Annotated in this window: 108 protein-coding genes and 1 pseudogene (1 of these 109 running past the window's edge); 63 read left to right on the top strand and 46 right to left on the bottom strand. The window is 72.2% G+C overall.

The features are described 5' to 3' along the window. On the bottom strand, positions 1 to 275 hold the beginning of the coding sequence (locus ASD62_RS04440; protein ID WP_056914926.1) for a peptidase E. The gene continues 472 nt to the left of window position 1, outside the view; only the first 275 of its 747 coding nucleotides appear in the window; it begins with the start codon at positions 273 to 275; its stop codon lies beyond the left edge, outside the window. Positions 276 to 369: 94 nt separating this feature from the next. Between ASD62_RS04440 and ASD62_RS04435 the strand changes: the two genes are divergently transcribed. Then, on the top strand, positions 370 to 1,956 hold the full coding sequence (locus ASD62_RS04435) for a serine/threonine-protein kinase (RefSeq protein WP_056914925.1): 1,587 nt from the start codon (positions 370 to 372) through the stop codon (positions 1,954 to 1,956). 30 nt (positions 1,957 to 1,986) lie between these two features. Here ASD62_RS04435 and ASD62_RS04430 read toward each other — a convergent pair whose 3' ends face one another. The 3 genes from ASD62_RS04430 to lpdA are packed head-to-tail and all read right to left on the bottom strand — an operon-like array spanning position 1,987 to position 6,260. Continuing rightward, positions 1,987 to 2,889, bottom strand: a complete 903-nt coding sequence (locus ASD62_RS04430) for a TIGR01777 family oxidoreductase (RefSeq protein WP_056914924.1) — start codon at positions 2,887 to 2,889, stop codon at positions 1,987 to 1,989. A gap of 26 nt (positions 2,890 to 2,915) precedes the next feature. Next, complete coding sequence (sucB, locus tag ASD62_RS04425; RefSeq protein ID WP_056914923.1) at positions 2,916 to 4,832, bottom strand: 2-oxoglutarate dehydrogenase, E2 component, dihydrolipoamide succinyltransferase; 1,917 nt, start codon at positions 4,830 to 4,832, stop codon at positions 2,916 to 2,918. A gap of 48 nt (positions 4,833 to 4,880) precedes the next feature. Next, the gene (gene lpdA, locus ASD62_RS04420; RefSeq protein ID WP_056914922.1) at positions 4,881 to 6,260 is read right to left on the bottom strand and encodes a dihydrolipoyl dehydrogenase; all 1,380 of its coding nucleotides are present in this window, start codon (positions 6,258 to 6,260) and stop codon (positions 4,881 to 4,883) included. Positions 6,261 to 6,437: 177 nt separating this feature from the next. On the opposite strand from lpdA, the gene ASD62_RS04415 reads away from it, so the two are divergent. Both ASD62_RS04415 and ASD62_RS04410 read left to right on the top strand, forming a co-directional pair. Continuing rightward, on the top strand, positions 6,438 to 6,773 hold the full coding sequence (locus tag ASD62_RS04415; RefSeq protein ID WP_056914921.1) for a hypothetical protein: 336 nt from the start codon (positions 6,438 to 6,440) through the stop codon (positions 6,771 to 6,773). Between the two features lie 144 nt (positions 6,774 to 6,917). Beyond that, positions 6,918 to 7,133 carry a DUF5302 domain-containing protein gene (locus ASD62_RS04410; RefSeq protein ID WP_056914920.1) on the top strand — a complete coding sequence of 72 codons (216 nt, stop codon included), beginning with the start codon at positions 6,918 to 6,920 and terminating at the stop codon, positions 7,131 to 7,133. A 126-nt stretch (positions 7,134 to 7,259) separates the two neighbouring features. Here the strand turns inward: ASD62_RS04410 and ASD62_RS04405 are convergent, their stop codons facing one another. Then, positions 7,260 to 8,792, bottom strand: a complete 1,533-nt coding sequence (locus tag ASD62_RS04405; protein WP_056914919.1) for a leucyl aminopeptidase — start codon at positions 8,790 to 8,792, stop codon at positions 7,260 to 7,262. 94 nt (positions 8,793 to 8,886) lie between these two features. Between ASD62_RS04405 and gcvT the strand changes: the two genes are divergently transcribed. Further along, positions 8,887 to 9,993: a glycine cleavage system aminomethyltransferase GcvT gene (gcvT, locus tag ASD62_RS04400; protein ID WP_056914918.1), complete on the top strand. Its 1,107-nt coding sequence runs from the start codon at positions 8,887 to 8,889 to the stop codon at positions 9,991 to 9,993. Positions 9,994 to 10,010: 17 nt separating this feature from the next. After that, positions 10,011 to 10,469 (top strand): OsmC family protein, encoded by a 459-nt coding sequence (locus ASD62_RS04395; RefSeq protein WP_056914917.1) that lies wholly within the window; start codon positions 10,011 to 10,013, stop codon positions 10,467 to 10,469. 59 nt (positions 10,470 to 10,528) lie between these two features. On the opposite strand, the gene ASD62_RS04390 is transcribed toward ASD62_RS04395, so the two are convergent. Beyond that, positions 10,529 to 12,127 carry an ABC transporter ATP-binding protein gene (locus ASD62_RS04390; protein ID WP_056914916.1) on the bottom strand — a complete coding sequence of 533 codons (1,599 nt, stop codon included), beginning with the start codon at positions 12,125 to 12,127 and terminating at the stop codon, positions 10,529 to 10,531. 83 nt (positions 12,128 to 12,210) lie between these two features. On the opposite strand from ASD62_RS04390, the gene ASD62_RS04385 reads away from it, so the two are divergent. Continuing rightward, entirely contained in the window at positions 12,211 to 12,426 is a 216-nt protein-coding gene (locus ASD62_RS04385) for a hypothetical protein (RefSeq protein ID WP_056914915.1), read from the top strand. A gap of 32 nt (positions 12,427 to 12,458) precedes the next feature. On the opposite strand, the gene ASD62_RS04380 is transcribed toward ASD62_RS04385, so the two are convergent. Continuing rightward, complete coding sequence (locus tag ASD62_RS04380; protein WP_056914914.1) at positions 12,459 to 13,040, bottom strand: DUF3043 domain-containing protein; 582 nt, start codon at positions 13,038 to 13,040, stop codon at positions 12,459 to 12,461. Positions 13,041 to 13,114: 74 nt separating this feature from the next. Between ASD62_RS04380 and ASD62_RS04375 the strand changes: the two genes are divergently transcribed. The 4 genes from ASD62_RS04375 (at position 13,115) to ASD62_RS04360 (ending at position 18,520) form a co-directional block, all read left to right on the top strand. Continuing rightward, on the top strand, positions 13,115 to 14,479 hold the full coding sequence (locus ASD62_RS04375) for a dipeptidase (RefSeq protein WP_056914913.1): 1,365 nt from the start codon (positions 13,115 to 13,117) through the stop codon (positions 14,477 to 14,479). Between the two features lie 23 nt (positions 14,480 to 14,502). After that, complete coding sequence (locus ASD62_RS04370) at positions 14,503 to 15,516, top strand: glutathione S-transferase family protein (RefSeq protein WP_056914912.1); 1,014 nt, start codon at positions 14,503 to 14,505, stop codon at positions 15,514 to 15,516. Next, entirely contained in the window at positions 15,513 to 16,748 is a 1,236-nt protein-coding gene (locus tag ASD62_RS04365) for a trans-acting enoyl reductase family protein (RefSeq protein ID WP_056914911.1), read from the top strand. The genes ASD62_RS04370 and ASD62_RS04365 overlap by 4 nt, the downstream gene beginning before the upstream one ends. A 197-nt stretch (positions 16,749 to 16,945) precedes the next feature. Continuing rightward, a complete protein-coding gene (locus ASD62_RS04360) occupies positions 16,946 to 18,520 on the top strand; it encodes a DEAD/DEAH box helicase (RefSeq protein ID WP_056914910.1) in 1,575 nt (524 codons plus the stop codon). Positions 18,521 to 18,713: 193 nt separating this feature from the next. On the opposite strand, the gene ASD62_RS04355 is transcribed toward ASD62_RS04360, so the two are convergent. Both ASD62_RS04355 and nadA read right to left on the bottom strand, forming a co-directional pair. Further along, positions 18,714 to 19,871: a ScyD/ScyE family protein gene (locus ASD62_RS04355; protein ID WP_056914909.1), complete on the bottom strand. Its 1,158-nt coding sequence runs from the start codon at positions 19,869 to 19,871 to the stop codon at positions 18,714 to 18,716. Positions 19,872 to 19,973: 102 nt separating this feature from the next. Beyond that, entirely contained in the window at positions 19,974 to 21,176 is a 1,203-nt protein-coding gene (gene nadA / locus ASD62_RS04350) for a quinolinate synthase NadA (protein WP_369818810.1), read from the bottom strand. A 92-nt stretch (positions 21,177 to 21,268) separates the two neighbouring features. On the opposite strand from nadA, the gene ASD62_RS04345 reads away from it, so the two are divergent. Both ASD62_RS04345 and ASD62_RS04340 read left to right on the top strand, forming a co-directional pair. Continuing rightward, on the top strand, positions 21,269 to 22,405 hold the full coding sequence (locus tag ASD62_RS04345; protein WP_082580568.1) for an esterase family protein: 1,137 nt from the start codon (positions 21,269 to 21,271) through the stop codon (positions 22,403 to 22,405). Between the two features lie 30 nt (positions 22,406 to 22,435). After that, positions 22,436 to 23,215 carry a maleylpyruvate isomerase N-terminal domain-containing protein gene (locus tag ASD62_RS04340; protein ID WP_056914906.1) on the top strand — a complete coding sequence of 260 codons (780 nt, stop codon included), beginning with the start codon at positions 22,436 to 22,438 and terminating at the stop codon, positions 23,213 to 23,215. Positions 23,216 to 23,228: 13 nt separating this feature from the next. Here ASD62_RS04340 and ASD62_RS04335 read toward each other — a convergent pair whose 3' ends face one another. Further along, positions 23,229 to 23,450, bottom strand: a complete 222-nt coding sequence (locus ASD62_RS04335) for a hypothetical protein (RefSeq protein WP_056914905.1) — start codon at positions 23,448 to 23,450, stop codon at positions 23,229 to 23,231. 275 nt (positions 23,451 to 23,725) lie between these two features. Here ASD62_RS04335 and ASD62_RS04330 point away from each other — a divergent pair, with 275 nt between their 5' ends. Together ASD62_RS04330 and ASD62_RS04325 are read left to right on the top strand one after the other, a co-directional pair. Further along, on the top strand, positions 23,726 to 24,892 hold the full coding sequence (locus tag ASD62_RS04330) for a glycerate kinase (protein WP_056914904.1): 1,167 nt from the start codon (positions 23,726 to 23,728) through the stop codon (positions 24,890 to 24,892). A 106-nt stretch (positions 24,893 to 24,998) separates the two neighbouring features. After that, on the top strand, positions 24,999 to 25,388 hold the full coding sequence (locus ASD62_RS04325; RefSeq protein WP_056914903.1) for an iron-sulfur cluster assembly accessory protein: 390 nt from the start codon (positions 24,999 to 25,001) through the stop codon (positions 25,386 to 25,388). 74 nt (positions 25,389 to 25,462) lie between these two features. Here ASD62_RS04325 and ASD62_RS04320 read toward each other — a convergent pair whose 3' ends face one another. Continuing rightward, positions 25,463 to 26,188 carry a flavodoxin family protein gene (locus tag ASD62_RS04320; protein ID WP_157581326.1) on the bottom strand — a complete coding sequence of 242 codons (726 nt, stop codon included), beginning with the start codon at positions 26,186 to 26,188 and terminating at the stop codon, positions 25,463 to 25,465. A 77-nt stretch (positions 26,189 to 26,265) separates the two neighbouring features. Between ASD62_RS04320 and ASD62_RS04315 the strand changes: the two genes are divergently transcribed. Both ASD62_RS04315 and aat read left to right on the top strand, forming a co-directional pair. Further along, positions 26,266 to 27,252, top strand: a complete 987-nt coding sequence (locus tag ASD62_RS04315) for a carbohydrate kinase family protein (RefSeq protein ID WP_056914901.1) — start codon at positions 26,266 to 26,268, stop codon at positions 27,250 to 27,252. Positions 27,253 to 27,255: 3 nt separating this feature from the next. Further along, positions 27,256 to 27,936, top strand: a complete 681-nt coding sequence (gene aat, locus ASD62_RS04310) for a leucyl/phenylalanyl-tRNA--protein transferase (protein ID WP_056914900.1) — start codon at positions 27,256 to 27,258, stop codon at positions 27,934 to 27,936. 6 nt (positions 27,937 to 27,942) lie between these two features. On the opposite strand, the gene ASD62_RS04305 is transcribed toward aat, so the two are convergent. Further along, the gene (locus ASD62_RS04305) at positions 27,943 to 28,215 is read right to left on the bottom strand and encodes a sulfurtransferase TusA family protein (RefSeq protein ID WP_056914899.1); all 273 of its coding nucleotides are present in this window, start codon (positions 28,213 to 28,215) and stop codon (positions 27,943 to 27,945) included. Then, positions 28,212 to 29,438, bottom strand: coding sequence for a cysteine desulfurase family protein (locus ASD62_RS04300; RefSeq protein ID WP_082580567.1), 1,227 nt, complete (start codon positions 29,436 to 29,438; stop codon positions 28,212 to 28,214). The genes ASD62_RS04305 and ASD62_RS04300 overlap by 4 nt, the downstream gene beginning before the upstream one ends. A gap of 63 nt (positions 29,439 to 29,501) precedes the next feature. Here ASD62_RS04300 and coxB point away from each other — a divergent pair, with 63 nt between their 5' ends. The 5 genes from coxB (at position 29,502) to ASD62_RS04275 (ending at position 35,333) form a co-directional block, all read left to right on the top strand. After that, complete coding sequence (coxB, locus tag ASD62_RS04295) at positions 29,502 to 30,431, top strand: cytochrome c oxidase subunit II (RefSeq protein ID WP_082552805.1); 930 nt, start codon at positions 29,502 to 29,504, stop codon at positions 30,429 to 30,431. Further along, complete coding sequence (gene ctaD / locus ASD62_RS04290; protein ID WP_056914897.1) at positions 30,431 to 32,230, top strand: cytochrome c oxidase subunit I; 1,800 nt, start codon at positions 30,431 to 30,433, stop codon at positions 32,228 to 32,230. The genes coxB and ctaD overlap by 1 nt, the downstream gene beginning before the upstream one ends. 2 nt (positions 32,231 to 32,232) lie before the next feature. Further along, the gene (locus ASD62_RS04285) at positions 32,233 to 32,634 is read left to right on the top strand and encodes a cytochrome c oxidase subunit 4 (protein ID WP_056914896.1); all 402 of its coding nucleotides are present in this window, start codon (positions 32,233 to 32,235) and stop codon (positions 32,632 to 32,634) included. A gap of 400 nt (positions 32,635 to 33,034) precedes the next feature. After that, a complete protein-coding gene (locus tag ASD62_RS04280; RefSeq protein WP_056914895.1) occupies positions 33,035 to 34,243 on the top strand; it encodes an Ig-like domain-containing protein in 1,209 nt (402 codons plus the stop codon). 13 nt (positions 34,244 to 34,256) lie between these two features. Then, positions 34,257 to 35,333, top strand: a complete 1,077-nt coding sequence (locus tag ASD62_RS04275) for an alkaline phosphatase family protein (protein WP_056914894.1) — start codon at positions 34,257 to 34,259, stop codon at positions 35,331 to 35,333. 9 nt (positions 35,334 to 35,342) lie between these two features. Here ASD62_RS04275 and ASD62_RS04270 read toward each other — a convergent pair whose 3' ends face one another. The 5 genes from ASD62_RS04270 to ASD62_RS04250 form a co-directional block, all read right to left on the bottom strand. Beyond that, positions 35,343 to 35,684 (bottom strand): metallopeptidase family protein, encoded by a 342-nt coding sequence (locus tag ASD62_RS04270; RefSeq protein ID WP_082552804.1) that lies wholly within the window; start codon positions 35,682 to 35,684, stop codon positions 35,343 to 35,345. Between the two features lie 124 nt (positions 35,685 to 35,808). Further along, positions 35,809 to 37,575 carry a ubiquinol-cytochrome c reductase cytochrome b subunit gene (locus ASD62_RS04265; protein WP_056914892.1) on the bottom strand — a complete coding sequence of 589 codons (1,767 nt, stop codon included), beginning with the start codon at positions 37,573 to 37,575 and terminating at the stop codon, positions 35,809 to 35,811. Continuing rightward, the gene (locus ASD62_RS04260) at positions 37,572 to 38,666 is read right to left on the bottom strand and encodes a ubiquinol-cytochrome c reductase iron-sulfur subunit (protein ID WP_056914891.1); all 1,095 of its coding nucleotides are present in this window, start codon (positions 38,664 to 38,666) and stop codon (positions 37,572 to 37,574) included. The genes ASD62_RS04265 and ASD62_RS04260 overlap by 4 nt, the downstream gene beginning before the upstream one ends. Before the next feature lie 85 nt (positions 38,667 to 38,751). Beyond that, positions 38,752 to 39,534, bottom strand: coding sequence for a c-type cytochrome (locus ASD62_RS04255; RefSeq protein WP_056914890.1), 783 nt, complete (start codon positions 39,532 to 39,534; stop codon positions 38,752 to 38,754). A gap of 73 nt (positions 39,535 to 39,607) precedes the next feature. Continuing rightward, positions 39,608 to 40,279, bottom strand: a complete 672-nt coding sequence (locus ASD62_RS04250) for a heme-copper oxidase subunit III (protein WP_082580566.1) — start codon at positions 40,277 to 40,279, stop codon at positions 39,608 to 39,610. Positions 40,280 to 40,443: 164 nt separating this feature from the next. Here ASD62_RS04250 and ASD62_RS04245 point away from each other — a divergent pair, with 164 nt between their 5' ends. Together ASD62_RS04245 and trpD are read left to right on the top strand one after the other, a co-directional pair. Further along, on the top strand, positions 40,444 to 40,896 hold the full coding sequence (locus ASD62_RS04245; RefSeq protein WP_056914889.1) for a response regulator transcription factor: 453 nt from the start codon (positions 40,444 to 40,446) through the stop codon (positions 40,894 to 40,896). A 5-nt stretch (positions 40,897 to 40,901) separates the two neighbouring features. Then, positions 40,902 to 41,960: an anthranilate phosphoribosyltransferase gene (gene trpD / locus ASD62_RS04240; protein ID WP_200956851.1), complete on the top strand. Its 1,059-nt coding sequence runs from the start codon at positions 40,902 to 40,904 to the stop codon at positions 41,958 to 41,960. A gap of 33 nt (positions 41,961 to 41,993) precedes the next feature. Here trpD and ASD62_RS04235 read toward each other — a convergent pair whose 3' ends face one another. The 3 genes from ASD62_RS04235 to ASD62_RS04225 all read right to left on the bottom strand — a co-directional run bounded on the left by ASD62_RS04235 (position 41,994) and on the right by ASD62_RS04225 (position 47,048). After that, positions 41,994 to 44,852 carry a zinc ribbon domain-containing protein gene (locus ASD62_RS04235; protein ID WP_056914888.1) on the bottom strand — a complete coding sequence of 953 codons (2,859 nt, stop codon included), beginning with the start codon at positions 44,850 to 44,852 and terminating at the stop codon, positions 41,994 to 41,996. 160 nt (positions 44,853 to 45,012) lie between these two features. Then, positions 45,013 to 45,297: an Lrp/AsnC family transcriptional regulator gene (locus ASD62_RS04230; protein ID WP_056914887.1), complete on the bottom strand. Its 285-nt coding sequence runs from the start codon at positions 45,295 to 45,297 to the stop codon at positions 45,013 to 45,015. A gap of 35 nt (positions 45,298 to 45,332) precedes the next feature. Beyond that, complete coding sequence (locus ASD62_RS04225; protein ID WP_056914886.1) at positions 45,333 to 47,048, bottom strand: DEDD exonuclease domain-containing protein; 1,716 nt, start codon at positions 47,046 to 47,048, stop codon at positions 45,333 to 45,335. Between the two features lie 196 nt (positions 47,049 to 47,244). On the opposite strand from ASD62_RS04225, the gene ASD62_RS04220 reads away from it, so the two are divergent. The 4 genes from ASD62_RS04220 to ASD62_RS04200 all read left to right on the top strand — a co-directional run bounded on the left by ASD62_RS04220 (position 47,245) and on the right by ASD62_RS04200 (position 50,246). Then, positions 47,245 to 47,466, top strand: coding sequence for a hypothetical protein (locus ASD62_RS04220; protein WP_056917156.1), 222 nt, complete (start codon positions 47,245 to 47,247; stop codon positions 47,464 to 47,466). Between the two features lie 198 nt (positions 47,467 to 47,664). Further along, positions 47,665 to 48,876: a hypothetical protein gene (locus ASD62_RS20275; RefSeq protein WP_056914884.1), complete on the top strand. Its 1,212-nt coding sequence runs from the start codon at positions 47,665 to 47,667 to the stop codon at positions 48,874 to 48,876. Beyond that, positions 48,873 to 49,388, top strand: a complete 516-nt coding sequence (locus ASD62_RS04205; RefSeq protein ID WP_056914883.1) for an NUDIX hydrolase — start codon at positions 48,873 to 48,875, stop codon at positions 49,386 to 49,388. The genes ASD62_RS20275 and ASD62_RS04205 overlap by 4 nt, the downstream gene beginning before the upstream one ends. Before the next feature lie 168 nt (positions 49,389 to 49,556). Beyond that, positions 49,557 to 50,246 carry a snapalysin family zinc-dependent metalloprotease gene (locus ASD62_RS04200; protein WP_056914882.1) on the top strand — a complete coding sequence of 230 codons (690 nt, stop codon included), beginning with the start codon at positions 49,557 to 49,559 and terminating at the stop codon, positions 50,244 to 50,246. Positions 50,247 to 50,249: 3 nt separating this feature from the next. Here ASD62_RS04200 and ASD62_RS04195 read toward each other — a convergent pair whose 3' ends face one another. Both ASD62_RS04195 and ASD62_RS04190 read right to left on the bottom strand, forming a co-directional pair. Further along, positions 50,250 to 51,626: a DUF2029 domain-containing protein gene (locus tag ASD62_RS04195; RefSeq protein WP_056914881.1), complete on the bottom strand. Its 1,377-nt coding sequence runs from the start codon at positions 51,624 to 51,626 to the stop codon at positions 50,250 to 50,252. A 16-nt stretch (positions 51,627 to 51,642) separates the two neighbouring features. Continuing rightward, positions 51,643 to 53,442, bottom strand: a complete 1,800-nt coding sequence (locus ASD62_RS04190; RefSeq protein ID WP_056914880.1) for a long-chain fatty acid--CoA ligase — start codon at positions 53,440 to 53,442, stop codon at positions 51,643 to 51,645. 130 nt (positions 53,443 to 53,572) lie between these two features. Here ASD62_RS04190 and ASD62_RS04185 point away from each other — a divergent pair, with 130 nt between their 5' ends. The 7 genes from ASD62_RS04185 to ASD62_RS04155 are packed head-to-tail and all read left to right on the top strand — an operon-like array spanning position 53,573 to position 58,779. Next, on the top strand, positions 53,573 to 53,923 hold the full coding sequence (locus tag ASD62_RS04185; RefSeq protein ID WP_056914879.1) for a hypothetical protein: 351 nt from the start codon (positions 53,573 to 53,575) through the stop codon (positions 53,921 to 53,923). Positions 53,924 to 53,933: 10 nt separating this feature from the next. Further along, positions 53,934 to 54,380, top strand: coding sequence for an SRPBCC family protein (locus ASD62_RS04180; RefSeq protein ID WP_056914878.1), 447 nt, complete (start codon positions 53,934 to 53,936; stop codon positions 54,378 to 54,380). Between the two features lie 24 nt (positions 54,381 to 54,404). Then, positions 54,405 to 55,640: an ArsA family ATPase gene (locus ASD62_RS04175; protein ID WP_056914877.1), complete on the top strand. Its 1,236-nt coding sequence runs from the start codon at positions 54,405 to 54,407 to the stop codon at positions 55,638 to 55,640. Then, complete coding sequence (locus ASD62_RS04170; protein ID WP_056914876.1) at positions 55,633 to 56,166, top strand: hypothetical protein; 534 nt, start codon at positions 55,633 to 55,635, stop codon at positions 56,164 to 56,166. The genes ASD62_RS04175 and ASD62_RS04170 overlap by 8 nt, the downstream gene beginning before the upstream one ends. After that, positions 56,163 to 57,119, top strand: a complete 957-nt coding sequence (locus tag ASD62_RS04165; protein ID WP_056914875.1) for an ROK family glucokinase — start codon at positions 56,163 to 56,165, stop codon at positions 57,117 to 57,119. Before ASD62_RS04170 ends, ASD62_RS04165 begins: the two co-directional genes overlap by 4 nt. After that, positions 57,116 to 58,081 carry an ROK family glucokinase gene (locus tag ASD62_RS04160; protein ID WP_056914874.1) on the top strand — a complete coding sequence of 322 codons (966 nt, stop codon included), beginning with the start codon at positions 57,116 to 57,118 and terminating at the stop codon, positions 58,079 to 58,081. Before ASD62_RS04165 ends, ASD62_RS04160 begins: the two co-directional genes overlap by 4 nt. Then, positions 58,078 to 58,779: an endonuclease/exonuclease/phosphatase family protein gene (locus tag ASD62_RS04155; protein ID WP_056914873.1), complete on the top strand. Its 702-nt coding sequence runs from the start codon at positions 58,078 to 58,080 to the stop codon at positions 58,777 to 58,779. Before ASD62_RS04160 ends, ASD62_RS04155 begins: the two co-directional genes overlap by 4 nt. Positions 58,780 to 58,821: 42 nt before the next feature. Here ASD62_RS04155 and ASD62_RS04150 read toward each other — a convergent pair whose 3' ends face one another. Together ASD62_RS04150 and ASD62_RS04145 are read right to left on the bottom strand one after the other, a co-directional pair. Next, complete coding sequence (locus ASD62_RS04150; protein WP_056914872.1) at positions 58,822 to 59,313, bottom strand: hypothetical protein; 492 nt, start codon at positions 59,311 to 59,313, stop codon at positions 58,822 to 58,824. A gap of 35 nt (positions 59,314 to 59,348) precedes the next feature. Then, positions 59,349 to 60,104, bottom strand: coding sequence for a carboxylesterase (locus ASD62_RS04145; RefSeq protein ID WP_200947695.1), 756 nt, complete (start codon positions 60,102 to 60,104; stop codon positions 59,349 to 59,351). Positions 60,105 to 60,216: 112 nt separating this feature from the next. On the opposite strand from ASD62_RS04145, the gene ASD62_RS04140 reads away from it, so the two are divergent. The 5 genes from ASD62_RS04140 to ASD62_RS04120 all read left to right on the top strand — a co-directional run bounded on the left by ASD62_RS04140 (position 60,217) and on the right by ASD62_RS04120 (position 65,541). Next, entirely contained in the window at positions 60,217 to 61,125 is a 909-nt protein-coding gene (locus tag ASD62_RS04140) for a 1-acyl-sn-glycerol-3-phosphate acyltransferase (RefSeq protein WP_082580564.1), read from the top strand. Between the two features lie 22 nt (positions 61,126 to 61,147). Continuing rightward, positions 61,148 to 62,347: a MacS family sensor histidine kinase gene (gene macS, locus ASD62_RS04135; protein WP_157581324.1), complete on the top strand. Its 1,200-nt coding sequence runs from the start codon at positions 61,148 to 61,150 to the stop codon at positions 62,345 to 62,347. Continuing rightward, on the top strand, positions 62,344 to 63,039 hold the full coding sequence (locus ASD62_RS04130; RefSeq protein ID WP_056914869.1) for a response regulator transcription factor: 696 nt from the start codon (positions 62,344 to 62,346) through the stop codon (positions 63,037 to 63,039). Before macS ends, ASD62_RS04130 begins: the two co-directional genes overlap by 4 nt. Before the next feature lie 82 nt (positions 63,040 to 63,121). Next, positions 63,122 to 64,471, top strand: a complete 1,350-nt coding sequence (locus ASD62_RS04125) for a class II 3-deoxy-7-phosphoheptulonate synthase (RefSeq protein WP_056914868.1) — start codon at positions 63,122 to 63,124, stop codon at positions 64,469 to 64,471. An 8-nt stretch (positions 64,472 to 64,479) separates the two neighbouring features. Next, positions 64,480 to 65,541 carry a low specificity L-threonine aldolase gene (locus tag ASD62_RS04120; RefSeq protein WP_056914867.1) on the top strand — a complete coding sequence of 354 codons (1,062 nt, stop codon included), beginning with the start codon at positions 64,480 to 64,482 and terminating at the stop codon, positions 65,539 to 65,541. A gap of 20 nt (positions 65,542 to 65,561) precedes the next feature. On the opposite strand, the gene ASD62_RS04115 is transcribed toward ASD62_RS04120, so the two are convergent. Then, positions 65,562 to 66,029 carry an isoprenylcysteine carboxylmethyltransferase family protein gene (locus ASD62_RS04115; protein ID WP_056914866.1) on the bottom strand — a complete coding sequence of 156 codons (468 nt, stop codon included), beginning with the start codon at positions 66,027 to 66,029 and terminating at the stop codon, positions 65,562 to 65,564. Positions 66,030 to 66,140: 111 nt separating this feature from the next. Between ASD62_RS04115 and ASD62_RS04110 the strand changes: the two genes are divergently transcribed. Then, entirely contained in the window at positions 66,141 to 66,527 is a 387-nt protein-coding gene (locus ASD62_RS04110; RefSeq protein WP_369818748.1) for a VOC family protein, read from the top strand. A gap of 48 nt (positions 66,528 to 66,575) precedes the next feature. On the opposite strand, the gene ASD62_RS04105 is transcribed toward ASD62_RS04110, so the two are convergent. The 4 genes from ASD62_RS04105 to ASD62_RS04090 form a co-directional block, all read right to left on the bottom strand. After that, entirely contained in the window at positions 66,576 to 67,490 is a 915-nt protein-coding gene (locus tag ASD62_RS04105) for a DMT family transporter (protein WP_056914865.1), read from the bottom strand. Between the two features lie 51 nt (positions 67,491 to 67,541). Beyond that, complete coding sequence (gene pknB / locus ASD62_RS04100) at positions 67,542 to 69,512, bottom strand: Stk1 family PASTA domain-containing Ser/Thr kinase (RefSeq protein WP_056914864.1); 1,971 nt, start codon at positions 69,510 to 69,512, stop codon at positions 67,542 to 67,544. Positions 69,513 to 69,581: 69 nt separating this feature from the next. Continuing rightward, on the bottom strand, positions 69,582 to 69,947 hold the full coding sequence (locus tag ASD62_RS04095) for a lytic transglycosylase domain-containing protein (protein WP_200956850.1): 366 nt from the start codon (positions 69,945 to 69,947) through the stop codon (positions 69,582 to 69,584). A gap of 169 nt (positions 69,948 to 70,116) precedes the next feature. Continuing rightward, on the bottom strand, positions 70,117 to 70,888 hold a 772-nt coding region (locus ASD62_RS04090; protein ID WP_235530623.1), incomplete at its 3' end, for a LysM peptidoglycan-binding domain-containing protein. Positions 70,889 to 71,062: 174 nt separating this feature from the next. Between ASD62_RS04090 and ASD62_RS04085 the strand changes: the two genes are divergently transcribed. After that, positions 71,063 to 71,446 carry an Rv2175c family DNA-binding protein gene (locus tag ASD62_RS04085; RefSeq protein ID WP_056914861.1) on the top strand — a complete coding sequence of 128 codons (384 nt, stop codon included), beginning with the start codon at positions 71,063 to 71,065 and terminating at the stop codon, positions 71,444 to 71,446. Positions 71,447 to 71,527: 81 nt separating this feature from the next. Here the strand turns inward: ASD62_RS04085 and ASD62_RS04080 are convergent, their stop codons facing one another. Further along, positions 71,528 to 72,613, bottom strand: a complete 1,086-nt coding sequence (locus ASD62_RS04080) for a polyprenyl synthetase family protein (protein WP_056917154.1) — start codon at positions 72,611 to 72,613, stop codon at positions 71,528 to 71,530. 82 nt (positions 72,614 to 72,695) lie between these two features. Between ASD62_RS04080 and metF the strand changes: the two genes are divergently transcribed. After that, the gene (gene metF / locus ASD62_RS04075; protein ID WP_056914860.1) at positions 72,696 to 73,613 is read left to right on the top strand and encodes a methylenetetrahydrofolate reductase [NAD(P)H]; all 918 of its coding nucleotides are present in this window, start codon (positions 72,696 to 72,698) and stop codon (positions 73,611 to 73,613) included. Positions 73,614 to 73,769: 156 nt separating this feature from the next. On the opposite strand, the gene ASD62_RS04070 is transcribed toward metF, so the two are convergent. Beyond that, positions 73,770 to 75,038 (bottom strand): MFS transporter, encoded by a 1,269-nt coding sequence (locus ASD62_RS04070; RefSeq protein WP_157581322.1) that lies wholly within the window; start codon positions 75,036 to 75,038, stop codon positions 73,770 to 73,772. Positions 75,039 to 75,155: 117 nt separating this feature from the next. Here ASD62_RS04070 and ASD62_RS04065 point away from each other — a divergent pair, with 117 nt between their 5' ends. Continuing rightward, positions 75,156 to 75,470, top strand: coding sequence for a transcriptional regulator (locus ASD62_RS04065; RefSeq protein WP_056914859.1), 315 nt, complete (start codon positions 75,156 to 75,158; stop codon positions 75,468 to 75,470). A 50-nt stretch (positions 75,471 to 75,520) separates the two neighbouring features. Here the strand turns inward: ASD62_RS04065 and ASD62_RS04060 are convergent, their stop codons facing one another. Continuing rightward, complete coding sequence (locus ASD62_RS04060; RefSeq protein WP_056917152.1) at positions 75,521 to 76,330, bottom strand: HAD-IIA family hydrolase; 810 nt, start codon at positions 76,328 to 76,330, stop codon at positions 75,521 to 75,523. Positions 76,331 to 76,425: 95 nt separating this feature from the next. Here ASD62_RS04060 and ASD62_RS04055 point away from each other — a divergent pair, with 95 nt between their 5' ends. After that, the gene (locus ASD62_RS04055; protein WP_157581320.1) at positions 76,426 to 76,815 is read left to right on the top strand and encodes a VOC family protein; all 390 of its coding nucleotides are present in this window, start codon (positions 76,426 to 76,428) and stop codon (positions 76,813 to 76,815) included. 54 nt (positions 76,816 to 76,869) lie between these two features. On the opposite strand, the gene ASD62_RS04050 is transcribed toward ASD62_RS04055, so the two are convergent. After that, a complete protein-coding gene (locus ASD62_RS04050; RefSeq protein ID WP_056914858.1) occupies positions 76,870 to 77,406 on the bottom strand; it encodes a YbaK/EbsC family protein in 537 nt (178 codons plus the stop codon). A 312-nt stretch (positions 77,407 to 77,718) separates the two neighbouring features. On the opposite strand from ASD62_RS04050, the gene ASD62_RS19630 reads away from it, so the two are divergent. The 6 genes from ASD62_RS19630 (at position 77,719) to ASD62_RS04020 (ending at position 85,436) form a co-directional block, all read left to right on the top strand. Then, the gene (locus ASD62_RS19630) at positions 77,719 to 78,108 is read left to right on the top strand and encodes a DUF6504 family protein (RefSeq protein WP_082580561.1); all 390 of its coding nucleotides are present in this window, start codon (positions 77,719 to 77,721) and stop codon (positions 78,106 to 78,108) included. Position 78,109: 1 nt separating this feature from the next. Then, positions 78,110 to 78,595 (top strand): SAV_6107 family HEPN domain-containing protein, encoded by a 486-nt coding sequence (locus ASD62_RS04040; protein WP_162246802.1) that lies wholly within the window; start codon positions 78,110 to 78,112, stop codon positions 78,593 to 78,595. Next, entirely contained in the window at positions 78,592 to 82,707 is a 4,116-nt protein-coding gene (locus ASD62_RS04035; protein ID WP_056914857.1) for a DNA polymerase III subunit alpha, read from the top strand. Before ASD62_RS04040 ends, ASD62_RS04035 begins: the two co-directional genes overlap by 4 nt. Before the next feature lies 1 nt (position 82,708). Beyond that, positions 82,709 to 83,536, top strand: a complete 828-nt coding sequence (locus ASD62_RS04030) for a methyltransferase domain-containing protein (RefSeq protein WP_235530622.1) — start codon at positions 82,709 to 82,711, stop codon at positions 83,534 to 83,536. Then, a complete protein-coding gene (gene dinB, locus ASD62_RS04025) occupies positions 83,533 to 84,810 on the top strand; it encodes a DNA polymerase IV (protein ID WP_056914856.1) in 1,278 nt (425 codons plus the stop codon). The genes ASD62_RS04030 and dinB overlap by 4 nt, the downstream gene beginning before the upstream one ends. 191 nt (positions 84,811 to 85,001) lie before the next feature. After that, entirely contained in the window at positions 85,002 to 85,436 is a 435-nt protein-coding gene (locus tag ASD62_RS04020) for a DUF3040 domain-containing protein (RefSeq protein WP_056914855.1), read from the top strand. A 3-nt stretch (positions 85,437 to 85,439) separates the two neighbouring features. On the opposite strand, the gene ASD62_RS04015 is transcribed toward ASD62_RS04020, so the two are convergent. Together ASD62_RS04015 and ASD62_RS04010 are read right to left on the bottom strand one after the other, a co-directional pair. Beyond that, positions 85,440 to 85,922, bottom strand: a complete 483-nt coding sequence (locus ASD62_RS04015; protein WP_056914854.1) for a DUF456 domain-containing protein — start codon at positions 85,920 to 85,922, stop codon at positions 85,440 to 85,442. A gap of 23 nt (positions 85,923 to 85,945) precedes the next feature. Beyond that, a complete protein-coding gene (locus ASD62_RS04010) occupies positions 85,946 to 86,167 on the bottom strand; it encodes a hypothetical protein (protein WP_056914853.1) in 222 nt (73 codons plus the stop codon). Positions 86,168 to 86,549: 382 nt separating this feature from the next. On the opposite strand from ASD62_RS04010, the gene ASD62_RS04005 reads away from it, so the two are divergent. Then, complete coding sequence (locus ASD62_RS04005; RefSeq protein WP_056914852.1) at positions 86,550 to 88,697, top strand: type IIA DNA topoisomerase subunit B; 2,148 nt, start codon at positions 86,550 to 86,552, stop codon at positions 88,695 to 88,697. Positions 88,698 to 88,801: 104 nt separating this feature from the next. Continuing rightward, a complete protein-coding gene (locus tag ASD62_RS04000) occupies positions 88,802 to 90,238 on the top strand; it encodes an APC family permease (RefSeq protein WP_056914851.1) in 1,437 nt (478 codons plus the stop codon). 48 nt (positions 90,239 to 90,286) lie between these two features. Here ASD62_RS04000 and ASD62_RS03995 read toward each other — a convergent pair whose 3' ends face one another. From ASD62_RS03995 to ASD62_RS03960, 8 genes are all read right to left on the bottom strand, one after another. Beyond that, the gene (locus ASD62_RS03995) at positions 90,287 to 91,381 is read right to left on the bottom strand and encodes a LacI family DNA-binding transcriptional regulator (protein ID WP_082580559.1); all 1,095 of its coding nucleotides are present in this window, start codon (positions 91,379 to 91,381) and stop codon (positions 90,287 to 90,289) included. A gap of 18 nt (positions 91,382 to 91,399) precedes the next feature. After that, complete coding sequence (locus ASD62_RS03990) at positions 91,400 to 91,624, bottom strand: hypothetical protein (protein ID WP_056914850.1); 225 nt, start codon at positions 91,622 to 91,624, stop codon at positions 91,400 to 91,402. A 27-nt stretch (positions 91,625 to 91,651) separates the two neighbouring features. After that, positions 91,652 to 92,566, bottom strand: a complete 915-nt coding sequence (locus ASD62_RS03985; protein WP_056914849.1) for a carbohydrate ABC transporter permease — start codon at positions 92,564 to 92,566, stop codon at positions 91,652 to 91,654. Between the two features lies 1 nt (position 92,567). Continuing rightward, the gene (locus ASD62_RS03980) at positions 92,568 to 93,653 is read right to left on the bottom strand and encodes a carbohydrate ABC transporter permease (protein WP_082552796.1); all 1,086 of its coding nucleotides are present in this window, start codon (positions 93,651 to 93,653) and stop codon (positions 92,568 to 92,570) included. 118 nt (positions 93,654 to 93,771) lie between these two features. After that, positions 93,772 to 95,040, bottom strand: coding sequence for an ABC transporter substrate-binding protein (locus ASD62_RS03975; RefSeq protein WP_056914848.1), 1,269 nt, complete (start codon positions 95,038 to 95,040; stop codon positions 93,772 to 93,774). 174 nt (positions 95,041 to 95,214) lie between these two features. Continuing rightward, positions 95,215 to 96,168 (bottom strand): sucrase ferredoxin, encoded by a 954-nt coding sequence (locus ASD62_RS03970; RefSeq protein WP_235530620.1) that lies wholly within the window; start codon positions 96,166 to 96,168, stop codon positions 95,215 to 95,217. A gap of 131 nt (positions 96,169 to 96,299) precedes the next feature. After that, on the bottom strand, positions 96,300 to 98,744 hold the full coding sequence (locus tag ASD62_RS03965; RefSeq protein ID WP_056914846.1) for a DNA topoisomerase (ATP-hydrolyzing) subunit A: 2,445 nt from the start codon (positions 98,742 to 98,744) through the stop codon (positions 96,300 to 96,302). 65 nt (positions 98,745 to 98,809) lie between these two features. After that, on the bottom strand, positions 98,810 to 99,457 hold the full coding sequence (locus ASD62_RS03960; protein WP_056914845.1) for a nitroreductase family protein: 648 nt from the start codon (positions 99,455 to 99,457) through the stop codon (positions 98,810 to 98,812). A gap of 99 nt (positions 99,458 to 99,556) precedes the next feature. Between ASD62_RS03960 and ASD62_RS03955 the strand changes: the two genes are divergently transcribed. From ASD62_RS03955 to ASD62_RS03930, 6 genes are all read left to right on the top strand, one after another. Then, positions 99,557 to 100,078, top strand: a complete 522-nt coding sequence (locus ASD62_RS03955; RefSeq protein ID WP_200947694.1) for an RNA polymerase sigma factor — start codon at positions 99,557 to 99,559, stop codon at positions 100,076 to 100,078. Further along, positions 100,075 to 101,505: a hypothetical protein gene (locus ASD62_RS03950; protein ID WP_056914843.1), complete on the top strand. Its 1,431-nt coding sequence runs from the start codon at positions 100,075 to 100,077 to the stop codon at positions 101,503 to 101,505. The genes ASD62_RS03955 and ASD62_RS03950 overlap by 4 nt, the downstream gene beginning before the upstream one ends. A 69-nt stretch (positions 101,506 to 101,574) precedes the next feature. Then, positions 101,575 to 104,241: a bifunctional GNAT family N-acetyltransferase/acetate--CoA ligase family protein gene (locus ASD62_RS03945; protein ID WP_056914842.1), complete on the top strand. Its 2,667-nt coding sequence runs from the start codon at positions 101,575 to 101,577 to the stop codon at positions 104,239 to 104,241. An 85-nt stretch (positions 104,242 to 104,326) separates the two neighbouring features. Then, positions 104,327 to 104,929, top strand: coding sequence for a DUF5998 family protein (locus tag ASD62_RS03940; protein ID WP_056914841.1), 603 nt, complete (start codon positions 104,327 to 104,329; stop codon positions 104,927 to 104,929). A 66-nt stretch (positions 104,930 to 104,995) separates the two neighbouring features. After that, positions 104,996 to 106,216 (top strand): alkaline phosphatase family protein, encoded by a 1,221-nt coding sequence (locus tag ASD62_RS03935; RefSeq protein WP_056914840.1) that lies wholly within the window; start codon positions 104,996 to 104,998, stop codon positions 106,214 to 106,216. A gap of 11 nt (positions 106,217 to 106,227) precedes the next feature. Continuing rightward, a complete protein-coding gene (locus ASD62_RS03930) occupies positions 106,228 to 106,902 on the top strand; it encodes a thymidine kinase (protein ID WP_056914839.1) in 675 nt (224 codons plus the stop codon). Positions 106,903 to 106,907: 5 nt separating this feature from the next. Here the strand turns inward: ASD62_RS03930 and sepH are convergent, their stop codons facing one another. Beyond that, a complete protein-coding gene (sepH, locus tag ASD62_RS03925) occupies positions 106,908 to 108,224 on the bottom strand; it encodes a septation protein SepH (RefSeq protein ID WP_056914838.1) in 1,317 nt (438 codons plus the stop codon). 94 nt (positions 108,225 to 108,318) lie between these two features. Here sepH and ASD62_RS03920 point away from each other — a divergent pair, with 94 nt between their 5' ends. The 3 genes from ASD62_RS03920 to ASD62_RS03910 are packed head-to-tail and all read left to right on the top strand — an operon-like array spanning position 108,319 to position 110,965. Further along, positions 108,319 to 108,954, top strand: a complete 636-nt coding sequence (locus ASD62_RS03920; protein WP_056914837.1) for a trimeric intracellular cation channel family protein — start codon at positions 108,319 to 108,321, stop codon at positions 108,952 to 108,954. Further along, complete coding sequence (locus ASD62_RS03915; RefSeq protein ID WP_235529030.1) at positions 108,951 to 110,102, top strand: ferrochelatase; 1,152 nt, start codon at positions 108,951 to 108,953, stop codon at positions 110,100 to 110,102. The genes ASD62_RS03920 and ASD62_RS03915 overlap by 4 nt, the downstream gene beginning before the upstream one ends. Before the next feature lie 2 nt (positions 110,103 to 110,104). Next, a complete protein-coding gene (locus ASD62_RS03910) occupies positions 110,105 to 110,965 on the top strand; it encodes an inositol monophosphatase family protein (RefSeq protein ID WP_056914836.1) in 861 nt (286 codons plus the stop codon). 185 nt (positions 110,966 to 111,150) lie between these two features. Here the strand turns inward: ASD62_RS03910 and ASD62_RS03905 are convergent, their stop codons facing one another. Then, complete coding sequence (locus ASD62_RS03905; RefSeq protein ID WP_056914835.1) at positions 111,151 to 111,336, bottom strand: hypothetical protein; 186 nt, start codon at positions 111,334 to 111,336, stop codon at positions 111,151 to 111,153. 443 nt (positions 111,337 to 111,779) lie between these two features. Between ASD62_RS03905 and ASD62_RS03900 the strand changes: the two genes are divergently transcribed. After that, a complete protein-coding gene (locus tag ASD62_RS03900; protein WP_056883993.1) occupies positions 111,780 to 112,079 on the top strand; it encodes a DUF4193 domain-containing protein in 300 nt (99 codons plus the stop codon). A 32-nt stretch (positions 112,080 to 112,111) separates the two neighbouring features. After that, positions 112,112 to 112,590, top strand: a pseudogene (dut, locus tag ASD62_RS20030) (dUTP diphosphatase); the annotation flags it as partial.

Genomic DNA, 112,590 nt, shown 5'->3' with positions numbered 1-112,590 from the left:
AGGAGGTGGCCCTCGACGTCCTCGACGTTCGGCATCGAGAAGAGGTTGAGGTTGCTCAGGTCGAACCCGGCGTGGCGACCGGCCTCGTCCATCCAGCCGTTGAAGTAGGCCTGGTCCCCTCCGGCGGTGCCGAGGTGGGTGATGCGCGGGGCGCGTCCCTCGGCGCCGGACAGCTCGACCGCGTGGTGCACGAGCGAGTTGAACTCGAGGCGGATGCGGGAGCCGTAGCGGTAGCCACCCGAGGTGGCCAGGATCGTGGGCTGGTCTGCAGGCATGGCCCCGACTCTAGGACGGCTGCTGACGGCTACCCGCGCCCGGGCCTGTGGACAACCGGGAAGGGGGTGCCGCGTCCGTGGCCAGACTGAGGTGGTGGACCCGGACGACGAGACCCGTGCCGACGAGAAGGCGCCACCGCGGGTGCCCGGCTACAGGTTGGGCGCCCGGATCGGGGCCGGTGGCAGCGGTGTCGTGTGGGCGGCCACCCGCGACGGCGACGGGTCGCCGGTGGCGGTCAAGGTCGTCCCGGTCGGTGTGGGCGAGCAGGCGGACGCGGCGGTCCGCGAGCTCGGGGTGCTCGGCCGCGTCGAGGTCGACGGCCTGGTGCGGTTCCACGAGGCGGTGGCGCTCCCCGGCGCGGACCGGCGGGTGGCGCTGGTCCTCGACCACGTGGCCGGCGGGTCGCTGGCCCGGGTGGTCGGGGCTCGCGGGCACCTGAACGTGGGGGAGTCGGTGACCGTCCTGGCACCCGTCGCGCGAACCCTCGCGGGCCTGCACGCGGTCGGGGTGCAGCACGGCGATGTCACGCCGGGCAACGTCCTGCTCGAACGCTCGGGTCGCCCGTTGCTCGCCGACCTCGGGGTGGCCGGGTTCGTCGGTGAGGCGCCGGGGCACGCGGTCGGCACCGCGGGGTTCGTGGCGCCGGAGGTCGTGGACGGCGGTCCCGTCACCCCGGCTGCCGACGTGTATGCCGCGGGGGCCCTGGCCTGGTGGTGCGTCACCGGGCAGGCCCCCGAGCCCGTCTCCTGGCGGCCCCCGCTCGAGACGCTCGCCCCCGAGGTCCCCGACGCGTGGCGGGACGTGACGACGCGCGCGCTCGCGGCCGACCCGGCGGACCGTCCGAGTGCGGCGGAGCTCGCCCTGGCGTGGTTCGACTCGGCGCCCTGCGAACCCGTGCGGCTGGTCGTTGGCACGGACGAGACCTCGTTGCTGACGCAGCGGCTGCGCCGACCACCATCCGACCACGAGGCGGCACCGGGGGTCGCCGCGCCGGTGGAGGTGGGGACGTGGCTGCGGCGGTCGAGGACGTGCCTGGAGCGGCCGAGGACGAGGGCCGGGGTGGCCGGGGCGGGACTGCTGTCGGCGCTCGTGCTGGGGGCCCTGCTGGCGACGGGGGTGGTTCGGTCGCCGGGGTGGCTCGGACCGGGCCGCCCGACGGACGACCCCGCGCGCGTTGCGAGGTCCACGGAGCGCGGGGCGCCGGCGCCCGGCCCGCGAGCGAGCCTCACGGCGCGGACCCCTTCGCCGTCCGTGTCGCCTCGGCACGCGCAACGGGACCACCGGGCGCCGACGCTCGCCCCCCAGGCCCTCGTCCAGGAGCTGGCCACCCTGCGGGCCGAGGTCATGGTCAGCGGCCGCGACGACGACCTGGCCGACCTGGACGCCCCCGGCTCGGCCGCCCTGGACCGCGACACCGCAGACCTGCGCCGGGTCCGCGAGGCCGGGGTGGCCTACGCCGGCGTCCGGCTGACCGTGCGGTCGGCACGTCCCGACACCGTGACCACGCGGTCGGCGACCGTCGAGGCGGTCGTCGACACGGCGGCATACCGGGTCGTGTCGGCGACCGACGCACGGCGGGTGGTGCGCCGCGAGGCGGCGGTGCGGGGGCAGGCCCTGCGGTTCGTCCTGGTGTGGAGCGGGGGGCGCTGGCTGGTCGAACGGGTGGAGGCAGTCGCGTGACGAGTGGCTGGTAGGAGTGGCTGGTGGGTCTCAGGACTGCTGCGCGAGCACCCAGCGCAGGGCGGAGGCGATGTCGGGGTCGCGGTGGGTGAAGCCGGAGGCGGTGAGTCGCTGAGCGACGACCCGCTTGCTCGTGAGGATCTCGTCGGAGAAGCCCCCGAGCACGAGCTTGATGCCGAAGGCGGGCGCCGGGAAGATCGCCGGCCGGTGGATCTGGCGGCCCAGGGCCCTGGCGATGTCGATCTGGCGATCGGGGGTGGGGGCCACGAGGTTGACCGGACCCTCGACCTCGGGGTGGTCGACGAGGTGGGCGAGCCCGGCGACGGTGTCGCGCAGGGAGATCCACGGCCACCACTGACGGCCGTTGCCCAGCGGGCCGTTGATGCCGAGGCGGGCCAGCGGCAGCATGCGGGACAGGGCGCCGCCCTCGGGGGAGAGCACGATCCCGGTGCGCGGGTGGGCCACCGAGAGGCCTGCGTCGCGGGCAGGGTCCGCGGCTGCCTCCCAGGCGCGGACGACCTCGCTGAGGAAACCGCCGCCCAGGGGGGAGTCCTCGGTGAGGACCTCGTCACCCCGGTCGCCGTAGACACCGACCGCCGACCCACTGACGAGGCGCACGGGCTCGCCGAGGTCGGCCAGCGCCGTGGCGATCGTCGTGGTGCCGTCGACGCGCGAGCCGAGGATCTGCTGCTGGTAGGAGGGGGTCCAGCGGTGGTCGCCGACCCCGGCCCCGGCGAGGTGCACGACGGCCGTCACGCCCGAGAGCGCCGCGGGGTCGAGCAGCCGGGCGGCGGGGTCCCAGCGGACCTCGTCGGGTTGTTCGGGCGCCCGACGGACCAGGCGCACCACCTCGTCGCCCCGCTCGCGCAGGAACGCCGACAGCGCGCTGCCGATGAGGCCGGTGGAACCGGTGACGGCAACGCGCTGCGGCATGAGTGCTCCTGGTGAGGTGGGGAAGGTCAGAGCCCGAGGTCGGACTCGAACCCGCCCTCCTCGAGACGCGTCTTCATCGTGGTGAGGAAGCGCGCGGCATCGGCACCGTCGACGACCCGGTGGTCGTACGACAGGGCCAGGTAGACCATCGACCGGACCGCGATCGTCTCGCCGCCGTCACCGTCGGACACCACGACCGGGCGCTTGACGACCGCGCCGGTGCCGAGGATGGCGACGTTGGGCTGGTTGATGATCGGGGTGTCGAACAGGGCGCCCCGGCTGCCGGTGTTGGTCAGCGTGAAGGTGCCGCCGCCGAGCTCGTCCGGGCCGATCTTGTTGGTGCGGGTGCGCTCGGCGAGGTCGGCGATCTTGCGGGCCAGCCCGGCGATGTTGAGGTCGCCGGCGTCCTTGATGACCGGGACGAGGAGGCCACGCTCGGTGTCGACGGCCACACCGAGGTTCTCGGTGCCGTGGTAGGTCACCTCGGTGCCCTCGACGCTGGAGTTCACCGACGGGTGGGCCTTGAGCGCCTCGACGGCCGCGAGGGCGAAGAACGGCAGGAAGCTGAGCTTGGTGCCCTCGCGCTGTGCGAACTCGTTCTTGGCCTTGGCCCGCAGCCGCGCGATCTTCGTGACGTCGACCTCGACCACCGTGGTCAGCTGGGCCGAGACCTGGAGTGACTCGACCATGCGCTTGGCGATGGTCTGGCGCAGCCGGGACATCTTCTCCGTGGTGCCGCGCTTCGGCGAGACCGAGGCCGAGCCCGATGCCGGGGCCGCCGACGAGGTCGACGCCGCGGGAGCGGCAGCAGGGGCAGCAGCCGCCGGGGCGGGAGCCGCCGCGGCCTTGGCAGCCTCCTCGGCAGCCTTGGCGGCGTCGAGCACGTCCTGCTTGCGGATACGGCCACCGACGCCGGTCCCCTTGAGGGAGCCGAGGTCGACCTTGTTCTCGGCCGCGAGCTTGCGCACGAGCGGTGTGACGTAGGCGGACGCGTCCTGGCTGTCGCCCGACGACTGCGCAGCGGGTGCGGACTCGGGGGCGGCAGCAGCCTGCGGCGCAGGAGCAGCGGGGGCCTCCTGCTCGGGGGCCTCCTCCTTGGGAGCCTCCTGCTGGGGAGCCTCCTGCTTCGGCGCCTCGGGCTCGGGAGCGGGTTCCGGCTTGGACTCCTCCTTCGGGGCCTCGGCCTCCTTGGGGGCCTCGGCGGGCGTGCTGTCGCCCGAACCGCCGGACGAGCCGGAGCCGCCGATGATGGCGAGCTCGCCACCGACGGGGACGGTGTCGTCCTCCTGGACGAGGATCTTGGTGAGCGTGCCGGCGACCGGCGAGGGGATCTCGGTGTCGACCTTGTCGGTGGAGACCTCGAGCAGCGGCTCGTCGACCTCGACGGTGTCGCCCTCGGCCTTGAGCCAGCGGGTGACGGTGCCCTCGGTGACGGACTCGCCGAGCGCCGGCATGGTGACCGTCTCACCCGAACCAGAGCCACCCGAACCAGAGCCACCACCGTCGGAGGAACCACCGTCGGAGGACCCGCTGGCCGCAGCGGCCTCGGGCTCGGAGGTGGACTCCTGCGGCGCCTGCTCGGTCGAGGGAGCCTCGGCCGGCGGCTCGTCGGACTCCGCCGACGCCTGCTCGGCGGAGGCCTGCTCGCCCGCGTCCTGCCCGGCGTCGCCGGACTGGTCGCCGGAGTCGCTGCTTGCGCTGTCGCTGCCGTCACCGATGACGGCGAGGTCGGCGCCGACGGGGACGGTGTCGTCCTCGTTCGCCAGGATCTCCTGGAGGACACCCGCGACGGGCGAGGGGATCTCCGTGTCGACCTTGTCGGTGGAGACCTCCAGCAGCGGCTCGTCGACCTCGACGGTGTCGCCGACGTTCTTCAGCCAGCGCGTCACGGTGCCTTCGGTGACCGACTCACCCAGGGCCGGCATGGTCACGCGTTCAGACATGTCCCTCTATCTCCTTGTTTCGTGTTCGCTGGCGGATCAGCAGTGCGTCTAGGTGTGGGCGTGCAGGGGCTTGCCGGCGAGCGCCAGGTGCGCCTCACCGAGGGACTCGTTCTGGGTCGGGTGGGCGTGGATCAGCCCGGCGACGTCGGAGGGGAGCGCCTCCCAGTTGTAGATGAGCTGCGCCTCGCCGATCTGCTCACCCATGCGGGCGCCGATCATGTGGATGCCCACGACGGGACCGTCCTTCTCGCGCACCAGCTTCACGAACCCCTGCGTCTGCAGGATCTGCGACTTGCCGTTGCCGCCGAGGTTGTACTCGTACGTCTCGACCTCGCCGTACTTCTCGGCCGCCTGCTTCTCGGTGAGGCCGACCGAGGCGATCTCGGGGTCGCAGTAGGTGACTCGCGGGATGCCGAGCTCGTCGATGACGGCCGGGGCCAGTCCCGCGATCTCCTCGGCGACGAAGATGCCCTGGGCGAACCCACGGTGGGCGAGCTGCAGCCCGGGGACGATGTCGCCGACGGCGTAGACACCCTCCACGCCGGTGCGCAGGCGCTCGTCGGTGGTGACGAAACCACGGTCGAGGGTGACGCCGGCCTCGGCATACCCGAGGCCCTCGGTGACGGGCCCACGGCCGACGGCGACGAGGAGCAGGTCGGCCTCGATGGTGGCGCCGTCCTCGAGCGAGACGGTCACGGTGTCGCCCGACTGCGTCGCGCCCGCGAACCTGACCCCGGTCCGGAACGCGATCTTGCGCTTGCGGAACGAGCGCTCGAGCGTCTTGGAGACGGCCTCGTCCTCGGCGGCGACGAGCCGGGGAAGCGCCTCGACGATGGTGACCTCGGAACCGAACGAACGGAACACCGACGCGAACTCGACCCCGATGACGCCGCCACCGAGGACGACGACGCGCGGCGGTACGAAGTCCAGCGCCAGGGCCTGCTCGCTGGTCATGATCCGACCGCCGATCTCCAGGCCGGGCAACGACTTCGCGTACGAGCCGGTGGCGAGGACGACGTTGCGGCCGCGGACCCTACGGCCGTCGACCTCGACGGTGGAGCGGTCGACCAGGCGCCCGGCGCCCTCGACCAGCTCGATCTTGTGGGCCTTGGCCAGACCCTGCAGGCCCTTGTAGAGGCGCGCGATGACGCCGTCCTTGTAGGCGTTGACGCCGGACATGTCGACCGACTCGAAGGTCGACTTCACGCCGAACTGCGCACCCTCACGGGCGGTGTCGGCGACCTCGGCCGCGTGCAGGAGCGCCTTGGTCGGGATGCACCCGACGTGCAGGCAGGTGCCACCGAGCTTGTCCTTCTCGACGAGTGCGACGCTCAGTCCGAGCTCGGCCGCACGGAACGCGCAGGCGTAGCCGCCACTTCCTCCACCCAGGATGACTACATCGAAGATGGTCTCGGCGTCAGCCGACATGCTCGCTCCCTCGCGTCGTGGGCACTGGGTGGTCCTCGTCGACGGTGGAGCGGCCAGGTCGTGACCAGCCCGGGATCGACACAGTGCATCTTGTCACTGTTTGGAGTGCGGGGCGCAAGCAGGTCCACGTCCGTGCAATGGCAGCAGTTGCACAGTCCGTCCCCCTATCGTTGGGTCATGGCGTGGTGGAAGCGGGGACACAAGGGCTCCGGACGTGGTCCGTCCGACGGACCCAACATGGCGGTGGACCAGCAGGCGGTGCGCAAGCACTTCGCCGACTTCACCCAGAGTCGTCGCGGGGTCGAGGCCTACGTCGAGCCACCCACCAACGTCACGGCGACGACGGTGATCCTCATCGCGCACGACGGCGAGTGGACTCGTCGTGCGGCCGGTTCCCGGCAGGCAGCCTTCGACCTGGCAGGGAGCCTGGGCGTCCCGGTGTACGACGTGCTCCAGACCGGGTACCCCAACCGCATGCGGGAGTGGAACTCCCGCCAGCGCAAGAAGGACTGACGCGCCATACCGGTGGCGTCGCGAGGCACGACGCGCGCTCGACCCGACGGGATATGCGGTGGTGCCCCCCGGAGCCGGGATGCGAAGGTTGACCCACGGCGGGTCCGCACGCGGCCCGCGCCGCACGAGCAGCAGGAGGGCACGATGGCCAAGTCCGACGGTGCGAAGTCCCAGGGGTCCCAGGGATCCACGGGGCCCAGCGAGGAGATGAAGCGCAAGTTCCGCGAGGCCCTGGACAAGAAGCAGTCGCACGCAGGGCGCGACGTGTCCGATGACAGCGAGCACGGCAAGGTCGACCACGCCCAGGGCGCGGCGACGAGCGCGACGCAGCAGATGTTCCGGCGCAAGAGCGGTGGCTGAGGCGGCTCGACCGCACTGCTGATCCACGCCTGGATATATCTGCAGAGGGGCCCGTCCGATCCGGACGGGCCCCTCTGCGCTGTCGGTATGACGGGTGGCCGGCATGCCGGTCACCCGTCCGCCGCGTCAGCCGGCGTAGCCCTCCACGAGCGACAGCAGGGTCGCGACGCCGTAGCCGGTCGCGCCCTTCGGCGTGTAGCCGTAGGGCGCGCCCTCGTTGAATGACGGGCCGGCGATGTCGACGTGGGCCCACGGGGTGCCCTCCTCGACGAACTCACTGAGGAACAGGCCGGCCGTGAGCATGCCGCCCCAGCGCTCGCCCTTGTGGGAGAGGTCGGCGACCGCGGACTCGAGCTGCGAGCGCAGGTCGCTCGGCAGCGGCATCGGCCAGGCGGCCTCGCCCGATCCGTCGGCGGCGGCGCGGACCCGGTCGCGGAAGGCGTCGTCGTTGGCCATGATCCCGGCGACCCGGCCACCGAGGGCCACCATCTGCGCGCCGGTGAGGGTGGCGATGTCGACGATGGCGTCGGGGTTCGCCTCGCCCGCGAGGACGAGGCCGTCACCGAGCACCATGCGGCCCTCGGCGTCCGTGTCGAGGATCTCGACCGTGGTGCCGTTCCGCATCGTCACGACGTCGCCGGGACGCTGCGCGCTGCCGCTCGGCATGTTCTCGGCGAGGCACAGGTAGCCGGTCACCGTGACGGGCAGGCCCAGCTCGGCGGCCGCGAACACGGTCGCCGCGACGGCCGCCGCTCCGGCCATGTCGGACTTCATGGTGAGCATGGAGGCCGGGGGCTTGATGCACAGGCCGCCGGAGTCGAAGGTGATGCCCTTGCCGACGAGCGCGACCGAGTGCCGGGCGCCGGCGGGGGCCCACGTCAGGGTGACGATGCGGGGCGGGTTGACCGAGCCCTGGCCGACGCCGACGATCCCGCCGAAGCCGCCCTTCTCGAGCGCCTTCTCGTCCAGCACCTTGATGGTGACCTTGGCCTTGGCGGCGGTGTTGCGCGCCTTGACCGAGTCGGCGAACGACTGCGGGAAGAGGACGTTCGGCGGGGTGTTGACCAGGTCGCGGGCGTAGGCCTTGGCGTCCGCGAGCACCGCGGCGCGGGTCGCCGCCGCCTTGACGGCCTTGAGCCGCGCGTCGGCGGTGACCACCGTGATCGTGGTGACACCCTCGTCCTTCGCCGCGGCCTTGGTGCCCTTCGCACGGGAGGCCTTCACCGGACCGCGGATCCCGCGGTAGTGGTAGGCACCCAGCGCTGCGCCCTCGGCGACCGCCGCGACCGACTCGACGCCGGAGGCGGGCAGCGCCACGACGACCTTGCCGGCCTTCTTCACGGAGCGGACGGCGGCGCCGGCGGCGCGGCGCAGGACCTCCGCGTCGAACGACGTGGTGCGGGCGGTGGCGGAGCCGAGACCGGTGAGCACGACGCGCGGGGCGGCGACCGAGGGCACCGCGGCGAGGGTGAGGACCTCCTCGGGCTTGCCGGTCGCGTGCAGGGCCGCGAGCTGCGCGGCCACGTGGGCGGCGGCGTCGCGGGGGAGCCCGTGGCCGGCGGCGAGGGCCGCGGAGCCGGAGTCGTCGACCGTGCCGAGCACGACGACGTCGGCCTTGAGGTCGTGGGCGGATCGGTCGGAAACGTTGACGGTGGTCACGTTCGCATCCTTCGTGTGGTGTGGGTTTGGCCCTGCTTGCGCAGGATATCCGTGCCGGCGGGGGTCCGCGGCACGGGGCGGTAGCGTTCGGCCCATGAGCGACGCAGCCCTGAAGACCTCCCCCCTGCACGACCGGCACGTGGCGCTGGGCGCCAAGATGGCCGACTTCGGTGGCTGGGAGATGCCGATCGAGTACCCCGGAGGCGGCGTCGTCCGCGAGCACACCGCGGTGCGGTCGTCCGTCGGGATCTTCGACGTGTCGCACCTGGGCAAGGCCCGCGTCTCGGGTCCGGGGGCCCGCGACTTCGTCAACTCCTGCCTGACGAACGACCTCGGCCGGATCCACGAGGGCAAGGCGCAGTACACCCTGTGCTGCGACGAGAACGGCGGTGTCGTCGACGACCTCATCGCCTACCTGCGCAGCGACGAGGACGTCTTCCTCATCCCGAACGCCGCCAACACCGCCGAGGTGGTCCGCCGCCTGGCCGACGCCGCCCCCGAGGGCATCGTGGTGGAGGACCTGCACGAGTCCTACGGCGTCATCGCCGTCCAGGGCACCAGGTCGGACGAGGTGCTCGACGCGCTCGGCCTGCCGACCGGGCACGAGTACATGTCCTTCGTCGAGACCGACTGGAACGGCCTGCCCGTCATCGTGTGCCGCACCGGCTACACCGGCGAGCGCGGCTACGAGCTCGTCCCCGCGTGGGACGTCGCCGCCCAGCTCTGGGACGCCCTCACCGAGGCGGCTGCCCCCTATGACGGGCTGCCCTGCGGCCTGGGCGCTCGCGACACCCTCCGGACCGAGATGGGGTACGCCCTGCACGGCCACGAGCTCTCCACCGAGATCACGCCCGTCCAGGCGCGTGTCGGCTGGGCGGTCGGCTGGAAGAAGGACGCCTTCTGGGGCAAGGACGCGCTGGTCGCCGAGAAGGCGGCCGGCCCCGAGCGGGTGGCGTGGGGCCTGCTCGCGACCGGCCGCGGCATACCGCGGGCGCAGTGTGCGGTGAAGGTGGACGGTGCGGTCGTCGGCGAGGTCACGTCCGGGACGTTCAGCCCGACCCTGAAGAACGGCATCGCGCTCGCCCTCCTCAAGCCGACGGTCGCCGAGGGCGACGACGTCGTCATCGACGTCCGCGGGCGCGAGGTCACCGCCACCGTGGTCAAGCCGCCGTTCGTGACGGTCGACGTCCGCGAGGGCTGACGGGAGGGGGGGCCGGTATGGCGTCGCACGAGTACCGCGCGCAGGTCCGGTGGGACGGCTCCACCGGTGTCGGCTACCGCGACTACCCGCGGGCGCACTCGGCGTTCCTGCCGCCGGCGACCGACGGGCTCGACCTGTCGGCCGACCCACACTTCCGCGGCGACGCGGACCTGCCCAACCCCGAGCAGCTGCTCGTCCTCGCTGCCTCGTCCTGCCAGCTGCTGTCGTTCCTCGCGGTGGCGGCCAGGGCGAAGGTCGACGTCGTCGGGTACGCCGACGAGGCGACGGGGGAGATGCCGCAGGACGTGACGCCGCAGCGGATCACCCGCATCGTGCTGCGGCCCGTGGTCACCGTGGCCGGGACGGTCACCGACGAGGAGGTCGAGCGGTTGCTGCACGAGGCGCACGAGCAGTGCTACATCGCCAACTCGCTGACCACCGACGTCGTCGTCGAGGCCGAGGTCCGTCGCGCCTGACCCCCGGCGCGCCTGACCCCGCCCGCGGGCGCCCCTGCCGTGACCACTGCCGAGCCCCGTCAGGGGCGGGCGAGCGCCGCGACGAGCGAGGCGACCGTGAGGTACGGCGCCGGGCGCACGACCTTGGCGACCTGCGGGGCGAATGCGGGGGAGTCGAGCAGCACGGTCACCGCCGCACCGTCGGCCACGACCTCGCCCTCGGCGAGGACGATGACGCGGTCGGCCACCTCGGCCGCGAGCTCGACGTCGTGGGTGGCGACGAGCACGGCGACGCCGCGTGCGGCGAGCTCGCGCAGGACGCCCACCAGCCGGGCCTTGGCGCCGTAGTCCAGGCCCCGGGTGGGCTCGTCGAGCAACGTCAACGGTGCCCGGCGGGCCAGGACGGTGGCGAGGGACAACGCCATGCGCTGGCCCTGGGAGAGGGCGCTGACCGGACCGTCGGGCGCCGCCCCCGGTGCCAGCCGCGCGAACACCTCGGCACTCCCGTCCACGGCCGCCAGAACCGCGGACACGGGGCCGTCGGCGTCGGCCCCGACGAGGGCGGCCACCGTGGCTGCCGGGTCCTGGGTCGACAGCGCGACGGCTCCGGCGCCGTCGTGGCGCACGCGTCCCGTCGACGGCCGCAGGTCGCGCGCCAGGGCGTGCAGGAGGGTCGACTTCCCGGCGCCGTTGCGGCCCATCAGGGCGACGACCTCGCCGCGGGCGAGGGCCAGGTCCACCCCGCGCAGGGCGACGGTGTCGCCGCGCAACACCCCGAGGCCGCGGGCCTCGACCAGGGGCGACGGCCCGCCCGGGGCCGGACGCCCCGCCGGGGCCGCGGGCGACCCGACGAGCGGTGGCCCGTGGGTGGACGAGCCGTCGAGGGAGCCCCGCAGGTCTCGGGCCGCGCGACGGGCGTCCCGCACGGACAGGGGCAACGGGTCCCAGCCGAGGTTGCGACCCAGGTCGACCAGCGGCGGGTGGATGGCCGAGCGGGCCATCGCGTCGGCGGTGTCGAGCAACGGGCTGACGACGCCGTCGCCGACCAGCAGCACGGCGTCGGCGTGGTGGACGACCCGTTCGAGGCGGTGCTCGGAGACGAGGACGGTGACGCCGACGTCGTGCACCAGCCGGTGCAGCGTGGCGAGGACGTCCTCCGCCGCCACGGGGTCGAGCGCCGAGGTCGGTTCGTCGAGGACCAGCACCCGGGGACCGGTCACGAGGGCTGCGGCGATCGCCACCCGTTGCTGCTCGCCCCCGGAGAGGTCGACGAGGCGACGGCTGCGCAACGGGGTGAGCCCGAGCAGGTCGAGGGTCTCCTCGATGCGGCGCTCGCCACCGTGCGGGTCGCCCGCCGACGCGCTCACGTGGCGCCCGACCTCGGCCTCGACGGTGTCGGTGGAGAACCCCGTCGCCAGGTCCTGCGGCACCCACCCGACGAGGGCGGACAGCGTCGTCTGGTCGCAGGTGCGCGGGTCCGTCCCGTCGACGTCGACCCGGCCCGCCGTCACGGCGGTGCGGGCGTGCCCGACGTCGGCGAGGGTGCGCAGGAGGGTCGTCTTGCCCGACCCCGTGGGGCCGACGACGAGCACGAGCTCACCCTCGGGGACGCTCACGGTGACGTCCCGCAGGGCCTGCTGCGCGCCATACGCCAGGCGCACACCCTCGAGGACGATCACAGTGCCCGACCGTTGCACCGGCGCCCACGGGTGTCAAAGCCGCCCCCGGGCGTGCTGTCGCGGCAGCCGCCTACAGTGGCGCCATGAGCGAAGCGTGGACGTGGACCTATCTCGACGCCGATGGCAAGGAGCTGACCGGCGAGGAGCTCGTGACGACGGCGTTCCCGTCCCAGTCCGACGCGGAGAACTGGTTCGGCGAGAGCTGGCACGAGCTCGGCGACGCGGGGGTCGACGCCGTCGTCCTGCACCACGAGGGCGTCGTCGTCTACGGGCCGATGAGCCTGCGCGCCGCCGAGTAGGGGGCGACCCAGGTCAGCCGACCGGGGAACCGTCAGGCCGGGTACTCGCCGCGCTTGGCGAGGGCGCGCGGCATGCGCGAGCGACGGATCTGGAAGCCGCGCATCACGGCGTACATGGCCAGCCCGCGGCCGACCTTGTCGGCACCGAACTTCGCCACGAGCTTCTTCTTCAGGCCCCGCCACATGAACCACGAGTCGATCGCGGCGGCGAGCAGGAGGCCGTAGACGCCGACCGAGACGATGAGGAAGACCGCCGGCACGCGCACGAACGACAGCGCCAGCACGAGGATCATCACCGGGAGCATGAACTCGCCGACGTTCCAGCGGGCGTCGACGTGGTCGCGGATGTAGCGGCGGACCGGACCCTTGTCACGGGCCGGGAGGTGGGCGTCGTCGCCGGTCGCCATGGCCTGGCGCTGCAGGAGCTGGGCCTCGCGCCGCTTGGCGCGGTCGAGGTTCTTGGCCTCCTTGCGGTCGGCGACGACCAGCGGGCGACGGTTGGCCGCCTCCTGGTCCCTGCGCTTGGGCGTGGGCCGGTTCTTGGCGCCCTCGCGGTGCTCGCGCGCGATGGTCTCGGCCTGCTGGTCGTTGAGGGTCTTGCTGCGTCCAAACACGTGCTCACTGTATGCCGTGCGCCTCGGTTCCCCGGAATCGCGACGGCGTGCGCGCTCCCGTTAGGCTCGCCGCCGTGACCGACGACGTTCTGAGCCCCGACCAGGTTTCCGCCCTCAAGGCCACGGTGGCCGACCTCATGCCCGGCCTGCGTGCCGACCTGGAGGCACTGACCCGCATCCCCAGCGTCAGCCTCGACGCCTTCGACCAGGCCCACGTCGAGGCCAGCGCCGAGGCGACCGCCGAGCTGCTCCGCGCCGAGGGGCTGGAGGTGGAGATCGTCCGCGAGGGCGGTCGTCCGGCGGTGATCGCCCACGTCGACGGGCCCGAGGGTGCGCCGACGGTGATGCTCTACGCCCACCACGACGTGCAGCCCCCCGGCGACGACAAGGACTGGGACAGCGCTCCGTTCGAGCCGACCGAGCGTGACGGACGCCTCTACGGGCGCGGCGCCGCCGACGACAAGGCCGGGATCATGGCCCACCTCGCCGCCCTGCGCGCCCACCGCGGGCAGCTGCCCGTGGGCGTGACGGTGTTCGTCGAGGGCGAGGAGGAGATCGGCTCCGACTCGCTCCCCACCATCCTCGAGCGGCACGGGGAGAAGCTGCGCGCGGACGCGATCGTCCTCGCCGACTCGACCAACTGGGCCATCGGCGAGCCGGCCCTCACCACGACGCTGCGCGGCCTGATCCGGGTCGTGGTGACCGTGACCACCCTCGACCACGGCATCCACTCCGGCATGTTCGGCGGCGCCGTCCCGGACGCGATCACCGCGCTGGTGCGGCTGCTCGCGACCCTGCACGACGACGCCGGCGACGTGGCGATCGCGGGCCTGCGGTCGGGCACCGCCAGCGACCTCGACTTCGACGAGGCGCGCCTGCGTGAGGAGTCCGGCCTGCTCGACGGGGTCGAGGTCATCGGCACCGGTTCGCTGCTCGACCGCATCTGGGCCAAGCCCACGGCCACGGTCATCGGCATCGACGCCCCCTCCGTGGCGAAGTCCTCGAACACCCTCGTGCCCACCGCGAGCGCCAAGGTCTCCATCCGCCTCGCTCCCGACGAGGTCCCCCTCGACGCGTATGCCGCGGTGCAGCGCCACGTCGAGGCGAACATCCCGTGGGGCGCCAAGGTGGAGGTCCACCTCGACGACCAGGGGGCCGGGTTCGCGGCCGACGCCGACGGGCCGGTCTACGACCAGACGCGGGCCGCGTTCACCGACGCCTGGGGTGTCGAGCCGGTGGACATCGGCGTGGGGGGATCGATCCCGTTCGTCGCCGCGTTCGCCGAGAAGTTCCCGCAGGCCGCGATCCTCGTCACCGGCGTGGAGGACCCCGACACCAGGGCGCACGGCGCGAACGAGTCGCTGCACCTCGGCGAGTTCGAGAAGGTCTGCGTGGCCGAGGCGATCCTCCTGGCCAGGCTGGGCGCCCTGCCGCGCTGACCGGAACCGGTTAGGTTCAGGGCATGGCGCAGAGCAAGGGTTACGTCGAGCCGTCGTTCGAACGCGACACCCGCTACATCAACGACCGCATCACCACGACCGGCGACGGTGAGGGGGAGTGGCCCGTCGAGCCGGGGCGGTACCGCCTCGTCGCGGCCCGGGCCTGTCCCTGGGCGAACCGCACGATCATCGTCCGGCGGCTGCTGGGGCTGGAGGACGTCCTCTCGCTCGGGCTGTGCGGGCCGACCCACGACCAGGACAGCTGGACGTTCGACCTCGACCCCGGCGGTGTCGACCCGGTCCTCGGCATCCCGCGGCTCAAGGACGCCTACGAGGCGCGCCAGCCCGGGTACCCGCGGGGCATCACCGTCCCGGCGATCGTCGAGGTCGAGAGCGGCAAGGTCGTCACCAACGACTTCGCCCAGATGACCCTCGACTTCTCGACGCAGTGGCGCCAGCACCACCGTGACGGCGCCCCGGACCTCTACCCCGAGGCGCTGCGCGAGGAGATGGACGAGGTGATGAAGCGCGTCTACACCGAGGTCAACAACGGCGTGTACCGCTGCGGCTTCGCCGGGACCCAGGAGGCGTACGACCAGGCGTACGACCGGTTGTTCACGGCCCTGGACTGGCTGGAGAACCGGCTCGCGGACCGTCGCTACCTCATGGGCGACACGATCACCGAGGCCGACGTGCGCCTGTTCACGACGCTCGCGCGGTTCGACCCGGTCTACCACGGGCACTTCAAGACCAACCGCTCCAAGCTGAGCGAGATGCCGGTCCTGTGGGCCTACGCGCGCGACCTCTTCCAGACGCCCGGGTTCGGCGACACGACCGACTTCGCCCAGATCAAGCGGCACTACTACGTCGTGCACCACGACATCAACCCCACCGGCATCGTGCCGGCAGGGCCCGACCTGTCGGGCTGGCTCACGGACCACGGTCGTGAGGCGCTCGGCGGCAGCCCGTTCGGCGACGGGACCCCTCCTGGTCCGGTCCGCGACGGCGAGGCCGTGGCTGCCGAGGGGCGGGCGTGAGGGTCCGGGAGCACGACGTCGTCGTCTACGGGGCCACGGGCTTCGTGGGGCGGCTGCTGGCCGCCTACCTCGCCGAGCACGCGCCCCGCGGGACGAGGGTGGCCCTCGCCGGTCGTTCGCGGGCCAGGCTCGAGGAGGTCCGTCGCGGGCTCCCCGCCGCTGCGCGTGACTGGCCGGTGGTCGTGGCCGATGCCGCCGACGAGGACGCGCTGCGCGCCCTGGCGGAGTCCACCACCGTCGTCGCCACGACCGTGGGTCCCTACCTGCGCTACGGCATGCCCCTGGCCCGCGCCTGTGCCGGGGCGGGTACCCACTACGCGGACCTGACCGGCGAGATCCTGTTCGTGCGCAAGGCGATCGACGAGTGCGACGCGGTGGCCAGGTCCAGTGGTGCGCGCATCGTCACCGCCTGTGGTTACGACTCCGTGCCGTCCGACCTCGCCGTCCACCTGCTGCACGAGCGTGCGCGGCACGACGCTGCCGGAGGCCTGCTCGACACCACGCTGCACGCTCGGGCGAAGGGTGGCGTGAGCGGTGGCACCGTGGACTCCTCCCGGGCCCAGCTCGAGGCCGTCGCGACGGACCGCCGGGCCGTGAAGACGCTGTTCGACCCCTACTCCCTGAGCCCCGACCGCAAGGCCGAGCCGGACCTGGGCAAGCAGCGCGACCCCATGTCCGTCTTCCGTGACGCCGACACCGGCGACTGGGTCGGGCCCTTTGTCATGGCGAGCTTCAACTCACGGATCGTGAGGCGCAGCAACGCCCTTCGTGAGCACGCCTACGGTCGTCGCTTCCGCTACCGCGAGCTCAGCGCCTATGGCGACGGGTTCGTCGCCAGGCAACGTGCGAACGTCTTCACCGCCGGGCTGGGTCTGGCGATGAAGGCGATGGCGGACCCGCGGACCCGTCCCGTCTTCGACCGCCTCGCGCCCTCGCCGGGCGAGGGCCCCAGCGAGAAGGCCCGTCGCAGCGGCTGGTTCTCGATGAAGGTGCGGACCACGACCGAGACCGGTCGCCGCTACCTCGCCACCGTGACCGCCCAGGGAGACCCGGGGTATGCCGCGACGACGGTCATGCTCGGGGAGGCCGCCCTGTGCCTGGCCCTGGACGGCGACCGTCTGCCGCCGGCGGCCGGGGTGCTCACCCCCGCCACGGCCATGGGGGACGCGCTGGTCAACCGCCTGCGCGCCCGCGACTTCACCCTGCGGGTCGAGGAGATCCCGGGCGCCTGAGGGGACGTCCCCCGGGTGGTGCGGACGCGGCACCCGGGGTCGGCTGTCAGGGGAGGCAGCCGCGAACCGATAGGGTGGTGCCACCGGCCCGCACAGTTCTGCCTCGGGCCGTGGCACGTGATCAAGCTCTTGCGCTGCGAACCCATGTCGGTTTCGCGCCGGGCGGAACACCCCTTTGACTGCTCTGGAGTACCCCTGTGTCTGTCGACACCACCTTCCCGAGCCTCGGCGTCCCCGACGCCCTGGCTTCCGTCCTCGCGGCTCGCGACATCACCGTCCCGACCCCCATCCAGACCGCGACCCTGCCCGACTCGCTCGCCGGTCGCGACGTGCTGGGCCGCGGCCGCACCGGGTCCGGCAAGACCTACGCGTTCCTGCTGCCGATGCTGGCCCGGTTGTCCGCGTCGAACGCCCCGCGCCAGTCGCGCCGGCCTCGTGCGCTGATCCTGGCCCCGACGCGTGAGCTCGTCACCCAGATCCAGGCCGCCATGGCCCCGCTCGCCGAGCCGCTCGGCATCTCCTCGGTCACCATCTTCGGTGGCGTCGGCCAGAACCCTCAGGTGTCCGCGCTCCGCAAGGGCGTCGACGTCGTGCTCGCCTGCCCCGGACGCCTCGAGGACCTGCTCCAGCAGGGCGCCCTCACCCTCGACGGCATCGAGGTCACCATCCTCGACGAGGCCGACCACATGGCCGACCTCGGCTTCCTTCCCGGTGTGAAGCGCATCCTCGACAAGACGCCCCGGAACGGCCAGAAGCTGCTGTTCTCGGCGACGCTGGACGCCGGCATCGACGTCATCGTCAAGCGCTACCTGTCCAATCCCGTGACGCACCAGGCTGATTCGGCGCAGTCGCCGATCTCGACCATGGCCCACCACATTTTCCACGTGCACCGCGACGCCCGCCTCGAGGTGCTCCTCGACCTGACCTCGGCCCCGGGCCGCAAGGTCGTCTTCACCCGTACCAAGCACGGTGCCAAGAAGCTGGCCAAGCAGCTCAACGCCTCCGGCGTCCCGGCGGTGGAGCTGCACGGCAACCTCGGCCAGGGCGCGCGTGACCGCAACATGGCGGCCTTCCACGAGGGCAAGGCCTCCACGCTGGTGGCCACCGACATCGCGGCCCGCGGCATCCACGTCGACGACGTCGCGCTCGTCATCCACGCGGATCCGCCGGTCGAGCACAAGGCCTACCTGCACCGCTCGGGCCGCACCGCCCGCGCCGGCGCCGACGGCACCGTCATCACGCTCATGACCGACGACCAGGTCGCCGACGTGCGCGTCCTCACGAACAAGGCCGGGATCCGCGCCAAGACCACGAGGCTTGGCCTCGGTCACCCCATGCTCCTCGAGGTCGCCCCGGGCGAGCGCGTCACGACCGGCCCGCTCGTCCTCACCACCCCGACCCAGCCCTCGGGCGGGTCCGGCGGGGGACAGTCCCGTCGTGGCGGCTCCGGCCGCTCCGGTGGCGGCGCCCGTTCGGCCGGGGCCCGCTCCGGCGGCCCGCGCACCGGTGAGGGCGCGCGCTCCGGGGACGGCGCCCGGTCCGGTGGTGGCCGCCGCGGTGGTCGTCCGGCCGGTGCCGCGGACTCGACCGGCGGCCCGCGTTCGGGCAGTAGTCGCTCCGGTGGCCAGGGCTCGGCAGGTGGCCAGCGGTCCGGCGGGCAGCGCTCCGGCGGTCGCCCGGCCGGTGGGTCGACCCCGACCTACTCGACGTCCACCGGTGGAGCGGCAGGCTTCTCCGCGGGCAGTAGGCCCGGCGCGCGCCGGGGTCGCTGACCTCACGGCACGGCACCACATCGCCTGACGGGGACCAGCGCACGATGCTGGTCCCCGTCACGGTGTCGCCCCTGCGACTCCGTGACGGGGACCATGCCCCCCTGTGGTGGTCTCCGGTCCGGGATGAGTCGGACCGGGGCGCCCCCTGTGCTCTGTGCCGGCGTCACGCCCCTCCCGCGCGACGCCGGTGGTCCTACAGCCGGTACCTCCAGACCTCTCCGCCGCCCGGGCAGACCGAGCAGGTGGAGACGTAGGCCGAGCCGTCACGGATCGCCAGGCCGTAGGGCGCGGGCAGGTCGTCGGCGACGACCTTGTGCGCGCCGGTCCGCGAGACCTGCAGCAGCGAGCCCGACGGCAGCGCGTCACCGACGGCCAGCAGCCCGGTGTCGGCGAGCTGAACGGCATACAGCCGGCCGTGGCGGTCGAAGGCCAGGCTGGTGACGTTGGTCAGGCCGGTGGCCCACACGGTGGGGGCCTGGCCCTTGACGACGCGGTAGATGTTGGCGTGGCCCACGGGGAACGGGAAGCCGGTGAGCTGGCTGACGTACCAGGCGCCGTCAGGGCCACGGACGACCGCGGTGGGTACCGCCTGCGACGGGATCATCGTCCCGGGAGGCAGCCCGAGGAACGGCGGTGCCTCGGCGAGCTGGTCCTGGAAGACCGCTGTCGTGGTGACCTTCCCGTGCTTGACGGTGAGCAGGTCGTTCCCGCCGGCATCGGTCACCACGAAACCGGAGCCCGACCGCTCCACCGAGCTCGGGTTGCTGTCGGGGTCGTGGATCGGGTTGGCCGTGGCCTCGTGCGCGGCCAGGTCGGCGAGCGTGGTCGTCCACCCGGAGCCCTCGCGGGCCAGCTGGAGGGTGCCCAGGCGGGCCGCCGAGTCGGGCAGTCCGTCGCGGGCCGCGGGAGGTGCGCCGAGGCCGACGAGCACGGCGAGCCGTCGCCCGCCGAGCGCCACGACGTCGGACGGGCCGATGGCACTCGTGCCGTCCGGTGCGGCCAGTGACGGCAGCCCCGTGACCACGCGGGTCTGGTGGCCGCGCTTGCCGATCTTGGTGACGGCTCCGGACGTGCCCAGGCACGCCTGACCCTCCGGCCCGGCGATGCACGGTCCGGCGCCCCCGCGGCCCGCCTCTGCGACGTAGACGTCACCGCGGCCGGTGACGGTGAGCTGGCGTGGGTTGTCCAACCCGGAGGCGACCCTCGACGGGCCCTTGGCGCCGTGGTGGTCTTCGTGCGCGCCTGCGGGTCCGGCGGTCGCGCCGACAGTCCCGGCGGCCAGGGCTGCGCTGGCCGCCCAGGTCACGAGGACCCGGCGGCGGTATCGTCCGATGCTGCTGGTGGTGGTCATACGGTGACTCCCTGCGGTAGGAATCCCTGCAAGTCACCCAGTGTGTTGATCTGTGAACGAGGTCGCCTCCCGCACGAGGACTAGTCCACGTGCGGACCGGGACTAGTCCTTGTGGGTCTCCCCGGGCAGCGCGAGCATCTGGTCGAGGGCGATGCGGGCGTGGTGCGCGACGTCGGGGTCCACGCGGATCGGGTTGACGACCCGACCCTCGACGAGCGACTCGAGCGTCCAGACGAGGTGGGGCAGGTCGATCCGGTTCATCGTCGAGCAGTAGCAGACGTTCTTCTCGAGGAACGCGATCTGCTGCTTCGGGAACATCGTCGCGAGCCGGCGCACGAGGTTGAGCTCGGTGCCGACCACCCACGAGGTCCCGTCGGGGGCGGCCGCGATGGTCTTGATGATCTTCTCCGTGGAGCCCACCTCGTCGGCTGCCTCGACGACCTCGTGGCGGCACTCGGGATGGACGATGACCTTGACGCCCGGGATGTCGCGACGAGCCTGCTCGACGGCCTCGAGGCTGAACCGGCCGTGCACGGAGCAGTGCCCGCGCCACAGGATCATGGTGGCGTCCTGCAGCTCCTGGCGGGTCAGGCCGCCCATCGGCCGGTGCGGGTCGAACACCACGCAGCCGTCGAGGGAGCCCCCGAGGTCGCGCACGAAGGTGTTGCGCCCCAGGTGCTGGTCCGGCAGGAAGAGCACCTTGCCCCCCTCGCCCTTCTCCGCCAGGGCCCACTCCAGGGCGGTCCTCGCGTTGGAGGACGTGCAGATCGTGCCGCCGTGGCGACCGGTGAAGGCCTTGATCGCCGCGGACGAGTTCATGTACGTCACCGGCACGGTCCGGTCGGCGACGCCGGCCTCGACGAGGTCCTCCCAGGCGTCCTCGACCTGCCGGATCGCAGCCATGTCCGCCATCGAGCAGCCGGCCGCGAGGTCGGGCAGGATCACCGTCTGCTGGTCACTGGTGAGGATGTCGGCCGACTCCGCCATGAAGTGCACACCGCAGAAGACGATGTAGGGGGCGTCCGGTCGCGCCGCCGCGTCCTTGGCGAGCTTGAACGAGTCGCCGGTGACGTCCGCGAACTCGATGACCTCGTCACGCTGGTAGTGGTGGCCGAGGACGAAGACCCGGTCGCCCAGCGCCTCCTTCGCCGCTCGAGCGCGCTCGACCAGGCCGGGGTCGGACGCGGCCGGCAGGTCGCCCGGGCACTCCACCCCGCGCTCGCTGTGCAGGTCCCGGCCACGACCGAGGACCAGCAGGGGCAGTGGCGTGGTGGGGGAGGCGTCCGTCGAGGTGCTCACGCCCAGATCGTATGCCGTGGGCCGACGTGCAGCCGACTCACACCTGACCCCCAGCCTCCTGTCAGGCGTCCGGCGCAGGCTGCCCCCATGGGTGGGCCGTGCACGCGCCGCGCGTCGGGGAGTCCGCCGTGTCCCTGACGTCGACGACGCTGCCCGTCGTCCTCGCGCTGGCTGCGGCCGCGGTCTTCGCCCTGCTGGCGTCCGGCCGTCCCCGGGTCAGGCGGCCCTGGGCCGCCACCGGTGCCCGCGCCGCCGGCCTCCTCGTGCTCAACGTGCTCGTCGTCGCCCTCGTCGGCGCCGAGCTGAACGACCACTTCGACTTCTACGTCAGCTGGTCCGACCTCGCCGGTGCGCAGGCGGCGACCACGGTGACGCACCACGGGGCCACCGCCCGGTCCGCCGCCTCCACCCGGCTGCCGTCCGGGCTGCGCCCCGCCACGAGCCTCCCCGCCCTGCCGAGCCCCGGGGAACGGGTCCAGCACTACACCGTGACCGGCGCGCGGAGCGGGGTGCGTGGCCAGGTCGACGTCCTCCTCCCCGCGGGCTACTCGACCGCGACGGCCACGAGCTACCCCGTCCTCGAGGCCCTGCACGGCTACCCCGGCACCACCGACTCCTGGCTCACCGGGATGGGCGTGGAGGGAGCGTTGGACCGGGCCGTCGCCGACCACTCGATCAAGGACGCCGTCGTCGTGCTCCCGCAGATCAACCTGCCGTATGCCGTGGACTCGGAGTGCGTCGACGGTCCGGCGGGCACGTCGCAGGTGGAGACCTGGCTCGCCCAGGACGTGCCGCAGTTCGTGGTGGACCACTTCAGGGTCCGGACCGACAGGTCGTCGTGGGCCGTGGCCGGGTACTCGGAGGGCGGCTGGTGCGCCGCGATGCTGGGGCTGCGCCACCCCGCGGTCTTCGGGGGTGACATCGTCTTCAGCGGTTCGTTCACCCCGGAGTTCAGCCGTGGCTACCGACCGTTCGGGTCGAGGGTCCCGGGCCGCTACCAGCTGGCCGCGGTCGTGCGCCGCGACCCGCCCCCTCTGGCGATGTGGGTGCAGGCCAGCAAGAAGGACGGCTACGCCTACCCGCCGACGGCGGCGTTCCTCAAGTCGGTCAGGGCGCCGCTGTCGGTGACGACCGACCTGCTGAAGACCGGCGGGCACCGCGAGCAGCTCTGGGCGGGGGAGCTCCCGACGGCCCTGAGCTGGCTCGGACGCAGCGTGCCCGGCTTCTCGCCCTGAGCGGACCGTGGGGGCCCGTACGCTCGGCGCATGGACGACACCGCGACCCTGGCCGCGCTGCGCGGGGCCACCACCGCGATGGCCGGGACGGTGGCCGGGCTCGATGCCGCTGCGCCCGTGCCGACCTGCCCGGGCTGGGACGTCACCAGCCTCGTCGACCACCTGGGCCGGGTGCACCTCTGGGCGGAGGCGGCGGTCCGCACCGGAGCGTCGCCGGACCCCTACCCCAGGAGGGACCGTGACCGGGCGCTCGGCGACTGGTACGCCGACAGCGCCGCCCTCCTCGTGCAGACGCTGGCCGGACGGGACCCCGACGAAGCGGCGTGGAGCTTCTCCGCCGTCCCGCACCACGGGACGGTGCGGTTCTGGCGGCGCCGCCAGCTGCACGAGACCACCGTCCACCACGTCGACGCCCTCGTCGCTGCAGGGGCGCTGGACCTGTCAGGGCGCGTGGAGGCCGTGGCGGGCTTGTCGGCCACCGAGGCCGCCGACGGCGTGGACGAGGTGCTCGAGGTGTTCGTTCCCAGGGTGCTGGTGCGCCGGGCGGACGAGCCACCGGAGGTCGTCGTGCCGGCACCGCACCCGGTCGCCCTCGCCTGCAGCGATGTCGACGCCTCGTGGACGTTGCGGTTGGTCGACGGCGTCCCCGTGGTGCGCCCGGGGGTCGGCGGCGATGCGGTCGCGCTCGTCCGTGGACCGGCGACCCACCTGTACCTCTCGCTCTGGCACCGCGCCGACGCGGGGGTGCTCGAGGTCGAGGGGGACGGGGCAGCGGCGAGTCGCCTCCTGGGCGCCTCGCTCGTGCCCTGAGGCCGGGTCTGGCCTAGAGGGGGTGGATCTTGGTGCTGTTGAGGGCCACGCTCACGGTGCTGGCACCGAAACGGACCTCCATGCGGTCACCGATGATCCGGACGACCGAACCCAGGCCGTGCCGGTCGTGGGTGACCCGGTCGTCGACCGCGAAGTCGTGCAGCTCGGGTGCCGGCTTCGCCTGGAAAGGGCTGTTCTTCAGGACGGGCTTCTTGGCGGGCTGTCGGGGGCGCATCAGTCCAGTGTCCTCCTATTTGGCGTGTCCTGGGGACCGCCGTGCCGTCCGATCAGCGCCTTTCCGGCCGGCTACCCTGCTTTTAGGGGCGCCGACGAGCTCCTGACCTGCGCAGATGGGCTCCGCTGCCGGTCGTGGGGCTGGTCAGCACTTCTCCCGGTGACCGGGCGACGACTGCCTGGGGGTGGCGGTGCAGAACGAGACGTGGAGCCCGAGGTCCTGCTGGGAACCGACGCCCGGGGCGTGGCCGTCGGCATCGCTGCCACAATGCCCGTGTGCACGTCGTCATCGCCCCGGACTGCTTCACCGGCACCCTCACGGCCCAGCAGGCCGCCGAGGCGATGGCTGCGGGGTGGCGACGGACCGCACCGCACGACCTGCTCACGCTCATGCCCTTGTCCGACGGCGGCCCGGGGTTCCTCGACGTCCTCGCCGCGGCCATCCCCGAGGCCCGCACCCTGGCCGTCACCGTCGCCGACCCGTTGGGCCGCGAGGTACCCGCCGCGATCCTGCTCGTCGACGGCGAACCCGGCCCGACGGCATACCTCGAGTCGGCGCAGGCTGCGGGCCTGCACCTGCTCGCCGCCGACGAACGCAACCCCGCCGTGACGAGCACGTGGGGGGTCGGGCAGCTGCTCGACGCGGCCCTGGCCGCAGGGGCGACCCGCGTCGTCGTCGGCCTCGGGGGCAGCGGCACCAACGACGGGGGAGCGGGCCTGCTCGCGGCCCTCGGCGTGGGTGGGCCCTCCGAGCTCGCGCGCGGGGGCATGGCGCTCGCGGACCTCGCCGACGACGCCCTGACCGGGCTCGAGGACGTGCGTCGCAAGCTCGCCGGGGTCGAGCTCGTCCTCGCCAGCGACGTGGAGTCCCCGCTGCTCGGGCTCCAGGGTGCCTCGGCGGTGTTCGCCCCGCAGAAGGGTGCGTCGCCGGAGCTGGCCCAGGCCCTCGAGGGTGCGCTGGGGCGGTACGTCGAGGTGGTGCGCCGGACCCTCCCCGAGACCACCGACCTGCTCACGGGGAAGCCGCTGCGGCTCGACAAGCAGCCGGGTGCCGGTGCGGCGGGCGGGCTCGGCTACGCCCTCTACCTGCTGGGCGGACGCCGGGTCAGCGGCGTCACGGAGGTGCTCACGGCCGTCGGGCTGCGTGACGTCCTCGCGGCCGCCGACCTCGTGGTCACGGGGGAGGGCAGCTTCGACTGGCAGAGCCTGCAGGGCAAGGTCGTCGCCGGGGTCGCCGAGCTGGCCCTGGAGACGGCCACGCCGAGCGTCGTCATCGCCGGCCAGACCCTGGTGGGGCGCCGGGAGGCGATGACCCTGGGGCTCTCCGGGACGTATGCCGTGGCCGAGTCGGCGCGCGAGGTGGAGGCCGCGATGGCCGACCCCGTCGGGACCCTCGCGGCGCGCGCTGCCCGGGTGGCGGCCACCTGGTCCCCCCAGCGGTGACCACGACGTACAGTGGTGAGCAGCGGGTGGGAACATATCCCGCAGACCGTGGGTTGGCAGAGATGGTCAGCCGACCCCCGACCACCGACATGAAGGACGTTCCACGATGAGTGTTCAGGACCAGACCGCTCCGGCCACCACCACGGCACCTGCCGAGGCCGCCGAGACGACCCACGGCGTCCTCCTCTCCGACGTCGCCGCTGCCAAGGTCAAGTCGCTGCTCGAGCAGGAGGGTCGTGACGACCTGCGCCTGCGCGTCGGCGTCCAGCCCGGCGGTTGCTCGGGCCTGATCTACCAGCTCTACTTCGACGAGCGCACCCTCGACGGTGACCTCGTCCGTGACTTCGACGGTGTCGAGGTCGTCGTCGACCGCATGAGCGCTCCGTACCTCGAGAACGCCAGCATCGACTTCGCGGACACCATCGAGAAGCAGGGCTTCACGATCGACAACCCCAACGCCGGCAGCTCCTGCGCCTGCGGCGACTCCTTCAGCTGATCGGCTGCTGAGTCACCGCGGCACCTGCCGCGCGACCGAACGGGCCCCCGCCACCGGTGGGGGCCCGTTCGTCGTCAGCGGTACTCGGGGTTGGGGTGCTCCTCGTAGTCGAACCGTGCGCCCGCGTCCCACTCGGTGCGCTGGTTGCCGCCCACGGGGAAGCCGCCGGCAGCCTTGAACATCGCGGCGAGGTGCATGAGGTTCCAGGTCATGAACGTCGTGTTCCGCTTCGTGAACTCGTTGTCGGGGCCGCCGCTGCCGGGGTCGAGGTACGACGGTCCGGGCCCGGCCTCGCCGATCCACCCGGCGTCGGCCCCCGGCGGGATCGAGTACCCGATGTGCTGCAGGCTGTAGAGGATGTTCGACGCACAGTGCTTGATGCCGTCCTCGTTGCCGGTGATGATCGCGCCGCCGACCTTCCCGTAGTAGACGTACTGGCCCATGGCGTTGGTCATCGAGGACCCGGCGTACAACCGCTCGATGACACGCTTGGTCACGGACGAGTTGTCGCCGAGCCAGATCGGGCCGGCGACGACGAGGATGTCGGCCTCGACGATCCGGGAGAACAGCAGCGGCCACTCGTCGCGGTCCCAGCCGTGCTCGGTCATGTCGAGGTAGACGCCGGTCGCGATGTCGTGGTCGACGGCTCTAATGAGCTGCACCTCGACCCCGTGCCGGCTCATGATCGCCGCGCTCGCGTCGACGAGGCCCTGCGTGTGGCTCTGCTCGGGGGAGCGCTTGAGGGTGCAGTTGACGAACACCGCGCGCAGGCCCGTGAAGTCGTGCTGGAGGTCGGTCATGGCAGGCATGCTCCTCCGCCGGGGCCGGGTGGGGCAATGGGTGCCGGGGTGGTGGTGACCGGGTAGGTTTCCCGATTGTGCAGATAGCCATCACCGGGTCCATCGCCACCGACCACCTCATGACCTTCAAGGGCAGGTTCCGCGACTCCCTCGTCGTCGAGCAGCTCGACAAGGTCTCGCTGTCGTTCCTCGCCGACGACCTCGAGGTCCGACGCGGAGGGGTCGCCGCCAACATCGCCTTCGGCATGGCGGGCCTGGGTCAGCGGCCGATCCTCGTCGGCGCCGTGGGCGAGGACTTCGCCGACTACCGCAGCTGGCTCGAGCGGCACGGCGTCGACTGCGCCTCGGTGCACGTCTCGGACTCCAAGCACACGGCCCGCTTCGTCTGCACCACCGACGAGGACATGGCCCAGATCGCGACGTTCTACGCCGGGGCGATGAGCGAGGCCCGGGCGATCGAGCTCGGCCCGATCGCCGACCGGGTGGGCGGCCTCGACCTCGTCGTGGTCGGGGCGAACGACCCGGAGGCGATGCTGCGCCACACCCGCGAGTGCCGCTCCCGCGGCATACCGTTCGCCGCCGACCCCAGCCAGCAGCTGGCGTTCGCCGACGGCGACACGATCCGCCAGCTCATCGACGGCGCGGACTACCTGTTGACGAACGAGTACGAGGCCGCCCTCACCTCGCAGAAGACCGGCTGGAGCCCCGAGGAGATCGCCGACCGCGTCACGACGCGCGTCATCACCAAGGGCAAGGACGGGGTGACCATCGAGCGCCGCGGTGAGGAGCCGATCGAGGTCCACGTCGCCCGCGAGGTGCGGCGTGCGGACCCGACCGGCGTCGGCGACGCCTTCCGCGCCGGGTTCCTCACCGGCCTGGCCGTCGACCTCGGGCTGCGGCACGCCGCCGAGCTCGGGTCGATGCTGGCCACCTATGTCATCGAGACGATCGGCACGCAGGAGTACACCCTCGGCAAGCGCAGCTTCCTGCAGCGCCTCGCCGACGCCTACGGCCAGGAGTCCGCCGACGCCATCGAGCCGCACATCGCCTGCATCGCCCCCTAGCCCGTGAGCGAACCCATCGAACCGCTCCCGACACCCTGGGAGTTCGACCTCACGGAGGTCGACGACGGCGAGGACCTCGTCGCCGTCGGGGGAGACCTGCGCGCCGGCACCCTGCTCGAGGCCTACCGCAGCGGGCTGTTCCCCATGGGGTTGGGGGAGCACGGCGACCGGCCGATGGGCTGGTGGTCGCCGGATCCGCGGGGGGTGCTGCTCCCCGGTGGGGTGCACGCGAGCCGTTCGCTGCGGAAGTCGTTGCGGCAGTTCGAGATGCGGGTGGACACGGCGTTCGGCGAGGTGGTGGCGGCCTGCGCCGACCCCAGCCGTGAGGGGCGGTGGATCACCCCGGAGATCGTCGACGCGTACACCGAGCTGCACGCCCTCGGCTGGGCCCACAGCATCGAGACCTGGCGCGACGGCGAGCTCGTCGGGGGTCTCTACGGGATCGCGGTCGGCGGGCTGTTCGCGGGGGAGTCGATGTTCCACCGCGTCACCGACGCCTCCAAGGCCGCTGTCCTCGCCATGGCCGGGTACGTCTTCGCCGACGGCGACGACCGGCGGATCATCGACGTGCAGTGGTCCACCGACCACCTCAGCACCCTGGGGGTCGTCACGGTGTCCCGGCGCGACTACCTGGAACGCCTCGGACGTGCGATGGAGCTGCAGCCCCCCACCTTCGGCGCCTAGGGCACCTCAGCCCGGTGCGACCACCCGCACCACGTATGCCGTGTGGTCGCCCCGGGGACCGTCCTCGCGGCCGTCATCGCCCTCGGCCACCTCGCGGCTGCCGAGGTACTCCTGGCCGCGCATCCGGCACCACGCCGGGACGTCCGCGGCGGCTGCCGGGTCGGTCGCCCACACCTCGACGACCGTGCCGGGCTCGAGGTCGCGGACGTGCTGGGCCAGCCGGATCACGGGCAGCGGGCAGCGCAGCCCGCGCGCGTCCACGACGACGGCGGCCCTCACAGGTGGGTGGCCCCCAGCTCGGCGCGGACGGCGGCGACCACCGGGGCGATGCGGGACGCGAAGGCGCGGACGTCGCGCTCGCGGTCGGAGGCGACGGCCGCGAGGGGAAGGGTGATCCGCGTGTTGCCGTGGGTCAGCACGCCCATCGCCGCGAGCACGTGGCTCGGCTCGAGGGTGCTCGAGGTGCAGGCCGACCCGGAGCCGACGGCGAAGCCGTGCCGGTCGAACTCGCGGACGAGGGCCTCGCCGTCCGCGTACAGCGCGGAGAACGTGAGCACGTGGGGCAGCCGGTCGACCGGGTCGCCGACGACCTCGACGTCGGTGACGCCCGCAGCGACGGCCCTCAGCTCGTCGACGAGGGCGAAGGCCTCCGCGGCGTCCGAGTCCCGGGTGGCCGCGGTCTGCTGCCAGGCCTCGGCGGCGGCCAGGGCCAGGGGGACCCACGGGAGGTGGCGGCTCGGGCCGTGCAGGGCCGCATCCGGGTCGGCGGGTCCGGGCAGGAGCCAGCGGGTGCGGTCGGGCACGACCAGGACACCGAGGCCACCCGGGCCGCCCCACGACGTCGCGTCGGCGGCGAGCACGTCGAAGGCCCGTGGTGGAGCCACGCGCCCCAGGGACGCCTGGGCGTCGACGCCGAGCGGCACCCCCGCCGCACGACAGGCCTCGTGCGCCGGGCCGAGGGGCTGCAGCGTGCCGACCTCGCCGTTGGCGTGCTGCAGCAGGGCCGAGACGGTGCCGGGCACTGCCACCTCGCGGGCCCAGGCGTCGAGGTCCACCCGGCCGAGCCGGTCAACGGGGACGACGCGGGCCAGGGTCCGGTCGCCGGCCTGCGCGGCGTCGTGGCGGGCCGGCAGGAGCACGGCCGAGTGCTCGACCGCGGAGGTGACGACGCGGGCGCCACGGCGGCGCGCGGCATACGACAGGCCCTGGGCCATCCACCGCACCGCGGTGGGGCCGTCAGGGGCGAAGGTGACCTCCTCCGGGCGCACACCGAGGCCCTCGGCGAGGACGGCCCGGGCGTCGTCGAGCAGCCGGCGCGCCGTCCTGCCCTCGGCGTGCAGCCGCCTCGGGTCGGCCCACCCGGCGTCGACGGCGGCGGCCAGCGTCCGGGCCGCGACCGGGTGGAGCGGGCCGGGGGCGGCGTCGAGCACGACCCGGCGACGGGGGCCGGCGCCGGGCTCGTCGGGAGCCCCGGGAGGGGCCTCGGGGGAGGGGTTCGCCACACCTCGACGTTAGCCGCCCCCTGACCGGAACAGCTGTCCGGGCTGGAGTAGGGTTTGCGCTTGATGGCCCATCACTGTTTCGAAGAAGGTGCACCGTTGCGTCAGCTCGACGTCTCTGCGCCGCGCCCTCACCGGCAGCGGTCTGTTAGCAGGAGATCCGCCACCGGCGTAGGCCTGGCGATCACCACGCTCGTCCTGTCGGGGTGTGCCGGTCGCGCCCAGGACGGGTTCCTGCCGCGCGCGGTCACCGAGGGCGGTGAGCGCGTCACGTCCCTGTGGAACGGCGCGTGGATCGCGGCCCTCGCGGTGGGCGTCATCACCTGGGGTCTGATCCTCTGGTGCGTCGTGGCCTACCGGCGCAAGAAGGACGACACCGAGCTCCCGGTGCAGCTGCGCTACAACGTGCCGATGGAGATCCTCTACACCGTCGTCCCCGTCTTCATGATCGCGGTGCTCTTCTACTACACCGCCCGTGACGAGGCCGCGCTGCTCGACACCTCCAAGCCCGCCGACGTGGTCGTCAACGTCGTGGGCAAGAAGTGGAGCTGGGACTTCAACTACGTCAAGGAGCAGACCTACGAGACCGGCACGCAGGCCGAGCTCACCGGTGAGCCGGGCGCGGAGGAGAGCCTCCCGACGCTCTACCTCCCCGTGGGCCAGCGCACCGAGTTCGTGCTGACCTCCCGCGACGTCATCCACTCGTTCTGGGTGCCGGCCTTCCTCCAGAAGCTCGACATGATCCCGGGCCGCGTCAACAAGTTCCAGGTCGTGCCCACCGAGGTCGGCACGTTCAAGGGCAAGTGCGCCGAGCTGTGCGGCGCCTACCACTCGCAGATGTTGTTCAACGTCAAGGTCGTCACGCCGGCCGAGTACCAGGCGCACATCGCCGAGCTGAAGGCGCAGGGCAACACCGGTCAGCTCGACAACAGCCTCAACGTCAACAAGCTGATGAACGAGGACAAGAACCTCGTGCCTAGTGCAGGGAGCAACTGATGGCAGCCGCCACCGAGTCGACGGGGACGTACTTCCGTTCGACGGAGGCCACTGCGACGCGTCGGCTCACCAAGGGCCAGACCGTCGTGAAGTGGATGACGACGACCGACCACAAGGTCATCGGCAACCTCTACTTCATCACGTCGTTCATCTTCTTCATGTTCGGTGGGGTGCTGGCACTGCTCATCCGCGCCGAGCTGTTCCAGCCGGGCCTGCAGGTCGTCGACAACCCCGACCAGTTCAACCAGCTGTTCACGATGCACGGCACGATCATGCTGCTGCTGTTCGCGACGCCGCTGTTCGCCGGGTTCGCCAACGCGCTCATGCCGATCCAGATCGGCGCGCCCGACGTCGCGTTCCCGCGGTTGAACATGTTCGCCTACTGGCTCTACCTGTTCGGTGGCCTCATCGCCTCGGCCGGTTTCCTCACCCCGTCGGGTGCGGCGTCGTTCGGCTGGTTCGCCTACGCCCCGCTGTCCGACGCCTCCAACAGCCCCGGCCTCGGTGGCGACCTGTGGGTCTTCGGCCTCGCGCTCGGTGGTTTCGGCACGATCCTGGGTGCCGTCAACTTCATCACCACCATCATCTGCATGCGCGCGCCCGGCATGACGATGTTCCGGATGCCCATCTTCACCTGGACCATCCTCATCACGTCGCTGCTCGTGCTGATGGCCTTCCCGGTGCTCGCCTCCGCGCTGCTCGCGCTCGGTGCCGACCGCAAGTTCGGTGCCCACGTGTTCGACCCCGGGAACGGTGGTCCGATGCTGTGGCAGCACCTGTTCTGGTTCTTCGGGCACCCAGAGGTCTACATCATCGCGCTGCCGTTCTTCGGCATCATCTCCGAGATCCTGCCGGTCTTCTCGCGCAAGCCGATCTTCGGCTACAAGACCCTGGTCTTCGCGACGATCGGCATCGCGGCGCTGTCCGTGACGGTCTGGGCCCACCACATGTACGCCACGGGCCAGGTGCTCCTGCCGTTCTTCGCGGTGATGACGATGCTCATCGCCGTGCCCACGGGCGTGAAGTTCTTCAACTGGATCGGCACGATGTGGGGCGGCAAGCTGTCCTTCGAGACGCCGATGCTCTGGTCGATCGGCTTCCTCGTGACGTTCCTGTTCGGTGGCTTGACGGGCATCATCCTGTCCAGCCCCGCCCTGGACTTCCACCTCTCCGACAGCTACTTCGTCGTCGCGCACTTCCACTACGTCGTCTTCGGCACGGTCGTGTTCGCGATGTTCGCCGGGTTCTACTTCTGGTGGCCGAAGTTCACCGGGCGCATGCTCGACGAGACGCTCGGCAAGATCCACTTCTGGATGCTCTTCATCGGCTTCCACACGACCTTCCTCATCCAGCACGTGCTCGGCATCGACGGCATGCCCCGTCGTTACGCCGACTACCTGCCCGAGGACGGGTTCACCGTCCAGAACCAGATCTCGACCTTCGGCGCCTTCCTGCTGGCGGCCTCGACGCTGCCGTTCCTCTACAACGTGTGGAAGACGTGGCGCACCGCGCCGCTCGTCGAGACCGACGACCCGTGGGGGTATGGCGCCTCGCTCGAGTGGGCGACCTCCTGCCCGCCGCCGCGCCACAACTTCGACACCCTCCCGCGCATCCGCTCGGAGCGTCCGGCGTTCGACCTGCACCACCCCGAGGCGGCTCCCGCCGGTGGGCTGCAGGCCGACCCCGACACCCTGACGCGGATCATCGGGCCGGCCGAGGTCGGGGTGGGCGAACACGCCCACGCCACCGGTTCGCTGGACCACGACAAGCACCCCCGGTTCCACGAGGAGCGCGACTGACCATGAAGATCGAGTACAAGCTCTTCGTCATCCTGGCCGCGTTCTTCGCCCCCGTGGGCCTGGCGTACGGCATCTTCACCCACTGGAAGGAGCCGGTCGGTCCCGCCGGGCTGTTCCTGTCCTCCGGTCTGGGCCTGATGATCGCCTTCTACCTCTGGGCGACCGCCCGGCGACTGCCGGAGCGCCCCGAGGACAACCCCAGCGGCGAGATCGCCGAGCAGGAGGGCGAGTACGGCTTCTTCAGCCCGCACTCCTGGTGGCCCCTGCCGCTGGCCGCTGCCGGTGCCGTCGTCTTCCTGGGCCTGGCCGTCGGCTGGTGGCTGTTCATCATCGGCGCCGCGTTCGGTGTCGTCGCCCTCGTGGGGTGGACCTTCGAGTACTTCAAGGGCCCGCACGCGGTCTGACCGGCACCTCCCGACCCTGCGCGTCCGACCGGCGCCCCTCCCGCTCGGCGGGCGGGGCGCCGTCGTCGTCCCGGTGGGAAGGTACGATGTGGGGGCGGCCCGAGGGGTGGCCGTGGCGGTCCAGGTGGGTCGCCGCTCTCCGAGGGGGCCCGGCACCTGCCAGGCCGATCAGCGTTGCGCAGCCGGGCTCGGTTGTTCCAACATCCCGGCTGCGTCGTCGCGGCCGACCACGGACCCGACACGACCGACAACCTCCAGCGGTCCTGCGGCGTCTGTCGAGCAGGGGCCCGTCCGATCGGCCCCTGGTGACGAAGCACGAGCAGGATGCGCGGCCCCGGCCGCGCACAGGGACACAGGGAGTTCACACGTGGTGCGTACGACACAGCGTTCGCGGGGCCTGATGGCAGTGGTGGGGGCCGTGGCGGCCGTCGCCCTGCTGGCCGGGTGCTCCGGCAACGCCGCCGGCCCGGCGACCGACCCCGTGGCCGGTAGCCCGTCGGCGAGCGGGAGCTCGTCGTCCAGCTCGTCGAGCACCACCACCAGCACGCCGGCCGAGCTCACGGTGACGCCCGCCGACGGCAGCACGGGCGTCAAGCCCGACCAGCCCGTCGTCGTCAAGGCCGTCAGCGGAGCCCTGGGCACCGTCTCGGTGACCGACGCCAAGGGCCGCAAGGTCGCAGGCACGGTCGCCGGCGACGGCACGTGGACGTCCACGGCCCGACTGGCTCCCAGCGCCTCCTACACCGTCACCGCGGCAGCCAAGGGCGAGGACGGCACGCCGTCCACCACGACCGCCAGGTTCTCGACCCTCAAGCCCAAGGTCACCGCCACGTACGGCATCCTCAACGCCGGCGCCACCGTCGGGGTGGGCATGCCCGTGGCGATCCAGTTCGACTCGGCGGTCACCACCGCCCAGCAGCGCGCGGAGATCGAGAAGCGGGTCAAGGTCACCACGAGCCCCAAGCAGGCCGGCGCGTGGGGCTGGCTCGACAGCCGCCAGCTGATGTGGCGTCCGGCCAGCTACTGGAAGCCCGGCACGACGGTCACCGTCGCGGCACCCCTGACCGGCGTCCAGACCGGTCCCGACAAGTGGGTCGGCAACGACGACAACGCCAGCTTCACGGTCGGCTCTGCCATGGTCTCCACGGTCGACATCAAGGCGCACACCATGACCGTCCGCCGCGGCGGGCAGGTCATCAAGGTCATCCCCGTGAGCACCGGGCGTCCCGGCAAGCTCACCGAGACCCGCTCGGGCACCAAGGTCATCATCCGCAAGGAGGGGGAGGTCACCATGGACTCCACCACCATCGGGATCGCCAAGGGCAAGCCCGGGTACTACAAGATCGACACCAAGTGGAACCTGCGGGTCACCTGGACCGGTGAGTACCTGCACGCAGCACCGTGGTCGGTGGGCGCCCAGGGCAACTCCAACGTCAGCCACGGCTGCGTCAACATGTCCCTGGCGAACGCGCAGTGGATGTTCGAGAACTCCAAGGTCGGTGACATCGTGAAGTTCACCGGCTCCAACCGCCCGTTCCTGCCGACCGAGGGCATCGGCGTCTGGCAGTACTCGTACAAGGGCTGGAAGGCGCAGAGCGCCCTCGTGTGAAGGTCCTGACGTCGTGCGCCGCGTGCTCGAGATGTCACCTGCGGTGACCCGTCTCCTCGGCGTCCTGGCCTGCGCCCTGGTCGCGGGGGGCTGCGTCGGCGCCCCGGGCGCGCCCTCCGCAGGCACGGCCACCCCGGGCAACAGCACCTCGGGCCCGGCCACCTCGGACCCGGCCACCTCGGGCACGGCCACCTCGCGGCCGCGCTCCGGTCCGGTGACGACCACCACCCCCGCCACCACCCCCACCTCCACCCTCGCTTCGACGTCCAGCACCGCCCCACCGGCCCGGGCCGGCGCGGCGGCCCTCACCGCGCCCGTGGTGACCAAGCTGCTCGTCGTGGTGGTCGAGAACCACTCGCTGGCCCAGATGCGGTCAGCCATGCCCTACACGTACTCGCTGGCCCAGCGCTACGGGTACGCCGACCACTACACGGCCACGCGTCACCCCTCGCTGCCGAACTACCTGGCCATCGCCTCGGGGAGCACGCACGGAGTCACCGACGACGGCGGTCCGGCCGTCCACCGCCTGCACGGCCCCAGCGTCTTCGGGTCGGCCCTGGCCCGGGGTCGCACGGCCGGGATCTACCTCGACGCCATGACCACGCCCTGCCGGCTCACCGCTGCGGGACGCTACGCGGTGAAGCACAACCCCTGGGCGTACTTCGTCGACGAGCGGGCCGCCTGTGGGCGCTACGACCAGCCCCTGGCTGCCTTCGACCGTGCGGTGCGCGCTGGAACCCTGCCCGACGCCGGGATGCTGGTGCCCGACCTGTGCCACGACGCGCACGACTGCTCGCTGGCCACGGCCGACCAGTGGTTCCGCGCCCGGATGGCGCAGGTCCTGACCGGGCCGGACTGGCGGTCCGGCCGCCTGGCGGTGGTGCTCACCGCGGACGAGGACGACCGCACGGCGGGCAACCGCGTGCTGACCGTCGTGGCGCACCCGTCCCTGTCCCACGTCGTCGTCCACACGCCGCTGACCCACTACTCGCTCACCCGGCTCTATGCCGAGGTCACCGGCACGCCGCGTCTGGGCGAGGGGGCGAGGGCCCCGTCCATGGCTGCCGCGTTCGCGCTCCGGACGCGGTAGCGGGGCCGCTCACCCCCAGCCGAGGGCGTGCAGCTTCGCGTCGTCGATGCCGAAGTGGTGGGCGATCTCGTGGACCACGGTCACCGCGATCTCGTCGAGCAGCTCGTCGCGGTCCTCGCACATGCGGCACAGGGGGCCGCGGAAGATCGTGATCCGGTCCGGCAGCGCACCCGCCCAGGCGTCCCCGCGCTCGGTCAGGGGAGTGCCGTCGTAGACGCCCAGCAGGTCGGGGTCCTCCGGTGGTGGCTCGTCCTCGACGAGGAACACCACGTTGTCGAGCAGCGCCATCAGCTCGCCCGGCACCTCGTCCAGGGCGTCACCGACCGCCAGCTCGAACTCCCGTGCCCCCATCTCGACCACGCGCCCAGCCTGCCACGCAGCCCGCCGCCGGCGGGACACCACCCCCGGACAGCGGTATGCCGCCCGCTCCGGGGGGAGCGGACGGCATACCGGTGGATCGGTGCCCGGGAAGGCCTCAGGGGCGCTTGCGGGGCTTGCGGTGCGAGCTCTCGAGAGCCGGGCGGGACGCCTCCTCGTGGGGGGCCTCCTCGATCGCCTCGAGGGCGTGGCCGTCGTGGTGGGCGGCAGCGAGCTCGGCCGGCGTGACCGGGTCGATGCGGTCCTTGAAGTAGAACTCCGACAGCGCGACCCGCAGCTTGTCCTTGCGGGCGGTGGGGGAGGCGACACCGTGCTCGTCGACCCCGGCCGTGAGCTGCAGGGGCTCCTGCTTGTCGTGCTGCACCAGCAGCCAGCGGGTGTACTCGTCGAGCGGCTCGTGCTGCTCGAAGAACTGGCCGTCGGCGGTGCGGACGATGCGGCCGGTCTCGCGACCGTGCAGCACGAGGTCGCGGTCGCGGCGCTGCAGCGACAGGCAGATCCGCTTGGTGACCCAGAAGGCGATCGGTGGGGCGACGAAGAACGCCGCACGCAGGATGTGGGTGATGTCGTTGATCGACAGGCCCAGCTTGATCGCCATGATGTCGTTGCCCGCGGCGAACATGAGCACGCCGTACATCGTCAGCGCCGCCATGCCCAGGCCGGTGCGCGTCGGGTTGTTGCGCGGCCGGTCGAGCAGGTGGTGCTCCCGGTCGTCGCCGGTGACCCAGCGCTCGAGGAACGGGTAGGCAGCCATCAGCCCGTACATCACGGGGATGAGGAGGATGGCACCGATCATGACGTTGAAGGAGAACGTGAACCCGAAGGCCGTGAACTCCAGCCAGCCGGGCAGCAGGCGCAGCGCACCGTCGGCGAAGCCCATGTACCAGTCCGGCTGGGAGCCGGCGGTGACCGGCGACGGGTCGTAGGGCCCGTACGCCCAGATCGGGTTGATCGTGACCAGCGCCGCGATGAGGGCGAGGACACCGAAGACGATGAAGAAGAAGCCACCGGCCTTCGCGGCATACACCGGCATGACCGGGAAGCCGACGACGTTGTCGTTGGTCTTGCCCGGGCCGGGGTACTGCGTGTGCTTGTGGATGAAGACCAGGCCGATGTGGGCGACGAAGAGGCCGACCAGGATCGCGGGCAGCAGCAGCACGTGCACGGAGTACAGGCGGGGGATGATCGCCTCGCCGGGGAAGGCGCCGTCGAACAGGAAGTACGACATGTACGAGCCGAGGACGGGGACCGAGCGCATGAAGCCCTCGGCGGCACGCAGGCCGGTACCGGACAGCAGGTCGTCGGGGAGGGAGTAGCCGGCGAAGCCCTCGACCAGCGCGAGCATCGACAGGATGCAGCCGATGACCCAGTTGATCTCACGGGGCTTGCGGAACGCACCGGTGAAGAACACGCGGAGCATGTGCACCGACAGCGCGACGATGAACATCAGCGCGGCCCAGTGGTGGATCTGCCGGATGAGCAGGCCGCCACGGATGTCGAAGGAGATGTCGACGGTCGAGCGGTAGGCCTCGGAGACGGTGACGCCACGCAGCGGCAGGTAGGAGCCGTCGTAGACGACCTGGCCGGCGCTGGGCACGAACCAGAACGTCAGGAAGGTGCCCGAGATCAGGCAGATGATCATCGAGTACATGGCGACTTCACCGAGCATGAAGGACCAGTGGTCGGGGAACACCTTCTTCATGAGGTACCCGACCGGCTTGGCAGCACCGGTGCGGTCGTCGAGCCAGCCGGCGACACCGCCGACGGCCTTCATCCCGGGGTTCGCCGGGGCCTCCGGCTGCGGGTCCTCGCGGCGAAGGCGATCGATCGGGTCGTCGGAGGACCCGTTGCGGTCGTTGCTCATGCGGAACCACGCTCCCAGAAACTCGGGCCGACAGCCTCGCGGAAGGCGGAGTCGGCCACCAGGTAACCCTCGGAATCAACGGTGATCTTCAGCTGCGGCAGCGGGCGCTTGGCCGGGCCGAAGATGACCTTGCAGTCCTGCGTCACGTCGAACGTCGACTGGTGGCAGGGGCAGAGCAGGTGGTGGGTCTGCTGCTCGTACAGGCCCACGGGGCAGCCCACGTGGGTGCAGATCTTGGAGTACGCGACGATGCCCTCATGGCCCCAGTCACGCTCCTTCTTGGGCTTGATGTCCTCGGGGTTGAGCCGCATCAGCAGGACGGCGGCCTTGGCCTTGTCCTCGAGGACGTGCTCGGAGTCCTTGATCGACTCGGGAAGGACGTGGAAGACCGAACCGATCGTGACCTGGTCGGCGCGGATCGGCGTGCGCTCCGGGTCGCGGACGAGCCGGTCGCCCTTCTTCCAGATGGTCTTGGAGAGCGCGTCCTTCGGCACCGGGCCGAGGCCCGCGACGAGCGGGACGACCAGCGTGATGGGCGGCAGCGCGAGCGCACCGAGCAGGGAGTACTTGATGAGGGGGCGACGACCGAGCTGGGCCTTGTCCCCACCGGCCGTCAGCTCCGAGACCACGCGCTGGCGGTCCTCGTCCTTGGCCCGCTGGGGGTGGCGGTACTCGACCGACTCCGCGTCGGGCATGAGGGTCTTGGCCCAGTGGACGGCGCCGACGCCGACGCCGAGCAGGGCGACGGCCATCAGCACGCCGATGACGACGTTGTAGAGGCTCGCGTCACCGATCCCGGGGATGTAGGTGCTGCTCTCCTTGTCGATCGCGAAGAAGGCGATGATGAAGCCGACCGTCGCGAGGCTCGAGAGGCCGAAGAGCGTGGCGACCTGCTTCTCGGCGCGCTTGGCGGCCTTCTCGTCGAGGTCGGCCATGCGCGCGACGTGGGGCGGGAGGCCGGGGTTCTCGAAGCGCTCGGGGAGACCCCCGGTGCCCTCGATGTGACCCTGGTCCAGCCGCACCGCCGAGGCGCCGTAGCCGTTCGAGCCCGTGCCGACGACCTCGCCGTGGGGCGTGCCGTTTTCGCTCATCGTGAGTTCGATCCTGTCGCGTTGCGGTCGTGAGTTCCATGGTGCGCCTTCGGCGCGGATGTGGCCACCGGATGTGACATGCGCATCAGGCGGCCTTCTTGCCCAGCCAGACCGCGAAGGCGACCATGATGCCGAGCCCGAAGACCCAGACGAAAAGTCCCTCGGAGACCGGCCCGAGGTTGCCCAGGGCCATGCCGCCGACGTTCTCCTGCTTGTCGACCGAGTGCAGGTAGGCGACGATGTCGTTCTTGGACTCGGGGGCGATGTTGGTGTCGCTGAAGACCGGCATCGACTGCGGGCCGGTGACCATGGCCTCATAGATGTGCTTGCCCTCGACGTCGCGCAGCGACGGGGCGTACTTGCCGCGGGTCAGCGCACCACCCGAGCCGGCGAAGTTGTGGCACATGGCGCAGTTGACGCGGAACAGCTCGGCGCCCTTGGCGACGTTGCCGCCCTGGCCGCTGGAGACGTCGCTGTCCGGCACCGTGGGGCCGGGGGCCAGCGAGGCGATGTAGGCCGCGACCGAGGCGATCTCGTCGTCGCTGAACTGGACCCGCTTCTGCGGTGCCTGGACCCCGGGGGCCGCGAGCGGCATACGACCGGTGCCCATCTGGAAGTCGACGGCGGCCGCGCCGACACCGGCGAGGCTCGGGCCGGCCTTGGTGCCCTGGGCCTGCAGGCCGTGGCACGTCGCGCAGTTGGCGAGGAAGAGCTTCTTGCCGTCCTGGACCGAGCTGGCCGAGGCGGTGGCGGCGTCGGCCTGCTTCGGGGCGAAGGTGGCGTAGGCGACGCCGGTCACGACGAGGCCGAGCAGGATGAGCAGGGCGATCGCGGCGGGGTGTCGGCGGCGGGCGGCCAGGGCGTTCACGGTGCGGTCCTGTCGGTGGGTGCGGGCAGGGCGGTCAGGGGACTGGTCGGCAGCGACGTCATGTCGGCGCAGGTCACTTCAGGAGGTAGATGGTCGCGAACAGCGCGATCCACACCACGTCGACGAAGTGCCAGTAGTACGAGGTCACGACGGCGCCGGCAGCCTGTGCGTGGCTGTAGTGCCGGGTCGTGAAGGTGCGGCCGATGATGAGCAGGAAGGCGAGCAGCCCGCCCGTCACGTGCAGCGCGTGGAAGCCGGTCGTCAGGTAGAAGACCGAGCCGTAGGCGTCGGAGGAGAGCGTGATGTTCTCGTGGACGAGCTCGGAGTACTCCAGCACCTGACCCGACACGAAGATCGCGCCGAAGACGTAGGTGAGGACGTACCACTCGCGCATGCCCCACTCCTTGAGCGACAGGAGGCTCGCGCTGCCGCGGTGCGGCTTGCCGTGCTCCGCGGCGTGCACGCCGAGCTGGCACCACACCGAGGAGATCACGAGGATGATCGTGTTCATCGTGGCGAAGGGGACGTTGAGGACGTCCGTCCTCACCGACCAGAGGTCGGGCTCCACCGAGCGGATCGTGAAGTACATCGCGAACAGGCCCGCGAAGAACATCAGCTCGCTGGAGAGCCAGACGATGGTGCCGACCGACACCATGTTGGGTCGGGACACGGGCCCGTGACCGGGAATGCTCCCGGTCGCTCGGGGGACGTCGGAAGTCACGGATGCTGTCGCCACGAGCGCCATTATTGCCCATTCCCGGACGGGCACACCGCCGACCCCCCGACGGATGCCCGACAGATGCCGGACAGCCGCCTGACAGGTGTCGCAGAAAACCTGTGCGGGGTCCGCGACGTCGGCTCGAAGGCCGTGCGACAGGCCGCCGGGGCCGCACCGGTAGCATCTGCGTCATGACCGCTTCGCACGCGACCGCCGCCGACCCGACCCCCTCCACGGGGTCCTCGGCTCGTCAGATCTCGGTGCTCCTCTACAGCGACGACCGCACGACCCGTGACGCGGTGCGCGTCAACGTTGGCCGGCGCCCGGCCCGCGACGTCGAGGTCACCCTGTGGCGCGAGTGCGCCACGGCCGCCGCCGTGGTCGAGGCGGTCGAGTCGACGCGCTTCGACGTGCTGGTCCTCGACGGCGAGACCTCGCCGATCGGTGGGCTGGGCCTGTGCCGCCAGCTCAAGAGCGAGATCTTCGACTGCCCGCCCGTGCTGGTCCTCACCGGACGCCCGCAGGACGGCTGGCTCGCAACGTGGTCCCTGGCCGACCTGGCCGTTCCGCACCCGCTCGACCCGATCGCCCTGGCCGGTGCCGTGGCGGAGCTCGGTCGACGCGGGCGCCCGAGCGCGTCCTGACCGCCGTGTCCTCACAGGTCGGGTCCGCGTACACCTGGCCGGACCTGCTCACCCTGCTCCTCGCGGGTGAGCACCTCACCGGTGACCAGGCGTCCTGGGCGATGGACCAGGTGATGAGCGGTGAGGCCTCGGCGGTCCAGGTCGCCGGCTTCCTCATCGCCCTGCGTGCCAAGGGGGAGACGGTCGAGGAGCTGCGCGGCCTCGCCGACATGATGCTCGCCCACGCCAACCGCATCGTCGTCCCCGAGCCCAGCCTCGACATCGTCGGCACGGGTGGCGACCGTTCGCACACGGTCAACATCTCGACGATGGCGTCGGTCGTCATCGCCGCCAGCGGCATCCGCGTCGTCAAGCACGGCAACCGGGCCGCGTCCTCGTCGTCGGGGTCGGCCGACGTCCTCGAGGCCCTGGGCGTGAGCCTGACGCTCTCGCCCGAGCGCGTGCAGCAGGTGGCGGGCGAGGCCGGCATCACCTTCTGCTTCGCCCAGACCTTCCACCCGGCGATGAGGCACGCCGCCGCGGCGCGCAGCGGTCTCGGTGTGGGCACGACGTTCAACGCCCTGGGTCCGCTGACCAACCCCGCGCAGCCCACGTATGCCGCCGTCGGTGTCGCCGACCCGCGGCTCGCGACGCTGATGGCCGGGGTGTTCGCCGACCGCGGCAAGGACGCGGCGGTCTTCCGCGGTGACGACGGCCTCGACGAGCTGACGCTCAGCACCACGTCCACGGTCTGGTGGGTCCGCGGGGGCACGGTCACCCAGCGCACCCTGGACCCCCTCGACCTCGGGCTCGAACGGCAGCCCATCGAGGCCCTCCGGGGCGCCGACGCGGCCTTCAACGCCCGGGTCGCCCGTGAGCTCTTCGACGGCAGCCGAGGGGCGGTCCGGGACGCTGTGGTCCTCAACGCGGGCATCGCGCTGGCGCTCACCGAGCCCGACCGTGGCACCTCCGACGCGGACTTCCTCGCGGGCATCCGCACAGGGATGGATCGCGCCGAGCAGGCCCTGGACTCCGGTGCGGCGGCGGAGAAGCTCGCCGCCTGGGCCGCGGCCACGACCGCCTGACCGTCCGCCCCCTCGCGTGGGCGCTCGGGCGCGTCAGGACATCTGGCTCAGCCAGCTGACGGCCTGACGGGCTCCTGCCCGGCTCTGCTCGTAGCGGGCGCCCACGAGGAGCAGCGCGACCCCGACGGTGCCGAGGGTGAGGTACCGCGGTGCGTGCAGGGTCACCGGCCCGAGCTGGGTCACCGCCACCAGCGCTGCGGCGGCGGCGCCGAGCACCACCAACGCCTGCCAGCGGCGCCACGCGCCGAGGGCGAGGACGGCGGCGCCCAGCGTGACGGTGACCAGGGCACGGGCGACGTCGTCGCCGACGGCCGTGGCCAGTGCCGACGGCAGCAGCCCGACGGCCAGCGCCGGTCCGGCGACGGCCCAGGACCGGTCACCCAGCTCGCGGTGCGACCACAACCCGGCAGCGAGCAGCACCAGGGCCAGGGGCACCGTGTACGCCTCCAGCCGGGTCACCTCCGCCTCGAGCAGCTCCAGCCACACCGCGGTGGTGAGCCCGAGGACGGCGGCGGTGACGACACCGCGGCGGTGCGGGTGGGCGGCATACCCCACCGCGACGAGACCGTATGCCGCGGCGGCACCCGCCGCTGCGTGCGGCCAGCCGTGGTCGAGGGCGACGGCCACGGCGGCGAACGACGTGAGCACCGCGCCGGACCCCAGCACGAGCTCGTCGAGGGTGCCGCGGCGCCAGGCGGACAGCGCTGCCAGGGCGGAAGCCGTCAGGGCCAGCAGGGTCCACTGCACCTCGGGGGAGACGAGTCCGCCGGCAAACCAGACCGCTGCGGTGCCGCTGACGGCGGCCAGGCCCTCGGCCGCCGGTCGCACCGCGGGACGCAGGACCGCGGCGACCGCAGCGGTGGCGGCGAGGGCGGCCAGGACGGTCGCGGTGACCGCCTCCGGCAGCTGCTGGCCCGCTGACGCGACGAGGGCCAGGACGAAGCCGAGGCCGGCGACGGCGGCCACCGGCAGCTCCTCGGCCCGGTGCGGACGGGCCAGGGCCGCCGAGGCCAGGGCGACCGCGAGCGCTGTGAGGGCCAGGGCCTGGGCGATGGGCGAGACGAGCCCGGAGGCCAGCGCCACGGCGCCGAGGAGGGCGAGCGCGCCGACACCCGAGGCGAGGGACCGCCCGCGGGGGCGCAGGACGGCCGTTGCGGTGGCGGCCACGGTGACCGCGGCCAGGACGGTGGCGGTGACCCCGTCGGGCAGCCGCTGACCGGTCGCGGCGGCGAGGGCGAGGGCGAAGGCCAGGACGGCGACGGCGGCCACCGGCACCTCCTCGGCGCGGGCGGGGCGGGCCAACGCCGTTGCGGTCAGGGCCAGCCCGAGCGCGGTCAGTGAGAACACCTGCACCACGGGGGAGCCCAGCCCCGAGGCCAGCGCGACCGCCCCCAGCAGGGCCAGTGCTGCGACGCCCGAGGCGACGGCCCGCCAGGCAGGACGGCGGGCAGCCGCGGTCGTGGCGACGGAGGCGACCGCCAGGAGGGTGATGGTCGTGGCGACGTCGGCCCCGTGGGCCGCGCCCACGACGACGAGGAGCAGCTGCGCGAGGCCCGCCTGGCCGAGGAGCCACAGGTCCCCGAGTGACCGGCTGGGGCGTCGCAGGACGAGCAGGCCGGCGCCGACCGCCGCGACGAGAACGGCAAGCACGGCCGTGCCGGTCGCACCGACCTGCAGCCCGAACGTCAGCATCGCGGTCGGCGCGGCCAGGGTGGCGGTGACGGCCACCACGCCGAGCGCGCGCCAGTCACCCGTGAGCGCCCGGGCCGACCAGTCGGCGCGCACGGCAGCCCGCGAACCGAGGACGGCGGCACGGGCAGCGACGACCCGGCGGACGACCTCTGCGCCCGCGGCGCAGACGAGCAGGAGCAGGCCCACGCTGGCCGCGCCCGAAAAGGTCACCGAGGAGGGGCCTCCCGGCTCGGCCCCGGCGAGGGCACCGGCGGCGGCAGCGAGGAACGCCAGCACGACCCAGCCGGACGCGGGCCCCGCGGCGGCTCGCCTCGTCAGTCCCAGCGACTCGGGCAACAGCAGCCGTGCCGCGCCGAAGACTGACGCACCCAAGAGGGAGAGGGCTGCCACGGGAGCGGGGTCGTCGGCCAGGGCGACGACACCGGCCCACGCGATCGAGGCCGAGGTGAGCGACAGGAGGGCGAAGGCCGCGATCCTGCGGTCACGGCGGTGCAGCGCCGCGAGCAGGCCGGCGACGAGCAGGCCGGTGACCGTGGCGTACGGGCGCGAGTCGAGGCCGGCCAGGCCCAGCAGCCCGAACCGGCGAGCAGCGGTCGTGTCCAGCAGCAGCAGGCCGCCGGCCACGAGCGCGAGCGCCTCGGCGCTGCTGGACAGGCCGCGCCGGGAGAGCCGGAGGGAGACTCCCGCCGCCACCGCGGTGAGGCCGCCCATGACGACCATCTGGCCGTAGGGGCCGATGAGGAACCAGGCGACGGCGAGGGCGATGGACGAGGCCACCAGGACGAGCAGGACGCCCACTCCGAGCAGGGTCTGCTGAGTGGTCCAGCGCCGACGCGGTGCGGCGGCTGCCGGTGGTGCGGCGGGTGGTGCGATGGCGGCGGGTGGTGCGGTGACGGGTGGTGCGGTGACGGATGGTGCGGCGGCGGTCGTCGGTGTCGGACCGGCAGGGGTGGGCGAGCTCGAGGCGAGGACGTCTGCTCCGGAGCCCGCCGCCGTGGCGACGCCGCCTGCCTCGAGCACGCCCGTGGTGCGCAGCGCCAGCAGGACCTGTGCTCGTTCGGTCCGCAGCGCTGCGAGGCGCTGGTCGAGCTCCCACAGCCGCGCGGCGTCGGGTCCGATCAGGGGCAGTCGGCAGGCGGGGCACTGGACCGGCTGGGCCGGGAGCGGGGCGCCGCAGGACGGACAGGGGATCGGGGGCATCGGTCCTCCAGGGAAGGGCGCGCACCGTGCGCGGTGGCACGAGTGTGGAGGGTGCGCCCTGCCGCCGGATGGGTTCTGCTACTCAGATCAGCCGGACGGGTGTCCGTACTCCCGGGTGGTCGCGCGGACGGCCCCCTGACGACCGGGATGGCCCGTGGGCTCAGTCGCCGTCCAGGCCGAGGCTGAACGCCGCCTCGAGGTCGTGCTTGGAGTACGTGCGGAACGCGATGTGCGTGTTGGTGCCCGTGACGCCCTCGACCTTGTTGAGCCGTCCGGCGATGACGTCGTGCAGCTCCTCGTGCGCGCGGACCCGCACCAGCGCGATGAGGTCGGCGTCGCCGGCCACTGAGTAGACCTCGCTGACCCCGTCCAGCTCGGCGATCGCCTGGGCGACCTCGGGGATCCGGTCGACTTCGGCGTTGATGAGGACGATGGCGGAGATCACCTGCCCACTGTATCGGCGGGCGCGGGTCCGCGGCGTCAGGATGCGGCGACGAAGGCGGAGCGCTGGGACCGTTCGGCCGTCCCCTCCAGCGCGGCGCGGGCACCGGCTGCGCCACCGACGGGGCAGGTCCACTCGCCGTCGACGTCGACGACCCTGACTCCGGGCTGCTCGAGCCAGCGCAGGATCTTCTCGGTCTCCTCCGGGATCGCGGCCGGTGCCGGCCACGGTGCGGGCAGGACCACCTCGGCCGCCTGGCGCATCGCCTCGACGTAGGGCATCGGGTCGGCGCCGCGCGGGGAGATCGTGGAGGCGGCGAGGCGTCCGTGACGGACCACGACCAGCTCCCACCCGCCCGCGGCGGCCCGGCGGGCGGCGACGATCTCCGGGCTGGCGGCGAGGGGCGCGATGCGCTGCGCCCGCGCCATACCGCGGACGAGCGCGAGGAGGCGGTCACGCAGGGTGCCGGCGTCCTCGTACCGCTCCTGCTCGGCGAGGGAGCCCATCCGGCCGCGCAGGGCGGTGACCACGTCCCGGGAGTCGCCGACGAGGGCGTGCACGGCGTCCTGGACGACCACGTCGTACTGCTGGACGGACTGGGCGCCGGTGCAGGGCGCGCCGCAACGGCCCATGTCGGCGAGGGCGCACGACCCGACGAACCTCGTGGGGGAGAGCCGCTGGACGCACTGCCGCAACGGGATCACCTCGTGGACGGCGGCGACGGCCGCCTCGGCGGAGGAACGGCTGCCGAAGGGGCCGATGTACTTCGCGCCGTCGGCCCGGACCTCGCGCACGATCGACAGGCGGGGGAAGGCCTCGACGGTGAGCTTCACCCAGGTGGCGCGCTCGGGGGTCTTCGATCGCCGGTTGTAGCGCGGCTTGTGCTCGGCGATGAGGCGCAGCTCGCGGACCTCGGCCTCGAGGGTCGTGGCGCAGACGACCGGGGTGACGCTCTCGGCAAGGCGCACCATCTCGGCCATCCGTGAGCGGTGCTCGGACGCCGTGAAGTAGCTGCGCACGCGGGTCCGGATGTTGACCGAGGTGCCGACGTAGAGGACGCGGCCGGCGCCGTCCTTGAACAGGTAGACCCCCGGCTGGTCGGGCAGCCCGTCGGCGAGCCAGCGCTTGCGGCGCTGCGCCGGGCTGACCCTGGAGGTGTAGCTCGAGAGCTCCTCGAGGGTGTGGACCCCGAGGCTGCCGACCCGGCCGATGAGGGCGTGCAGGACGTCCACGGTGGCGCGCGCGTCGTGCAGCGCCCGGTGGTCGGGGGTGGTCTGCGCGCCGAACAGCGCCGCGAGCGTGGACAGCTTGTGGTTGCGGGCCTCGTCGCGGGGGACCAGCTGCCGCGCCAGGTGGACGGTGTCGAGGACCGTGTGGCGGGGCCACTCGATGCCCTGCAGGGACGCGGCCATCTTGAGGAACCCGATGTCGAAGCGCGCGTTGTGCGCCACCAGCACGGTGCCGGCGGCGAACTCCATGAACGCGGGCAGGGCCGACTCGATGCGCGGGGCGTCGGCCACCATCGCGGTCGTGATGCCGGTGAGCGCCTGGATGAAGGGGGGGATGGGCAGGTGCGGGTTGACGAGGGTCTGGAACTCGCCGAGCACCTCGCCGCCGCGGACCTTCACCGCCCCGATCTCGGTGATCGCGGAGTCGGCCGGGCTGCCACCGGTGGTCTCGAGGTCGACGACGACGAACGTGACATCGGCCAACGCCGTGCCCAAGTCGTCGAAGGTGCCCTGGACCATCTGCATGTCCCCGACGGTATGCCGGTGGTGTGACAGCCCGACGCAGGCGCGCGGGTCCGGACGGTGCGGCGTCGGGGGCGACGGGGAGAGCGGCCCGGATGGCGTCGGAGGGCGCTGTCGGTGGCGTCTCGTAGCGTCGTCGTCAGGTGGAAGTGGTCCACCGGGTACACCGACAGCTGACGACGAAGAAGGGGTGATCGCGATGATCATCGACTGCCAGAGCTGCCCCGTGCGTGACCTGCACTGCGACGACTGCATGGTCACGGCGCTGCTCACCCCCTCGAGCGCGGAGCTGCCGCTCGACGCCGCCGAGCGGCTGGCCGTGACGCGGTTCGCGGCGGCCGGGCTGGTGTCGGCGCACGAGGCCGGCGACGTCAGCGCTCGGCGCGAGCCGTGGGCCGCCCACGTCCGCGCCGTCGGCTGAGCGATCCCGGCCCGCCGTCCTGCCTACGATGGGCCGGTGCGGACCAGGGCGGGACAGCGGCGAGTCGCCTCGGTGGCGACCGGCCTGACCTGTGCGACCTGCCTGATGCTGACGCTCTCGTCCTGCTCGGACGACGGGCCCCGCTCCTCCGGGTCCTCGTCCGCGTCCTCTGCGTCTTCTGCGTCGGCTGCGTCGGGGTTGACGACCCAGCAGGGTTCGGGCACCCCGACGGTCGACCGCGAGGAGGCGCTCGCCGCCCTCCTCGACCGTCGGGCGCGCGCCGTCAGGGAGCACGACCGCGCAGCCTTCCGGGCCACCCTCGACGACCCGGCCTCGGGGTTCGGGCTGCGACAGCTGCAACAGTTCGACGCGCTCACGAAGCTGCCGCTCGGGACCTTCCGGTACGGCACCCCCGAGCCCGCGCCGCCGTTGTCGACCGACCGCGTCGCCCAGCTCGGTCCCGATGCCTGGGTCTCCAGGGTCGGCGGGCGCTACAGCCTGGCCGGGTTCGACACCGGCACCAGGGAGTTCGAGTCCTACTTCACCGTGGTCCGGCGTGCTGGCGGGTGGAAGCTGGTCGACGACACCGACGGTGGCACCCAGGTGCAGGTGTGGGACCTGCCGGACCTCGCGGTGGCGCGCAGCGCGACGACGCTGGTCATCGGGTCGGGGCCGGCCAGCCGGTTGCGGCCCTACCTCCAGCTCGGGGACCGCGCGGTGGCGGGCGTGCGCGCGGTCTGGACGCCCCGCTGGAACGCCCGACTGGTCCTCGTGGTCCCGGCGACCTCCGGCCAGATGGCCGAGCAGGTCGGACAGGACCCCACGGCGGTGGCCCAGGTGGCTGCCGTCACCGACGGCCCTTTCGACCCGACGGGGCGGACGGGGACCGACTGGGTGGTCATCAACCCGGAGGCGTTCGCGACGCTCGAGCGGACGGGCCAGCAGGTCGTCACCACCCACGAGGCCACGCACGTGGCCATCCGGGCGACGACGACCAGGCAGGTGCCCCTGTGGCTCTCCGAGGGGATGGCGGACTACGTCGGGTACCGCGACGTCGACGCCACCCGACAACGGATCGCTGCAGCGCTCCTGCAGAAGGTCCGGGCCGGCACCGGGCCGACGGCGCTGCCCACGGCTGGTGACTTCGACCCCGGACGTTCCACGATCGCCCCGAGCTACAACGCCGCGTGGCTCGCGGTGTGCCGCATCGTCGACCGGCACGGCGAGGCCGGGCTGGTGCGGTTCTACCTCGACGTGGCGACCGCTCCCGGAGCCGCGAGCGGTTCGACGAACACCTCGGTCGACCCCGACGCCGACGCGCGGGTGGCCTTCACGACCGTCCTGCGGACCACCGAGCCCGCCTTCACCCGCGACTGGCTGGCGTACCTGCGCCGCCTGGCCGCGTCGTGACCCGCGAGCACGTCGGCACCGACCGGGCCGGGGACGACGACGTGGCGGAGGTGGTGCACCGGCGTGCCGCGCGGGTCGTCGTCGTGGATGCCGACGGGTACGTCCTGATGATCAAGGGGTTCGACCCGCACCGCCCGGAGGACCCGTACTGGTACACCGTGGGCGGGGGCGTCGAGCCGGGGGAGAGCGACCGGCAGGCGGCGGTCCGGGAGGTCTGGGAGGAGACCGGAGCCACCATCACCGGTGACGACCTCCTCGGGCCGGTGCACGCCGACCGGGGCACCTTCTCGTTCGAGGGGCGCACCATCCACCAGGAGCAGGTGTTCTACGGCTGGGTGACCGAGCGGTTCCCCGCGGAGCCGTCGGCGCTCGAGGAGCTCGAGGTGCGCTCGACGATCCGGATCGACTGGATCGAGCCGGCGCAGACCAGGGCCGCAGGTGAGGCGGTCTACCCCGTGATCCTGGAGCAGCTGGTGGAGGACGTCATCGAGGCCGCGGCGACGCGCTCCTGACCTTCCAGACCTGCCGCACACGCGGCATACGTCGATCTGTCGGGCTCTGGCCAAGCCTTGACCCGGACATTTCGGGCAGCCGAACTCCCGCCGGTTAGGAATGGAGGAGTGCCGCCGGCAACCGGCCGACGACACCGACCTGACACCGATCCCACCAGGAGCCTGGACATGTCGAAGTACCGCCTCACCCTCGCCGCGGCAGCCGCCGCACTCGCCTCCGGAACCGCGTTCGCCGCGGCGCCGGCCCCGGTCGGTGCAGCAGCGGCCCCTGACGGCGCGGCCACCGTCGCCCGGTCGAGCAGCTACCTGCCGAACGAGCGTGAGAAGGCGCAGAACGAGCGGCTCCAGAGGAACCTCGACGCCGCGATCGCCAAGGCGGCCAAGGACAAGGCTGCCGGCCGTCAGTCCGCTGCCTCCGCCGTGACGACGATCTACTACGACGACGCCAACGCCCCGTCCTTCAACTCGCTCATCGACCAGGGCGCGGCGATCTGGAACTCCCGCGTCAGCAACGTCCGACTCGTCCAGGGCAACTCCTCGAACGCCAGCCTCGCCTACTACGAGGGCAGCGACCCGAGCGGCTCCTACTACTCCGGCGACGGCCACGGGAGCGGCTACATCTTCCTCGACTACGACCAGGCGAACACCTACGCGCCGCAGCGCATCGTCACGCACGAGACCGGTCACGCGCTCGGCCTGCCCGACCGCTACACCCAGCCGTGCTCCAAGCTCATGTCCGGCGGTGGCCCCGGCCCGTCGTGCACCAACCCCTACCCGGACTCCGTCGAGGCGTCCGAGGTGAACACCCTCTGGGCCAACGGCTTCGCCGCGGTGGGGACCTTCGCGAAGGTCGGCTGACCCTCAGGGAGCTGCGGCCTCTCGCGACGACCGGGCGCGCCCCCCACCCACGTGGGCGGGCGCGCCCTGCTGCGCCCCGTCGCCCGGCACCGTGGCCGCCGCAGGCACGCGCACGGCGAGTGAGACCACGACCAGCGCGCCGACCAGCCAGAACTGGTTGTAGAAGGCCTGCTTGTTGACGAGGTTCGCCACGAGCAGCACCAGGGCCAGCCAGCGCAGCACCTGACCGAGGTCGGGCTGGCGCCGCCGGACCGTCCAGACCACGGCGGCGAGGGTGCCGAGGACGACCACGCCCGTGACGTAGAACGGCAGGGTCACACCAAAGGTGTTCAGCGCCAACAGGTACAGCGTGTTCGCGAACTTGATGGGGTGGAACGACAGCAGCAGCGTGATGGTGTCGTGCACGAAGTCGGGAGGGCTCGCGAGGAACCACGGCGCGATGAGGACCCCCGTCAGCGCGCCCGTCGCGAGGGTCCGCTGCCAGCCGAACGGCCGCCACACGAGCAGCACGGGGAGCAGCAGCGCGAGGTGCTGCTTGCTCGCGCACGCCAGCGCCAGGGGGACGACCGCCCACCACGCCTCGTCGCGCTGCACGAGGACGGCCCACCACACGATCCCGGTGAGCAGCAGTGGTTCGGTCCAGGCCTGGTCGAGCTGGGTGAGGGTGCCCGGGGCCAGGAGCAGCAGGGCGGTCGCCGCCGCCGCGGTCCAGGTATGGCGCGCCAGCAGCCAGACCCCCGCGACGCCGACCAGGGTCCAGACGGCCAGGGCCCAGCGGACGTCGCCGGCGATCCAGCGGCCGGGGGCGAGCAGCACCGCCGTCCACGGCAGGTAGGTGAAGGCGTCCTGGATGCCGGGGGAGCCGGTCCAGTTCATGGCATAGAAGTTCTCGCCCCTGGCGATGCCGTCGCTGGCCTGCTGGAGGGTGACCCAGACGTCGATGCGCGGGCGCGGTGAGGAGATGACGGCGGTCGCGGCGGCGACGGCATACGCGAGGACCGCGGTGGCCCCGGCCGCCCGCGCGGCGCGCACCGCGCCGCGGCCACGGGACCACAGCAGCGCCGCGCACACCAGGGGTCCGGCCACGAGCGCGCTGGTCGCGACGGCGAGGCCGGTGGGGGCGAGGTAGCTGAACAGCGGGATCGCCAGTGTCGCGAGCGCGGCGCCACTGAGGGCGAGGGCGACAGCCGGCCCGGTCAGGCGCACCTGCCAGCCGCGCCACTGCCACAGCGCCAGGGCGACGGTGGCCAGCGTGAGCGTGGCGACGATCGGGATGCGGTAGCGCACGACGCTCCACTGCAGGACCGTGAAGAACACCAGCCAGGCCACCGCGAGGACGGTGGCCCGGCTGGACGGGCGCGTTCGGGTGCCGGAGGGCATGCCTAGACCGTAGAGGTCACTCCCGTGCGCCGGAGTACAGACCCTCCACCTGGTCGTGGAAGTCCTTCATGACGATGTTGCGCTTGAGCTTCAGGCTCGGGGTCAGGTAGCCGTTGTCCTCGGTGAAGTCGCCCTCCAGGACGGCGAACTTCCGGATCGATTCCGCCTTGGAGACCGACTTGTTGGCGTCGTCCACGGCGTCCTGCAGGGCCTTGAGCACGGTCTCGTCGGTGCGGGCCTGCTCGAAGGTCACCCCGGGGATGCCGTTGTTCTTGGCCCAGGCGGGGTACATCTCCTCGTCCAGGGTGATGAGCGCGGCGATGAACGGCTTCTGGTCGCCCACGACGATGCACTGCGACACCAGGGGGTGGGCCCGGAGCCGGTCCTCGAGGGCGGCAGGGGCGACGTTCTTGCCGCCGGCGGTGACGAGCAGCTCCTTCTTGCGACCGGTGATCTTGAGGTAGCCGTCCTCGTCGAGCTCGCCGATGTCGCCGGTGTGGAACCAGCCGTCCTGCATCGCGCCCGAGGTCGCCTCGTCGTTGTTGTGGTAGCTGGCGAAGACGTTGTTGCCACGGATGAGGATCTCGCCGTCGTCGGCGATGCGGATGCCGACTCCGGGCAGCGGCGCGCCGACCGTGCCGATCTTGACGCGGTCCGGGACGTTCACGGTCGCGGGGGCCGTGGTCTCGGTCAGGCCGTAGCCCTCGAGGACGGTGACGCCGATGCCGCGGAAGAAGTGGCCGAGCCGGGTGCCGAGCGGGGCGCCACCGGACACGGCATACATGACCTGGCCGCCCATCGCCGCACGGAGCTTGCCGTAGACGAGCTTGTCGAACACCCCGTGCCTGACCTTGAGGGCCAGGCCCGCGCCACCGGTGTCCTGCGCGGTCGACCAGGCGATGGCGGTGTCGGCGGCGGTCGCGAAGATCTTGCCCTTGCCGTCGGCGGTCGCCTTGGCCTCGGCGGAGTTGTAGATCTTCTCGAAGACGCGCGGCACGGAGAGGATGAAGGTCGGCTTGAACTCGCCGAAGTCCTCGAGCAGGTTCTTGATGTCGGCGCTGTGGCCCATCTTGGCCTCGCCGGTGACGCAGAGGACCTGGATGAAGCGCGCGAAGACGTGCGCGAGGGGGAGGAACAGCAGCGTCGAGGCGTTGTCGGCCTTGACGACCTCCTTGAGCTTGGTGATCGCGTTGTCGGCGAGCGCCATGAAGTTGTCGTGGGTGAGCTGGACGCCCTTGGGGCGGCCGGTGGTGCCCGAGGTGTAGATGATCGTGGCGGTGCTGGCGCGGTTGACCCCCGCCGTCGCCGCGGCGAGCGCGCCGTCGCCGACGTCGCTCCCGGCCTTCTTCAGGTCGGCGATCGCGCCCGCGTCCACCTGCCAGACGTGGTCGAGGCCGGGCAGTTCACCGCGGACCTCGTCGAGGGTGGCCTGGTGCGACGGCGTCTCCAGCATGATGGCGCGGGCGCCGGAGTCGGCGAGGATCCACGCCACCTGCTCGGCCGACGACGTCTCGTAGATGGGGACGGTCACGCCACCGGCGGTCCAGACGGCGAAGTCGGTGAGCGTCCACTCGTAGCGCGTCTTGCACATGATGGCGACGCGGTCGCCGGGCGTGATGCCCGAGGCGATCAGGCCCTTGGCCACCGCCCGCACGTCGTCGTTGAACTCACCCGCCGTGACCTCGACCCAGCCGGAGCCCTCCTTGCGGGAGAACGCGACGTTCTGGGGGTTGTTGGCCGCGTTGCGGGCGGGCAGGTCGGCAAGGCTGCCCTCCGTGGTGGGCTCGACGAGTGGGGGCGCGACGTGTTCCTGCACGGAGTCTCCTTTGACGGCGGCATCACTGGCCTGAGGGGCCAGGGCCCTCAGGACCACAGCCTACCGATGGGTAGCTGCCGTGGGGAGGGCGCGTCGTGACGAGTCACGTGAGGTGCGGAACACTGGCGGCGTGAAGGACTCGCGCATCGACGTCGTGGACGAGACCTTCGTCGACGCCCCGCCGGCGGTCATCCGGGAACGGGTCGGCGACGAGGCGTGGGCGCAGCAGGTCTGGCCGCACGTCCGGCGCGAGGTCGTCCGCGACCGGGGCGTCAAGGGCATCCGCTGGGCCGTGACGGGTCAGGTCTCCGGTGAGATGGAGGTGTGGATCGAGCCCTGGTGGGACGGCGCCATCGTCCACCACTACCTGCGCGGCCACCGCCAGCCCGGTGCACCCCGTGACGTGGCCACGCGCCACACGCTGCGGTGGAAGCGGGCCGTGCACGGACTGAAGGACGGGCTCGAGGGGAACTCGTTGTAGCCTTCGGCGCATGGCCGACCGCACCGAATCCAGCATCGACATCGCCGCCACCCCCGGCGAGGTCCTGGACGTCATCGCCGACTTCGAGAGCTACCCGGAGTGGGCCACCGAGGTGAAGAAGGTCAGCGTCCTCACCGAGGAGGGCGACGGCTGGGCCGACCAGGTGCAGTTCACCCTGGACGCCGGCGCGATCAAGGACACCTACGTCCTCGACTACGAGTGGGACGTGACCAAGGACGGCACCGGGGTCGTGTCCTGGTCGCTGGTCGAGGCCAACGTCCTCAAGGCCATGAACGGCTCGTACACCCTTGCAGCACAAGGGAAGACGGGTACGACGGTGACGTACCGCCTCGCCGTCGACGTGAAGATCCCGATGCTCGGGATGCTCAAGCGCAAGGCCGAGAAGGTCATCATCGACACCGCGCTCAAGGAGCTCAAGAAGCGCGTCGAGGGCTGACCCGGCGCCAGCCGGGGCACACCCATGCGCGTCATCCTCTTCACCGGCAAGGGCGGGGTGGGCAAGACCACGACCGCCGCGGCGACGGCCGTCCGCGCGGCCCGCGGCGGCGTCAAGACCCTCGTCATGTCGACCGACGCCGCGCACTCCCTCGGTGACGCGCTCGGGGTCCCGCTCGGGGCGGCCGAAGCCGGCCAGCCGGTCGAGGTGGAGCCCGGGCTGTCGGCCCTGCAGATCAGCCCACCGCACCTGCTGGGTGAGTCGTGGCGGGTCGTGCAGGACTACCTCCTGTCGGTCCTCGGCACCCTCGGCATCGACACCGTCGTCGCGGAGGAGCTGACCCGCCTGCCCGGAGCCGAGGAGGTCGCGGCGCTGCTCGAGATGCGGGCCCAGGTCGACTCCGGCCCCTGGGACCTCGTCGTCGTCGACTGCGCGCCCACGGCCGAGACGCTGCGACTGCTCGCCCTCCCCGAGGCGCTCGCGTGGCACCTCGACCGCCTGCTGCCCGCGCAGCGGGGCCTGATCCGGACCCTGCGCCCTGCGGCGGCAGCGGCAGCCGGGGTCCCGCTGCCTGCCCCCGAGGTCATCGAGGCGGTCACCGGCTGGCAGCGCCAGATGCGCCAGGTCCACCGGATCCTCACCGGCGACGAGACGTCCGTGCGCCTGGTGCTGACCCCCGAGCGCGTCGTCATCGCCGAGTCGCGCCGGACGTGGACGTCCTTGTCGTTGTACGGGTTCGTCGTCGACGCCGTCGTGGTCAACCGCGTGTTCCCGGACGCGGGGGTGCCGGAACCGACCTCGACCGACACCGTCCCCGACCCGTGGCGCAGTGGCTGGAACACCGCCCAGCGGGCCGGCCTGGTCGAGGTCCGCGAGTCGTTCGCCGGCCTGCCTGTCGTCGTCGCGCCCTACCTGGCTGCCGAGCCCATCGGCGTCGAGGCGCTCGCCGCGCTCGGCCGGTCCCACGGCGACGGCACGGACGACGCCCGGGACCTGCTCGCGCCCGTCACCCACCGCGGCATGACCGTCGAGCGCACCGACGAGGGCTTCACCCTGACCCTGCCGCTGCCCCTCGCGCACGCCCGCGACCTCGGCCTCCAGCGGCGCGGCGACGAGCTGCTCGTCGCCGTGGGCGAGCACCGCCGGGTCCTCACCCTCCCCGCGGCTCTGCAACGATGCGTGGTCGACGGAGCCTCCGTGCGTGACGGGCTGCTGCGGATCCGCTTCGTCCCCGACGAGGAGGTGTGGCCCCGTGGCTGACCGGACCGAGCACGAGGACGGCCGTCCCCCGGTGGGTTCGGTCGCGGACGAGGCCGCTCGGCTGCTCGACGCCCTGGGGGGCTGGGTGAGCACGAGCGGGTATGCCGCCGGACCACCGCGTGCCGCCGGGCCGCCCCGCGCCTCTGCCCCGACCGGGGCGGGTGGCCCTGACGACCCCTCCGACGGGGCGCCGGGACCGGTGCCGCCGGAGGATGCGCCGTCGCACCCGGTCGGCCACTGCGACCAGTGCGGTGCCGCCAACGGAACCGGTCAGGCGGTCACCTGCCAGTGGTGCCCCGTGTGCCAGGGCATCGGCCTGCTGCGCTCGGTGCGGCCGGAGACGGTCGAGCGCCTCGCGGACCTCGCGGGAGCGCTGGCCAGCGCCCTGCGTGACGTCGCCGGCCACACCCGCGGCGCGGGTGGGGCGACCGACGGCGCGCCGCCACCGCACGACCCGCGGGCCCGCGGCACGCGGGTGCAGGACATCACCATCGAGGACGAGGACCAAGGGAGCGCGACGCGATGAGCGTGACGATCGGCGTGGACATCGGCGGCACGAAGATCGCGGCCGGTGTCGTCTCGGCGACCGGCGAGATCCTCGCGAGGGCCCGCCGCGACACCCCCGCGCAGGACCCCGACCAGATCGCGCACGACGTGGCCGACCTCGTCACCGAGCTCGCCGGGCCGCGCGGTGACGTCGTCGCCGTGGGGGTGGCGTGCGCCGGCTTCGTCGACCGCACCGGCTCGACGGTCCTCTTCGCCCCGAACCTGGCGTGGCGCGACGAGCCGCTCAAGCGTCGGCTCGAGGCGCTCGTGGAGTTCCCCGTCATCATCGAGAACGACGCCAACGCGGCCGCGTGGGGCGAGTTCCGGTACGGCGCCGCCCACGAGGCCGACGACATGGTGCTGGTCACCGTCGGCACCGGGATCGGTGGCGGCGTGGTCGTCGACTCACGGCTGCTGCGCGGTGCGTACGGCGTGGGCGGCGAGCTCGGCCACATGCGGGTCGTGCCCGACGGCATCAGGTGCGGCTGCGGCAACCGCGGCTGCTGGGAGGTCTATGCCTCGGGCAACGCCCTGGTCCGCGAGGCCCGCGAGCTGGTGGCGTCCGGGACGCCGCACGGTGCCGCCCTCTCCGAGGCCTGCGGCGGCGACCCGGCGGCCCTGCGCGGCCACGACGTCACCACCGTCGCGCAGGCCGGGGACGCGGCGGCCGTCGAGCTGCTCGCCGACCTCGGGCGCTGGCTGGGGGAGGGCGCCGCCTCGGTCTCCGCGATCCTCGACCCGGAGCTCATCGTCATCGGTGGGGGCGTCGTCGCCGCGGGCGACCTGCTCATGGAGCCGGCGCGGGCGGCATACGGGAGGCAGCTGACGGGCCGCGGGCACCGACCGGTGGCAGAGTTCGTCCCGGCCGCGCTCGGCAACGACGCGGGTCTCATCGGCGCCGCGGCGCTCGCGGCGGAGGGGATCGGTTCATGAGCGAACGGCTCGCGGTCGGCATCGACATCGGTGGCACCAAGGTCGCCGGCGGCCTCGTGGCCGAGGACGGCACGATCGTCGCCCGTGCCCGGCGCGACACCCCGCACCGCTCCAAGAGCCCCGGGGTCGTCGAGAACACCATCGTCGAGGTCGTCACCGAGCTGCTCGACCTGGCGCAGGACGAGGTCGTCGCGGTCGGCATCGGTGCCGCGGGCTTCGTCGCGGCCGACCGGGCGACCGTCGTCTTCGCCCCCCACCTGTCCTGGCGCGGGGAGCCGCTCGAGGCGAACCTCCAGCGCCGGGTCCCCGTGCCGATCTCCGTCGACAACGACGCCAACGCGGCGGCCTGGGCGGAGTGGCGGTTCGGTGCGGCGCAGGGCGAGACCCACCTGATGATGATCACGCTCGGCACCGGGATCGGCGGCGCGCTGCTGTTCGACGGACAGGTCGTGCGCGGCAAGTACGGCATCGCCGGGGAGTTCGGCCACATGCAGGTCGTGCCGGGCGGCCAGCGCTGCGAGTGCGGCAACCGCGGCTGCTGGGAGCAGTACGCCTCCGGGAACGCCCTCGTCCGGGAGGCGCGTTCGCTGATGACCGCGAACAGCCCGGTGGCCTCCGACCTGCTGGCCCGGGTCGAGGGTGACCCGCTGGCCCTCACCGGCCCGCTCATCACCGAGGCCGCCCAGGAGGGCGACCCGACGGCGACCGAGCTGCTCGGGGAGATCGGCACCTGGCTCGGTGTCGGCATCGCCAACCTGGCCGCGGCCTTCGACCCCGGGACGTTCGTCATCGGTGGTGGCGTCAGCGCAGCGGGCGACCTCCTGCTCGACCCGGCGCGCACGACGTTCCGTCGCCACCTCACCGGTCGCGGCTACCGGCCGGAGGCGCGCATCGTCGCCGCCCAGCTCGGCAACGACGCGGGCCTGATCGGGGCGGCCGACCTGGCCCGTCGCGACGCATGACCACGATGCGGGTGGCGTCCTACAACCTGAAGGACCTCACCCTCGACCGGCACGCGGCCGCCCGCGTCATCCGGGCGATCGACCCCGACGTGCTGTGCCTGCAGGAGGTGCCGCGTCGCCTGTTCGGGTCGTGGCAGGTGTCGTCCTTCGCGGCCGAGTGCGGCCTGTACTGGTCGGGGCGCCACCGTGGCAGCGGCGGCACCACCATCCTCACCTCCCTGCGCGTCGACGTCCGGGAGTCGCGGCACCACCGGTTGCGGGTGGCCGCGCTGCAACGCACCCGTGGGTATGCCGTGGCGCGCGTCGCGCCCGCGGGTCACGAGCCGCTCGTGGTCGCGTCGGTCCACCTCAGCCTCGACGCGGCCGAGCGCGAGCGGCACGCCGGGGTGATCCTCGAGGGGGTGTCCGGCGGTGGCCCGGTCCTGCTCGCCGGAGACCTCAACGAGGGAGAGACCGGTCGCGCGTGGCAGCTCTTCGCCGCGCCGCTGCGCCTCGTCTCGCCGACGGCGCCCACCTACCCGGCCAAGGCTCCCCGCACGCTGCTCGACGTGGTGTTCGCCTCCCGCGACGTGACGGTCCTTCCGCACCGTGCGGTGCCGCTGGACGAGGCCGACCTCGTCGCGGCCAGCGACCACCGACCGACTTGGGTCGACCTCGAGCTGGACCCGTACCCGAGCCAGGTGCCCGACCCGGCCTGAGGCAGGGCGAGGCAAGGAAGGGAGGCGTGGCGAGCGCCTCGGTCAGACGCGGGCCCCGTTGTCGGGGTCGTGCTCGTCGCGGTCGTGCGGCTGGCGCAGGACGAGCAGGACGAAACCACCCACGGTCAGCACGACGGCTGCGAGGGTCCACCAGCCACTGACCTGGGGACGGAACAGCACCAGCCAGAGCACGAGGAGCGGTCCGACGACCAGCCCGACGACGATGCCCCAGAAGTGCAGGTCCTCCTGCGGAGGCAGGGGGGCGGTGGGGCCGGGCTCGAAGTGCTCCTCGTCGTCGAGGTCGACGAGCTCGGCCGGTGGGGTGTCCTGCTCGGGCTCCGGGGTGACGGGAGGCGGCTCGACCTCGGCGCCGCGCCACACGACGAACGGACGGGTCGGCGGCGGGTTGACGTGGGTGTCGGGCTCGAGCGGCGGGTTGACGCCGCTGTGGTGCGGCTTGTCCGGCAGCGACTCGACGTCGTCCCAGTGCGCGACGATGTCCGCGAACTGCGCGTCGACGTCCTTGTCGCCCATGACGGTCCTGCTTCCTGCTGGGGAGGGCTGCGCGATCAGCTGAGCCGCTCGATGAACTGCACCGACTCCTCAAAGATACGTGGCGCGTCGTGGTCGAGGGTAGCCACGTGGAAGCTGTCGTGCAGGACGTGCTCGGTGACGTCGGTGCTCGACGTGCGCGAGAGGAACAGCTCGGAGCTCGAGGCGGGCACGACGTGGTCGTCGGCGCTGTGCCAGAGCACCACCGGCTGGGTCACCTCGGGCAGGTCGCGGACCACCGTCGCCCACAGCTGGGTCTGGGAGTAGAGCGCCTTGAGCGGGATGCGGTCGTAGCAGATCTCGTCCTCGCCCGGCTTCTTGATGTCGTTGCCGATCCCCGGCAGCGACGGCAGGACGGCCTGCAGGACCGGCAGGGCCTTGAGGCGGACGTCCTCCACCTTGTACGCGGGGTTGACGAGCATCAGGCCCTTCACCCGCGGGCCGTGCTCCTGGGCGAGCCGGGTGGCGAGGGCACCACCCATGGAGAGGCCGCCCACGAACACCTGGTCGCACTGCTCGTGCAGCTCGCGGAAGGCACGGTCCACCGCGGCATACCAGTCCTGCCACCTGGTGCGGTTCATCTCCTGCCACGTCGTGCCGTGGCCGGGCAGCCGGGGGACGCGCACGGTGTGGCCGGCGTCGGCGAGGAACTGGCCCCAGGGGCGCATGCTCGCGGGGCTCCCCGTGAACCCGTGGGCGAGGACGACGCCGGTGCGGCCGAGGTCGCCCGTCCCGTCGTGGGAGTAGGGCTCTGCACCGGGTCGGACGGACAAGGGGGGCGCTCCTAGGGCGGGCCACGGACGGACGTTGGCGCGCATCCTCGCACGCACCACGACGGGCGTACAGAGTGCCGTAGAGTTCACCGCGTCACATGGAGGTGAACGGTTGTTCTACTGGGTTCTGAAGACGGTCGTGCTCGGCCCGATCCTCAAGCTGTTGTTCCGCCCGTGGGTCGAGGGCGAGGAGAACATCCCCGAGGAGGGGCCCGTCATCTTCGCGAGCAACCACCTGTCGTTCTCGGACTCCATCTTCCTACCGCTCGTCGTGCCCCGGCGGATGACGTTCCTGGCGAAGTCGGACTACTTCACCGGACGGGGGATCAAGGGCCGCCTCACGGCGGCCTTCTTCCGCGGTGTGGGGCAGCTGCCCGTCGACCGTTCCGGTGGTCGCGCGGGTGAGGCCGCGCTGCGCTCCGGACTGCGGGTCCTGCGTCGTGGCGAGATGCTCGGCATCTACCCCGAGGGCACTCGCAGCCCCGACGGCCGGCTCTACCGCGGCCGCACCGGTGTGGCCCGGATGGCCCTCGAGGGTGGTGTCGTCGTCCTGCCCGTCGCGATGATCGGCACCGACAAGGCCCAGCCGACCGGCAAGAAGATCCCCAAGCTCATGCGGATCGGCGTGAAGATCGGCAAGCCGCTCGACTTCTCGCGGTACGAGGGCATGGAGGACGACCGCTTCGTCCTGCGCTCCATCACCGACGAGATCATGTACGAGCTCATGCTGCTGTCCGGCCAGGAGTACGTCGACATGTACGCGACGTCGATGAAGGACCGCATCCTGGCCGCCGCCAAGACCAAGGCCCGTGAGCTGCAGGAGGCAGCCCTGCCGGGGTCGGCTGCGAAGGAGCTCGAGGAGGCCCTCGACGCGCACGACGACGAGGCGATCCGTCGGGCCCGCCGCCGCGTGGACGACGCCGCCGCCGACATCGACGAGACCACCGAGCGCGGTGGCGGCTCCGAGGTCGGCGACGAGGACGAACCGCGCGGGCGCCGCCGCCGGCGCGAGGCCAGCTGAGCCGTTGACGTCGGGGGAGGGCGTGGCAGCGGGGGAGCGCGGCGTGCGCGGAGCGGGTCGCCGGGTGTGGCCGGTGGCCGTGCCCGACTCCGAGCCCGCGGTCGTGTCGGCGTTCTGGAAGGGCATCGACGTCTTCCGCCCCATCGCGCTCGCGTATGCCGCGTACTCGCTGTGGGACCGGCCCCAGGACCTCGTGCGTCCCGCCCTGGCCTGGACGGTCCTGGGGATCCTCGCCGTCTGGACGGTGTTCCTCGTCCTCTACCGGCGGCGTCGCCTCTCGCTCGTGGTGGTGGAGCTGCTGCTCGGTGCGGGGGCGATCCTCGCGACCCGGCTGGTGGACTCGGCCGCGTCGATCGAGGCGGGTTCGCGGACCCTGCCGACGTTCTGGCCTGCCGCCGGCGTCGTCTCGGCCGCGGTGCTGTTCGGCCGCAGGGGTGGTCTGGCCGCCTCGGTCCTCATCGGCCTCGTCGACCTCGTCGAGGTGGGACGGGCCACGCCCAACACGATCAACAACATCGTCCTGCTGCTGCTCATCGGCACCCTCATCGGCTACGCCGTCGACCTCGCCAGGGAGGGCCACGCGAGGCTGCGTGAGGCCATCGCCCTCGAGGCCCAGGTGCGCGAGCGCGAACGCCTCGCACGCACGGTCCACGACGGGGTCCTGCAGACCCTGGCCTTCATCAACCGGCGCGGGGCCCAGCTCGGGGGCGAGGCCATGCAGCTCGGCGAGATGGCAGCAGACCAGGAGCGCCTCCTGCGGGCCCTGGTCAGCGGCGCGACGCCCGACGAGTCGGCCAGCGCCGTGCACGGGGACGTCGACCTGCGCCAGCAGCTCGGGCGGTACGCCGAGGGCCGGGTCCACCTCGTCGCCCCGGCCGATCCCGTGCTCGTGCCACCCCGCGTCGCGGGAGAGCTCGTGGCCGCGGTCGGTGCCGCGCTGGACAACGTGCGCCAGCACGCCGGCGACGACGCCCAGGCGTGGGTCCTGGTCGAGGACGAGGGGGAGACCGTGGCCCTGACGGTGCGCGACAACGGCGCCGGTATGCCGCCGGGTCGCCTCGCAGAGGCCGCCGCGGCAGGACGCCTCGGTGCCTCGTCGAGCATCCGCGGACGGCTGGCCGACCTCGGGGGAGAAGCGGTGTACTCGGGCCGGGAGGGCTCGGGGACGACGGTGACGATGCGGGCACCCAGGACGGGCGCCCCGGGTGGAGGAGTCGCATGAACGACCAGCAGGAGTCCGCAGCGGTCACCGGGACGTCGGACCCGCTCAGGGTGGTCGTCGCCGACGACCACCCGCTGTGGAGGGACGCGGTCGCCCGCGACCTCGCCGAGGCCGGGATGACGGTGCTCGCCACCGCCGACGACGGGCCGTCCGCCGTCAACCGGACCAAGGCGACCCGTCCGGACGTGCTGGTGCTCGACCTCAACCTGCCGGGGCTGCGCGGCCACGAGGTGTGTGCCGCCCTCGGGTCGCTGGAGACCCGCGTGCTGGTCCTGTCGGCGTCGGGGGAGCAGCAGGACGTCCTCGAGGCGGTCAAGGCCGGGGCCACCGGGTACCTCGTGAAGTCGGCGACCCGGGAGCAGATCGTGGCCGCGGTGGAGGCCACCGCCCGCGGGGAGGCGGTCTTCACGCCGGGACTCGCCGGGCTGGTGCTGGGGGAGTTCCGCAAGATGTCGACCCAGCCGCAGGCCGACCCCTCGCGACCGATCCCCGAGCTCACGGAGCGGGAGACCGAGGTGCTCAAGCTGGTCGCCACCGGCATGTCCTACAAGGAGATCGCAGCCGAGCTGTTCATCTCCCACCGCACCGTGCAGAACCACGTGCAGAACACCTTGGGCAAGCTCCAGATGCACAACCGGATCGAGCTCGTCCGGTTCGCCATCGCCCGGGGACTGGACACCCCCGAAGCCTGAGGCGGGCGCCATACCGCGGCCGTCGGTGACCGCGATGCGGGCTGGGGGACGGGGCGGTCCGGCGCGCACCTATCCTTGGCGGGTGAGCACCACGCACCAGGACGCCCTCGCCAGCCTCGCGGCCGGCGCCGACCTCCCCGCTGCCCAGCAGCCGGTCTGGCCCGACGCCGCCCGCCTCTCCAGCGCCGTCGCCGAGCTCGCGTCGTATCCGCCCCTGGTGTTCGCCGGTGAGTGCGACGTCCTGAAGTCGCGGATGGCTGCTGCCGCCCGCGGCGAGGCGTTCGTCCTCCAGGGCGGCGACTGCGCCGAGACGTTCGCCGCCGCGACCGCCGACAACATCCGCGACCGCGTCAAGACGATCCTGCAGATGGCTGCCGTCCTCACCTACGGCGCTTCCGTGCCGGTGGTCAAGGTCGGCCGGATGGCCGGTCAGTACGCCAAGCCGCGCAGCAGCGGTGACGAGACGCGCGAGGGCGTGACCCTGCCGGCCTACCGCGGTGACATGGTCAACGACTTCGAGTTCACCCTCGAGTCGCGCACGCCCGACCCGCAGCGCCTCGTCAAGGCCTACCACGCGAGCTCGGCGACGCTGAACCTCGTGCGTGCCTTCACCATGGGTGGCTTCGCCGACCTGCGCCACGTCCACGACTGGAACAAGGGCTTCGTCTCCAACTCGGCCAACAGCCGCTACGAGCACCTGGCCAAGGACATCGACAAGGCGATGAAGTTCATGTCGGCCTGTGGCGCCGACTTCGACGCCATGCGCACGACCGAGTTCTTCTCCGCCCACGAGGCGCTGCTGCTCGACTACGAGCGTCCGCTGACCCGCGTCGACAGCCGCACCGGCGAGCTCTACGACACCAGCGGCCACTTCATCTGGGTCGGGGAGCGCACCCGCGACCTCGACGGCGCACACGTGGACTTCGTCTCCAAGGTGCTCAACCCGATCGGCGTGAAGCTGTCGGCGAAGGCGGAGGTCGACGACGTCCTGCGCCTCATCGACAAGGTCGACCCCGACCGCGAGCCGGGGCGCCTGACGTTCATCACCCGGATGGGCGCCAAGACCGTCCGTGAGGCGCTGCCGACCCTGGTCGAGAAGATCACCGCCTCGGGCGCGCAGGTCACCTGGATCTGCGACCCGATGCACGGCAACACCTTCGAGTCGGCCAGCGGGTACAAGACGCGTGACTTCGAGGACGTCGTCGAGGAGGTGCGCGGGTTCTTCGAGGTGCACCGTGGGCTCGGCACCGTTCCCGGCGGCATCCACGTCGAGCTCACCGGCAACGACGTCACCGAGTGCATCGGCGGCGCCGAGAAGATCCTCGACGCCGACCTCAACAAGCGCTACGAGACGGTCTGCGACCCCCGCCTCAACCACCAGCAGAGCCTGGAGCTGGCGTTCCTCGTCGCCGAGATGCTGGCCAAGGACTGACCGCGCTGATGAGCACCCCTGTCGACGTCGACCTGCTGTCCGACACCCTGACGCGGCCGACGGAGGCGATGCGCCACGCCATGGCCACCGCCGCCGTCGGTGACGACGTGTTCGGCGAGGACCCCACCGTCCGCGAGCTGGAGGAGCGCGTCGCCGGGCTCCTCGGCCACGAGGACGCGCTCTTCACGCCCTCGGGCTCGATGGCCAACCAGCTGGGGCTGCGCCTGCACGTCAACCCGGGCGAGGAGCTCGTGGCCGACTCCCTCGCGCACGTGCTGCGTGCCGAGATGGGCGCCGCCGCCGCACTGTCCGGGCTGTCGTCGCGGTCGTGGGTGGCCACGCGGGGCCTGCTCGACGCGGCGGACCCGCTCGCCCTGATGATCCCGGACGGCGGCACCTACCAGGTCAACACGCGGCTCGTGGTCGTGGAGAACACCCACAACTTCGGCGGGGGCACGGTCCAGCCGCTCGACCAGATCGTGGCGCTGCGCGCTGGCACCCAGGCGCGCGGCGTCGCCATGCACCTCGACGGGGCCCGCCTCTGGAACGCCCACGTGGCCACCGGCGTCGCGCTGTCCGACTACGGCCGGCACTTCGACACCGTCAGCGTCTGCCTCTCCAAGGGCCTCGGCGCCCCCGTGGGTTCGGTGCTCGTGGGGTCGCGCGACCGGATGGCCGCGGCCCGCATCTGGCGCAAGCGGTTCGGTGGCGGCATGCGGCAGGTGGGCATCCTCGCCGCGGCCGGCCTGCACGCCCTCGACCACCACGTGGAACGGCTCGCCGACGACCACGCGCGGGCGCACCGCTTCGCGACCGCGGCGGCTCAGGCGGTCCCGGGGTCGATCGACCCGGCCACGGTGCAGACCAACATCGTCGTGCTCGACGTGTCGGTCGCGGGGTGGACATCGGCCGCCTTCGTCGAGGAGGCGGGCCGTCGCGGCATACGCCTCTATCCGGTGAGCGCCACCGGGGTCCGGCTCGTCTGGCACCTCGACGTCGACGACGCCGGCACCGCCCGTGCGACCGATGCGCTGGTGCCCCTGCTCGAGCAGGGACCCTCCGCGGCCTGACCACCCGCCGCGCCGGACCCTCAGACCCAGCGCCGCACCCGTCGGGCGTAGTCGTCGTACTGCTCGCCGAAACGCGCGCGCAGGAACCGCTCCTCGGGGGCGATGGCGCCCCAGCGCACGAGCAGCACCGCGACGGGGAACAGGACCAGCCCCCAGGTGGTCGACCCCAGCAGGGCCAGCGCGAGGTAGAGCGCGAGGAGCCCGACGTACAGGGGGTTGCGGGAGAGCCGGTAGGGACCCTCGACGATCATCGCGTGCGTCTCCTGGCCCGGGAGCAGCCCGGTCCCGTGGCGACCGAACAGCCACAGCGACCAGCCGTTCCACCCCAGGAAGAACACCACGAGGGCCCAGCCGACCGGCACCCGCCACCCGCCGAGGTCGACGGGGTCGCCCCACCGCGCCGTCGCGAGCCATCCCACGAGCAGGGGTGCACCGATGGCGACCGGCGGCCAGAGCCGGAAGGCCACCACGTCCTGTGCGCCGCCCATGTCGTCATTGTCGTGCGCGCTGCCACCGCCGACCAGCAGTGCGGTGTCGGCGTCGTGTGGGATGCTCGCGCGGACGATGACCGCCCCAGGGAAGGCACGACCCCGATGCAGATGAAGCTCGAACTGATCCCCGTCCCCGTCTCCGACGTGGAGCGCTCGATCGCCTTCTACACCGAGCGGCTCGGCTTCACCAAGGACGTCGACGTCGAGCCCGCCCCGGGCATGCGCATCGTGCAGGTGACGCCCGACGGTTCGGGCTGCTCGATCGGTTTCGGGACGGGCCTGCCCGTGTACGACGGTGAGCCGGGCAGCATGCGCGGCCTGCACCTGGTGGTGGAGGACCTCGACGCCGCCCGGGCCGAGCTCGTCGGCCGGGGTGTGGAGGTCGGCGAGATCCATGACTTCGGGGGCGGGGTCAGGGGCGCGGACTTCACCGACCCCGACGGCAACGGGTTCGAGCTGCAGGAGATGACCTGGCGCAGGGGCGACACCTTCTAGGAGCGCCTTTCCTCTGGTGCCTGGGGGCACCCCTCCCGCGCAGTCGGGTCAGACCTCGTGGTGCAGCAGCTCGGCCGGGCGGTCCTGCTCGGCGGTGGCGCCGGGGGACCGCCTGCCGAGGATCTCCACGACGTACATGGCGACCAGGACGAGCCCGCCACCGACGAGCATGCGCGCCGTGAGGGACTCGCCCCCGAGCAGCACCGCGAACAACGCCGCGAACACCGGCTCCATCGTCATGACGATCGCCGCCCGCGTCGCCGGCAGGTGGGACTGCGCCCAGGTCTGCGCCCACAGCGCGACGGCACCCGCGACCAGGGCCATGTAGAGCAAGGATGCCCACTGGCCGCCGCCCTGCGGCAGCGTGATCCCGCCGGGGACGGCCCCGACCAGCGCCACGGCCGTGATGACGAACGCCTGCACCGTCGCCAGCCCGGTGGCCGAGCCCGCGGTGGAGAAGCGACCGAGGCCGATGATGTGCAGGGCGTAGAGGACGGCGGCGGCCAGGGTCACCGCCTCACCGAACCCCACCGACATCCCCCGCAAGGACAGGACCCCCAGTCCGATCGTCGCCAGGGCGACGGCCAGCCAGGTGGACAGCGGTATGCGGTCGCGGAGCAGCACCGCGCCGAGGACCGGCGTGAGCACGACGTAGGTGCCCGTGACGAAGCCCGAGACCGACGCGTCGGTGTGCTCCAGCCCGACGGTCTGCAGCAGCTGGGCGAGCCCGTAGAGGACGCCGAGACCGACCCCGATCCCGACCTCGCGCCGGGTGAGCGCCAGCGTCTGGCGACGGAACACCACGGCCATGACGACGGCCGCGATCGCGAACCGCACGGCGAGGAAGTCGGCCGACGGGACGTGCTGCACGAGGTCGCGGATGAGGAAGAACGTCGAGCCCCAGACCGCCGTGACAGAGAGGAGCAGGAGGGTGGCGAGACGGCTCGCAGACAGGTTTCGCACAGGGTGCCCCGGGGGTGGTCGGTCGTCGGCTCGGTCGTCGGCGAGAGAGCGTCAGACGATGACGAGCGTGACGGTGCTGTTCTTCGGCTGCTCGGTGCCGGCGGCGGGGTTCTGGCTGCGGACGGTGCCGAAGATCCCACCCATGAACCGGTCGACCTTGACCTGGAAACCCGCGTCCTTGAGCATCTGGACGGCCTCGGCCTCCTGCTTGCCCTGCACGTCGGGGACCTTGACCAGCTCGGGTCCCTTGGAGACCACGAGGGTGACCTTGTCGCCCTTGAAGAGGTTGCCGCTGGAGGGGGTCTGGGAGATGACGGAGCCCTTGGGCACCGTGTCGTCGTTCTTCTGCTGCGTCGCGTCGACCTCGAGGCCCTTGCCCGTCAGGTCCTTCACGGCGTCGTCGGCGGGCTTGCCGGTGAAGTCGGTGACCTCGATCGGCTGGCGGCCCTTGCTCACGGTGATGGTGACCTTCGTGCCGCGCTTGAGGGAGGTGCCCTCCTTGGGATCCACGCTGATCACCAGGCCGGCGGCCACGGTCTCGTCGAAGGCCTGCTTGGTGTCGCCGACGACGAGCTTCTCGGCGGTGATCCTCGCCGTCGCCTCGTTGGCGCTGGCCCCCACGACCTGGGGCACGGCATACCGCTCCGGACCCTTCGACACGGTCACGGTGACGTCCTGGCTGCGGCGCAGCTCGGTGCCGGCACCCGGGTCGGTGGACATGACCACGCCCTTGGGGATGGTCTCGTCGAAGGCGTCGACCCGCTTGGCGGTCAGGTGCGCGGTCTGCAGGGCGCTCTGCGCCTGGGTGTACTGCTGGCCGGTCACGCGGGGGACCGTCGTCGGTGAGCCGGGACCGGCGAGGAACCACCACGCCGCGATGCCGGCGATCGCCAGGACCGCGAGGGCGGCGACGACCCAGCCCCACGGGGTGTCGCGACGCGCGCCCACCACCCGGCCCTCGAGGGCGCGACCGTCCGAGGCGTAGGGGTCGGGGCCCGGGGGGACGGTGGGGGTGTGGTCGATCGGCAGGGCCACCGGGCCGACCGGGCGTGACTGGCGGGGCTCGTGCGAGGCCTCGACGGGCAGCGCACTGGTGCGTTCGACCGCGACGGTGCTCGCCCCCGGGCCCAGGGCCGACGGACCCTCCGGTCGACGGTCGAGCTCGGTGGGCGTGAGCATGGCCCGGGACCTGCGCACCTCGGCCAGGAAGTCCGCGGCGTCGGCGGGGCGCTGGTCGGGGTCGCGGGAGGTCGCCAGGGCGACGAGCGCGTCGAGCTCGGCCGGCACCGTGGTGACCCGCGAGGACGGCGCGGGCACCGAGCTGTGCACGTGCTGGTAGGCGATGTGGATGGGGGTGTCGCCGGTGAACGCCTTCGAGCCGGTGAGCATCTCGAACAGGATCAGGCCGGCGGCATACACGTCGCTGCGGGCGTCGGCGATGCCGCGCTCGACCTGCTCCGGGGACAGGTAGGCGACCGTGCCGAGGAGCACGCCGGTCTGGGAGTGCGACGTCTGGTTGCTCACGGCGCGGGCCAGGCCGAAGTCGGCGACCTTCACGGTGCCGTCGTCCTCGCGCAGGATGATGTTCTCGGGCTTGACGTCGCGGTGGATGATGCCGGCGCGGTGGGCGGCGCCGAGCGCCTGCAGGACCGGCGCCATGATGTCCAGGGCTGCCCTCGGGGTGAGTGGGCCCTCGGCCTTCATCACCTCGCGGAGGGTCTGCCCGGGGACGTACTCCATCGCGAGGAACATGTGGCCGTCGTCGTCGCCCTGGTCGAACACCGACACGACGTTGGGGTGCGACAGGCGGGCCGCGGACCGCGCCTCGCGCCGGAACCGGCTGACGAACGCCTCGTCCTGTGCGAGGTCCCTGCGCAGCACCTTGAGGGCGACGTCACGGTCGAGGCGGGTGTCCAGAGCGAGGTACACCGACGCCATTCCGCCGTCGGCGATGTGCGACTGGACGCGGTAACGCCCGTCGAGCACACGGCCGAGCAAGGACTCGGTGACACCGGAAGACACCCGCAAAGTGTAGGAGGTCGAGCCGGTCAACTGATGCAGGCGGGTCCGGGGGAGGCCCCACGAACCCCCTCAGAAGCGGGCGCGGTGCGCCTTCACGGCCTTCACGTAGACCTTCGTGTCGGCGTACATCCCGTGGTGCTGGACCGAGTAGAGGCCCTGGTAGTAGCCCGCGATGGCCTGGTCGACGTTCTTCGCCGACCGCGTCAGGGAGCGCAGGATGACGACCCCGGCGGTGATGTTGTCCTGGGTGCGCATGAGGTTCAGCCTGCGGCCGCTCATCTGCGAGGCCCACTCGCCGGAGGACGGGATGACCTGCATGACGCCGATGGCGTTCGCGACCGAGACCTGGCGCTGGTTCCAGCCGGACTCCTGCCACGCGACGGCGAGGGCGAGGCGCGGGTCGACGCCGTGGCGGCGGGCCGTCGCGATGATCATCGCCCGCGTCTGGTCGCGCGTGGGCACCGAGGAGCGGGCGAGGGTGTCGCGGTTGCGGTTCGCCGCGCCGACGGTCGAGCTCGGGTAGGTGCGTCCGGCGAAGGTGTTGGCGCTGCTCGCCGTCGAGGCCTTGCGGCCGGGGAGGCGCAGCTTCTGGCCGACGCTGNNNGGAGCCGGTTCTCCTTGAGCAGCGCGGCGAGCGAGACGCCGTGGCGGGCGGCGATGCCGCTGAGGGTGTCGCCACTGCGCACGGTGTACCCGGAGGTCGAGGTGCGCGAGACGGCGGTCGTGCCACGGACCTTGAGCTTCTGCCCGGGGTAGATGGTGCTGCGGCTGCTCAGGTGGTTCAGCGAGTAGAGCTTGGCCAGGGGGGTACGGGTGCGGCTGGCGATGGCGCTGAGGGTGTCGCCGCTGCGCACGGTGTAGCGCGTCGTCGACATCGTCCTGCCACCACCCGAGGGTCGGTGGGCGCTCGCGGCCCCGGCTCCGGGGATCCGCACCTTCTGGCCGATCTGGAGCACGGACCGGCTGGACAGGTGGTTGGTCTTGAGCAGCGCCGCCAGGGAGACGCCCTTGCGGGCGGCGATGCCGCCGAGGGTGTCGCCGGACCGCACGACGTACGTGCTGCGGGCGATGGCGGCCGCACGCGCCTTGGCTGCCGCGCGGGCGCGGGCGGCCTCGGAGCGGGCCTGCGCGGCGGACTTGGGGACGGACAGGTGCTGGCCGATCGACAGGTGGCTGCCCCCGCCGGAGAGGCGGTTGCGGGACACGAGCACGCCGGTCGTCGTGCCGAGGCGGTCGGCGATGGCGGCGAGGGTGTCGCCGCTGCGCACGGTGTAGGAGGTCCAGCCGTGGGGAGCGGGCTTGGCCTTCTGGACGACCGCGGTGACGACGTGGGTCGACGCCGAAGGGAGCGCCGCGGGAGCGATCACTGGGGACATCGGGTGCCTTTCGGGGTGCCCACCGCGTGCGGAGCGGTGCTGCAGTGGGGGGAGGTGCTCAAGTGGGGGGTGGGGCGACTGTGACGAGAGTGAAAGGTACACCACGCAACCGGTCCCATATCGACTTACATCGATGTAATTTGCAATGCTCCCGCGTGCTGGCAGGCTGTCCCCGTGACCGACCAGACCCCCGCATCGCCCGAGACGTCCCTGGAGGACCTCGTCGGGTCCTGGCTGACCGTCCCCGACATCGCCGAACGCCTCGGCATCCCCCTGTCCAGCGTGCGGCGGCTGATCGAGGAGCGCGAGCTGATCAGTGCCCGCATCGGCGAGCGCCGCGTCGTGGCGGTGCCCGAGCAGTTCCTCCTGGAGTCGGTGTACCCCTACCTCCGTGGCACCTTCACCGTGCTGACGGACGGCGGCATGGACGACGAGGAGATCCTCACCTGGTTGTTCACCCCCGACGAGACCCTGCGAGTGCCCGGCACGCCCGTCGACAACCTGGCCGCCGGGTTCAAGACCGAGGTGCGTCGCCGCGCCATGGAGCAGGCCTTCTAGTCGCCGTCTCGCGCGGGGCCCGCCGTGGTGCCCCGCCCTGGCGTCCGTCCGCGCCTGGCCGGTCGGGGCCGGGTATGGCGCTCAGTGCTCGCGGGTGGTGGCGCTGTCGATCAGCTGGTCGAGCACCGCGACGGCTTCGGGGTCGAGGCCGCGCGTCGACTTCAGCGCCATCCGGGCCGAGTCGGCGAGGCGGGCGATGTCGGCCTCCACGGCGTCCACGGCCCCGCTGGCCGTGATGACCTCACGCAGCCGGTCGACCGTCGCGCCGTCCAGGTCGGCGTCGCCGAGGTGCGCCTCGACGAGGGCGACCCCGGCCTCGTCGGCCCCGGCGAGGGCGTGGGCGACGAGCACGGTCCGCTTGCCCTCGCGCAGGTCGTCGCCGGCGGGCTTGCCGGTGGCCACAGGGTCGCCGAACACCCCGAGCAGGTCGTCGCGCAGCTGGAACGCCTGTCCGAGGTCGAGGCCGTAGCGCGACAGGGCCGCCAGGTCGTCACCGTCCGCGCCACCGGCGCTGGCCCCGATGAGCAGGGGGTGCTCGACCGTGTACTTGGCGCTCTTGAACCGGATGACGCGCTCGGCCCGTTCGATGCGCTCCGCCGTCGGCACGCCGTCCCAGGAGCGGACCGACTCGACCACGTCGAGGAACTGCCCGCCCATGAGCTGGGTGCGCATCAGGTCGAACACACCACGACCACGGGCCAGGTGGGTCGCGTCCAGGCCCGAGGTGGCGTACAGCTCCTCGGTCCAGTTGAGGCAGAGGTTGCCGGCGAGGATCGCACCGGCCACGCCGAACCGTCCGGCGTCACCGGACCACGACTCCTCCTCGTGGCGCGCGGCGAGCGAGCGGTGGGCGGCAGGCATGCCGCGCCGGGTGTCGCTGTCGTCCATGACGTCGTCGTGGATCAGGGCGGCGGCCTGGAAGAACTCCATGGCGGTCGCCACCCGCACCAGCGCGTCCGAGTCGGGCTGGCCCGCACCGCGGTAGCCCCAGTAGAGGAAGGCTGCGCGCAGGCGCTTGCCGCCGGTGAGGAGGCGGGCCACCGCTGCGAGCAGCTCCTGCGCGTCCGGGCCGACCTCGGCCAGGACGCCGGACTGGTGGGCGAGCACGTCGTCGACGCACCGCTGCACGCGCTCGCGCAGCTGCGCGGCATCGAGGGGGCTGACCACCACGCGCTCCTCCTGTGCCCTGTCGTCTCACCGTGTGCTGGTCCTGAGCCTACGGTGTGGGTGCTCGACTAGTCTCACCGCCATGGCACTGGGGCAGCCCTCTCGTCTCGAACGTCCGGCGCAGCTGACCCGGTCGATCCCCGGCATGCTCTCCTCGCCGGCGCCGTCGATGAGCTTCGAGTTCTTCCCCCCGAAGGACGATGCGAGCGAGGCGGTCCTCTGGGACGCGATCCGTCGGCTCGAGTCGGTGCGCCCGGACTTCGTGTCCGTGACCTACGGCGCCGGCGGCACCAACCAGGACCGCACCGTGCGGGTCACCGAGCGGATCGCCCGGGAGACGACCCTGACGCCGTTGGCCCACCTCACGTGCGTCGGTGCGTCCGTGGCCGCCCTGCGCCAGGTCGTGGGCCTGTATGCCGCCTCGGGTGTGCGCAACATCCTCGCCCTGCGCGGTGACCCGCCGGGCGACCCCGGCGGGCAGTGGGTGCCCCACCCCGAGGGCCTCAACCACGCCACCGACCTGGTCGGGCTGGTGAAGTCGTTGGGGGACTTCACCATCGGTGTGGCCGCGTTCCCCGACGTCCACCCGGCCTCGCCGAGCTTCGAGCACGACGTCGAGGTGATGGTGCGCAAGGCCGACGCGGGCGCGAGCTTCGCGATCACCCAGATGGTCTTCGACGCCGAGAGCTACCTGCGCCTGCGGGACGCCGTCGCAGCCCGTCGCCCGGACCTGCCGATCACCCCCGGGCTCATGCCCGTCACGAACTTCAAGCAGGTCGCCCGGATGTCCCAGCTCATGGGGACGCCGCTGCCCGAGACGGTCGTGTCACGGTTGGAGGCGGTGTCGGGGGATCCTGCCGCCACCCGTGAGGTGGGCGTCCAGATCGCCACCGAGCTGGCCAACCGAATGCTCGGCGAGGGCGCGCCCGGGCTGCACTTCATCACCATGAACCGCTCGACGGCGACCCTCGAGGTGCACCGCAACCTCGGCCTGCACTGACCCGGATCTGACGGGGCACGAGCCCGACGCGGCCTCCCCTCCTGACTGCGCCCGCGGCTCGTACCCCGCGCTGTCGCATTCCCCCGACTGCGACGCGTCGAGCCTGCCGTCGACCGGCAGGGTCCGGCATCCGTACCCGTACTCAGATCGCGGTGGTCAGTCCCGCGTGGTGAAGCGGCGCAGGAGCGCCGCCGCGGCGGAGAGCACGGCGACGACGACGCCATACACGGTCGCGGTCGTCTCGAGGCCGAGGTGCGGCACCGCGAAACCCGCTGCCACGGCAGGGAGCCCGAAGGCGAGGTAGCTCACGACGAAGACCGAGGAGAAGAGCTCGCCGCGCTGGTCCGGGCCCACGGTGGGGGTGACCGAGCGCATGATCCCGAGGAACGACGTGCCGAAGCCGGATCCCGCCACGACGACGGCGAGCAGGAACCCGACCAGCGACCCGAGGTGCATCGCGACCAGGGTCAGCGCCGTGCCGACCGCGAGCATGACGGTGCCGTAGAGGGTGACGGCCCGCGCGGAGCGGGCTCGCGCGAGGTAGGAGCTGAGGCCGCCGGTGCCGGTGAGCAGCGTGACCGCCGCGCCCTGCGCGATGTGGTCACGGCCACCGAGCGAGGCGACGAGCGGGGCGCCGAGCGAGAGGTAGAGGCCACCGGTGGCCCAGCCGGCGACGAGCGCGGGAGCGCTGCGGTTGAAGGCTTTTCGCGCGGAGACGGGGATGCCGACCTGCGGCCGCAGGGAACGCAGCCAACCGTCGTGGCGGGGTGAGGTCTCCGGCAGGGCCAGGGTGACGAGCGCGAGGACGAGGTAGGCCGCGGTGAGGGTCCCGAACACGACGGGCAGTGCGCTGGGGGACCAGTCGAGGGCGGCACCCGCGGCGAGGGCGCCCGCGGCCAGGCCCACCATCGGGGTCACGCCGTTGACGGTGGCGGCGAGCCCGGGACGGGTCGGGGGTTCGAGGTCGACCGCGGCGGCGGAGACCGTCGACATGAGCAGGCCGGCGGCGACTCCCTGCACGGCACGGGACACCATCAGCGTCGTGACGTCGTCGGCGTGCCAGAAGCCGAGCATGCTCACCGCGAGGACGACGAAGCCGACGGCCAGGACCGGACGACGGCCGACGTGGTCGGACAGCGACCCGGTGACGAGCAGGGTCGCGAGCAGGGTGAGGGCGTAGACGCCGAAGATCGTCGTCATCGTGCCGGCAGAGAAGCCGATCTGGGCCTGCAGGACGGGGTAGAAGGGGGAGGGGGCGCTGGCGCCGACCATGAGGGCTGCGACGGCACCGACGGCGGTGGTGAAGGCGGGGCCGCGACCCAGTCGGCCCGGTCGGTGGGGTCGGCGCGCTCGACGCTCCCGGCGCGACGGCGCGGCGGGTGTCGTGGCGGGCAGGAGCGTGGTGGGGGTGGTGCGCTCGGCCATGACGGCAACCTCTCGGGACGACACTCGGGGGACTGACATTGGTTCGACAATTGTCGAACGGTGTCAGCAGGTGGGGCATTCCCGATCGCGCGAAATCAGTTCGAGTATTGTCGAACCATGAGTGGAACGCCAGAGCTGGTGCACCCCGACCTCGGTGACGTCGCGCTGACCGACGTGCTCTTCGCGCTGAGCGACCCCGCCCGGCTGCAGATCGTGCGTGACCTCGTCGACGGGCCCCTCGAGATGGCCCAGTGCGGGGCGACCAACCCGGCCCTGCCCAAGTCGACCAAGTCCCACCTCATGAAGGTGCTGCGCGAGGCCGGGCTGATCCGCAACGAGCCCCACGGTCGACAGCGGCTGGTGTCCCTGCGCCGCGACGAGGTGGACGCGGCCTTCCCGGGGCTGCTCGACAGCGTCCTCGGCCCCCGCTAGGACGGTCCGTCGAGCAGGCTCCGTCAGGACGGTCCGTCGAGCAGGCTCCGCTAGGACGGTCCGTCGAGCGGGCGCAGCTCGGCCACGAGCGGGACGATGTCGGCGACCGAGTCGACGACGCGCGTCGGCTGGTAGGGGAACTGGTCCACCTGGTGCCGCTGGGTCGATCCCGTCAGGACGAGGACCGTCCGCAGGCCGGCCTCGAGGCCGCTGATGACATCGGTGTCCATCCGGTCGCCGACCATCACCGTCGACTCGGAGTGCGCGTCGATCCGGTTGAGGGCGCTGCGCATCATCAGCGGGTTGGGCTTGCCGATGTAGTACGGCTGGCGGCCGGTGGCGGCGCTGATCAGGGCGGCCACCGAACCCGTCGCGGGCAGGGAGCCCTGCGGGCTCGGCCCGCTGACGTCGGGGTTGGTCGCGATGAACCGTGCACCGCCCTCGATCAGCCGGATCGCCTTGGTGATGGCCTCGAACGAGTAGGTGCGGGTCTCGCCGAGGACGACGTAGTCGGGGTTGCGCTCGGTGGTCGTGTAGCCGACGTCGTAGAGCGCGTTCGTCAGGCCGGACTCGCCCACGACGAACGCGCTCCCGCGGGGTCGCTGGTCGTCGAGGAACTGCGCGGTGGCCAGGGCCGAGGTCCAGATCGACTCCTCGGGCACGTCGATGCCGCTGGCCAGCAGCCTGGCCCGGAGGTCGCGCGGGGTGAAGATCGAGTTGTTGGTCAGCACGAGGAACCGGCGCCCGTGCTCGGTGAGGGCGGCGAGGAACTCCGCGGCCCCCGGGATGGCGCTCTCCTCGTGGACGAGCACCCCGTCCATGTCGGTGAGCCAGCACTCGACGGGCCTGGGTCTGGTCATGTCGCCCATTCTGGCGCAGAGCGATCACCACTTTGGTGGATCGCCCGGGCTCGGACGGGGAGGACGCTGGGAGGTGCCTGAAGGAGGTGCTGGTCATGTCACTGGCCATGAGTGCAGTTGCGACGATGCTTCCCGTCACGGACACCGATCGCGCGAAGGAGTTCTACTCCGACCGGCTGGGCCTGCCGTTCCAAGGGACGAACGCCGAGGGCAGCCTGATGTACGAGCTCAGCGGCGGCACGGTGCTCATGCTGCTGCCTCGGGAGACCGGCTCGCAGAACCCGAGCACCGCCCTGACGTGGGAGGTCCCGGACGTCGCGGCCGAGATCGCCGAGCTCGAGGGCAAGGGCGTGGTGTTCGAGGACTACGACCTCCCGGGGTTGCAGACGCAGGACCACATCGCGGACTTCGCGGGGGAGCGGGCCGCGTGGTTCGTCGACCCCGACGGGAACGTCCTGTGCATCCACGAGGCGCACCGCACCTGAGCGGCCGGGCGCACCCGTCGGCGGTGTGGCGCGCCCGTCGGCGGTATGGCGCGGTCAGGCCACTTCCATGGCGTGCCCGGCGGTGACGCGCAGCAGCTCCTCGTAGGTGGTGCGGTAGACGGTGTGGCTGTGGCCGGCGGCGGCCCAGACGTGGCGGTAGCGGCTCAGCGACACGTCGACGACGGTGCGGATCGGGGCCGGGTGGCCGACCGGGGCGACGCCGCCGATGGCGAACCCGGTCGCGGCGCGGACGAAGTCGGCGTCGGCGCGGTCGACGTGGTCCACGCCGTCGAGCAGCTCGGCGACCTTGACGAGGTCGACCTGGTGGGCACCCGAGGTGAGCACGAGCAGCGGGGTGATCGTGCCCTGCTCGTCGTGGGCGCGGAAGATCAGTGAGTTCGCGATCTCGGCCGGGGTGACGCCGATGGCCGCGGCGGCCGCGGCGGCGGTGCGGACGGCGTCGGGCAGGCTGACCAGCTCGGGGTCGACGCTGTGCACGGCGAGCGTGGCCAGGACCCGCTGCACGGCGGGGTGGCCGGTGAGGTCGCGGACCTCGGCGGGGGGTGGAGCGACCGGCTCGGGCGGGCTCATGTCCGGAGCCTAGGGGTGGCTGCCGACGGCCACCAGCGCTGGAGCGTCGACGGCGACGCGCCCGGGTGGCGACGACGCGCCGTCGCTCTTGACGAGCTGTCCGAGGGCAGGTGTACGGTTCTTCATATCGAACATCTGTTCGAATGGTTCCACCGAAGGACCGGGCGACCAGCAGGGCGGACGACTCCCGCCACCTGCCGTCCGCGCCCAGGGACCACCGTGGGGCTCTGGCCCGCAGCGGACGCCTCGACCCCGTCCCCTGCAGGGCCAGAGCCACACCATTCCACCCTGCCCTGACGAAGGAGCCTGCTCGTGGTGCGCCGGTACGAAGAACCCATCGAGGTCCGCCAGACGGCGACCGGTGCCCCCGGTGCTCCCGGTGCTCCCGGTGCCCCCGGTCCCGAAGGCGTCCACGGTGTCCCCGTCGAGGACGGTCCCACGACCCCGGGACCCGAGGCGTTCGTGTGGCGGGGTCGGCTCTACGTCGTGCGGGCGGTCCTCGACCGCTGGCAGGAGCGTCGGCCGTGGTGGCGCGAGGCGCGCGAGCAGGGCAGCAACGACGTCCTCACCGACGCCCGGGAGCGCCAGGTGTGGCGGGTGGAGGCCAGTGCCGGCCGGTGCGCCGCGGTCGGTGTCTACGACCTCGGTGCGGACCACCAGGACCGCGGCCTGCGCTGGCGGCTGCTGCGTGTGGCGGACTGAGATGGCGACCATCACCGTGGACGCCTCCGCGACCGGCACCAGGCACAGCGCGGGCGCCAGCCTCGACCTGCTCGACCGGTCCCGGCACTCCCTGCTCGAGGCCTGCCAGAGCCGGGAGGTGTCCCAGCGCTACCTGCAGGCCCAGCTCGGTGCGTTGCGGGCCGCTGCCGCCCTCGTCGCCGCCCGCGCCACCCCGGACGGCCACTGCGGGCCGCGCTCCCTGTGGGAGCTGCTGCCGACGGTGGCCCCGGAGCTCGCGGAGTGGGCCGAGTTCTTCGAGCTCGTGACGGCCCGGCGCGGCCAGCCCCACAGCGCCCGGGAGGCCGACGACCTGATCCGGCAGTCCGAGGTGTTCCTCGACCTGGTCTGCCGCAGCCTCGGGCTGCCGGTCCAGCCGGGCAGCCACGACGAGGTGCTCGTACCCACCGCCCTCGCGACGACCTCCGCCGGCTCGAGCTCCGCCGGCTCGACGCGCGCAGCGCCATGAGCGCCGCTGCCGGCCCGGCGGCGGAGTTCGTGCACCTGCACGTCGCCTCGGGGTTCTCGATGCGCTACGGCACCTCCACCCCCGAGGCGCTGGTCGAGCGCGCCGCCCAGCACCGGCAGCCGGTCCTCGCGCTCACCGACCGCGACGGCCTCTACGGCGCGGTCCGGTTCGTCCAGGCCGCCACCGCGGCGGGGATCGCCCCGGTCCTCGGCGTCGACCTCGCCGTGGGGCCGGACGCCCCGGGCGACCACGGTGGTGCCGGGGAGGGACGACGCGACCCCGCCGCATACTCCTCCCGGTCCGCCTCCTCCTCCGCGCAACAGCCACTGCAGCAGCCGAGCCGTCCGCCGCGCACCCCCGCCCGGGGTGGCGCCGACCGCGACCCCCGCCACCCGCGGGTCACCGTGCTGGCCCGGGGCCGGGCCGGCGGGGTCCCGGCAGGAGTCGGGTGGGCGGCGCTGTGCCGGTTGGTGACCGAGACCCACCTGCGCGGGGAGCGAGGGGTGCCGGTGACCTCGGCCGCGGTCGTCGCCGCAGGCTGCTGGCGTGGCGGCGACCCCCGGTCCAGCCGGGACCACGCCAGCCCGCTGCTGGTCCTGCTCGGACCCGACTCCGACGTGGGCCGGGCGCTGCTGGTCAAGCGCGTCGACCGGGCGCGGGTCCTGCTCGACGCGTGGCGACGACGGCTGCCGGCGGGCGCGGTCGCGATCGAGGTGGTCTGCCACGGCGGCCCCGAGGGCACCCCGGCGTCCCGCAGCCACGCCCGCCGGCTGCTCGGCCTCGCCGACGAGCAGGGTGTCCCCGCGGTACTCACCGCCGCGGTGCGCCACGTCGACCCGGGGGAGTCGGCCGTGGTCGACCTGCTCGACGCGGCGCGGCGGCTGGTCGCCCTCGACACCCGTCACCTCGACCGGGTCACCGACGCCGCCCACCTCGCCGCGACCCCGACCATGCATGCCGTCGCCCTCGAGGTCACCGGCGGCGACCGTGGTCGCGCCGACGAGCTGCTCCAGCGCACCCTGGCCGTGGGGCTGTCGTGCGCCCAGAGCGCCCGGCACGACCTCGGCATCGGCTCGGTCCACCTGCCCGAGCCCCACACGTTGAAGATCGAGCCGGGGGAGAGCCCGCAGGCCAGGCTGGAGCAGCGCTGCCGCGCAGCCGTCGGGGGCCGCTACCCCGGCATCGGGGAGAAGGAGTTCGCCGCGGTCGAGCGCCGGCTCACCGAGGAGCTCAAGGTCATCGCCGAGCTGGGCTACCCCACCTACTTCCTCACGGTCGCAGAGGTCGTCGACCTCATCCGGGAGATGGGGGTCCGCGTCGCCGCGCGCGGGTCGGGGGCGGGGTCGCTGGTCAACTACCTGCTCGGCATCAGCGGGGTCGACCCGATCCGCTACAACCTGCTCATGGAACGGTTCTGCTCGCCGCTGCGGGCCGAGCTACCCGACATCGACATCGACGTGGAGTCCGCCCGCCGTACCGAGGTCTACGAGCGCATCCTCGACCGGTTCGGCGGTGAGCGTGTCACCTGCGTCTCGATGATGGACACCTACAAGGTGCGCCACGCGATCCGTGACGTGGGCGCGGCGCTCGGCCTGCCGCCGACGGAGATCGACGAGATCGCCAAGGCCTTCCCGCACATCCGGGCCCGGGACGCACGCAGCGCCATCGCCGAGCTGCCCGAGCTGCGCTCGCGCGGGCTGGACAGTCCCCGGATGCGGGTGCTGTTCGACCTCGTCGAGCGCCTCGACGGGCTCCCTCGCCACATCGCGCTGCACCCCTGCGGGGTGGTGCTGTCCGACGGCGGGCTGCTCGACCGGACCCCGGTGGAGGCGAGCTGGCTGGGGTTCCCGATGAGCCAGTTCGACAAGGACGACGTCGAGGCCCTGGGCCTGCTCAAGCTCGACGTGCTGGGGATCCGCATGCAGTCGGCGATGGCCCACGCGCTGCAGGAGGTGCAGCGGGTCGACGCCGTGGAGGTGGACCTCGACGACCAGCGGCAGGTGCCGCTCGACGACGAGGCGACGTTCCGGCTGATCCGCACGAGCCACACGCTCGGCTGCTTCCAGATCGAGAGTCCCGGCCAGCGCGAGCTGATCGGCAAGTTCGGGCCGGAGCGCTTCGAGGACCTCGTCATCGACATCTCGCTGTTCCGGCCCGGACCGGTGAAGTCCGACATGATCACGCCGTTCCTCGAGGCCAGGCACGGGTGGAAGGAGCCCAGCTACCTGCACCCCACCCTCATCGAGGCGCTCCGGGAGACCGAGGGGGTCGTCGTCTTCCACGAACAGGTGCTGATGATCGTCGCCGAGACGACCGGGGTGTCCCTCGCCCAGGCCGACGAGGTGCGCCGCACCCTGGGCACCCCTCGAGGTCAGGTGGAGATCGAGGCCTGGTGGCGACCTGCGGCCCTGGCCCGCGGCTACGACCCGGCCGACGTCGACCGGATCTGGGAGGTGCTCAAGGCGTTCGCGTCGTTCGGTTTTTGCAAGGCCCACGCGGCGGCCTTCGCCCTGCCGACCTACCACTCGGCGTGGCTCAAGACCCACCACCCGGCGGCGTTCCTGTCCGGGGTGCTCACCCACGACCCCGGCATGTACCCCAAGCGGCTCATCCTCGACGACGCCCGGTCGCTCGGCATCGCGGTGCTCGGGCTCGACGTCAACGCCTCGACCGGTGCCTACCGGGTCGAACGCCTCGACGACCTCGCCACCGACGTGCAGGTGCAGGACTTCGACGAGCCGTCCGTGGCCTTCGAGGGGGTCGGGCACGGGTCGTTCGACCCCGAGCGACCCGACCCCGACCTGCCCGACGCCCGCGGTTACGGCATCCGGTTGTCCCTGTCCGACGTCCGGGGCATCAGCGACGCCGAGGTCGCCCGCATCGTCGCGGGCCAGCCCTACGCCGGGCTCGCCGACTTCTGGCACCGCGCGCACGTCTCCCGACCGGTCGCGGAGCGGCTCGTCCTCGCCGGTGGGTTCGACGCGCTCTACGGCATGGGTTCGCTGGGTGGTCCCGGGGGAGTGCCGAGGGCAGGAGGCGGCGGTGCCTGGGGTGGAGGAGGCGGTGCCGTGGGATCACGCGGCATGGGCAGTGGCGGCCTCGGGCGCCGCGGGCGCACGACCCGCCGTGACCTGCTCCTGCACGTCGCCGAGCTCGACCGCTACGGCCGGGCGCTGGACCGGTCGGCCAAGCGGGCGGCCCCTCGGCGCGGCCGGGGGACCCGCGGCATACCGGTCGGGGGACGGTCCCCGGAGGCGGGGGTGAGCGACGGGTCGGGCGTGCGGGCCCTCGCCGCGGGACAGTCGCAGGCCGCCCTGCCGGTGACGGCGGCCGCGGAGCAGCCGACCCAGCTCACCCTCGACCTCGGCGACCGGCCGGAGCTCACCTCGGGCACCGGGCTCCCGGAGCTCACCGGTCCCGAACGCGTCCGCGCCGAGCTCGACATCCTCGGCCTGGACGCCAGCGCCCACGTCGTCGACTTCTACGCGCCGCTGCTCGAGGCGCTCGGGGTGACCCGCAGCCGTGACCTGCTGCGATCCCGCAGCCGGTCCACGGTCTGGGTGTGCGGGGTCAAGGTCGCCACCCAGACGCCACCGATCCGGTCGGGGCGACGGGTCGTGTTCCTCACCCTCGACGACTCCACGGGACCGGTCGACGCGACCTTCTTCGAGGACGTCCAGGGGCCCTACGCCGCGACCGTGTTCCACTCCTGGATGATGCTCGTGCGGGGGGTGGTCCGGCGTACCGGACCACGGGGGATCTCGTTGCGGGCCACGGGTGCGTGGGAGCTGACGCCGCTGTGGGAGGCCTGGACCCGCGGGGGGATCGAGGCCGTGCATGCCGCGATGGAGGACAGCGAACGCAGCGCCACGGAGCAGGCCGAGGCTGCCGAGGAGGTCCAGCGCGCCGCAGGTCCCGCAGGACGCCGGGTGCTGGTGCACGCGTCGGGCTTCAAGCAGTCGCCCTACGCCGACATCAAGCCGGCCGGTGGGGACGTCCGCGGGTCACGGGCGCTGGCCCAGGGCGCCGAGGTGCCCGACGACACCGGCCTGGGACAGCTCGCCGCACCACGCAAGCTGTGGCACTCCAGCCCCGGCAGCTCCGGCCACTAGGGTGAGCAGGACGATCCAGCAGGAAGCACAGGAGGTGGCCGCGGTGGCCGACGAGCAGTGGCGGACCCGACGCGGTGGCGTCGAGACGGCATTGCGGACCTCCGCGGTGTGGACCGCGGTGACCGGTCTGCTCGCCGCCCAGCAGGCTGCCCGCGCCGACGGTGACGTCCAGCCGTTGCGGGTCCTCGACCTCGGTGGCGGCACCGGCGGCCTCGCCGTCCCGCTCGCCGAGCTCGGCCACCAGGTCGTCGTCGTCGACCCCAGCCCCGACGCCCTGGCGTCGCTGTCCCGCCGCAGCGCCGAGCGCGGGGTGGCCGACCGCGTCACCGCCGTGCAGGGTGACGCCGACTCCCTCGCCGCCATCGTCGGCGACCGGCTGGTCGACCTCGTCTGCTGCCACGGCACGCTCGAGGTCGTCGACGACCCCCAGGCCACCCTCACCGCCCTCGCCGGGGTGGTCGCCCCCGGTGGACACCTGAGCATCGTCGCGGCGCAGCGCCTCGCCGTCGTCCTGGCCCGCGTGCTCGCCGGCCAGTTCACCCAGGCCCACCAGGCCCTCGTCAGCGAGGACGGGCGCTGGGGAGCAGCCGACCCGCTGCCGCGGCGGTTCGACGCCAGCACCCTCCGGTCGATGGTCGAGCAGACCGGCCTCGTCGTGGAGGACGTCCACGGGGTCCGCCTGTTCAGCGACCTGGTGCCCTCCGCGCTCATCGACTCCGACGCCGACCGTGCCGCGCTGCTCGAGCTCGAGGCCGCCGCCAACCGGCACCCCGAGTTCGCGTTCCTCGGGCAGCTCGGCGCCGCGGTCCACGTCCTCGCCCGCACGTGAGCCGTCGCCAGTTCACCCTGCCGTCGCGCAGTGCGGACCGGCCGCCCGACGACACCGGGTGCACCGTCCTGCACGTCGACATGGACGCCTTCTACGCGTCCGCATCCCTGCTCAGTCGTCCCGACCTCGTCGGCACCCCGGTCATCATCGGCGGTGGCGGCAACCGTGGCGTGGTGCTGTCGGCGACCTACGAGGCCCGCCGTTTCGGGGTCGCATCGGCCATGCCGATGTCGCGGGCTCGCCGCCTGTGCCCGCAGGCCACCGTGATCGCCCCCGACCACGCGCTCTACAGCCAGATCTCGGCCGCCGTGATGGCCACCTTCGACACCATCACCCCCATCGTCGAACCCCTCTCGCTCGACGAGGCCTTCCTCGACGTCGCAGGCTCGGTCCGTCGGCTGGGCAACCCGGCGCGGATCGGCCAGCTGGTCCGCGACACGATCCACGACGAGCAGGGCATCACCTGCTCGGTCGGCGTCGCCCCGACGAAGTTCGTCGCCAAGCTCGCCTCAGGCCTCGCCAAGCCCGACGGCCTGGTCGTCGTCCCCCGCGACGAGGTGGTCAGCTTCGTCCAGCAGCTCCCCGTCGGCGCGCTGTGGGGCGTCGGCGACAAGACCGAGGAGACGCTGCTGCGGCTCGGGCTGCACACCGTCGCCGACATCGCGCACACCCCCCTCGACACCCTGCGCCGGGCCCTGGGGGAGTCGGCCGGCCCGCACCTGCACGACCTGTCGTGGGGTCGGGACCCCCGAGGGGTCGAACCGGTCCGCCGCGAGCGCAGCATCGGTTCGGACGAGACGTTCGAGTTCGACATCGACGACCCGGTGCAGATCCACCGCCACCTGCTCAAGCTGAGCGACCGCACCGCGGCCCGGGTCCGCTCCGCCGGCATGCTCGGACGCACTGTGACCGTCCGCGTGCGGTTCTCGGACTTCACGACGATCACCCGAAGCAAGACCCTGCGCGACCCCACCGACGTCAGCCGCGAGATCTACGAGACCGCGCGCAGCCTGTATGACGCGCTGGGCCTGCAGCGCGCCCGCATCCGCCTCGTCGGGGTGCGGATGGAGGGTCTGGTGGACAGCGCGGGTGCCCCCATCCAGGGCCTGCTCGACGAGCCCGACCACGGCTGGCGGGAGGCGGACCGGGCGGTGGACCGGGCCAGTGCCCGGTTCGGCGCCGGCAGCGTCCGCCCGGCGGCCCTGATCAGCGACAAGGACCGCGACCGACGTGCTCCGGGACGTCCCAGTGACCCCCCTGCGACGGGTCGTTGACCGGGTCCTTGGTCCCTGACGCAGATCACCTCGACGGGTGCCGGCGAACGGATGGTGCAACACCGCTGCGCGACATATCCTGATGGTGTCGGCGCCACGCCACCGACCGGCAAAGATGCTCCTTCGCAGGCGCAACGAATCGGCGGCCTGGCGCGTTGGAGCACATGCACGCCGATTGCCAGGAGGTCACTGTGCCGCTCTCAGAGCACGAACAGCAGCTGCTCGAGCAGATGGAGCAGGCTCTGTACGCCGAGGACCCCAAGTTCGCGTCACAGATGCAGGGTGCCGGTGCTCGTGCGGCTGCCCGACGACGGGTGGCCATCGGCGTGGTCGGTGTGGTCCTCGGCCTCGCCCTCGTGCTCGTGGGGGTCAACACCACGATGTGGATCGGGGCCATCGGCTTCGCCATCATGGTCGCCGCCGTGGCCTTCGCCCTGACCCCGCCCCGGCGCGGCAAGGCGGCCCTCGGCGCGGTCCAGCCGGACGGAACCGTCCGCCACCCGATGGCCCGGCCCAAGGCCGGTCAGGGCAAGGGCCCCAGGTCTCGTCGGACGGCCGGGTCGTTCATGGACCGGATGGAAGAGCGCTGGGACCGTCGCAAGGACGGCGGCGCAGGCGGGTACTAGCCGTCAGGTCGTGACGAGCACGGCGACCACCCACGTGGTCGCGATCGCCAGCCCGGCCAACAGCTCGATGCCGATCGACAGGAAGACCGCCCCGAGGGCGGCCCTGGTCGAGGCCCACGCGGCATACCTGTCGCGGGAGTGGCCCAGCTCGACGAGGTAGATCCCGCCCACGAACCCCACCGCGGCGCCCACCACCGGGATGACGAAGAACCCGACGATGGCGAGCAGGACCGCCAGCAGCAGCGTCGAACGACGGACCCCGGCCGCGCGCATGCGCCGACCGGGGAGGGCGTACTGCAGGGCCGTGCCGGCCACGTAGAGGGCCGCACAGAGCGCGAAGACCCACCAGCCGGCGGTCGTACCCGTGTCGAAGGCCCAGATGAGCACGGCCGCGAGCACGAGCAGCAGCCCGGGCAGCACGGGGACGACGATCCCCACCAGCCCGATCACGATCAGGACGGCGGGGACCCACAGGGTGGCCTCCACGAGGGAGGGGTGGAGCGGCCGGTCTACCGGTCCTCGTCCGGCACGGTCGCGGGCGTCTCGTGGAGCCGCTCGCTCTCGTCCTGGATGTCGGCGTGCTCGCGCAGCTTCGGCAGGTGCTCGCGTCCGTGGTGGGCGCAGAACAGCAGTTCCCCACCAGCGTGAAGGCGAGCGCGCACGTAGGCCTGGGCGCCGCAGCGGTCGCAGCGGTCGGCCGCGTTCAGAGAGGGTGCCAGTGCAGTGGTCACGTCAGCCTTCCTTCATTCGTCTGTCTCCATGAGACGTCCTCCGCCGGTTCGGGGTTGTCACAGGGGTGAGACAACTTTCCGGGTCCGGCGCCGGTTAGAACAGTCAAGCACGCCACGTTCTTCCCGGCTCGTATTGGGTCACCATGTGGGTCATGTCATGTCGCAACAGGTGATTCGTAGGTCAGGTGTCCGGTGGATGGGTCCGGACGGATCCAGATCGGTCCGGACGGGGCCCCTGGGCCCGGGCCGGCGCCCCGCGATGGGACCAACGACCACCGGCCCCGGGACGTGCCGCGTGCCTGCGCGGCCCTGTCCGCGCCGCGGGTTACCCTGCGGGGACCGGTCAGCGACCTGGCCGCCAGAGCACCGAGAAGGGAACCCCGTGGCTGAAGCCACCACCGCGAAGAAGGCCGCGACGACGAAGTCCACGTCGGACTACAGCGCCCACCACCTGCAGGTCCTCGAGGGCCTCGAGGCCGTGCGCAAGCGTCCCGGCATGTACATCGGGTCGACCGACGGCCGCGGCCTCATGCACTGCCTGTGGGAGATCATCGACAACGCGGTGGACGAGGCGCTCGGCGGTCACTGCGACCGCATCGAGGTGATCCTCTACCGCGACGGGTCGGTGGAGGTCCGCGACAACGGTCGTGGCATCCCGGTCGACATCGAGCCGCGCACCGGCCTCACCGGGGTCGAGGTCGTCTTCACCAAGCTGCACGCGGGGGGCAAGTTCGGCGGCGGTTCCTACACCGCGTCCGGTGGTCTGCACGGCGTCGGTGCGTCCGTGGTCAACGCCCTCTCGGCACGCCTCGACGTCGAGGTCGACCGGACCGGCAAGACCTATGCGATGAGCTTCCGCCGCGGCGAGCCCGGGTACTTCCCGGATGTGGCGACCGCCGACAAGGCGCCGGACCACGCCTTCACGCCCTACGAGCGCTCCAGCGAGCTGGCCGTCGTCGGCAAGGCCAGGCGGGGCGTCACCGGCACCCGGGTGCGTTACTGGGCCGACGAGCAGATCTTCCTCAAGGACGCGGCGTTCGACTACCCCAGCCTGGTCTCGCGCGCGCGCCAGACCTCGTTCCTGGTCCCGGGGCTCACCATCGTCATCCGCGACGAGCGTGGGCTTCCCGGCACCCCGGGGGCCGACGGGCCGCACGAGGAGACCTTCGTCCACGACGGCGGCATCTCCGAGTTCGCCGAGTTCCTCGCCCCCGACACCGCGGTGACCGAGGTGTGGCGGCTGCAGGGCACGGGCACCTTCACCGAGACGGTGCCGGTCCTGGACGGCAAGGGGCACATGACCCCGACCGCCGTCGAGCGCGAGTGCGGCGTCGACATCGCGGTCCGGTGGGGCACCGGGTACGACGCGAAGGTCAGCTCCTTCGTCAACATCATCGCCACGCCCAAGGGCGGCACCCACATCGCCGGCTTCGAGCAGGCGCTGCTCAAGGTGTTCCGCAAGCAGCTCGAGGTGAACAGCCGGCGCCTCAAGGTCGGCAGCGACAAGCCCGAGAAGGACGACGTCCTCGCCGGCCTCACCGCCGTGGTCACGGTCCGCTTGGCCGAGCCGCAGTTCGAGGGGCAGACCAAGGAGGTGCTCGGGACCAACGCGGTCCGCGCGATCGTCTCCAAGGTCGTCGAGCAGGAGCTCACCAGCCTCCTGACCTCCACGAAGCGGGGCGAGAAGGCCCAGGCGGCCCTGCTGCTGGAGAAGGTCGTCTCCGAGATGAAGTCGCGGATCAGCGCCCGGCTGCACAAGGAGACCCAGCGTCGCAAGAACGCCCTCGAGTCGTCGACGCTGCCTGCCAAGCTCGCCGACTGCCGGTCGTCCGAGGTCGAGAAGTCCGAGCTGTTCATCGTCGAGGGCGACAGCGCCCTCGGCACCGCCAAGCTCGCCCGCTCCAGCGACTACCAGGCGCTGCTGCCGATCCGCGGCAAGATCCTCAACGTCCAGAAGGCCTCGGTCTCGGACATGCTCAAGAACGCCGAGTGCGCTGCGATCATCCAGGTGATCGGGGCCGGTTCCGGGCGCTCGTTCGACCTCGACGCGGCGCGCTACGGCAAGGTCATCATCATGACCGACGCGGACGTCGACGGTGCCCACATCCGGACGCTCCTGCTCACCCTCTTCTTCCGCTACATGCGCCCCCTGGTCGAGGCGGGGAGGGTGTATGCCGCGGTGCCCCCGTTGCACCGGATCGAGGTCGTCAACAACGGTGCCAAGAAGAACGACCTCATCTACACCTACTCCGAGAAGGAGATGCGGACGACGGTCGCCTCCCTCGGCAAGCGCGGGAAGAACATCAAGCAGCCGCTGCAGCGCTACAAGGGCCTCGGCGAGATGGATGCCGACCAGCTCGCGGAGACCACGATGGACCCGCGGCACCGGACCTTGCGGCGCGTGACGCTCGCGGACGCCGAGATGGCCGAGAACGTGTTCGACCTCCTCATGGGCAACGACGTGGGTCCCCGGAAGGACTTCATCGTCGAGTCGGCAGCCGAGCTCGACCGGGAACGCATCGACGCCTGACGGCGGCGCCCACCAGCGTTGCTCGTTGCCGAGGTGGGCGAACTGCGTCAGTGTGGGCCCTGCAGGGGTCGTGAAGGGCGACCTCCGCGACCAGGAGGTTCTGCATGTCCACGACCACGAACGTCGACACCGGGGAAGAACAGACCGAGCTCAAGCGGGTGATGGGTCCCAAGCTCCTGCTGCTGTTCATCGTGGGCGACATCCTCGGCACCGGTGTCTACGCCCTCACCGGCAAGGTGGCCCAGGAGGTCGGTGGGGCGGCGTGGGTGCCGTTCATCGTGGCCTTCGGCATCGCCATGATCACCGCGTTCTCCTACCTCGAGCTCGTGACGAAGTACCCGCAGGCTGCCGGGGCGGCGCTCTACACGCACAAGGCCTTCGGGGTGCACTTCCTGACCTTCATCGTCGCCTTCACCGTGATGTGTTCCGGCATCACGAGCGCCTCGACCGCGTCGAGGGCGTTCGCGTCCAACATGGCCAAGGGGTTCGGGCTCGACAGTGACAACACCTCGCTGATCCTCGTCGTGGCGTTGGCGTTCATGGCTCTCGTCGCGGTCGTGAACTTCCGTGGCGTCGGCGAGAGCGTGCGCGCCAACATCGTGCTCACCCTCGTCGAGCTGTCCGGTCTGCTGCTCGTCATCCTCGTCGGGTTCTACGCCCTGTTCGCCGGCAAGACCGACTTCAGCCGGACCATGGTGTTCGACAGCCCGAGCGACAAGAGCGCGTTCTTGGCCGTCACGGCGGCGACGTCCCTCGCGTTCTTCGCGATGGTCGGCTTCGAGGACTCGGTCAACATGGCCGAGGAGACCAAGGACCCGGTCAAGAACTTCCCCAAGATGATGATCACCGGCATCAGCGTCACCGGTGTCATCTACGTGCTCGTCGCGCTCTTCTCGGTGGCCATCGTGCCCGTCGGCATCCTCGGGGACAGCGAGACCCCGCTGGTGACCGTCGTCGAGCGGGCCGCGCCCGGCGTGCCGATCGACACCCTGCTGCCCTTCATCTCGATGTTCGCCGTGGCCAACTCGGCGCTGATCAACATGCTCATGGCGAGCCGGCTGCTCTACGGCATGGCCCGCCAGGAGGTGCTGCCGCCCTTCCTGGGCAAGGTCCACTCGTCGCGGCAGACGCCGTGGGCGGCGATCATCTTCACGACGCTGCTCGCCTTCGGCCTGATCACCTACGTCTCCGGGGCGAGCACCTCGGCCACGGAGACGCTCGGTGGGACGACGTCGCTGCTGCTGCTCGGCGTCTTCACGATCGTCAACATCTGCGTCCTCGTGCTCCGCAAGGACACCATCGACCGGAAGCACTTCGTCGCACCGACCGTGCTGCCGGTCGTCGGCGCCCTGCTCTGCTTCTTCTTCGTGCTGCCGGTCACCGGCCGAGCGGGGGAGCAGTACAAGATCGCCGGGATCCTGCTGGCCATCGGCGTGGTGCTCTGGGCGATCACCTGGTTCGCCAACCGGGCGCTGCGGGCCAAGAAGACCTACATCCGCGACCCGGAGGAGCTCGGCGAGCGCGAGGGCTCGGTCAACTAGACGACGGCCGGACGGGCCCGAGAAGGCCCGCGCTGGGCCGACCAGGGCTCAGGCAGGCGCCTGTACGGCACCGAGGGCACCGGACCTCGGTGCCGTGCGCGCCCGCGTCGGGCGGTCGGTCCGCTTCGCCCGGGAGCGTGAGGGCGGTGCCGTCGAGCCACGGACCACGAGCTCGACCCCGAGGACCTCGTCGTGCGTGCTGCTCACGTCGTGGCCGTGCAGCGCCGAGAGCATGAGCGAGCCGGCGTGCCGGCCCTGCGCCTCGACGTCCTGGCGCACCGTCGTGAGGTCGTGGATGCGGGAGTGGACGTGGTCGTCGATGCCGATGACCGACACGTCGCCGGGGACCTGCAGGCCGCGCCGACGGGCGGCACTGATCACCCCGAAGGCCATCTCGTCGGAGGCGGCGACGACGCAGGTGGGTCGCTCCGCGGCGGCGAACAACCGATCGGCGTGCTCGGCGGCACCGTCAGCGGTCCAGTCGCACCGCAGGGTCCACTCCGGACGGTTCGGTATGCCGTGCCGGGCCAGCACCTCGTCGAACGCCTCCCGGCGGTCGAACGGGGTCTGCAGGTGCGACACCGAGGCCGGCACCGTCCCGGCATACGCGATCTCGCGGTGCCCGAGCCCCACGACGTACTCGACGGCCATCGCCATCGCGGCCCGGTCGTCGATGCGGACGGACGGCCACCCCGGCTGGCGGTTGCCGACGGTGACGACGGGCAGGCCCAGCCGGTCGAGCAGGTCGCGCTCCTGCGGGTCGGGCGGCACGTTGAGGATGATGACCCCGTCGACCCGTTTCCAGAGCATGTTCTGGGTGATGGGCAGGCGGGCGTCGAAGGTGTGGCTCTCGAGGTCGCACAGCAGCACGTGGTGCCCCTCGTCGCGCAGCGCCTTCTCGATGCCGGTCACGACGGTGGCGAAGAACCACCGGTTGAAGTACGGCGTGATGACCCCGATGCCCCGTGTCCGCCCCGAGACCAGGGAGGTGGCGGCGGGGGAGGCGACGTAGTGCAGCTCGGTGGCCGCCGCGAGCACGCGGTCCCGGGTGCGCGGGCTGACGCGGTCGACGCCGCGCAGCGCGCGCGAGACCGTCGCCACGGACACTCCCGCGGCCTTGGCAACGTCGCCGATGGTTGTCATGACACCCGTCCTGGAGGCTCAGACTCCGGTGTTCTTCCGTGCTCGCCAGACCGCGTACAGGATCGCGAGGAGGACCGCGAGGAGCACGGCGGATGTTCCCGCCGGCTCCCCGCGCACCTCCAGGACGACCGTCTGCACGACGGCCATGAAGGTGAAGACCCCGATGATGCCGAGCAGCGTGTCGAGTCGTTGGGCCCTGGCCCGCTGACCGCCAGTGCCGCTTCCTGGGTTGAACAGTCCCATTGCAGATGTGGGGGATAGGCGCAGGGCCTAGCCCTTCACACCTCCGGCCGTCAGACCGGACACGATGGCCCGCTGGAAGATCAGCACCATGATGATGAGCGGCACGGTGACGATGGTTCCTGCCGCCATGACGGCGGTGTACGGCTCCTGGTGGGGCTGGGAGCCGGTGAACTGGGCGATGGCCACCGTCACCGTCTGCGTCTGCGCCGTGGAGAACTGCGAGGCCAGGAGGAACTCGTTCCAGCTGGCGATGAAGGCCAGGATCGCCGTCGTGAACAGACCCGGGGCCGCGAGCGGCAGCATGATCTTGCGGAAGGCCTGGCCCGGGGTGCAGCCGTCGATGCGCGCCGATTCCTCGAGTTCCCACGGCATCTCTGCCAAGAACGCCGTCAGCGTGTAGATCGTCAGCGGTAGCGCGAACGAGATGTTCGGGATGATCAGGGCCTGGTAGTTGGCTCCGTCGCGCCAGCCGAGGTTCGTGAAGAGCTGGAACAGCGGCGTCACCAGGGCCACACCCGGGAACATGGAGGACCCGAGGATGACACCGAGGACGACGTACTTGCCCGGGAAGTTGAGCCGGGCCAGCGCGTAGGACGCGAAGACGCCGACGAGCATGGCGACCACGGTGGTGACGACGCCGATGATGACGGAGTGCACCAGCGCGGCACCGAAGTGGTTGCCGCGGCCGGTGGAGAACGCCGTCCGGAAGTTGTCCAGCGTCACGTGGGTCGGCCACGGGCTGGTGTCGAACGTGTAGCCCACGTCGCGGAAGGCCGTGACGACCATCCAGTAGAACGGGGCCAGACCCCAGATCACCAGCGCCGCGAGTCCGATGTACATCCGGATCTTGGCGTTGCGGTTGCTCTTGAAGTGGATCTCCTGGGCCTCGGTGCGCCCGCTGGTGGGGGGTGCCGTGGTCGAGGTGGTGGTTGCCGCGGTCATGTCAGGCTCCCGTCGAGGTCGCGTTGGCGGCGACGGGGTTGCCCACCTGGGCAGCCTGGCCGCGGGTCGGAGCGTCGTCGTCCTTCTTCTTCGAGGTCGGCGGTCGCTGGATGACGTCGGCCCCGCCGAACCGGATGAAGAGGAAGGCGACGATGGCGATCAGCAGGAAGATGATCGTCGAGAGGGCGGACGCGTTGTTGAACCCGCCCTGGCGGATCTGGTCGATCACGAGCATCGACAGGGAGGTCGTGCCTCCACCGCCGTTGGTGAGGATCGCCGGCAGGTCGTAGATGCGCAGCACGTCGAGGGTGCGGAACAGCACGGCCACCATGAGCGGCACCTTGACCAGCGGGAGGGTGATGCGCACGAACGTCTGCCACTTGGTGGCGCCGTCGATCTGGGCGGCCTCGTAGACGTCGCCGGGGATGAGCTGCAGGCCGGCGAGGATGAGCAGCGCCATGAACGGCGTGGTCTTCCAGACGTCGGCGATGATGATGGCGAACTTGGCCGCCGTCGGGTCGCTCGTCCACAGCTGCGCCGGGATCCCGACGAAGCCGAGGAGCTTGTTGGCGATGCCGTCGAAGGCGAAGATGAAGAACCAGAGCTTGGCGGTCACAGCGGTGGGGATGGCCCACGGCACGAGGATGGCGGCGCGGACGAGGCCACGGCCCTTGAAGTCGCGGTTCATGATCATCGCGAACCACATGCCGAGGCCGATCTCGACCACGACGCTGACGACGGTGAAGAAGAGGGTGACCCAGAAGGCGCTGTAGAACTGTGCGCCGAGGGTGCCGGGCGGGCAGTCGACGTTGCCACACTGCTGCAGCAGCCAGTGGGTGTAGTTGGAGACGCCGGCACTGCCGCCCTGGACGAACAGGCCGGTGGCCGGGTCGAGTCCTTCGTCCTTCTTGAAGGAGTCGAACACCGCTCGGACCAGGGGATAGAGGATGACGGCTGCGAGGAAGGCCAAGGTCGGCAGGACCAGCAGGAGGCCTTGACGTCTCTGGGCGTCGTTGAGCCCCTTGGGCTTCTTGGTGGGGGGCGATTTCTTCGTCGACCCCTGCGTCGACTGTGCGACTGCGCTCATGCCTGCTCCTTGCCCGGAAGCGATGGTGGAAAGACCGTGATGTGTTTCGCGCTCGGCGACGTTCGGNGGGACGGTTCCCGGAGGAACCGTCCCCACGACTCGGGTCAGGCGGCGTGGATCAGCCGGAGGCGGCCTGCATGGCGGCCTGCATGTCCTTCACGGCGGCCTCGGGGGTCTTCTGACCCTGGATGGCTGCGTAGAAGTTCTCCTGGATGGCCTTGCTCACGGCCGGGTAGAACGGGGTGACGGGACGCGACACCGCGTTGGAGATGGACTCCTTGAGCGTCGGCAGGTACGGGTACTTGGCGACGAGGGCCTGGTCGGTGTAGATCGACTCGATGACCGGAGCCAGCGAACCCTTCTCCATGTTGGTCTTCTGCTCCTCGGGGCTGGTCAGGAACTTCAGGAAGTCCAGGGCCGTGGCCTTGTTCTTCGAGAAGGCGCTGATCGCGGCCATGTGGCCACCGAGGGTCGAGGTGCCGGGGCCGTCCACGCCGGGCAGCGGGGCGACGGCGAACTTGCCCTTGACCTTCGAGGAGGCGTCGGTGCTGGCCAGGTTGTAGACGTAGGGCCAGTTGCGCAGGAACAGCAGCTTGCCGTCCTGGAACGCAGCGCGGCTCTGCTCCTCCTGGTAGGTGATGGCCTGCTTGGGGATGTCACCGTTCTTGTAGTGGTCGGCCAGGGCCTTCAGGCCGGCAGCCGCCTCGGGGGAGTCGACGGTCGGCTTGCCGGCGTCGTCGACGACCTTGGCGCCGTAGGCGTTCATCCACTCGGTCGCGTTGCAGGTGCCGCCCTCGTACTTGGCGAACTGGCCCGCGTAGCAGTCCATGCCGTTCTGCTTGGCGATGGAGCACATCGACCACATCTCGTCGAACGTCTTCGGCGGCGTCTTCACGAGGTCGGAGCGGTAGTAGAGCATCGCGCCGTCGGAGGAGGTGGGTGCCGCGTACAGCGTGTTGTTGTACGTGGCGGCCTTGATGGTCGGGGCCAGGAATCCGGTGGTCGGCAGGGCGAACTTGTCCTTGAGGGGGGTCAGCCAGCCCTTGGCGGCGAACTCCGCGGTCCAGACGACGTCGACCGAGACGACGTCGTACGCCGTGCTCTTGGCCTGGAAGTTCTGCACCAGGTCGTCGTGCTGCTGGTCGGCCTGGTCGGACTGCTCCTTGATCGTGACCTTCTCGGTCGGGTGGGCCGCGTTCCAGCGGGCCGCCTGCGGAGCGAGGAGGTTGCTGTTGTCCTTGCCCTGGACGTAGGTGATGGGGCCGCGGGCGTCAGCCCCGGAGGACGCAGCAGCGTTGCCGCCGCCGCCGCCGCCACCACAGGCCGCTGCGACGAGCGCAACGGACACTGCACCGGCAAGCACCGTGAAGGTGTGCCGCTTGTTCATTCGGAGGGCCATGCGCCCGCCTCCATTTCTCGCGTCGTGCTGAGGCGGACGTGCCTCAGCGCTGAGGTAACGGCCCCATGTAAACGTTTGCGCTCGCCTGTGGCAATCGCTTCATGAGGACAAGGCGGTAACGATTACGTAACTGCCGGGAAACCGAGCGTGGACGACCGTCGCTCAGGAGGCGACGCGGGTGTCCCAGACCGACACGTGGACAGGGTGCTTGCCGCACGACTCGGGCAATTCCCCTGCGAGCAGCAGTCTTTCGCACTGCACGACCCAGCTCCGGCCGTCCTCGTGGACCACCTCGAAGGTGCTTCCGACCGTGCCGACCGCTCCCGGCGGGGTGCCGTCGGGGGTGTCCAAGGGGGTGTCTGAGGCAGTGTCTGCGGGGGTGCCTGCGGGGGTGCCTGCGGGGGGTGCCGAGACCCGCGCCAGCTCGGTCACGGTGAACGCGGTGAGCGAGACCTCCGAGACGAGGTGGCGCACGTGCGACTCCGCCGCCTGGGCGCCGGGTGCGAGGGCGCTGCGCCCACGGTCGTGGGCGGGGCCGAGCAGGCCGAGCGGGAGGGCCCCGTGCCCGGCCGCGGCCAGGACCTCCCCGGCCAGCGTCGCGTCGAGGCGCGCCAGCGTCGCGCCGTGGGGGAGCAGCACGCCGGTCGGGGCGAACCGGTGGCCGCCGGTGTGCGAGGCCTCCCAGACCCGGCCGGGCGCCTCGGCGGCTGCGTCGAGGGCGACCGGTCGCCCTCGCACGGCGCAGCAGACGTCGCGCCGCCCGTTGGTGCAGACGAGGAGCACCGGCGGGCACGGCGCCATACCGGGCAGGGACCGCGTCACGGCGTCTCGGTCGCCGCGGGCCAGGGCGTCGAGGTCGACGTCGAGGAGGACGGCGGGGTCGGCGACGCGTCCGGTGAGCAGCCACGGCTGCTCACCCGCCCAGGCGAGGTATGCCGTGTGGCCGGCCGGCGCCGGGTCGTGCGAGTCGTCGGGGTGGCGGCCCGGGCGTCGGATCAGGCTGAGCCGCCCGCCCCTGCTGCTGCAGGCCTCGGCGAGGGCCGACCCGAGGTCGGCAGGGAGGTGCGACTGGGTGGCGGCGTCGCGGCCCCAGGGGCCCGGCTGCTCGAGCGCCACGAAGAAGTCCGCCCGGGCTGCGGTGCCGTAGGCGGAGACGCCGGCCCGGTCGAACCCGACCGAGCAGGCGTCGGGAGCCGGGGTCCCGTGCCCTGACCCTGACCCTGAGGTTGACCTTGAACCCGTCGGGGTCACTGCGGGGGACCCGCGATGCGGGCGATGGCGGCCGGGGCGGGGACGCCGGAGCCGTCGCGGCGACCGGTCGGCTCCGGGAGCTCGAGGGCGACGCCGTTGGCGCCGGAGGCCTTGGCGGGCAACGGCCCGGCCCAGGCGAGGACCAGCGTGTCCTCGCCGCGCAGGAACCGGTGGCAGCGCACGCCGCCGGTCGCCCGACCCTTGGGCGGGTACTCCGAGTAGGGCGTGGCCTTGATCGAGCCGGGCTCGGTGCCGGGGAGGGCGCCGGAGGAGCCGGAGGACGTGACGACGACGGCGTCGGCGCCCTGCGGCACGGCGCCGAAGAAGGCGACGGTGGCGCCGGCAGCGAGCTTGATGCCGGCCATCCCGCCGGCGGCACGTCCCTGGGGGCGCACCGCCGAGGCGCCGAACCGCAGCAGCTGGGCGTCGGTGGTGATGAAGACGAGGTCCTCGTCACCGCTGGTCAGGCCCACGGCGCCGACGACCTGGTCGCCGTCCTTGAGCGAGATGAGCTCGAAGTCGGTGCGGCCAGGGTAGTCGGTCGTGACGCGCTTGACCACGCCCTGGGCCGTGCCGAGGGCGATGCCCGGGGCGTCGGCCACGAGGCTGACGATGGTCAGGGGTTCCTCACCGGACGGCAGGTCGACGTATGCCGCGAGGGGCGCACCGCCGGACAGCGAGGGGGCACCGTTGGTCGGGGGCAGCGTCGGCAGCTCCAGGGCCGAGAGGCGGATGAGCCGGCCACGGGACGTGACCAGCCCGACCTCGCCGCGCGCCGTGGTGCGGACCGCTCCGACGAGGGCGTCGTGCTTGCTGCGCGCGCCGTCGGCGGGGATGGGGTCGGCGCCGTTGGTGCGCGCCATCAGCCCGGTGGAGGAGAGCAGGACCCAGCACGGGTCGTCGGCCACCTCCAGCGGCGACGCCGTGGTGGCGGGGACGCCGGCCGACTCGAGCAGGACCGTGCGGCGGGGCGTGCCGTGGGCCTTGGCGACGTCGGCGAGCTCGGTCGACACCGTCCTCAGGAGCAGCTTCTCGTCGCCCAGGATGGCCTCGAGCTCCTCGATCTGTCGCTCGAGGTCGGACTTCTCGGTCTCGAGCTCCATGCGCGAGAACTTCGTGAGCCGGCGCAGCTGCAGGTCGAGGATGTAGGTCGCCTGCGGGTCGGTGAGGTCGAAGACGTCCATGAGGCGTGCCTTGGCGGTGTTGCCGTCGTCGGAGGTCCGGATCACCTGGATGACCTCGTCGATGTCGAGGATCGCGATGAGCAGTCCCTCGACCAGGTGCAGGCGGTCCTTGCGCTTGCCGAGCCGGTACTCGGTGCGACGCCGGACCACGTCGGTGCGGAAGTCGACGTAGACCTTGAGCAGGTCCTTGAGCCCGAGGGTGCGCGGCTGACCACCGACGAGGGCGACGTTGTTGATGGAGAACGAGTCCTCCATGGGGGTCAGCTTGTAGAGCTGCTCGAGGACGGCGTCGGGGTTGAAGCCGTTCTTCACCTCGATGACCAGCTGCAGGCCGTGCTTGCGGTCGGTGAGGTCCTTGACGTCCGAGATGCCCTGGAGCTTCTTGGACTGGACGGCGTCCTTGATCTTCTCGATGACCTTCTCGGGGCCCACGAGGTAGGGCAGCTCGGTGACGACGATGCCCATCCTGCGCGGCGAGGTCTTCTCGATGCGGGTGGTGGCGCGGGTCTTGAAGCTGCCGCGGCCGGTGAGGTAGGCGTCGCGGATGCCGTCGAGCCCGACGATGCGCCCGCCCGCGGGCAGGTCCGGACCGGGGACGAACTTCATCAGGTCGTCCAGCGAGCAGGTGGGGTTGGCGATGAGGTGGCGGGCCGCGCCGATGACCTCGACGAGGTTGTGCGGCGCCATGTTGGTCGCCATGCCCACCGCGATGCCGCTGGCGCCGTTGACGAGCAGGTTGGGGAACGCCGCCGGCATCACCTCGGGCTGCAGGAGCTGGTCGTCGTAGTTGGGGACGAACTCGACCGTCTCCTCGTCGAGCCCGGTCGTCATGAGGACGGCGGCAGGAGCGGGACGGGCCTCGGTGTACCGGGAGGCGGCCGGCCCGTCGTCGAGCGAGCCGAAGTTGCCGTGCCCGTCGACGAGGGGCAGGCGCATCGTGAACGGCTGCGCCATGCGGACGAGGGCGTCGTAGATGGCCGTGTCGCCGTGCGGGTGGTACTTGCCCATGACGTCGCCGACGACGCGGGAGGACTTGACGTGGCCGCGCTCGGGGCGCAGGCCCATCTCGTTCATGGAGTACAGGATCCGTCGCTGGACCGGCTTGAGGCCGTCACGGGCGTCGGGCAGGGCGCGCGAGTGGATGACGGAGACGGCGTACTCGAGGAACGCCCCCTGCATCTCCTCGCGGACGTCGATGTCGACGATCCGCTCGACGAACGGCTCGTCGACGGGGGCTGACGGGGTCTTGCGGGCCATACCTGGGTGCCACTCCTAGCAGTCGTCCCGCGGGGCGCGGGGGTCGTCCCAATCTTGGACCACGGCTAGACGGGCTCGGTCGCCGACTCGCCGGGGCCGGTTCCCCGACCACCCCCGAAGCGACCCCGGTGCACGACCTCCTGCTCGCTGCGCCGACCGCGCCGCAGCGACGGGGACGTGGTCCGCTCCCGCTCGTGCCCCAGCGCGACCACCCCGACGAGCCGCCGGTCCTGCGGTATGCCGTGGGCCCGCCTCACCTGCGTGTGCCGGTCCGGGGGCACCCCGAAGAACAGGGCGCCGAGGCCCTCGTCGACCGCCGTGAGCAGCATGAGCATCGCCGCCATGCCGGTGTCGACGTCCCAGTAGGGCACCGGCCAGCGAGCCGGGTCGCGGTCGGTCCAGCCCTTGTCGGGCTCGGCGTAGCGGTCGAGGTAGGCAGTGGGGTCGGACAGGCAGAGGACGAGGACGGGGGCCGCCGAGACGCCCCGCAGCCACGCGTCCGGCTCGCGCTCAACGTCGCGGGTGGCGGCCCAGAAGGCCTGGGTCTGCGACGGTCCCTCGAGCACGACGAAGTCCCACCCCTGGCTGAACCCGGCGCTGGGAGCCCGCTGCGCGGCATACAGGATCCGCTCGAGGACGTCCCCCGGGACCGGGCGGTCGGGGTCGAAGCGACGCACCATCCGACGGCGACGGACCACCTGCGAGAGCTCCATGACCCCATCCTGTCGCGAACGGCCGACGAGGCGCTGACAGGATGGGCCCAACCACGCGCGGGGGTGCGGCGTCCACCAGGCATGACGACGATGACCGCCGTGGCTCTCAGGGGAGGGGTGGCAGTGGCGACGCGGGACCGGGTCGACGTCGAGGCTGCCGTCCGCGAGGTCTACGACGTCCACTACGGCCGCCTCGCGGGGTGGACGGCCCGGTTGGTGGGCGACACCGACCTCGGCCACGACGTGGCCACGGAGGCGTTCCTCAAGCTGTTCCGGGAGTTCGGCAAGGTCGACGACCCCAGGGCGTGGCTCTACACCGTGGCCGCCAACCTCGTGCGCGACCACTGGCGCAAGCGCGGCCGCGAGGCGGTGGCGTACGAGCGGCACCAGGCCGGTCGCGACGACTTCACCCCGGCCCCCGACCTGGCGACCGCGCTCACCGTCCGCGACGCCGTCCAGCAGCTGCCGGACCGGCTGCGGGTGGTCGTGCTCCTGCACTACTTCGCCGACCTGCCCGTGGCCACCGTGGCCAGACAGCTCGAGAAGTCCGAGGGCACCGTGAAACGGGACCTGTTCGACGCACGCCAGCGCATGGCGAAGATCCTGGGAGAAACGAGATGAACCGCGACCCCCTCGAGGACTTCTTCGCGCGCGAACGCGCCGACGTCCGCGAGCTCCCCGCAGGCGAGGAGCGCTGGGAGGCGATGGTGGCCGAGTCGCGCCGCCCGCACCGCCGCGGCGCCCTCGCCTGGCTCGGTGCCGCCGCTGCCGCTGCGGTGGTCGCCGGCTCCGTCGTCGTCGGCACCGGGAACGTCCCGGACCTGCAGACGGCGTCGGACACCCCGACGAGGACCGTCGCCACGACCTCCGGGACCCCGCAGCCCACGGTGACCGTGACCCGGACCGTCCAGCCCGGCCCGCCGGCCACCGGCGAGGCCACGACGTCGTCCCCGAGCCGCACCACACCGGCCAGCAAGATCCTGCCCGTGCCGGTCGGCTTCGGCCTGGCCTCGATGACCAACGCGGGCGGCGGTCACCTCTACGCCCTCGGGGCGGGGGTCTGCGCCACGGGCGACTGCACCGCCGTCGTCGGCTCCGACGACAACGGGCGGACCTGGTCGACGCGCGCCTCCTTCACCGACCTCACGACCCGCGGACCACTCGTCACCCCGGCAGGACCGCACCAGCTCGTGGGCGTGCGGTTCGCGACCCCGCAGGTCGGGTACGTCTTCGGCACCGAGGTCCGGCGCACCACCGACGGCGGACGGAGCTGGACCCCCGTCGACGTGGGTGGGCGCACCGTGCTGTCGCTGGAGACCGACGGCTCGCGGGTCTGGATGGCCACCGCGGCCCGCTGCACCCACCAGGGTGCGGCGGCCACGCTCGGGTGCTCGGACCTGCAGGTCCGCACCGGGTCGGTCACCGACCGGACCACGACGGCGGTCCGGGTCGAGGGGCTCGCCAAGGTCGTCGAGAACGCCTGGATCGCGATGGACGGACCGGACGCCTACCTCAACGGCACGTCCACCGGCGCCCAGCAGCCACTGCCCGCCATCCGCGTCTCGGGCACGCCCACGGCGCTGCCCGTACCCGAGGGCTGCGACCAGTCGCAGGGACTGACGCTGGCGGCCACGGCCAACACCCGTGGCACCCTCGTCGGCCTGTGCCCGTCCGCCGACGCCCCCGACAGCCGCTGGACCGTCGTGACGTCCACCGACCGGGGCGGCTCCTGGCGCTCGCGGTCGGCGCCCGGGCTGGGCACCCCCACCCGGGCGGGGGTCTGGTTGACCGCGACCGATGCCACCCACCTCGTCGCCGTGCGACAGGCCCTCCCGGCGAGCACCGGGGAGGTGCCGTCGCCGACGACGATGCTCGCGAGCAGCACCGGTGGCGCCGCGTGGGCGCCGGTCGCACCGGGTGGTTCGACGGACACCGCGTGGGCCGGGGCAGCCGGGGGCGGGCTGGTCTACGCCTTCAGCGGAGGTGGTTCGTACTGGCTCAGCACCGACGCCGGCTCGACCTTCGAGACGGTGCCCCTGCGGCGCTGAGCCGGTCACCCACCCGGGTGCAGGCTCGTGCCATGCTTCGTGCATGAGTCGGGCCGCGAGCGAGGCCGCATGACCGAGGCCGCAGGGCGCCCTGTGGGGTACCCGACGCAGTGGGAGGCCGACGTCGTGCTCCGCGACGGCTCGGTCGCCCACCTGCGGCCGATCACGCCGTCCGACGTCGAGGCCGTGCACCGGTTCCACGCGGGGCAGTCCGACGAGTCGATCTACATGCGGTTCTTCGCGCCGCTGCGCAAGCTCAGCGACCGCGACGTCACGCGGTTCACCAACGTGGACTACCACGACCGTGTTGCCCTCGTCGCCACCGTGCGCGGCGCGATCATCGGCATCGGTCGCTACGACAAGATCACCGCGACGAGCGCGGAGGTGGCCTTCAACATCTCCGACTCCTTCCAGGGCAAGGGGATCGGCTCGGTCCTGCTCGAACACCTCGCGGTGATCGCCTGGGAGTCGGGCATCGAGGAGTTCACCGCCGAGGTGCTCCCGCAGAACCGCAAGATGATCTCGGTCTTCAGCGAGGCGGGGTACGAGGTCAGCAGGCGCTTCGAGGACGGCGTGGTCTCGGTGCGGTTCCAGATCCGGCCCACCGAACGGTCCGAGGCCGTGCGGCTGTCGCGGGAGCACCGCGCGGAGTCGGTGAGCATGCGTTCGGTGCTCTTCCCCGACACCATCGCCGTGGTCGGCGCGAGCCGGCGCAGCGACTCGATCGGCCACCACATCCTGTCCAACATCCAGTCGGCCGGCTTCAACGGCGCGGTGTACGCCGTCAACCGGGAGGCCATGGAGGTGCTCGGGCTGCACGCGCACGCCCGTGTCTCCGAGATCCCCGACGAGGTCGACCTGGCCGTGGTCGCCGTGCCCGCCGAGGAGGTCCTCGACGTCGTCGCCGACTGCGCCGAGGCGGACGTGAAGACGCTGCTCGTGGTGTCGGCCGGGTTCGCCGAGGCAGGACCGGCGGGGGAGGAGCTGCAGCGCGAGCTGCTGGCCACCGCGCGGGCCGCGGGCATGCGGGTCCTCGGACCCAACTCCTTCGGCGTCATCAACAACCACCCGAGCGTGCGCCTCAACGCCTCCCTCGCCCCCGAGCTGCCCCCGGCCGGGCGACTCGGGCTCTTCGCGCAGAGCGGGGCGCTCGGCATCGCCGTCCTCGCGTCCGCCGCCCGCCGCGGGCTCGGGATCTCGGTGTTCGCCTCCGCCGGCAACCGCGTCGACGTCTCCGGCAACGACTTCATGCAGTACTGGATCGACGACGACGACACCGACGCCGTGGGGCTCTACCTCGAGTCCATGGGCAACCCGCGCAAGTTCTCGCGCATCGCGCGCCGGCTCGCCACGACCAAGCCGGTCATCGTCGTCAAGTCCGGGGTGTCGTCGTATGGCGTGCCACCCGGCCACCGGGCGCGGCCCACCCGGGTGCGCCCCGAGGCGTTCGACGCGATGCTGCGCCAGGCCGGTGTCATCCGGGTCGAGAACGTCCACCAGATGTTCGACGTCGCCCAGCTCGTGGTGCACCAACCCCTGCCCCAGGGCAACCGGGTCGCGATCGTCGGCAACTCCGACGCCCTGGGTGCGCTCACCGCCGAGGCCTGCGTGAGCTGGGGGCTCGAGGTGGCGCACGGACCGGTGTCGTTGCCCAGCGACGCCAGAGGTGAGCACTTCGCCGCCGCCCTGGCCGACGCGTTCGGCGACCCGGAGGTCGACAGCGTCCTCACCTGCTTCATCCCGCCCCTGGTCACCGAGGACGCCGAGGTGGCCGCGGCGGTGCGCGATGCGGCGATCGCCTCCGACAAGCCCTGTCTCGCAACGTTCCTCGGGATGCGGGGTGTGCTCGACCGGTTGTCCGACCAGCCGGGCGCAGGACGGGTCGAGGTCGTCCCGGCCTATGCGATGCCCGAGGACGCGGTGCGGGCCCTGGCCGCAGCCACCCGGTACTCCGAGTGGCGCTCCAAGGACCGGGGGGTGCAGGTCAACCCCGTCGGGATCGACCGCGAGGCGGCCGAGGCCCTGGTCGAACGCGTCCTCACCGAGTCGCCCGAGGGACGCCGCCTCACCCATGCCGAGGTCACCTCGTTGCTGTCGGCCTACGGCGTCGACCTGTGGGGGAGCGTGCCGGCCCGGACCGTCGACGACGCGGTGGCGGCGGCCGAGGCCGTCGGCTACCCCGTGGTGATCAAGTCGGTCGCCCCCCTCATGCGCCACCAGCCGGGCCTGTCGGGGATCCGGGTCGACCTGCGCACCGAGGGCCAGGTGCGCGAGGCCTTCGCCGGTCTCACCGAACGGCTCGCGCCGCTGTCCGCCAACTCGTTCGTCGTCCAGCGGATGGCCACCCCCGGCGTCTCCTGCGTGGTGCGCTCCGACGAGGACCCGCTGTTCGGGCCCGTCGTGTCGTTCAGCATCGCGGGGCCGCCCACCGACCTGCTCGGCGACATCGGCCACCGCATCCCGCCGCTCACCGACGTCGACGTCTCCGACCTCATCTCCTCGGTCAAGTCCTCGCCGATGCTGCACGGCCACCGGGGGTCGACCCCGGTCCACCGCGCGGCGCTCGCCGACCTCATCGCCCGCGTCTCGGTGCTCGCGGACAACCTGCCCGAGGTCTCGAGCCTCGTGCTCAACCCGGTCAACGCCCACCCCTCCGGGGTCGACGTGCTCGGCGCCGAGGCCGTGGTGGCCCCCACGCCCCGGCGCAAGGACCCGGGCCGACGCACCCTGACCTGACATCACCGCAGGTCACGCTGGTGCGGGGCCCCCGGCACGGGCCGGCCACCGGCGGGGGGCCGCGTACTAGGGCAGGATGGGCGTTATGGGCTCCACCTCCTCCCACCCCGCACCGCCGCCGCTGGCTCTCCCCGACGACCTCACCCGGGCGATCCAGCAGGCCGGCTACTACCCGGCCCTCGTCGGTGACGTCGTCCGCGCGGCCCTCGGTGGGGACGAGGTCGTGTCGCACCTCGTGCACCAGGAGACGACCTTCGACCACGACGTGGTGCGCCGCCACATCACGGTCCTGGCCCTGACCATGAGCCGCCTGGTCATCGCCCACGCGGACGACCACACCGACGGCGGGCCGGGCCAGGAGGACGTGGCGACGGCGACCACCGAGAGCGTCCCGCTCAGCGCGGTCCGTGGAGTCATGGTCACCCACGTCGTCGCGCGCCCCCAGGACTACCAGCCCGGGTCGCTCGGTCGCGAGATCACGCTCACCCTCGGCTGGGGAGCGGTGAGCCGCATCGACCTGATGCCCGCCTCCTGCGCCGACCCCGACTGCGACGCCGACCACGGCTACGAGGGCAGCGTCGCCTCGGACGACATCTCCCTGCGCATCAGCGCCGACGCCGAGGGTGAGGTCGCCCTCCAGCAGGCACTGGACTTCGCCCAGGCGCTGTCGACGAGCATCGGCAGCTGACCCGTGCCTCCTCCCACGTCCGTGCCCCGCCGCCGGCCGGTCTCCCTGACGGCGACGGCGTAGGCCGTGCCCCACGAAGGTCTGCTCCACCCGCGCTATGACGCGGCGGGACTCGCAGGAGTCCTGCCGGCGGTGGCGGCGACGCTCGGAGTGGACCGGTTCGCCGGTGCCCTGGCCGACAGCTCGACGCAGCCGACCGGCCCTGCCAGCACCGGCCCGGACGGGCTGGACGAGGCCGGCAACTCCGGCCTGGCCTTCGGCCCGTCGCGCCGTGCCGTGGTCGTCCTCGTCGACGGGCTCGGGTACGAGCTGATCCGTCGCCGCGGAGGTCACGCACCGTTCCTGCGGTCCCTGCTCCCCGCGGCATACCGGATCACGGCGGGGTTCCCGTCGACGACGGCGACGTCGATGGGGACGTTCGGCACCGGGCTCCCTCCGGGCAGCCACGGGCTGCTCGGGTACGAGGTGCTGGTCCCTGGGGAGGACCGCCTCGTCAACCAGCTGTCGTGGGAGGACGGACCCGACCCGCTGACCTGGCAGCCGCAGCCCACCGTGTTCGAGCAGGTCGAGCGGGCGGGGGTGTCGGTCACCCGCATCGGTCCCGGGTTCTTCGACGGGTCCGGCCTGACCCGGGCGGCGCTGCGCGGCGGCCGGTTCAAGGCGGCCGACACGCTCGAGTCGCGGGTGGACGCCTCGGTGGCGGCCGTGCGGGCGTCGAAGCGCTCGCTGGTCTACCTGTACTGGGGTGAGCTCGACAAGGTCGGGCACGTGCACGGGTGCCAGTCGTGGGAGTGGGGCGACGAGCTCGAGGCGATCGACGCCGAGCTGGCCCGCCTGTGCCGCTCCGTCCCGTCGGACACCGCCGTCTACGTCACCGCCGACCACGGCATGGTCGACGCCCCGCACGCCCTGCGCATCGACCTGGCCCACGACCCCGAGCTGGCAGCCGGGGTGCGCCACGTCGGGGGCGAGGCCCGGGCCCTGCAGCTCTACTGCGAGGACGGCGCGGCGGCCGACGTCGAGCAGGTCTGGGTCGAGCGCGTGCGCGAGCGGGCCTGGATCAGGTCACGGGAGGAGGCGATCCGCGAAGGGTGGTTCGGACCGGTCAGCGGCGAGAACCTGGCCCGCATCGGTGACGTCGTCGTCGCCATGCGCGACAACTTCGCCATCGTGGACTCCCGGCGGGCGCGGCCCGAGCTGCTCGCGCTGGTGGGGCTGCACGGTTCGCTGACGGCGGACGAGTCCGCCATACCCCTCTTCCACGTGCCGGCCCGGGACACCGCCTAGGGTGTTCCCTCGTGGCTGAGCTCGTCTTCTTCTCCGGGACCATGGACTGTGGCAAGTCGACCCTTGCCCTCCAGATGGACCACAACCACCAGGCCCGCGGCCGGTCCGGCCTGATCTACACGAAGATGGACCGCGCCGGGACCGACGTGCTCTCGTCGCGGCTCGGTCTCTCCACGGCGGCCCACGAGGTGGGCGACGACCTCGACTTCTGGGACGCGGTCGTCGAGCACGCCACGAACGGCGTGCGGGTGGACTACCTCATCTGCGACGAGGTGCAGTTCTACACACCGGTGCAGGTGGAGCAGCTCGCCCGCCTCGTCGACGAGATGGCGATCGACGTGTTCGCGTTCGGCATCACCGCCGACTTCCGCACCCAGCTGTTCCCGGGTTCGCGCCGCATGATCGAGCTCGCCGACAAGGTGCAGGTGCTCCAGGTCGAGGCGCTGTGCTGGTGCGGGAAGCGCGCCACGCACAACGCGCGCGTCGTGGACGGCGTCATGGTCGTCGAGGGCGAGCAGGTCGTGGTCGGCGACACCAAGCCGGGCAGCGAGACGCTCGTGGAGTACGAGGTGCTGTGCCGCCGCCACTTCATGCGGCGGATGAACTCCGCCGCGGCCCGGGCCGCAGCAGAGTCGCCCGACGTGCTGCCGTTCGACCTCGACCTGTGCCCGGTGCCGCAGCAGTAGCCGCGTCAGTCGCGGGTCCTGGCCCCGAACATGACGTCGTCCCAGCTCGGGACGCTGCGTCGGCCGGCCTTCTTCGCCGGGCGCGGCTTCGCCGCAGGCGCGTCGTCCTGGTCGGCCTTCTCCGCGGCAGGCCCGACGTCCTCGTGCCGGTCGTCGGCCCCGGCCTCGACGGCGCCCAGTCGGTCGACCTGCTGGGCCGGTTCGGGCTGGGCCGCGGGTTCGGGCGCAGGAGTGGGTTCCGGAGTCGGCTCGGGGGCGGCAGCGGTCTCGACAGCGGGGTCGGTGACCGTGGCGACGTCCTCGACCTCCACCTCGGCCTCGGCCTCGAGCGAGGGCTCGACCCCCGGGTCGGGGACGACCTCGTCGGGTGCCTCGAGGACCACTGCGTCGTCGCGTGACGCTGCGGACTCCTCGACGGGGTCGAGCGGGTGCGGGCCTCGCGCCGCGGGCGGCGGCGGCATCGTCTCGGGGTCGTAGGCGAGATCCTCCAGGGGGAGCGCGTCCTCACGAGGGGCGTCGTCGCCGGGGGTCTGCGTCGCCGACGCCTTGCGGCGGCGCGGGCGACCCCGGTGCGACGCGCGCTCGCGCATCGCGGTCATGAGGTCGAGGGGCTCCTCGGTGCGCTGGGGAGCAGCGCGGCGCGGGGTGGCCTGCACGCCGCCCTCGGCCTCCACGTCATACACGGTCGTGGCGCGGACGGGCGGGGTCGCGAGGTGCGGGGTCGGCAGGGGAGAGGCGCCGCTGCCGGTGTCCTCCTCGCTCAGCCAGCGCGCCTCGTCGTCGGCCGCGGTGACGGTGCGGGCCGGCACGTCGAAGTGCCAGCGCGCCTCGCGCTCGCGGCCGCCGGCCGGGAACGTGACGAGGACCGTCCACTCGCCGGCCTCGTTGCGGGCGGAGTCCCACAGCGCTGCCGCGGGGTCGACGCCACGGCCGGAGAGCCGGGCGCTGACGCGCGCCGAGAGGGTGGGGGTGGTCGACCCCGCACCGGCGCGACCGCGGAGCCTGACGGCGCGGGCGAGGCCGGCGACGTACTCGCGCTCGGCGAGGATCGGTCCCTCGTAACGACGGACCTTCTCCACCGTCCACCCGGAGCGGTCGGCGACGTCGTCGGCACTCAGGCCGGCGCGGATCATCGCCTGGACCTCGCGGGGCCGCATGCCTCCGTCGATCTCGATCTGGAGCTGGCCGAGGCGCGGTCGGTCGCGTCGGACCGCCGCTCGCAGGGGCTCGTCGAGGGGGACGCTGAACTGCTCGCCCCCGGAATCGGACAGCAGCAGCTGCTGACCGTCCTCATGGACACCGATCAGCCGCAGGTTGCGCATTGCCTTCTCCCGTATCGCCACATCGTGGTCGACTCTGCCACCACGGGCCTCGCCGAGGAAGCGACCACGCCGCGAGGGTAGTTTTGACCTCGCGATGCTCACCTTCGACCCCCACCTCCAACTGGCCCTCGACCTGGTCGGCGTCTTCGCCTTCGCGTTGTCCGGTGGACTCGTCGCGGTGAAGAAGCGCCTCGACCTGTTCGGGGTCCTCGTGCTGTCCGGTGCGGCCGCCCTCGGCGGTGGGGTGATGCGGGACGTCCTCATCGGTGCGCTGCCCCCGGTGGGCATCTCCGACTGGCGACTCCTCACCAGCGCCCTGGTCGCCGGGCTCGTGACGTTCGTCTACCACCCCGGGATCGAACGCATCTCGCGGTTCGTCCGGGTGCTCGACGCGGCCGGGCTGGCCGTGTTCGCGATCGGCGGGTCGCTCAAGGCCCTCGGTGCGGGGATGGACCCCCTCACGGCCGTGATCGTCGGCGGCATCACCGCCGTCGGCGGCGGCATCGTCCGCGACGTCCTCGCCGGGCAGGTGCCCGAGGTGCTGCGCCGGGAGATGTATGCGCTGCCCGCCCTCCTGGGGTCCGCCCTGGTCGTCACCGCCCACCACTTCGACCGGGTCGGCCCGGTGGTGATCTGGGGCTGCGTCGCCCTGGTCTTCGCCGTGCGCATGATCGCCGTCGTCCTCGATGTGCACGCCCCCAAGCCCCTGCGAACCGGAGAACTCACGTGAGCACCCCCCACCCCGACCCCACTGCCGACAACAGCCCGGAGGCCTCGCCGCTGGAGCCCTACGACGGGATCCTGCTGCTGTCCTTCGGCGGCCCGGAGAAGCCGGAGGACGTCCTGCCGTTCCTGCGGACGGTCACCGCGGGCAAGAACATCCCCGACGAGCGGCTCGAGGAGGTCGGTGAGCACTACTACGGGTTCGGCGGCCGCAGCCCGATCAACGACCAGAACCGTGCCCTCATCGCGGCGCTGCGCGGCGAGCTCGACCGTCGGGGCATCACGACGCCGGTCATCTGGGGCAACCGCAACTTCACGCCGTTCGTCCCGGAGGCGCTGCGCGAGGCCCACGACCAGGGCCTGTCGCGGCTCGTCACGGTGATGACCAGCGCCTACTCCTGCTACTCCTCCTGCCGCCAGTACCGCGAGGACCTCGCCGGGGCGCAGGCGGAGGTCGCCGAGGCCGGTATCGACATCGCCATCGACAAGATCCGCACCTACGCCAACCACCCGGGGTTCTCGCGCACCAACAGCCGGCTCGTCACCGAGTCCGTGCGGGAGGTGCTGCGCGGCGGGACGGACGCGGGCGCCATACGGCTCCTGTTCGTCACCCACTCCATCCCCACCGCCATGGACGAGACGTCGGGCCCGGGTGACGAGGACGGCAGCGCCTACAGCCGCCAGCACATCGCCCTCGGTGCGGCGATCACCGACGAGGTCAACGCCACGCTCGACACGGACCTGTCCGGTGAGCTCGTGTTCTGCTCGCGGTCGGGTCCGCCGAGCCAGCCGTGGCTCGAGCCCGACGTCAACGACCGGCTCGAGGAGCTGGCGGCCGAGGGCGCGCAGGTCGTCGTCGTGTCGCCGATCGGGTTCGTCTCCGACCACATGGAGGTGGTCTACGACCTCGACACCGAGGCGGCTGCCACGGCGGAGAAGCTGGGCATCCAGCTGGTGCGCGTCCCCACGGTCGGCATCGACCCGGAGTTCGTCTCCGGCCTGGTCGACCTCGTCGAGGAGCGCGCCGCCGTGGCCCGGGGGGAGCAGCCGGTCCAGCCGTCCTGGCCGGGTCGCGACCCGTTGCGGTCGACGTGCGCGCCGGGGTGCTGCCCGAACCTCCGGGTCGCCAAGCCGGCGTTGTGCGGGCAGGACTGACCGTGTCCGCGCTGACCGTCCCGGACGCCGTGGTCCTCGTCGAGCTCGAACGCCTCGCCGTCGAGGTCGCCCTCGAGGCCGGTCGCCTCATCGTCGACGACCGGCCCGCCGACCTCGGGGTCTCCAAGACCAAGAGCACGGCCACCGACGTCGTGACCGTGATGGACCAGCGCTCCCAGGACCTCCTGCGCTCGCGGCTGCAGGCCGCCCGCCCGGGCGACGGCTTCCTCGGCGAGGAGGAGGGCGGCACCGACCGCGAGTCCGAGATCACGTGGGTCGTCGACCCCATCGACGGGACGGTCAACTACCTCTACGGCATCCCCTCGTATGCCGTGTCCGTCGCCGCCGTCGTCGGCGACCCCACGACCCCGGGGGCGTGGCGCCCGGTCGCGGGTGCCGTCGTGAACCCGGTCACGGGGGAGCTCTTCCACGCCCGCCTCGGTGGGGGCGCCCGGCTGCGACGAGGCGACGGCGACGCCCGCCGGCTCGTCATCGCCGACCCGCCCGGACTCGGCCACGCGCTCGCGGGCACGGGCTTCGGCTACGACACCCGTCGTCGGCTGTGGCAGGCCACCCTGCTCGTGCAGGTGCTGCCGCACCTGCGCGACATCCGCCGGATCGGCAGCGCGGCGCTGGACATCTGCGCCGTGGCCGCCGGCACCCTCGACTGCTACTTCGAGCGCGGCCTCAACCCGTGGGACATGGCGGCCGCGTGGCTGGTGCTCACCGAGTCCGGCGGGGTCTTCACCGGGCTGGGCGACCTCGCTCCCGACCAGGACATGGTCGTGGGGGCGGCGCCCGCGCTGCACGCCGAGCTCGAGCCGCTCGTCCGGCGGGCTGTGGAGTCGGTCGGCGCGGAGTAGGCCGGCTCGGAGTAGGCCGGCTCGGAGTGGGCCGGCTCGGAGTGGGCCGGCTCGGAGTGGGCCGGCGCGCAGCAGATCGGCGCGGAGTCGGCCGGTCGCACGTCCCACCCAGCGCGAACGGCGCGACCGCGGTGGCGGTCGCGCCGTTCGCAGCGTCGGGCTGGGTTAGGCGGCATCAAGCTGCGTCAGGCTGCGTGGTACCCCGCGAGGTCGGGGATGCGCAGGCCGTGCTCGTCGGCGAGGCGGGCCAGGTTCTCCAGCTCGGCCTCGCGGACAGAGGCCAGGTAGTCGTCGCCGGCCTCCTGCGCGGTCCGCAGGGACTGCACTGCGCGGCTGGCGCGGCGGGTGATCTCGGTGTGGAACTCGGTCATTGCTGCACCCCTCTCTGAGTCGTGTCACGAGTCGGTTCGGGTGGATCCGGGTGAATCCAGGTGGATCCGGGTCGGGCCGGGGTCCTGTGTCTCAGGGGCTCCGAGGTGCTCGCGCAGCCTCGGTCCCGGGTCGGGCGGAGACAGGACTCTACGGTGGCAGACGCCCCGGAGCCCACTCGGGGTTGCGTCCCTTGGGTGAACTGTGGATGAACCGAGACCGGTTCTTGGGCCGGCACGGCGCCGGTTTGGGCCGGTTGCCGACGGTCTGGGGAGGCCCTGCGGACGCTGTGGTGGACGCGGTGGTGACGGCGCCAGCGAGATAGGGCACAATCCCCGCCGGCGGTGGGCACAAAACCACGACGATCAGCGTTAACACCGGCGACTTGCCTTCTCGATCATCGAGCGGGCACAGATGCGACTGAAGAGGGAGAGCGACAGCGACTATGGCGACTGACTACGACGCGCCGCGCAAGACCGATGACGAGCTGTCCGAGGACTCGATCGAGGAACTGAAGTCCCGCCGGGTCGACAAGAGCGCTTCGAGCGTCGACGTCGACGAGACGGAGCAGGCCGAGGGCTTCGAGCTCCCCGGCGCAGACCTGTCCGGCGAGGAGCTGTCGGTGCGGGTGATCCCGCGCCAGTACGACGAGTTCACCTGTTCGCGCTGCTTCCTCGTGCACCACCGCAGCCAGCTGGCCAAGGAGGTCAACGGGCAGATGGTGTGCCGGGAGTGCGCAGCCTGAGCACGCACCAACCACCGATAGGGTCAGTCCACGTGACTGGCCCTATCCGCGTCTCCGTCCCCTTGCGCCGGCTCGACCCCGACCTGCCGGTCCCGTCCTACGCGCACCCCGGTGACGCCGGGGCCGACCTGCACGCCGCGACCGACGTGACCCTCGCACCGGGGGAGCGGGCCCTGGTCCCCACCGGCGTCGCCCTCGCCCTGCCCGACGGCTACGTCGGCCTGGTGCACCCGCGGTCCGGCCTCGCGGCCCGGCACGGCATCACCATCGTCAACGCCCCGGGCACGGTCGATGCGGGCTACCGCGGAGAGGTTCTCGTGAACCTCGTCAACCTCGACCCGCGCGAGGAGTTCACCGTCCACCGCGGCGACCGGATCGCCCAGCTCGTGGTGCAGCAGGTCGCCGTCGCCGACTTCCTCGAGGTGGATTCGCTCGAGGACACCTCCCGGGGGGACACTGGTCATGGTGCCAGTGGCGGCTTCGGCAACCACCCCCAGACAACGAAGGACTG

Origin of the sequence: Phycicoccus sp. Root563 (assembly GCF_001427915.1) — a bacterium.
Taxonomy (GTDB): Bacteria; Actinomycetota; Actinomycetes; order Actinomycetales; family Dermatophilaceae; genus Pedococcus.
The sequence above is the reverse complement of the archived record's forward strand: the minus strand, read 5'-3'. Positions and strand labels throughout refer to the sequence as shown.

Excerpts from the sequence above, each read along its gene's own strand:
- ASD62_RS04430 (WP_056914924.1), bottom strand. The coding sequence starts at position 2,889 with ATGCCGCAGCGCGTTGCCGTCACCGGTTCCACCGGCCTCATCGGCAGC.
- sucB (WP_056914923.1), bottom strand. The coding sequence starts at position 4,832 with ATGTCTGAACGCGTGACCATGCCGGCCCTGGGTGAGTCGGTCACCGAA.
- lpdA (WP_056914922.1), bottom strand. The coding sequence starts at position 6,260 with ATGTCGGCTGACGCCGAGACCATCTTCGATGTAGTCATCCTGGGTGGA.
- ASD62_RS04415 (WP_056914921.1), top strand. The coding sequence starts at position 6,438 with ATGGCGTGGTGGAAGCGGGGACACAAGGGCTCCGGACGTGGTCCGTCC.
- ASD62_RS04410 (WP_056914920.1), top strand. The coding sequence starts at position 6,918 with ATGGCCAAGTCCGACGGTGCGAAGTCCCAGGGGTCCCAGGGATCCACG.
- gcvT (WP_056914918.1), top strand. The coding sequence starts at position 8,887 with ATGAGCGACGCAGCCCTGAAGACCTCCCCCCTGCACGACCGGCACGTG.
- ASD62_RS04395 (WP_056914917.1), top strand. The coding sequence starts at position 10,011 with ATGGCGTCGCACGAGTACCGCGCGCAGGTCCGGTGGGACGGCTCCACC.
- ASD62_RS04385 (WP_056914915.1), top strand. The coding sequence starts at position 12,211 with ATGAGCGAAGCGTGGACGTGGACCTATCTCGACGCCGATGGCAAGGAG.
- ASD62_RS04370 (WP_056914912.1), top strand. The coding sequence starts at position 14,503 with ATGGCGCAGAGCAAGGGTTACGTCGAGCCGTCGTTCGAACGCGACACC.
- ASD62_RS04355 (WP_056914909.1), bottom strand. The coding sequence starts at position 19,871 with ATGACCACCACCAGCAGCATCGGACGATACCGCCGCCGGGTCCTCGTG.
- ASD62_RS04340 (WP_056914906.1), top strand. The coding sequence starts at position 22,436 with ATGGACGACACCGCGACCCTGGCCGCGCTGCGCGGGGCCACCACCGCG.
- ASD62_RS04335 (WP_056914905.1), bottom strand. The coding sequence starts at position 23,450 with ATGCGCCCCCGACAGCCCGCCAAGAAGCCCGTCCTGAAGAACAGCCCT.
- ASD62_RS04325 (WP_056914903.1), top strand. The coding sequence starts at position 24,999 with ATGAGTGTTCAGGACCAGACCGCTCCGGCCACCACCACGGCACCTGCC.
- ASD62_RS04320 (WP_157581326.1), bottom strand. The coding sequence starts at position 26,188 with ATGACCGACCTCCAGCACGACTTCACGGGCCTGCGCGCGGTGTTCGTC.
- coxB (WP_082552805.1), top strand. The coding sequence starts at position 29,502 with ATGGCCCATCACTGTTTCGAAGAAGGTGCACCGTTGCGTCAGCTCGAC.
- ctaD (WP_056914897.1), top strand. The coding sequence starts at position 30,431 with ATGGCAGCCGCCACCGAGTCGACGGGGACGTACTTCCGTTCGACGGAG.
- ASD62_RS04285 (WP_056914896.1), top strand. The coding sequence starts at position 32,233 with ATGAAGATCGAGTACAAGCTCTTCGTCATCCTGGCCGCGTTCTTCGCC.
- ASD62_RS04280 (WP_056914895.1), top strand. The coding sequence starts at position 33,035 with ATGGCAGTGGTGGGGGCCGTGGCGGCCGTCGCCCTGCTGGCCGGGTGC.
- ASD62_RS04270 (WP_082552804.1), bottom strand. The coding sequence starts at position 35,684 with ATGGGGGCACGGGAGTTCGAGCTGGCGGTCGGTGACGCCCTGGACGAG.
- ASD62_RS04265 (WP_056914892.1), bottom strand. The coding sequence starts at position 37,575 with ATGAGCAACGACCGCAACGGGTCCTCCGACGACCCGATCGATCGCCTT.
- ASD62_RS04260 (WP_056914891.1), bottom strand. The coding sequence starts at position 38,666 with ATGAGCGAAAACGGCACGCCCCACGGCGAGGTCGTCGGCACGGGCTCG.
- ASD62_RS04250 (WP_082580566.1), bottom strand. The coding sequence starts at position 40,279 with ATGGCGCTCGTGGCGACAGCATCCGTGACTTCCGACGTCCCCCGAGCG.
- ASD62_RS04245 (WP_056914889.1), top strand. The coding sequence starts at position 40,444 with ATGACCGCTTCGCACGCGACCGCCGCCGACCCGACCCCCTCCACGGGG.
- ASD62_RS04235 (WP_056914888.1), bottom strand. The coding sequence starts at position 44,852 with ATGCCCCCGATCCCCTGTCCGTCCTGCGGCGCCCCGCTCCCGGCCCAG.
- ASD62_RS04225 (WP_056914886.1), bottom strand. The coding sequence starts at position 47,048 with ATGCAGATGGTCCAGGGCACCTTCGACGACTTGGGCACGGCGTTGGCC.
- ASD62_RS04220 (WP_056917156.1), top strand. The coding sequence starts at position 47,245 with ATGATCATCGACTGCCAGAGCTGCCCCGTGCGTGACCTGCACTGCGAC.
- ASD62_RS04200 (WP_056914882.1), top strand. The coding sequence starts at position 49,557 with ATGTCGAAGTACCGCCTCACCCTCGCCGCGGCAGCCGCCGCACTCGCC.
- ASD62_RS04195 (WP_056914881.1), bottom strand. The coding sequence starts at position 51,626 with ATGCCCTCCGGCACCCGAACGCGCCCGTCCAGCCGGGCCACCGTCCTC.
- ASD62_RS04180 (WP_056914878.1), top strand. The coding sequence starts at position 53,934 with ATGGCCGACCGCACCGAATCCAGCATCGACATCGCCGCCACCCCCGGC.
- ASD62_RS04175 (WP_056914877.1), top strand. The coding sequence starts at position 54,405 with ATGCGCGTCATCCTCTTCACCGGCAAGGGCGGGGTGGGCAAGACCACG.
- ASD62_RS04165 (WP_056914875.1), top strand. The coding sequence starts at position 56,163 with ATGAGCGTGACGATCGGCGTGGACATCGGCGGCACGAAGATCGCGGCC.
- ASD62_RS04160 (WP_056914874.1), top strand. The coding sequence starts at position 57,116 with ATGAGCGAACGGCTCGCGGTCGGCATCGACATCGGTGGCACCAAGGTC.
- ASD62_RS04155 (WP_056914873.1), top strand. The coding sequence starts at position 58,078 with ATGACCACGATGCGGGTGGCGTCCTACAACCTGAAGGACCTCACCCTC.
- ASD62_RS04150 (WP_056914872.1), bottom strand. The coding sequence starts at position 59,313 with ATGGGCGACAAGGACGTCGACGCGCAGTTCGCGGACATCGTCGCGCAC.
- ASD62_RS04130 (WP_056914869.1), top strand. The coding sequence starts at position 62,344 with ATGAACGACCAGCAGGAGTCCGCAGCGGTCACCGGGACGTCGGACCCG.
- ASD62_RS04120 (WP_056914867.1), top strand. The coding sequence starts at position 64,480 with ATGAGCACCCCTGTCGACGTCGACCTGCTGTCCGACACCCTGACGCGG.
- ASD62_RS04115 (WP_056914866.1), bottom strand. The coding sequence starts at position 66,029 with ATGGGCGGCGCACAGGACGTGGTGGCCTTCCGGCTCTGGCCGCCGGTC.
- ASD62_RS04110 (WP_369818748.1), top strand. The coding sequence starts at position 66,141 with ATGAAGCTCGAACTGATCCCCGTCCCCGTCTCCGACGTGGAGCGCTCG.
- ASD62_RS04095 (WP_200956850.1), bottom strand. The coding sequence starts at position 69,947 with ATGATCATCGCGACGGCCCGCCGCCACGGCGTCGACCCGCGCCTCGCC.
- metF (WP_056914860.1), top strand. The coding sequence starts at position 72,696 with ATGGCACTGGGGCAGCCCTCTCGTCTCGAACGTCCGGCGCAGCTGACC.
- ASD62_RS04070 (WP_157581322.1), bottom strand. The coding sequence starts at position 75,038 with ATGGCCGAGCGCACCACCCCCACCACGCTCCTGCCCGCCACGACACCC.
- ASD62_RS04065 (WP_056914859.1), top strand. The coding sequence starts at position 75,156 with ATGAGTGGAACGCCAGAGCTGGTGCACCCCGACCTCGGTGACGTCGCG.
- ASD62_RS04060 (WP_056917152.1), bottom strand. The coding sequence starts at position 76,330 with ATGACCAGACCCAGGCCCGTCGAGTGCTGGCTCACCGACATGGACGGG.
- ASD62_RS04055 (WP_157581320.1), top strand. The coding sequence starts at position 76,426 with ATGTCACTGGCCATGAGTGCAGTTGCGACGATGCTTCCCGTCACGGAC.
- ASD62_RS04050 (WP_056914858.1), bottom strand. The coding sequence starts at position 77,406 with ATGAGCCCGCCCGAGCCGGTCGCTCCACCCCCCGCCGAGGTCCGCGAC.
- ASD62_RS04040 (WP_162246802.1), top strand. The coding sequence starts at position 78,110 with ATGGCGACCATCACCGTGGACGCCTCCGCGACCGGCACCAGGCACAGC.
- ASD62_RS04035 (WP_056914857.1), top strand. The coding sequence starts at position 78,592 with ATGAGCGCCGCTGCCGGCCCGGCGGCGGAGTTCGTGCACCTGCACGTC.
- ASD62_RS04000 (WP_056914851.1), top strand. The coding sequence starts at position 88,802 with ATGTCCACGACCACGAACGTCGACACCGGGGAAGAACAGACCGAGCTC.
- ASD62_RS03995 (WP_082580559.1), bottom strand. The coding sequence starts at position 91,381 with ATGACAACCATCGGCGACGTTGCCAAGGCCGCGGGAGTGTCCGTGGCG.
- ASD62_RS03990 (WP_056914850.1), bottom strand. The coding sequence starts at position 91,624 with ATGGGACTGTTCAACCCAGGAAGCGGCACTGGCGGTCAGCGGGCCAGG.
- ASD62_RS03985 (WP_056914849.1), bottom strand. The coding sequence starts at position 92,566 with ATGACCGCGGCAACCACCACCTCGACCACGGCACCCCCCACCAGCGGG.
- ASD62_RS03980 (WP_082552796.1), bottom strand. The coding sequence starts at position 93,653 with ATGAGCGCAGTCGCACAGTCGACGCAGGGGTCGACGAAGAAATCGCCC.
- ASD62_RS03975 (WP_056914848.1), bottom strand. The coding sequence starts at position 95,040 with ATGAACAAGCGGCACACCTTCACGGTGCTTGCCGGTGCAGTGTCCGTT.
- ASD62_RS03965 (WP_056914846.1), bottom strand. The coding sequence starts at position 98,744 with ATGGCCCGCAAGACCCCGTCAGCCCCCGTCGACGAGCCGTTCGTCGAG.
- ASD62_RS03960 (WP_056914845.1), bottom strand. The coding sequence starts at position 99,457 with ATGGAGCTCTCGCAGGTGGTCCGTCGCCGTCGGATGGTGCGTCGCTTC.
- ASD62_RS03950 (WP_056914843.1), top strand. The coding sequence starts at position 100,075 with ATGAACCGCGACCCCCTCGAGGACTTCTTCGCGCGCGAACGCGCCGAC.
- ASD62_RS03945 (WP_056914842.1), top strand. The coding sequence starts at position 101,575 with ATGACCGAGGCCGCAGGGCGCCCTGTGGGGTACCCGACGCAGTGGGAG.
- ASD62_RS03940 (WP_056914841.1), top strand. The coding sequence starts at position 104,327 with ATGGGCTCCACCTCCTCCCACCCCGCACCGCCGCCGCTGGCTCTCCCC.
- sepH (WP_056914838.1), bottom strand. The coding sequence starts at position 108,224 with ATGCGCAACCTGCGGCTGATCGGTGTCCATGAGGACGGTCAGCAGCTG.
- ASD62_RS03920 (WP_056914837.1), top strand. The coding sequence starts at position 108,319 with ATGCTCACCTTCGACCCCCACCTCCAACTGGCCCTCGACCTGGTCGGC.
- ASD62_RS03905 (WP_056914835.1), bottom strand. The coding sequence starts at position 111,336 with ATGACCGAGTTCCACACCGAGATCACCCGCCGCGCCAGCCGCGCAGTG.
- ASD62_RS03900 (WP_056883993.1), top strand. The coding sequence starts at position 111,780 with ATGGCGACTGACTACGACGCGCCGCGCAAGACCGATGACGAGCTGTCC.